This is a genomic window from Janthinobacterium kochi (genome assembly GCF_051380715.1).
Classification (GTDB): Bacteria; Pseudomonadota; Gammaproteobacteria; order Burkholderiales; family Burkholderiaceae_D; genus Janthinobacterium.
In genome coordinates, this window is the sequence record NZ_JBNYXO010000009.1 from 1 (window position 1) to 115,343 (window position 115,343).

Consider the following 115,343-nt stretch of genomic DNA (forward strand, 5'->3'; position numbering starts at 1 on the left):
ACAACATCCCACAGCGTGCTCTCAACAACGAAACGCCGATTCAGGCAATGAAGAAATGGCAGGCAAAAAAGCCACAATTATTCGTTAAACGTGTTTATAACCAGGCGGGTCTTGACAGTTAGATAATTTTGACGGATGCTAGATTAAAGAATACCCCCAACTATACCCTTACCAAAAAGTTGCTCAAAAGCACTATGAATTAGTCAACCAAAAATGTCCATTCAAGCAAAGGATTGAAAATCCTTGTGTCGGTGGTTCGATTCCGCCCCGGGCCAATAAGAACTGAGCAAAATCGCCACTTTCGGGTGGCGGTTTTGCTTTAACGCGCACATTCTGCCGTCTCACTACTCCGGGCCGACATCTTGGCGAAGCAAAGTCAGCATATGCTGATGATGTGCCCCAACCTGCGAGTCGCCCCAGCCTTCGACCAAGGTGATCTCCGCCATCAATCTAAGCTTCGGACTTTGCCGTTCAATCGTATCGCGGAAGTTTTCCGCCTTGGCGCGCGGTAGGCTGTTGCTGAACTTTGAATTCGCGCTGATACTGACTAGGGCAAGATTGCCCAGCAGGTGGAGACCGGTAGCAGCCACCAACTCGCCCGACTGCTCTTGGTCGGGACGCTGCGGATAAAAATGCTCAATCGAAGTTCTGAACTGAAATTTAAAATCCCGCTTGGCAGCGTCGCTCAGTAGCAGAAAATCAAGGTAGGTGAACACGATTCGGCTAATCCCGAAACCCTGCGGTTGCTGCTCGCGCTCAAACGAGAAGCATTCCCGAACCTTGACGCGAGCATAACGCTTAAGAAACTCGGCCAGATCTACACGACTAACTTCTTGCGGGGCCTGCTCGGACAGCCAGCGCAGCACCTGGGTAATCCAATGCATTGTGCGTGGAGATGTGTAAGTAATCCGCAACATAGACTGCAACAAGAGAACTTCTCCGGTGTGCGGATCAGCGTTGCCATCTTCCTCCTGACTGCGTTCCGCACGCGCGAATACATGGCTGTATGTCGGGCTTGGCTTGGCCTCGGTACCGCCTTTCTTCAGACGCTGGAGGGACCAGTCACCATCTTCCAGCTTATTCGCCGTGAACTGACGCTTCAGAACGAACGCATCGAACAGGTTCCGGCACTTGAGCAGCATAAAGGCGAAGTGCTGTACCCACTCCACTTCCTTATCAGCAGCCTGCTTGACCGACGCGTCAAACGCCTTGATGAGCCGCTTGTCATCCAACGCCCCCTCATCCTCTTTTGGGTCGCCATGTAACACTTTCAGGACATGAAGCAGAAGGACAGGGAATTCGATTGTCGAACGAAACCGTTCGTTGCCGTCATCCTGCCCGGCCGCTTGCGCGCCCACGTCAGCGTATCGGGACAGTGCCTGTTCGAGAGACAGCGCGCCGCCGGTATTCTGTCCAGGCGTTTGCAAAACAGCCTTCGCGCGGAACTGCATCAGCGCGGCAAAGTCGGCGGCCTTCAGCCACGACCAGTCAGAGCCAAAGACCTGCGTGCGCAAGCCGGTATCGCCACGTGTCAACGACATCTGGAGATAGGAATCCATGTCCGCGCAGGCCTCCCATATCCATGCGAAGCAAGCCTGCTGGTGTTGATCGGACAGCTTGCTCATCAGGCGAGCCTTCACGATATCGACCTGCTTGAGCTGCTGACCACGGGTGTTCATGATCTCAAAATAACGATTGAGGTCAGTGTTCAGAGGCAGTGAGGCACGCACCACCGTGACCCGCTCTCGCAAAAAATCGGCGAATGCGGCGCGTGCCTGATTCAAGCGGAAATTCTGCTTAAAGAACTGCTGAATGATGCCGTATCCTTCATGAATCCCCGCATCTGCATCAATGCTGGCACCCTGCAGGCGGCTAGACGCTACGGCGTCCTGCGCCACAAGGCGCAGGGCCTCAGTCGCCCGTGCCCTTGACTCATATTGCAGGCGCCCGATATGCGAGGAGGAATGCCCCGACTCCGCCCCATCCTCCTGAAGGAACGTCAACAGCAAATACAGAGTAGTCAAACGCTGCTGTCCATCGATGACTTCGAAGACTTCCCCGCTGGCTCTCAGGATGACTACCAAGTTTCCCAGAAAATAGTCGTCGTCCGCCAGCATCGCGTCATGCACGTCGCTGATCAGTTGCTCAATCTGCTCCACCCGCCAAGCATAATTCCGCTGATAGACAGGAACCAGATATTTGGCAGTGAACAGTTGGCCGATACTCAGCAATTCAGGGACCAGCACGTTATTCTTCATTGCAAGCTCTCGATAAAGGCACGCAGTTCTTTTTCATGCTCCACATTGTTCGAATGAACGCTTTCCGCAAGATGGTGAATCGCGCTTGCGTTCATAGCATTACGCAATAAAACAAATGCGGACCTCTTGCCACCACCCTTGCCGCGTGCGCGATTGTCGGCAGAGGCAAACTGCACACGCAGCAATTCCAGCCGCAAGGCGTAGGCCCAAGCAAATAGCTGATTACGCGCGGCCGCCACATCCTCCTCGCCGAATTTGTTGGTATAGCTCAGCAGCGCGGCGATAAACAATTCGTAGACGTAGCGGTAGCGCGCCTGCTCTGGACCAAAGTTTTTGAAACCGCTGCTCCAGACCTCCTGCTCGATCAGTTTCAACTCACCCAGCATGAAGGCGACCATCTCGAAAAATGTACGTCCAGCAATAATCGGTGCATCTAGCTGGAAGCGACTGCGGCCTACATCACGCGCATCCTGCGAGGAAGATGCGGCGCAGACAGGGAGTAAAGGCAGCGCGGCTTGCGCAGCCAGGTGGTAGCGATGGTGTGGCGATAGCTCACGCGGAGCGCGCGCGGTTATCCCCTTGAACATGCCGATGTGCCGAATCGAGAATTCAAGCGCGCTCTCGCCACGAGACCACTTGGCGATCCGATATAAGAATGTCGAAAATAGCCGGTCCAGCTCCTCGTCCCTGACCGATTCCCAGGCTTCTACTACCGCCACTTTGGTCGCAGCTGATTCCTCACGCATCTCGCGCAAGTGGTGGGCTTTGAGCAGATCGTGCGGAGCCAGCGCTTTGCCGCGGTAGTTTTGCGAATCAAACACGCGAAACGCTTCATCAATATCGTCGGTTACGATGCGCACCATCTGACATTGGTGACAAATGAATCGGAGGAATTCGCCGGCCTGATCCATTGGGGCAAGGCGCTGTTGCAGCGCTGTCCAGACCAGCGATACGGGCGTCTGGCCCTCAGTGGGCAAGACCATCCCATACTGCGCCGTATCCAGAAGTGCCAGAATCATCCGCAAGGTTAGCAGGCGCTGCTGGCCATCGACAATATGTAGATATCCGCCCTCTTGGTGCAGAATAACCGCGCCAAGCACATACGGCACATCATGTCGCAGTGGATCGCGCAATGCTTCCGCCACATCATCCACCAGTTGCAGCGCAGTGAGCACTTCCCAGCTGTAAGGCCGCTGATAATTCGGAATGCGCAGGTCCTGCTTCAGCAACTCCTCCACCGTCACTGCGCTGACACCATTTACTTTGTTAATTGCCATGCATTGCGCTCCCTCTGCTGGCAAGTTGCCGGAACTGCTACTGTAACCTCGATCAAGACGTCACGGCTAGCCATTACCGAAAATGGCACCTCCCTCATTGTCGTGGGCGCGCGTTCAGCGCATCTCATTGCGAGGACATCAGTCATTAACGTTGCCGGCAATTCCGGTCAGGCGACTACCAGGTTGCTTCCCGTCTTCTTAGCGGTGTACAAAGCCAGGTCTCCGAGCGCCCCGCTGGCCGATGCCCTCCCTGCACATTGCTCGAGCATCTTCCCATAGCTAACCAAGTCTACAGTCCCTCGACCGAAGCCCCATTCCTATTCAACCAGTCTTTCCGCAATTCGTAGTCGGGAAGCGCACGTTCAACGCGTCGCCAGAAATCGGGGGTGTGATGTGGCTCATGCAGGTGCGCCATCTCGTGGACGACAACATATTCCGCGATTCGCGCTGGCAACAGAATGGTCTTCCAATGGAAGTACAGCAGCCCCCCTTTGCCGCACGAGCCCCAGCGGTAACCAAGGTCCTGCACCTTCACGCCAGCCGGCGCAAGCTCCATCCGCGCGGCATAGTCTTCGACTTTCGCCGATAGCCAGCGCGTGGCGTTGCCGCAGTACCAGCGAATCATGTGTTCGCGCCCTTCGCTCGCGAGTGCCCTGGGCATCACGAATCGTCCACCGACTAACTTGACTGGCGCAATCGATTCGTCAACCAGGCGAAGACGAAAATTGCGGCCGAGGTAGAGAAAGCCCTCGCCATCGACGAATATCTTGTTGGGCACCTCGCGCGTCAAGCTCTCCTGGCGCGCCAACTGCTGGTAGATCCACATACGCTTGCGTTGGACGAAGTCGCGCAAGGTGGCCTCTGGAGTCTCTGCAGGCGCTGACAGAATCAGCTCACCACTACGATCAACGGTAATCTCCAAGGTCCGTCGCACGGCGCTGCGTCGGACCTCAAAGCACAAGTCATCGACAGTCAGCATGTTCATGTCGTCACTAGTTTTTCATGGTTGGCACGCGCCAGCTCCATCAGCTTGTCGACCAGCGCTTCGATCTGCGGCGTGGGTAGCAAGCGTGAGCGCATCAGCAGCTCGAAAATGCGCGTGTTCAGCGCGTCCTGCGCCGGCTGGCGGTTGGGGCGCCAGAAATTGGGCGTCAATTCCGAGATGATGGTGTCCACCACTTCGACGCTCAGGTCCAGCAGCTTCTTGCGCTCGACATCGGCCATTGCAGCGTCGCCGACGGCCGCGTCGACCAGCAGGCGAAGGAAGGGACCGTATTGTTCTGGCAGGTCAGGCAGGCGGTCGTCGTGGTCAACGCAGCCGCTGCGAATTTCGTCAACCAGTCCCTTCAATGCTAGCGCCAGCTGGTCCCAATGATCACCCAGTTTGTCGAGTAAATCCTTCAGGCGTTCACTCAACTTGCGGAATGCCACCGGGTCCTGATCCATGTGTTCGCGGATGTGCGCCCGCACCGCGTGTTCCATCTCCGACGCCTTGGCGCGGTCGTTCGGCTCGCGCGCCACCTTCATGGCAAAGTCGGCATCGGTAAGCGAGACGGGCGCTATCTTCGGGTCCACGCCCAACGATATGACGTGCTCATCGATCAGCTTGCGCACCTTGGCGCCCACGTCCTTGCCCAGCACCGGCGTATCACGATAGCGATTGCGGGCGCGGGCGTAGATAAAGGCCAACAGTTTCGCATCCGGCGCGAAGGGCAAGCCTTCCGGCCTTGGCAGCACTACGTCGAGCGTATTCAAAAACTGCTTGAGCTTGACCGTAAATTCGGCGCGCAGCCGTTCGTCGGCGAGCACTTCGACGCAAGTATCGAAATCGCTCAGGCTCTCAATGCCCCGGCTACGAAACAGATCGACGACACGCAGGTGCCTGTCACGCAGTACCGGAATTTCGTCCTTCAAGCTTTGCAAAGCACCGTCGATGTCTTCATCCGCATAAACATTGAGCGCCTGCTTGAGATGATGGGCCAGGCCAAAATAATCGACCACGATGCCGAACTGCTTATCGTACCCAGTGCGGTTCACGCGCGCGATGGTCTGCAATAGCTCGGCCTCGCGGATCGGGCGATCCAGGTACATCACGCCTTCGATCGGCGCATCAAAGCCGGTAAGCAGCATCGACTTGACGATCAGGAAGGCCAGCGGATCCGTCTTCGCCGCGTCTTTGTGCAACAGTGGTTTTTTGAAGCGCTTGATGCGCTGCTCCTGCGCCACACCGTCGGTCCATTGCTTCCATACGGGATCGTCGTTATTGCCACCGGAAATAATCGGCGCGAACTCAATCGCGCGCAAGGTGTCGCGATAGCGCCACGCCTGAACCTGCGCCTGTACCAGCGGCGACCGGCGGCACAAAACCTCGTCGTCCATCGCCTTGTCTTCCGGGCTCAAGGCCTCGGCTTCGGCCAGCAGCGCATCGCGCGCCACAAAAAAAGCGTCCACGTAGCGCACCACGGCGAGCCGGCTGTATGCCACCACCTGGGCCTTGAAGCCGTTAGGCAGAATGTACGTCACGTAGTGGCGCAGCATGTCGCGCGCCTTGTCGGCAATGAGCGCGGGCGCCTCGAAAATCTGCCCCTTGGTCGCATACTTCTTGCGGATCGCTTCGAGTTCCTCAGGCGTATGCTCGCGGAACAAGTCCTCGAACAATTCGTCCAGATTGGCCCCCTCCTTGACTGCACCATTGGCCGTGCGGCCTTCGTAGAGTATGGGGACGATGGCGCCATCCTGCTCGGCTTCGCGGATCGTGTAACGGTCGATAAACTCGCCGAAAATTTCATATGTGCGCTTCTTGTCGCCCATCAGAATTGGCGTACCGGTGAAACCGATGCGCGCGCAGTTGGGCAAGCCAGTCTGCAGCGCTGCCTGCAAGTCGCCGGCCTGGCTGCGATGCGCCTCGTCCACCAGAATCAGGATGCTGTCGTCTTCGTTGAGCACTTCGGCCGGTACCGACTGGCGCACTTCATACCGTGGCAAATCTGCCGCCTGTAGACCAGGCTCACCGGCAGCATCGCCGCCGCGTGCTTTCTGGATCATGCCAAACACCAGACCTGGGCCGCGACGGCGCAGCATCGCCTTCAACTTATCTGCCGATGTGGCCCGTTCCACCGTTTCACCCGTCAATGCGGCGGTCAGGGAAAGCTGCTGTTCCAGATCGGTACGGTCGGTCACCACCACTACCTTGAAACGCCGCAGTTGCGGATCGGTGCGCAGCTTGCGGATCAGAAATACCATGGTCAGGCTCTTGCCAGAGCCCTGCGTATGCCAGACGATGCCGCCACGCCGGTCATGCTCGCCATCCTGGATACGCGTCTTGCCGGTGCGCAGACGCTCAATGGCGCGAACGACGGCGCGGTACTGCTGATAGCGGCAGACGGTTTTGACCGTGTGGCCATCCATATTCATGAAAAGCATGAAGTGGCGCAGCACGTCGAGCAAGGTGCGCGGCTCGAACAGGCCGGCCACCAGGCGCTCCTGCTCGGACAGCTGGGTCTTGCCCAGCTTCTCGCACACGGCTTCCTCGGTCATCGGCACCACCGTCTTCCAGGCCGAATAATGGCGAAATTCTGCGCCTATGCAAGCCACTCTGGCCTCGTCGAAACTGGTCGCCACCAACAGCTGATTGGTGTGGAACAGTGGTTCATTGCCCTCATTGTCATCGACTTCGCCGCTGGCCCGGCGCGCATTACTATAGCGGCGCAACTGGTCCACTGCCTCGGCCAATGGCTCGGAAACCGACGGACTCTTGCACTCGATCACCGCCAGCGGAATGCCGTTTACCAGCAGCACCAGATCAGGCACGATAAACGCCTTGCCCCGGTTGTACCCCGGCGGGCAGTCCACCCGGTACTGATTAACAACGGTAAATTCGTTGCGCTCAGGGTGAGCCCAATCGATGTAGTGAATTGTCTGGACGCGGCCGCCATCCCAATCCGGCATGCCATCGACCGTGAGACCACCATGCAGCAGCTCGGTGGCAAAGCGGTTTGCCTCCATCAAGCGGTGCGCGGGGATGCGCGTAATGGCGCCGACGGCTTGCGACAGGCGTTCGTCGTCCAGCCAGGGCTGCGCCACCCCGGCCACATCGCGCAGATTCAGGTCGTAGAGCTGACGGCGCAGCGTAGCTTCTTGCACCACCTCAGCGAAGCTAGCGCGGCCGGTCTTGGCAGGCTGGTCCAGGTCACCTGCCACATAGCGCCAGCCCATCGCGGTCAGCTGCTCAACAAACGGACGTTCGACTTCGTCCAATTCCCAATTCATAAGTATCCGTTCAGTTCTATAGTTCGTTGATTTCAATGGGAAAAATATTGAAAGACGTCTAAAACAGGTCCAAAACCACGTCCAAAGACGTCTAAACCGTCTATAAACCCAAGCTACTCAGCGTCACCCAGAACGTAATATGCCGCCCGCCTTTCGCCATGCTGTTGCAGGCGCCCAGACTGCCTGAGGCGCTTCAATAGATCCCTCGCCTGAATTGAGGTCAGGCGACATAAATCAGCTACGTCGCTACGACGCACCGATCCATGCTGTCGCACATAGCTCAGCACCATCTGCTCGTGCTGGAGATTGCTAAAACCCATCTGCCGCGTGTAAGCAGCCTTGCCCCCTTCAGCCTGATAAACGCCGGCTGCAAGCGTATAGGTGCGGCCACGCGTCGTGCCATGGGCTTGCGCAAGGCCAGCCTCAACCAAAGCCTCCAGGGTGCGCTTCGCTTGCACCGGCTCTCGCTGGATATGGATGGCCAGTTCCTCGGTCGTCAGGCGCTTCAGGCCACGCAACGCCGCCAGGGCGATCAGGCTGTCGATCGGCAATGCACTGCCGCGCCGTCCCTCTTCCTCGACCACGCGCTTCAGGAAAGCCTCGTCGGCATCCGTCGTGGCCAGGCGCAGGATGACGCTGGTGGCATCGGTGCGCCGGTAATCCGGCTCGGGACGCCCGAAGCGCAACATGCCGCGATAGATTTTGTCGACGCCACGCCCCGAACGCTCGACCACGCCGATGCGCTTCATCGCGTCGGCCAGTGTGCGATTGCGCGGTCGCGGTTCGGTGGTCAACAAGTTCGCCAGCGTCACGCCATCCATCAGGCCACCCGGGTTGCTGATCGTCAGCCCTTCGTCGTCCATCCGCACATGCACCGCGCCCATGCGGTGATAGTCACGATGTACCAGCGCGTTGGCGACCCCCTCGCGGAAGGCGCCCAGATCCACCTTGGGCACGGGCACGCGGAACAAACCAACCTGTATTTCGCGTTCCGGATTGTAAGGGCGAAAATTCGTCTCCAGCCAGTCCAGCGCCTTGAGCAGGGGGAAGCGGCGAAATTCGTTGAAGCCGACCGCCTCGCGCGCCAGCACCTGGAACGCGAATTCATGCGTGCCAACCAGTTCGCGCAGCGCCAGCTCCTTGCCCAGCAACAGCAGACCCGTCAGCGTGGGCACGCGCGTGCCATCGCTCTGGCGCGTGGTCAATCCAAGCGCACCATCGAGCGCTTCGTCATCGAGTTCAAGCAGCACACGGTCGCCGCCATATTGCTGCACGCTCTGGCGCAGGCGCTCGCGCTCCAGCGGGTCCAGGTCACTCAGCTTGGCACCGGCCACCGCCAAGGCAGAAGCATCCACCAAGCCAAAGGTGGTGGCGCGGCTGGCTCGCTCATGCGGCAACATCGCCACGCATTCGGGCTGGCCGTCGGCCTTCAGGCGCCGGCGCAGATACACGCCGCCGGTGGTCGCCACTTCGCCATGCGCCTTGGGTATGGCGATGCGCGCTACATGCACAGCGCCCAGTGCGACCGGCGTGACCACGACCGCCAGCGACGGCGATGTGCGCGCGGCCACCAGACCCGCCAGTCCGGCCAGTTGCATATGTTCAGCATGCAGACCCGTCGGCGTGCCGTCGTCTTCCACACCCAGCCACAGTTCGCCACCGTCGGCGTTGGCCAGGCAAATGACGGCCTCGACCAGATCGTTGTCGGACAGGCGCTTGCGGTCGCTCTTAAATTCAACGGTGAACGATTCACCCTGTGGCAGGGTCGGGATCATGATTACGCGCCTTGAGAGTTGAGCAGCGGTGTAACGCGGACGCGACCAGTGAGAAGGTCGTCCATCAGACCGGCTTTTTCTTCCATCATTTTATGTAATCCAGCAATTTCCAAGGTAATTTTAGCCAACGCGGCCGAAACAATCCGGACAATCTCCTTCTGCTCGGAATGCGCATTTGGCAACGCGATCCGAAAGGATTGCACGTCGCCCTTTGTAATGTTGGGATCCTTCCGTGTGCTAGCAGCGACACCCGCCCATCTTTTCCGTCCATGCTGAACGGCTCGCAGTACATATTCCGGTTCTAGGTCTGCGGAAGTAAAAATCAATGCACTGATTGCTTGATTTGTAGCTGCAGGCGTCTGCAGAATTCCCGTTCGCCCAATTTGCTCCCAACCACCGTACATTGCAATCAATACACTGCCAACAGGCAGTCTTTCACAGGAACATTCTCGCAATGCTACTGCGGTGATGGATTCACTCGTTTTCTGAATATCTCCTTCATTCAAATCCATCGTTTTGACCCATGGTATTCCGTCGTCGCAGTAATATCGTGCCGATGAGCTTCTCGCAGGTGTCGTACCTGACCGAATTTCAGCAATTTCGCCAAGAGTTGCCGTACACCAAGATGTCGGGATCCATCCCAGTGGCGAGTCCTTGTAGAGATGGGGCGCCTGGCTCTGCGGTGGGCGCAGTTCGCCGTTAGCGCCGATGCCACGCGTCAGCAGGTCGTGCAGCAGCCCCTGCTTGACTTGCTTGAGCTTTTCGATGATCGCTTCGGTCTGGCGGATTATAGTGTCGAGCGTGTCGAGAATTTTAGCGATCGCAGTCTGTTCCGCGATTGGTGGCGTGAAGACCTCAAATCGCCGAACGTCGCCATCGTTCAGCGCAGGATAACTAGACCCAACGGCATCACGGTTTGCCTGAATTGAAATTTGGCTGCTCATTACACAATGGAAAAGGTATCGTGAGTCACTCACACCTTCCTTTGCGCGAATAACCGAAAAGCCGGTCGATGCAACAACCGCGCCGATATTTTCCCGATCAAAGTAACCGTGTGATTGTAAATTTGGACGCACAGTTCCGAAAAGAACATCACCGTAACGTAAGACACGGCGCGCCCGGCTTGGTGAAGTTGCGTAAGAAACCTCGGCGACCGATTTCCAATGAATAGAGCCAGCACTCGTCGCACCTAAGTCGACGTATCTAAAACGGAAATTCTGGGCCGTCGTCGAGCTAAGTGTCTCAGGATTTGTATCTGCTAGCTCATCGAGCGAACGTAACATCGCTGGATTGATTTCATACATACCGTAACCCATGCAAAAACGATTTTAAGGCTTCATTGGCAACATCCCGATCTCGTTCGATATCATCCAACGTGATATGGTACTTATCCCACCAATTTTCAAATTCAGCAATAACCTGCTGCCGGTGCGCGTCGACGCAGCGTGCCACGATTGCCGCCATGTCATTGCGCAAGATAGTCAGCAGCAAGTCGGCCGCGCCAGCTTCGTCGAGCGCGTCAACAGCCAAATTGAGACGAACTGTAAAGCTTAGCTCCTGCGCCTTGATCTCCTTCTTGAGCACACCAAGCTGCGTTTTCCAAACCTTGATCTGCGCTTCATCCACAGCAGGCTCGTCATCAACAACTTCGGCTTCATCACCATCCTCACCCGCGCTCTTGCTGGCCATAGCCGCCTTGATTTGGCTGTCCAACTCGGCCTTGCGCGTTTCCAGCACCGCCTGCGCATCAACGAAGTCGGCCATCAGGAACTTGACCAGCTTATGCTCAAATGGCTGGTCCTTGCTTTGCTCGTCATCCATCGCCGCCAGTATGCTAGTGCGCCAGGCATCGACGACGCCTTTGGTGCCACGCGCCATCAGGGTCATGAATTCATACTTGGCATCATCCCAGAATCCCGCAACGATGCCGCGCACCTGGAAGCGTCCCAGCACACCGGCCGGCTCCATCGCATCGGCAAAGCTGTGGAGCAGGTCATTACGCAGACCCACCATGCTGGCCGCGCCGGCAATGGCGATTATGCGCAGGCTGTGCGCCCGCCACCATGCGTCAAAGGCTTCGCGCACCGCTAGTTCGCGCTGCAGCAAGCCTGGGTTGGTCTCGATGGCGAGCTTGATGGATTGGCGCGTAGACAGTTGCGGCGCAAAGTCGAAATAGTGAGCGTCGCGTTCGGTCAGCAGCGCCAGCGGATCGAGGCCGTGCGCGGCAAGAATTTCCATCTTCGCCGCCACTTCGGCCTTGGGCACACCGCCCAGTAAGTGGGCGCGCACGTCGTGCGGCTCAGGCGCGATGGCGTTGTCGGCGTAGCGGCGAATGTTGAGGTTGTAGTCATTCTCGCGCAAGGTGGCCGTGCTGACAATGGCAGAAAAGCCCGGCTCGGCCTTGAAATTTTCAAAAGTGTTGACGATTTTTTCGATATGCTCGGGCAGCAGGTAATTCTGCGCGCGGCCTTCGAAATACTCGCGGTCGGCGTTAATGAACAGCACCTGCCCACGGCGCTCGGCCACCTTGCCGCTGGCGTTGCCCTGGCGCTGGCGCATCACCAGCACGCAGGCGGGAATACCAGTGCCGTAGAACAGGTTGGCGGGCAGGCCGATCACCGCTTCGACCAGGTCGGCCTCGATCATGGCGCCACGGATGGCGCGCTCTTCGCCGCCCCGGAACAGCACGCCGTGCGGCATCACGGTGGCAAGCTGCCCGCCGTCGCGCAGTACGGCCACCATGTGCTGCAGGAACATCAGGTCGGCCTTCTTGCTGCCCAAGGACACCTCGCCGTAGCGGAAACGCTCGGCGCGGAACTTGGGCGCCCAGACGGACTGGCCGTTGCGGTCGGTGTCGGCGCTGCCCCAGTTGATCGAGAAGGGCGGATTCGACAGTACGCGGTCGAAGCGCATCAACTCGCCCCCTTCCACGTGCTGCGGCTCGGCCAGCGTGTCTTCGTTGCGCAAGTCGGCAGTGCTGATGCCGTGCAAAAGCATGTTCATCTTGGCGATAGACCAGACGGTGCCATTCGCCTCCTGGCCGCACAGGTCGGCGCGGCGACCATCGCCGCCATGCTCATCGATATACTCCTTGGCCATGATCAGCATACCGCCCGAGCCGACGCAAGGATCGTAGATACTGTGCTGCTGCTCGGGCTTGACCAGTCGCACCATCATGCGCACGACCGAACGCGGCGTGTAAAACTCGCCGCCCTTCTTGCCGGCCGAGTCGGCGAACTCGCCGATCAAATACTCATAGGCCGCGCCCAGCAGGTCGGGGAACTCAAAGTCCTCATTGCGCAGGCGGTAGGTGCCAAAGTGGCTGATCAGCTGGCGCAGCTTGATGTCGGGAATCTTGCTCTGCCCGACCTTGCGCGAAAAATCGATGTGTTCAAGCACTTCGGCCAGGCTGGAGTTGTTACTTTCCAGGCCGCCGAGCGCACGGTTGAGAAAGCCGCCGACATCGACGTGGGCCTCGTTGACCAGATAGTCCCAGCGCGAAGTCGGTGGTACGTAGAAGGACTGACCGTACCAGCGTTTGAGCTCGGCACTGGCCTCTGCATCAGACTCTGACTTGCCCCCCGCTATTTCTTGCGCGATAACTTGTTCGCGACGCTGGTCGAACACGTCGGAGCAACGTTTCAAGAACAGCATCCCGAAGATATATTCTTTAAATTCAGAGGCATCCATCTTGCCGCGCAAGATATCGGCGGCCTTAAATAGATGACGTTCCAGCTGTGGCAATGTAATCGGCATGAGGTTAATGAAGGGAATTCAGAGAGGGGCCGATAATATAGCATTTACGCGTGCCAAAGTATCGTTGACATAGCGGCAACTGTCAAATTCACAGCCCCGGATTAATGTCTCCGGTTCGCCCTTATTTGGCGTGGCCCAACAATTGTGCACCAGCGCGTGAACGCACCTGCTCAAGACACCACCCACCATAATCGCCTCAAGAGAACGCCGTGGCTCGCTCACATTGCTGCGACAACGGATACCGCCGTGCCGGCGCCCTGGTCAACCGCACACGCGCTGTGATGGGCTTGCAAACGATTAACCACAAGTGCTTTTACCGGGGCATGAAGGCGTATCAACAGTTGCTGCCGAAGGAGCCAAAACGTCCAGCAGTTGGTCAACCTCCCGTTTAGACACCCCTACGGCTAGCATCTATACAGCGTTGCTGCCATTCTGCGATTTCAGCCGCATCCCACGCGACGGACTTGGGACCAATGGGAATAGGCGCTGGCAACACGCCTGCCTTCACCTTGCGCCAGATAGTGGCGCGCGACCAGCCGGTAGCCTCGATGACAGCAGGCAAGCGGAGGAATTTTTTAGTCGTGGTCATAAGATTCTCCTTCGATTGATGAACAGCAAACAATGACGAGTCATGCCGACTCTCCCCGATCATTCCGGCAGCGCCAAGGCTGCACTCCTTTGCATCTCCTCTGCTCCATGCGCTGCGGCCCTGATACCAATGGGCGATCATCTGCCCAGATAGATGGAAGTGACCTGCTCACGTCCATGCCCCATCTCCACCGAAATCTTCATCCGCGCAGCTTGATCTGCGAGTTTTTGCGAAGCATCCAGCTGCCTCGACGTCGGGCCACCACTAGCTGGACTAGGTCGGCCAGTCAACTCCGCATAGCGCCGCTGCGCGTACTCATGGCGCAGCCCATGCACGCCATGGATGCCAGCCTTGTCGCACTGCGCCCGAAAGCGGTTCAACTGGTCCCGATACCGCAACTGCGCCGGAATCAAGCTGCCTTTTCCGGCCAGCGCCTTGGCCGCTTCCAGCACGGCGCGCTGCAGCATGGTGGCAATCGGCACCTCCCGGTATTTGCCACCCTTGGTCCAGCTATCCTTCAGCCGCAGGATGTTCCCGCCGTCGGCCCATCCCGCCTTGATCTTGATGCTTTCCTCGCGCCGCAATCCAAACGCCGCCTGCAACTGCAGGGACATGCGCGTATACGGATCATTCACGCGGGCCAGCGTGTCGGCGTCCAGCACCTTCGCCTTCGAGACATTGGTGACAAACACCCGCTCCGCGATGCCATATTCGCCGTTGGTGCGCGCAATGATGTTTTCCTTGCCGATCTTCTCGGCCCACCAACGCAAAGCGCTCATGCGATTCTTGATCGTTCCGGTACTGACGCCATCCTGCCTCCACTTGTCGAGCAGCGCCGCCACATGCTTTGGTTTCAGACTGTCCACGCTCATATGCTGGAAGCCCCGTTCCGCCAGGTCGTTGGCGCACAGGTTTAATAGGCGCTCGCGGTCGGCTTGCGTCGCAAAGCTGCCATCCCGGTTGCGGTGACACAGTTGCTTGAGCTGGTAGTTCAAGTCGCGCATGGCAAAGTCATCCTTCCGATCATTGGTTTTCACATCGATGCCGCGTGGTGTAATCCTGTCTGGTAAGTGTTTCTGGCCACCCTCACTGCCTCGGCAGGAAAGGTTGAATCAAGGGCCTCGGGACACCACTCCCGTGTATGCGGTTGCTGTTACTGCCTGCCCGCGCCGCATGCGCGTGTGGCACCGCTGCGCGCTCCCGGAGGAAGCTGCCACAGCGGGGACCAATCACCCAGGGTCCATGGAGTGCACATCGTGCACGGATCAACTTCTATTAATCAGCCCGTAGCGGGCAAAGGACATCGCAGGGCTTGCCTGCGATGCGGGGCGCCTGGCCCCATCACTGAACAACATCACGCGGTGGAATTCCGCTTGCCGCCTGGGCCTATGCCGTCGGCGGCGCGTCGTCACTGGCAGCACGCCGCCAGTAACGACGCGCGCACGTAGCCATGGCATGTGACGGCATATAAGCCAGCATCGCACTCGCGGTGACGATACTGGCGACTCTGAAGCACATGCGCTGGCGGCAGCCGCGATGGCATCGCATCGCTGGCATTTCTGCTGACGGTGCGGCTTGCGGCAAAGCCATGCTGTGCTTCATACGGTGCGCTACCTCGCGGGCATGCGAACCAATCGTGGCAGGAGTCTTGCTCCTGTTTGAGGAAGCGCCCATCGGGCGCAATCGTCCAGGCAATCCGTCTTACGGATTGTGGGATATGAAGACGCTGAAGGCAGCGCTTTATCGTGCCGAGATGTGCATGCTTCTGCATGGCCCGGCGATCTGTCTAGCAAAAACTGCTAAGTATCATGGTGGCGGGTGACGACCGCAACGCCTATGCCGCTAAGCATAGGGACATGCTCAATGCATGCCCTCGTGGGAGCGATTCCCACATAAGAGAGCTTCATTCTATGCCGGTTAACGACGTTTGCAAGCGGTTCGTTTCGTCAAGGATGCTTTTGGTAGTGCGCAGCATCCGGACCGGCGCGGACTGGGCTGGTCCCACTGGCATTGACCGGCAGCGTTGCAGCCGGGACAGATTATCCGATAGCTAGTTTATGTAATTTATCCTCGGGGGACGTCTGCTTGATAAGCGCATCCGTGAGGCGCAATACATACTTAGACATGGTGCCCTCCTGTTCCGCCATCCCGGCTGAATTCGCCGCTGACCAGCGTTAATCTTGGCGTCTGCGGCGGCGTTCCCTTGCCGCTGACGGCATCGATGTAATCGGCCCAATCCTGCATCATCCGGCGCCGTTCCGCCAGGAACTGCGCCCGGTCATAGGCGCTGGCCACCTTATCCTTCGGTGCATGTGCCAGTTGCCGGTCCACGACTTCATGCCGGTAGCCCAGGCGCTCCTTGATAGTGCTCATGGCCAGCGCCCGGAAGCCATGGCCGGTCATCTTACCCTTGTATCCCATGCGTCCAAGCGCCACCAGTATCGTGTTATTGCTAATCGGCTTTTCGTGGTCGCGCTGATTCGGGAACAGGTACTTGTTGCGGCCCGTGATCGCGTGCAGTTCGCGCAGCAGCTCCAGCGCCTGGCGCGAAAGGCAGACGTGATGGTTGGTCATATCCGGATTGACGGTCAGCTTGCCACGCTTCATGCGCTGCCACGGAATGATCCACTCGTCGCGCTCCAGGTCGATTTCACGCCAGGGCGTCTCGATCAACTCGCTGGTGCGCACAAAGCACAGCAGCATCAGCCGCAGCGCGATGCGGGTCGGCGCAAACATGCGTGCTTCGTTGCGATCCAGAATGGCCAGGAACTGCGGTAGTTCGTCGGCATTGATGGCGGCGAAGTGTCCGGCGCGGACGGTCTTCAACACATCCTTCATATCGGTGACCAGATTGCGCTCTGTGAACCCGCACTGAATCGCATAGCTGAAAATTGACGCACATACCGCTTTCTGGCGATGGGCGATTTCGCTTGCGCCGCGCTCCTCGATCTTGCGCAGCGCGGCGATCAGATCGCGGTGCTTTATCTCATCGATCGGCATGCGGCCGATGACTGGAAAGATGTCCGCTTGCAGGCGCTGGATAGTGTTCTTGGCTGTGCGTTCGCTCCAGGTCGGCACTTTGTTGCCGTGCCACTCGCGCGCTATTTTTTCGAACGTGTTGGACGCCTTATCCTTTGCCAAGCGTTTGGCGTCGTCGCGATGCTTGGCGGGGTCGATTCCTTGCAGCAACAGGCGGCGTGTCGCCAGGCGCTTTTCTCGTGCGTCCTGCAAGGTGATTTCCGGGTAAGGTCCGAACGTCAGCGTGTTCTCTTTGCCGTTGGCCTGCCGGAACTTGAACCGCCAGATGCGGGAGCCGGTAGGCGCGACGACGAGATACATGCCGTCACCATCGAACATTTTGTACGGCCGCTCGCGTGGCTTGGCGTTGCGGATGAGTAAATCTGTCAGCGGAGCAATGATCTTTGGCATGGCAAACCTCCTGTGCGGCATGCTGTAAAGATCAATATAGTCGTTTTTTTGAATTTTTGGGGCAAGCGGCAATGGCTGAGTGCGAGGTGCCCCCAAACTTGCGCCTACTTGAGGTGGATATCCTGGGACGCTGTGCAACGTCCAGAAACGAAAAAACCGCTTAGAATCAAGGATCTAAGCGGTTTTTGAGGGACTTCCTGAGACGTCCTGATGTTACTTAATTGCTATCCGTGGCGGAGAGAGGGGGATACGTACCACCCTCATGCCAAAGCCTTGATTTTAAAGCCAAATTTTCTCATCAACGTTAAAGTGTCCCAAAACTTTTGGTACCCCTCGTTGTGACCCCTGCATCGTGCCCATGAGAGCACTCCGTGTCAACGTATTTGTATCCGACTTGGGGATTCGAACTCCCGATGCTGCTTACGCTGTCTTCTTGGATGTCCCGGAAGGACACAGACGAGCTGGTCCATCTCCACTACCGTGACCCATCCATTGAAAATGGCAATTTAAACAACAATTCTTGGCTAATTTTTCAACAAAAGAAGAATTGGTGAGAATGTTCCTGGAAGAAACCTTTATCATTCTCATGTGCTTGAATTCATGATTGAGATAATTTTATGGAAGTAGATACCAAAAAACCGATTGATATGTTCATCTTTAATCACGAATCCATCTGGGTTCTGTATGCCGACAAAAAACTTCATGAAATTCCCATTTCAGAAGAAAACTTAATATGGCTAAGTGAGTTCAAGACGAAAACAGGCGTAAAAGTTGTTAGCAATGATAGTCACATCCCAGAACAATTCTCTAAGCTTTGGTCTAGATTAAGAAAAGGTTCAACAGATCCAAAACCAATTTGGTGGCCCTAATTTTGTGACTTAGACTAGAGCACTTGACAGCTTTACTCAATTTCATATCTTCCTCTCAAAAAGAGAGGAATGTATGAATTTTCTAATTGCACTATTTAATTATATAAAGAAAGGTTTTTCGCAAACCATGAACAACATGAATAAAGGTAGATTCACCAGCAAGCCACAACGTCCAATGATCCATAAAATTTGGATTGCTGAAGTCGTTGACGGCGAGGTTGTTATTCATGACAGGTGGATCATTGTTAATTGCAAAGGTGAAACCCTTGAAGCACCCATTTTTGACAACGAAAAGGCCGCACTTGATTGGCTGGATGAAAACCATCCAGCCCAAAACTACGCCCCGTAGTAGCCAAGCCCTCACTGCCACTTCAGATCAACTTTGCAAAAAGTTCTTCAATAAATTTAATTTGATAGTTGACGCCAGTAGTTGTACCGAATAAAGTACAACCATCAACAAGCAAACAACACTGTAGTGGCTTGTTGATCCTTCAAGCTACTACACACATTTAACTACTGGAGAATTTTTATGGCAGAAACCAAGAAGCTGAGCCTTGCTGACATCCTCGCCAAGCGCAAAGAATTTGAAGACATGGTTGCAGCTCAACTGCAAGCTGAGCGCCCTACTGCTCTTGCCGGTGTTTTGGAACAAATCAAGCTGTTCAACTTCACCGCTGCCGAACTGGGCTTTAAAGCCTCTCCTGCTGCAACTGTTCAAGCAAGTAGCGCCAAAAGCAGCGAAGCTAGTACTCGTGTCATGAACAAGCCCATTAAGTCCACGAAAGGTGAAGAACCTAGTGTATGGCTGGCTCACCCTCCGAAGTTCCTGGAAGCTGAAGGCGCTTTCACAACCTACCAGTCGGGTAAGTCTGTGGATGCATGGCTGGTTACGCCTGCCGACAAAAAGGCCAAGACCAACTTCTTGAAAAAGCTGGCAAGCCGTCTTGGCAAGGTTCCTACTAAAGAGCAACTGGGCGACATCACCAAGGAAGAATTCGAAGCAGCGTAAGCCCTCACTACTCTTGACAGAAAGCACCTCCGGGTGCTTTTTTTTCGCCCTGTGTCAGCAGAAATAGCCAGAATCCAAAATCTATGAGAAGATTTCCAAAAGCCAACAAATTTCAGCTCACAGGCAGAGGAAATAGGGAATGTCCAAAATTAGTGCAAAAAAAGAACCGGCGTCAGACTTCGAAAATTTGGTTCGCAATGGAATAGATTTTCTGACCAAGGCAATTTCTCAACTTGAAAGCGAACCTAAACATTCAGTTATCAACTTCTATACAGGAGTAGAGATTTTCCTAAAAGCGCCCCTTGTTCACGAGCATTGGACTCTTGTTGTCGTTGATCGGGACCTGAATCGCCAAAATTATGAGGCTGGTGATTTTCTTTCGGTTTCATTCGATGATGCGTGTACCCGTCTAGCTACCGCTTTGAACAAGCCTTTGCAAAAAACCGCAAAAGAAGCCTTTGACAAGGTTCGCAAGCATCGTAATCGTATGGTTCACTTCTATCATAGCGGAATAAACGGAAAACAAAAAGAAGCAATTAAGCTAGAACAAGCCCAGGCTTGGTTTGAGCTCAATAGATTTATTACTGATACATGGCGAGAAGAGTTTAAGCCATTCCAATCTGAATTTCGTCGTATGGAGCGGGACTTAATTAACAACAACCACTACGCAAAAGCAAAATTTAACAGCCTGAAGAAAAAAATTGATGGCATGAAAAATGGCGGGCATGTTTTTGAAGATTGCCCAGGATGTGGCACAAGTGCGTTGCATGTTGAAGAGGAAGTGGAAGATCTCATAACCAGTGCTTGCTTGGTCTGCTTCCATAGCGATAAACGAGTGAAACTAGATTGTCCAGCTTGTGGTAAAGCCAACCAAAGCTTAGTGGCCTACGAAAGCTTTGAATGTAAAAAGTGCGGCCACAAGGTTTCCGACGACGACCTGTTTGATTTAATTGATCAAAACACCGTTCGTGGCACCAAAGATGATCTCGACTCTGATACACCAGCAAATTGCGATGAGTGCCAAAGCTATCATTCAGTATGCGAGTATCAAGAAGGCTATGTTTGTACCAATTGCCTGACATACTTTGATCATCTAGAGAAATGTGAATGGTGCAATGATCCCATGACAGGATCTAGCGCGGATACATACGCATTAGGATGCGAACATTGCGACGGTTATGCGGGTAATGTCGGAGATGATTGATACAAAACCATACTAAAAGAGAAGATTTTTAGGGATAGGCATTAATATCAAATTCCTGAAGACCTTTTTTATTTAATGACATAGGACACATTTTTTAATTTTTTTGCTTGTCACCAATCATTAAAGAAAATTATCCAAAAAATCAAGCCCCAGCAATGGGGCTTTTTTATTTCTATCATCTTATTGATTAATAGTTCAAATTTAATACGATGTACTATTATGGAGGAAATATGGAAGAGATAATTACAGGAAGCTCAAAACAACAATCAATGCCAGTAAAAAAGCCTGGTGGACGAATAGTATGGATGTTGAATAATTTAATACACCGTGAAGACGGCCCTGCTGTTGAGGAAGCAAACGGGAACAAGGAGTGGTGGCAAAATGGGAAACGCCATCGTGAAGACGGTCCTGCCGTAGAACCAGCAAACTCCAAAAAATCATGGTATCAGCAAGGTAAAAATCTAGATGGCCCAGTAGTCTTTGACGCAGAAGAAAACAAGCAATGGTGGCTTAATGGCGAACTACATCGTAAAGACGGCCCAGCCCTGGAATACGCTAACGGCAACAAATTCTGGTATGCAAATGGAAAGCTACACAGAGAGGATGGCCCTGCAATTGAAAGACCAGGTGGGATCAACGAATGGTATCAAAACGGGAAGCTTCACCGTGCGGAAGGCCCTGCTAAAGAAGGCCCAGATGGCACGGCAGAATGGTTCTTAAATGGTGTCAAACAACCCAAAGCTGATCTTCCTGTTAACGTGGTCAAGAGCATTGAATCTAACCTAGAAAAACTGAGCGACAGTCAGCTTAGCGACGTTTCAAACATTGTTTCGTCTATGCTTGCATTAAGAAAAAGCCTAACTTCACCCGTTGAAAAAAACAAACCAAAGATTTAAAATATTCAAACTCAAAAAAGCCCCTTCATAGGGGTTTTCGCATTTTCTGATTAATTCCGTTATCAATAAAAAGTATCACTTTTTCTTTCTCTAGATCATTGCTTAATATTATATTAAACAACATTAAGGATGATATGATAAATAATATGATTTTCGCAATGTATGCGTTGAAGATAGAACGTTATCAAGGCACCTTCGGGTGCTTTTCTATTTTCATACCCGGTCTTAGTTTGTCTATTTATCTCATATGAAAAAAGCAAAGGATGCCTAAGCATCCTTTACCGACCACACCAACAATAAGAGTCCTGCATAAAAACGGGGGGAGTATCCAAAGCAGGCACCCTTACTTTAATGAATTTTCCGACATTGTCAATACAATTGATAAAACTCAACTACAACATCTCGCTTAGGCTACAATAAAATCTATGCGATGATAAAAAAAGCCCCATTGCAGGGGCTTGATTTTTTTGGATAACCTGTTTTAATGATTAGTGACTAAACAAAAAACTAAAAAGGAATCCTATGTCATTAAATATAAATAATAAATCTGCTGTTGTCAACAAGCAAAATGAAGAATTTAACTATTTCTCATTAAATAAAAAAGTCTTCAACGAACTTGTTCTAACAAGTAGACCAAAGCTTGTCCTCTATCAAATAATTTCTTATCTCGCCTGCACATGCACCTATAAAAATGGTCTTGTTGGAATTCATAGTGAGATGAAACAAGCAACATTGTGCAAGGCACTAGAAATAGATAGAAGAGATTTAGCAGGATATTTGAAGCAGCTTGAAACTATGAGCTTCATTAAGATATTCAACACCAGCCCACTAGTTCTACAAGTGTTAGAAGTTCCACAGGCACCCCGAATAAACGATATTAAAGGGCTGTTGCTTTATGTTCATACTAACCCACAGCAATTCAATTTCCATAGAAATTTGAAGAGAAAAACAGCATTCTTTGAGACATTCAAAGAATACAACTCTCAAATTCTTGTGGAAAAAATGAAAAAGGCAGAAGTTCCAGCGGATCACCAACCAACCGAGCAAGAACCAGACGACTATGATCCATTTGGCTTCAAATAATAATCCCCGAAAGGGGATTTTTTATGAACTCATAGACGTGAAGCACTCACAAGTCAACAGCAAAAAAACTCAACCCGACAAGTCAACCCGACACCAGAAGCCTTTATTAACAAGCCTTTAGGAGCTGTCGTCCGCAGTATTCAACCCGACAACCTATCTATTCAACCCGACACCAAAACCCTTATTAATCAGCACTTAACGGAAAACCTACCGACAGTTTTGGTATGTTTGATAAAGAATGCTTGACATAAAGCAACATATATCAATCATTACTCTATTCAATACATAGTACAAAGTAGTATATATTAAATATTACTAACATAGAATAAAGAATAAAATCCCGCGAGCGGAAAACTTGATAAAGTTCTTTGAATTTATTATATAAATACAAAATAAAGAAAAACTTATAAACTATGCTGAACAGAAAATTAGAGCCAATCTATATCTTCCAACGCAATTGATTGAAAAATCATTAATCGACGATTTTTTACCATTAAAAAAGCACCCGCAGGTGCTTTTCTTATTTTAACTTATAAGATGAACTATTGGAGTCTAAACCTTTGCTTTTCCTCCAAGCCGCTCTTTCCAGTTCTTTTTCCTTGCTTTCTTCAATCTCAAATTCAATGACCTCAAGATCATCGGATGTTTTTACCTCTGAAACATAGCAGTAACCAACCAATTGCCCAATATTGATGATTGTGTTCGGAACAGTCGCTGTAGTGCCGTCAGTCGTCAATATTTCAATGATGCTACCCTTAACGGTTGCATGCACCGATTGTACGTACTCAAGACCTTGAACAACGTTCTTTCCTTCAAATTGAAAACTACCGTAGCTCATAAAGTATCTCCAAATACGCGCCAATAATTTTAGTACTGATTTCATATATCGCTCTCCCTTTTAGGAAGAACATACGAAATATCCCATTTAAGTCAACACATCAATTGTGATTGATTGCTCAATTCCAGCCACGGTACTTTCAATCAAGAATACGCTGGTATCACGTCAGTGAAAAAGGGACCAGCTCGCCTGTGTCCTCCTGGAACATTCAAGAAGACAGCGTAAGCCCATGCCCTTCAATTCTAGTTAAGGTCTTGAACTTAGATCACGTCACTACTAGGCGGCTTTAGCAAGATCCACGGCTGAACTTCAAGAGCCTTGGCAATTGCCTCTATATTGGACAGCGAGACGTTCCAGCGCGAACGCTCCACGGCTGAGACATATGAGCGGTCTAATCCACACTCCAATGCAAGCTTTTCTTGCGACCAGCCTTTTCCCACTCTAAGCAAACGCACGTTGAACGCCACCACGCCACGCAGATCGTCCGCTGATGGCAATACGGTGGGTGGCTTGGGTTTCGCTGACATGACGTAACCCTAGCGATGTGATACATTTGCATCCACGGAGTTTGCTTCCCATATGAAGCATTTTTTAAAAATGTAATTTCAATAACTTTGAAAGATAAACGTGGAAAAAACTAAGACGATTGCTGGCTTTATCGCTGTGTCATGCCTGGTGGTTGCGTGTGGTGGTGGAGGTAGTGATAGCGGCAGCTCAAACGGAGGCTCCAACAGCACCCCACCAACAAGTGCTGGCATTACCAGCCCCACTGATGCGCAAGTGATTTCGCTGGTTCAATCCACTAACATTGACTTCGGCCCCAGTGCGAATGGTCGGCCTGCTGGAACGTGGCGCTGGTCTGATACCCCAAGCCGTCATATCCCGGTCTACATCCCTACTCCAGCAGCCGGTGACACGACAGCGCAGGACTACGCTGCGAAGGTCAACACTTCAGTAGCGCTGATTAACACCAAGCTGGCCGGTCTGCTGGTATTGGATGCAACCAATACAATGCCAAACGGTGGAAAGTTCATTCAGGTGAGCTACGGCACGTCTTGGGTGCCACCGGGTTCAACGGATTACGCTAGTTACTGCGCTAATGTGGCGACGGGGCCAAGCACTGGCAGCATGATCATGCCCGACATCCAGAACGGCATTTACTCCAACCCTGTCTTCATCAACCTTGGCAATGGCCGTTGCAATGTAACGCAAGAAATCGTGACCCATGAATTCGGGCATGCATTGGGTCTGGCAAATCACTTTGATGGCTTCGGCACGAACGACACGAGTTCAACCGCTTTCTGGGACGTTCTGGCAACGCTGTACAGCAATCCTCAGTCTACTCTTACAGCGAACCTTGTTGTGAAGCGTGCGCCTAAATAATTAAATTATTGTTGTGAATCATTGATAAAGCACCGAGAGGTGCTTTATCTACATCGATCTTTAGTAAATCCCCAGCTTTCCTATCTTCCTTTCCTCAAAAACGCTAAGAAGACTGCAAAGGTCAACAAAAAAGCACCCGAAGGTGCTTTTTTAAAAGGAAAATGCCGCTTAGTTTCGCACTGCGAAGGCATTTCCACAGGCATGGCAATAGTAGCCATAATCATACATGTTCTTCCAAACAGGATAGTGTTCCGCGTAGCGCTTGCTGCGCTTCAGATAGGCACGCGTTTCCCATGCCCACCATGCGACAAGACCAAGGGTGATGAAAGCCAGTGGTGTTTTACTGAAGAGCCACGGACTGGTAGCAACCGACATGATGCCGCCTGCGATCATCTCCAGCTTCTTCGGCTTCTTAGGTTCACTGAAGCGCGCCGCCAAGGTGGTCTGGCTCGTAGTGCTGCTACTACCAGCAAAAGTGCCAGCACCGCTGGTACCAACTCCAACACCCACCACAGACCCGTTGCTGTAAGTTGTTCCTGCCTGGATGACTGCGCGGATAGCTTGCGTGTGATTGCCACCGCAATTTGAACATTGCGTTCCCATTGATTCCTCTCATGCTCAGGTTGTAGGGGGCGAGTCGCTGTCAAGACCGGCAACTTCCCCAGTTAATATCACCAACTCAACCCTTTGGGTTGATCCACAACTCTAACGCATGTTCATCTTCTTAGGTTGACTTGCCACCATACAAGTTGCCAAATAAATGTGGGGTGAGCATGTCCATTGATAACAACCAACACGGAGAGCTTTTCAAAAGCATTGGCAGAACCCTGGCCCAACGACGTGAAGCCAAGGGACTCACTCAGGAACAGGTTGCTGAGGCTCTTCAGATAGGGACGGAAGCTGTTTCACGCATGGAACGCGGCATCACGATGCCCACAGTTCAACGTTTTGCCGAACTGGCTGAGGTTTACCAGTGCGGCATTGATGATCTTCTAATATCCAGCAGTAACCGCGCCAGCGACCAAGCGGAGATGATCGCGCAGATCCTGCAAACCTTGCCCGAAGCCGACCGATCCATGATTGTTGAAGTAGTCAAGAAGATTGCAGGCCACCTTAAAGACAGCCTATAAATAAATTTGGTATTTCCCATAATGTGGAGCACAAAGTGTTGACGTGCAGCGCCTTACCTTTATAGTGTACCTAACCGTTTCGGTTATACAGCGACTAACTACTAATTCAAAGCGATGAACTATAAAGACCTCTTGGCTAAGCCCATCTCTGAAGTTGTCTCTATCAAAGGCAACGTTCAATCTGCACATCAAGATCAGCAAAGCATTATCGCCACCTGGTTTGACCAGCAGCCTAAAATCTTGAACGAACAGGATGGCACCAGCATTAACTATGCAGACGCCATCATTGCACTTCGTAAGAAAAAATTCGGCGCATGAATAATCAACAGCAATCTACGTCTCATATCAACGATATCTGGGACGAGCTTTTGAACTCTGAAGCGAGTCAGAGGTTCTTGGAAGCACAAGTGAAAAAGGCCGAAGAACTTCTTGCTACAACAAAGGTAACTTCACCACCTGATCTTGATTCTTGAATTGCCTTCGCCATAGTACTTATTTCTCATAGCCACTATGATGCTTTTTACAACCTCCTCTTCTTGTACTACATAGAGTGGCGTTTGCATAGGCGGCTTGGGCCTTGCTTTCACTAAACCATGCTTCGCCATGAACTCTTGCTCCGATAGCTCAATTGCGCGGTTATGCCACTGCCTAGTGCCGTCCGATCCTTCCACCGCAGGACCGTCTTCACGGTGCAGCTCACCATTCTCATACCAAGCACGCGCTCCACTGGCTGCTTCCACTGCTGGCCCTCCTATGCGGTGCAGCAAGCCATTCAGATACCAACGATAGCTTCCATCAGCGTTAATTACTGCTGGACCTTGTGGCCTGTGCCGCTTGCCGTCTATCCACCACTCCCTACCTCCATCTCTCCACATGACTGCGGGGCCATTCAACTTATGCAGCTTGCCGTGGTAATACCACGACTTGGAACCATCACTTTCTATACACGCAGGGCCATCTTCTCTGTGTAGCTGATCATTGCAATACCAAAGCTCCATACCATCTTCTTCATACTTTCCATTCTTCAAGGGAACCTCCTAAATTTTTTCCCTACCGAGATACTATCTTATTGAAAGTTATTTACAACAAAGCTTCGGTTATCGAGTTGACTAAAAAAATGGCAGTATGCCGATTAATCTTCTTTAACCCTACGTCATACGTAGAGCTCCAACGTATTGCTTCATGGCAATTTATTATTCATTAGTTCATACTGCGTGTATTGGTTGAGGAAAAATTCAATCAATAAAAAGCGATCAACTACTAACTAAGCGATTACCCATCAACTGCCTGAATGTGGATAGGCCACAGGAACGGAGGGACTAAATATGAAATAAAATACAAAGGAAAATCTATGAACAAGGCAGAACAAGAATACTATAGCAAAAACTATTTCGCACACACTGACGGCCAAGACGCACTTGCCGAAGTACCATCCAACTTCGTTGACTTGGTGCTCACTGATCCTCCATACGGCATTGCCAACAGCGCAAAGCTCACCAAAGTCAAAGACAAAATCGTTAGCACCCAACAAGCTTGGGGAAACGACTTTACCGATAGCTGGGCCACCATTGAAGAGTACTATGATTGGCTCAAGCCATTCATTGCTCAGTTCGTCCGCGTGCTCAAGGACAACGGATCACTGATCCTCTTCCTGGACAGAAAATACACTGGCCTCATCGTTCATTACATTGAACGAGACTTCAAGCTGAACTTCAAGAACAAGATTTACTTCAAGAAGAAGAACCCTGTTCCGAGCATTCGCAAGAATAACTATCGCTCTACCATTGAAGAAGCGGTATGGTTCACAAAGGGTAAGCAATACACCTTCAATTTCGGCCCTCAAGCTGACATGGTGCAGTTCTATGAAGGACCAATCGGTAGGAAGAAGACAGAGCACCCAACCGAGAAATACGCCTGGATGATTGAGCCCTTGATCAAGAACCACACCCGCCCTGGTGACGTAGTGCTGGACGCCTTTGCAGGATCTGCAACCACACTGGTAATTGCCAAAAAGCATGACTGCCACGCTATTGGGTTTGAGAAGGACAGCCGCTTCCATGAGATGGCCAAGGCCAGACTCCAGCAGGAACAGCTTAAGCTGGCCTTCCAGGCACCACCCAAAGAAGCTGACATTGTGCGAGAACTGGATGCGCTCATGGACGCCGAGCTGGTCTTTGTGCCGTGCAACTTCAGCAGTGCCGCAAACTCAGAGTTAGAGTCCCAGCCTTCACCACGTTTTCGAATTGCTTATTGAGGATCATAACCACTTCCACGATACAGCGACGAAATAGAAACTTAAAGCGACGACCCATCAACTGCCTATCTTTAGGAGGGTTAAACATGTACTAAATAAAACCACTTATAAAAGGAATCATTATGTCTAAATCTAACAACAAATCAAAAACCACTCAGTTTGCATTTCCAGTAAAACTCATTCCATATGGCGACATCTCCTTCACTGAATTTCTTAATTCAGATGGCGCACAACTGCTATCGACCAGAACCCTTGGCATGAATGATTATCATAAGGCTGTGGCCATCCTTAGCACCTACCAGACACTTGAAATTTGCCACGCAATTCAGCAAGCTGGTCATGCTGATCTTCTTGATAGTGATGCAATGCAAGATAAAATCATGGACGCTGTGGAAAAAATTATTTTTGAGAACTTCGATGAAATGTTGACTAATTTTTGCGATGAACGTACAAAATTAATAACTCAAATTGAAGCCAAAAAAGGAGGTGTGTAATGACTGCCAATACATGCCTTCAATACTGTATCAATGGAATGGGAAAGCGCATTTTTGACTTTACCAAAACAGAAGATTGCAAAAAGTTGATCACTTCCTACAAGAAGTTTATGTTTAACCGTGAAAATCAGATTAAAGAAATATTGATTTCCTACAACACATACTTCATGATTCAAGCAGTCCTTGAAGCTACATTATTACCTAAGACAAAGGAATCAGTTGTTAGCTTTATGTCTTCAAAAGAATTTGAAGAGCTTCACAAGGAAATTATCAGTACAGTCCATGACAACTATCCAACGTTGATGAATTTCTTGAGTAGTAAAGACAAACGAAAACTTTATGCTTTGTTTGATTAAAAGAAAAGCACCCAGAAGGGTGCTTTTTTTATGTGTTGACTTTACCACTTGATATATTAACATCTTTATATAAAAAGGAGAAAATAATGAAAGATGGAATGTATGATGAACTAATTCGCAAATGTTGGTACTTTAAAGACGAGTTACACCGTGTAGATGGACCTGCTATTGAATCGGCAATGGGTGCAAAACAGTGGTTCCTTAATGGCAGACGCCACAGAGTAGATGGCCCCGCCATTGAAGGCATGGACGGTGTAGCGAATGGTCATAAAGAATGGTGGCTGTTTGACGCTTTGCACAGAATAGATGGTCCAGCTATTATCAGAATAGATGGCACAAAGGAATGGTTCATTGGGAATCAACGTCACAGAGAAGGCGGCCCAGCCATAGAATTCCCAGATGGTTCAAAATCTTGGTACATCAATGGCAAGAGCCACCGTGAAGACGGCCCTGCTATTGAAAGACCAGACGGGATCAACGAGTGGTATCAAAACGGGAGGCTTCACCGTGAAGATGGCCCTGCTATTGAAAGACCAGGTGGGATCAACGAATGGTATCAAAACGGGAAGCTTCACCGTGAGGACGGCCCTGCTAAAGAAGGCGCAGATGGAGCAAAATCTTGGTACATCAATGGCAAACTTCATAGAGAAGATGGGCCTGCTATTGAATACGCAGATGGATCAAAAGCTTGGTACATCAATGGCAAGCTTCATAGAGAAGATGGGCCTGCCGTTGAGTTGGCAAATGGTGATAAAGAGTGGTGGGTAAATGGAAAACAAATCCCACTAACTGAGCAAAAGAAGACGCTGGCAGATGTAACATTGGTGGCATCAGCAATGCGTGAATTAAGAACCAAGCAATCTTCTCTTAACAGTGAAATAACCCCAAAATCTAAGCCATAAATATTTTAAATTCTACGATAAAGGCCACATTAAGTGGCCTTTGTCTTATCACGCTAGTGAGAACGCCACGACGTTCCTCAACTCCGTGAGGTCCCCTTGGGGACTGGCGACAGCCAAGGGGGAACAATTCAGGAATAATAGCCTAGAGGTTTTCTTTATTGACTAAGCCTCTTCATTTGCTATAACTATTACATAGGAGATAAAAATGAAGAGCAAATTCGAACTAAAAATACAATCATTTCAGCACATTTCTTTTGAGATCCTGAAAAATGGCGACAGCGTCCCCAAACTTGGCAACTCTATCTACATCAATGACTCTGAAGAACCAGCATATGAGAAAGAAATGCTGCTCTCAAAAGCATTGCAACATCTCATTGAAACAAAGACGATAGACAATGCTATCAGAACCGACGATAGAGAAGACTTACTTGCTTACGTAGACTCTATCCTTGCTGTAGTTCAAGCGAAGCGTTCAGAAGTAATGAGATTAGAAGAGTATGTGGAAGCGCCTAAAGCTACTACCAGGAAGAAATTAAAGTCATAGAAAATCACCCACTTGGGTGCTTTTTATTTCACGCTGCCAAATTTATCACTTACATTACTTGATCTTCCCCCTTACGTCAGTCAAAATCATATGAATTTAACTAGACAGAGAAATCGTGAGTCGCCAAGTCCACCTGCACAAGATTGTCGGTCGTTGCATAGCAAAGAGGCGTCACGCAACGGGAATGAGTCAAGAAACAGTAGCGGAGCTGATGCAGATGAGCACCGAGGGTTACGCTAGGTACGAGCGTGGAGACACACCTGTTTCCCTGCTCAAGCTCAACGACCTGGCGACGATTTTCAAGTGTGGCATTGATGAACTGGTCGTTGAAACAAGCATCGGCCTCACTGCCCAGGCACAGCACATTGCCAAGCTGTTAGACGGCGTTTCCAGCGTTGACAGGGACGAGATAGTGAAGATTGTGGAGAGTATTTGCGCGTTATCCCATAAAAAGCATAAGATGCAATGATCTCAACTTTACCTGACGGGTATAAAGCAGTGCAATTGATAGGTTAGGACTAATGGAACCGGCCAAAAATCGACAGCACTGTGACAATAAGATTGAATTAATAAACTAGCGCATATTCATTCAACATGACTGACGATTACGAAGAATTTGACCACGATATCGAACGATACACACCTATAGAAGATATTGACCCAGCGGGATTACTGGGGGCATTAAAAGGTCTGTATATTATTAACCAAGACATGTTCATGCGAATGCAAGCGTACAACTTAACGATAGTTGATACATTCTTGACTCAACTTGAATATTCGAATCTGAAAAAATTGAACGAAATAGAGCGAACGCCTCCTGAAACACATTTTTTAGGTGCGCAATCTCAAATGTGGATATTTGCCGCCTATGAATTACTTAGAACATGGCAAGAGCGCTGCAAAAACCTCGTTAAATGGTCCGAAACCGGCGGGTTGAAACAAAAACTCGAAGCTCTAAAATCAAAAGACGATGGGATTATGCACTTTGGACGTGAAAATCACATTCGTCAAATTGAGAGCGTAATTTCCGAACCAATGATACTAGATCGTATTCGCAAGGAATTAGCGCACCTCCACATACCATTCACCCGGTTAGAATTTATCCGGGTGGCAATTGCCAAACACGAGGTCAGTGGAAAGGCAAAGGCAGTGGCACACATGCCAGGATACGGCCGTATTAACATGTACTGCGGATCTCTTGATTACCAAATGGAGAACGGCCCTATCATTCTCGGTCAAATTAATCGCCGGGATATTGCAGATAGCTTGCGAACAATCGACTTCAGTAGCGCCCCACCATCTGAGGCAGAACTTAAAAAATTCGACGACTTCATGAGGGGGCGGATGCTGAATGGCGTGATGTGAGAATAATTGAACTAGAACGCTGACTTAGAAGAACACCTCTGAGAGCGCGAAGTTCATATTCGGTGGAGTTCTATTTTAAATTCGAAGGTTCGGAATGGGGCAGAGCAGCCATTTTAAATTTTTCATCAAGTGAGATACAAGAAGAATCTCACGCGTTAGCGGGCCCTGCCGGCGGCCCCTACTCCATTTCAAAATCGAAATGAAGCAGGCTAGGGAAAACCCATTCTGGTGGTTGTAGTGGCTTGACATAGCACTGTTCTTTTGTATGTTCTTCATAAAAGGAGAACGTCAAATGCAGTGGATCAAAAAACTTATTTATATCTTGAAGGGAATTTTTGGAATGAGTATGCCTACTAGCTTTGAAGAAGCGGTACAGAGCTTGCAAAATTTTCTAACTTCTGAGGGGCGCAACCCATTAGATGCGGATGAAATTTCTTATCTATGCAGATTCTACCTGCCTTGGATGGGTGGTTTTGAACTCGCTGGCTTACTTTGGGAGTATAGGTTTAATGTTTTCTTTAAGAAGCTACTTGGACTTCTTCCTGACGGCGGCATTGATGAACTTCGCCCTCTAGCTATGGAATTCTACAGAAAAAACATGAAGCCAGAAGACGCCGCAAAAGAGTATAGGCAGCGCAATTACGACAGACAACAAGCTAATATAAACGCTAAAGACGATCATCCGAAAAGCTCGACAGACAACCAAGCTATTCATAGTTGACCGGTAAATTTAAGAGTTAGTCAAGGCACCTTCGGGTGCTTTTTTTTCGCCTTTAGATAAATTAATTTGACTTTTATTCGCAATCTTATAAATTTATATTACACACAACAAATAAAAGGCAAATTATATGATAATAAAAATTATAGCTTCTCTCTTGACATTTTACGCAGCAAATTCTAATGCGCAAAGTTTTGGTTCAGACTCAACATCTCTTGGAAAACAATCCACCAATATGACTGTACAACAGTCAAAAGCCCAGACTATTCTTTCCTCTCCGTATGCAGCAGGACCAGCGGCACCACCAGTAGGAACAAACGTTAAAAATGTAGTTTATGGCACTTGCCCAGCAGGCTTTTTATATAATGGCAGCACCATTTATCCTGTAAGTGAAACTGTCACAACCACATACACAGTCAATGGGCAAGTTGTCGGAAAAAAGACATCTGAGCCTTTGTATTACGATAATGACTGCACAAAAACGGAAAAACAAACACTATCATGCCCCGCTGGCTATAGTGGAAGCATTTCACAAAGCCGCAAAGTATCTACTGACGATGCAACCGGCTACGCTTATGGTCCTTGGACTACAACTTCTAATACCTGTACTCCACCACCACCTCCACCGCCGCCTGTACCTGTTTGCAGCACCTCTAGATCATGCGAAATCCGAGATAATGCGACAGGGGAGTGCTTAGTAACTGCATCAAGCACATATTGCAGCGGCAAGCTAGTTACACATTGCCGCTTCCAGTATGAAGGATATAGAGCAATATCTTGTGTAGACTATGACAGCAATGGTTTGCCTATTAGATGGTACCAGTAAAACCCTCACACTTCAAAATAAAAGCACCTCTCAAGGTGCTTTTCTACTTATGCAAGCCGAACACGCTAGTGAGAACGCCACGACGTTCTTCCAGGACGTGAGGTCCCTTGAGGGACCGGCGCTAGCCCAGGGTGCCTACACTTTATTTATTTCCCTTCCTCATCTTGTGAACAAATTCCACTTGGATAAATATCTTTCATATCAATGAATGCCTTGAACAATGCTATGTCTGTGTCAGGCATTTTTTTGAACATCTCCGTCTTCAGCATTCTTTTCAAGTCACCTCTAAGCAAATACTCAACCCTGTCACCCATCTTTTTACCCTGAATGGCATACATGCTTTTGGCAACCACATGAAGAGACAGGGGGATAGATGCAGTGATCTTCACACTTCTTTTGACATCACTTACTTGGAAATCAGTATTTTCATCATTTCTATAATTACTCATCTTCTTCACCTCCATCCAAATTTTCCAAACCCAAATAATCATTAACCGAACCTTCCCCAACTTCACCTTCTTTCACCTGTCTCTTTTGCTGAGATGACGGCATGCCAAAAGTGTTGAAATCCTGAATTCCCTCTTCTCTCATGTAATCAATAAACCATTTCTGATTACTGACATAAGCTATGTCTTTCTTTATCAGCTCGGTGATTTTTTGCTCCATAGTCAACCCTTGCGCTTCAGCTACGAACTTCGCTTTCAGATAGAGCCAATTTGACATCCTTGCACTCATCTTCTTTATTTTAACTGTGCGCGCCGCACTCATCTTCTTGTTCACTTTCTTCTCGCTCATACATTCCTCCAATATATATTTAATACATATCAGGATAAATTCGGATGTCAACTAGATTTTTTTAGCATGTGAACATTTCGACATGAGAATAAATTTACATTAAATCTAATGTAAATTTTTAAAAATAAACATTCGATTGAATCCGGGTTTCTAATTTCTCACATTCGTTAAGATGTTTGATATCTATTTCTCACATTCGTTAAGATGTCTGATATCTATTTCTCACATCGATAAAAATCCGGGGGATAAAAAATCCACCACGAGATTTGACTTACTTTTTTGATTTGTTATCCTATTAATAAGTAGCGTTACTTTAACCCCCTGGAAAACGAGAAAAACAAGGAAAATGAGTTAAAGCAAGGTCAATCAATCCTACGTTTACCCCTAACGGGCTATTCTTGGTTTGAATATCGTGGGTTTCACCCACACCCGCTGCTGCGCGAAGCTCGATAAAAATAACAATAAAGGAGGCCACATGGCACAACCAAAAAAACTAAAAGATCCACATCTCAAACAACGAGCCGGTCAAACTGGCGTTGAAGCAAATAAGCAAAGACGCACTAAGCGTTTTGAAATCAGGTTCACCGATGAAGAATGGGCCGCTCTCCAACAACGAGCCATAGAAGCAGGTGCATCTTCCACAGCAATTTATGCCCGTGCAGTTCTTCTGCCTGCCAACCACCAGGCTGACAACGAGACTAAAGCAGAGCACAAACTTCGTATTCAATTATTGGCCTCTCTTGGAAAAATCGGCAGCAATGTCAATCAGATTGCTAGAGCTTTAAACCGCATGAAGATGTGGAACACGACAACAGAAGGCATGTTCCAGGAACTGACAAAGATTCAGGAAGGAATAACTACCATAACAAAAATATTTAAGGAGAAGAAATGAATAATGAAAAACCAGAACCAGGTGAATCAATTGATTGGTACGATCATGGGATATTAGAGCTAGAAGAACCAAAAGAGGTAAAAAATGGAAGATATGAGGAAGCTGGGAAAGTCTGCTGGTATTTAAACGATCATTTGCATAGAGAAGATGGCCCTGCTGTTGAATGGGCTGCCGGTGATAAATCCTGGTTCTTGAATGGATTGCTTCACCGTGAAGGAGGCCCTGCTATTGAATATGCAAACGGCCATAAACAATGGTGGATTAATGGGGAGCGCCATAGAGAAGACGGGCCTGCTATTGAATCGGCAAACGGATCTAAGCAATGGTTCTTGAATGGCAAATACCACAGGGAAGACGGCCCTGCTATTGAAATAAAAGATGGGACAAAGCATTGGTGGATCAATGGGCAGCGCCACCGAGAAGATGGCCCAGCCGTTGAGTACGCTGACGGCTCTAAAGACTGGTATTTGAACGACATTCAACTTTCTGAAGAAGAATTTAACCAACGGCTTATGAAGAAAAATCTCAAAGAAAAACTTCACACCACCCTTAAGCCAAAACCTACACAGAAGAGGTCAAAGATATGAAAAATGGAAGATATGAAGAAGCTGGAGCAATCTGTTGGTACTTAAATGATCAGTTGCATAGAGAGGACGGCCCTGCCATTGAGTGGGCTAACGGCGATAAAGAATGGTGGGGCAATGGCAGACAGCACAGAGAGGACGGCCCTGCTATTGAATACGCAAACGGCGATAAAGAATGGTACATCAATGGACAGCGCCACAGAGAAGAAGGACCAGCTATTGAATGGGCTGACGGTGATAAAGAATGGTGGATCAATGGGGAGCGCCATAGAGAAGACGGGCCTGCTATTGAATGGGCTGACGGCGATAAAGAATGGTTTATTAATGACAAGCGTCACCGTGAAGACGGCCCTGCTATTGATTATTCGGACGGCGATAAAGAATGGTGGATCAATGGCATTGAGCTTTCTGAAGAAGAATTCAATCATTTTCTTATGAAGAAAAATCTCAACGAAAAACTCAATGAACAACTGAAACCAAAACCTACACAGAAGAGGTCAAAGATATGAAAAATGGAAGATATGAAGAAGAAAGAACAATCTGCTGGTATTTAAATGATCAGTTGCATAGAGAGGATGGCCCTGCCGTCGAGTGGGAAGATGGCACTAGGCAATGGTGGATCAATGGCAAACGTCACAGAGAAGGCAGCCCTGCTATCGAACATGCAAACGGCACTAAACAATGGTGGATTAATGGCGAGCGCCATAGAGAAGATGGGCCTGCTGTCGAACGTGTAAACGGCTCTAAGCAATGGTGGATCAATGGAAAATACCACAGGGAAGACGGCCCTGCCGTTGAGTACGCTGACGGCTCTAAAGACTGGTATTTGAATGACATTGAGCTTTCTGAAGAGGAATTTAATCAATGGCTTATGAAGAAAAAGCTTAACGAAAAACTCAATGAACAACTGAAACCAAAACCTACACAGAAGAGGTCAAAGATATGAAAAATGGAAGATATGAAGAAGAAAGAACAATCTGTTGGTACTTAAATGACAAGCGTCACCGTGAGGATGGCCCAGCTATTGAATCGGCTAATGGAACAAAAGAATGGTTTATTAATGGCAAATACCACAGGGAGGACGGCCCTGCTGTTGAACTTGAAGATGGGACGAAGCATTGGTGGATCAATGGCAAGCTTCACAGAGAAGATGGCCCAGCCGTTGAATGGGCTGCCGGTGATAAATCCTGGTATTTGAATGGCAAGCGCCACCGTGAGGATGGCCCTGCTATTGAAAGTCCAAACGGCGATAAAGAATGGTGGGTCAATGGCTTACGACACAGAGAAGATGGCCCTGCTTGCATTTATAAAGACCCCGACGAAAACGACTTCTTCTATGAGTGGTTTCGTTATGGTGAAAGAGTGAGTGAGGAAGAAATTGAACAGATCATTGTTAAGAAGGAACTTAATAGAAAACTTCACACCACTCTAAAATCAAAACCTACACAAAAGAGGTCAAAGATATGAAAAATGGAAGATATGAAGAATCTGGAAGAACTGAATGGTACTTAAACGATCAGTTGCATAGGGAAGATGGCCCTGCTATTGAATGGGCAAATGGCTCTAAGCATTGGTATGTAGAAGGATCACTCCATAGAGAAGATGGGCCAGCCATTGAACATGCAAACGGCTCTAAGTATTGGTACTTAAATGACGAGCTTCACCGTGAGAATGGCCCTGCCGTTGAATCGGCTAATGGGATGAAGCAATGGTACTTAAATGACAAGCGTCACCGAGAAGATGGCCCAGCCGTTGAGTATTCAGATGGCCGCAAGGAGTGGTATTTGAACGACATTCAACTTTCTGAAGAAGAATTCAATCATTTTGTCATGAAGAAAGAACTTAACTATAAGCTCAATGAACAACTCAAATCAAAACCTACACAGAAGATGTCAAAGATATGAAAAATGGAAGATATGAAGAAGCTGGAAGAACTAAATGGTATTTAAACGATCAGTTGCATAGAGAGGATGGACCTGCCGTTGAGTACGTTCACTGCTATAAAGGTTGGTTTATCAATGGGCAGCACCACAGAGAAGACGGCCCTGCTATTGAACATGCAAACGGGCCAAAAGAGTGGTATTTAAACGGATTACTCCACCGAGAAGACGGCCCTGCTATTGAATACTCTAACGGTGATAAAGAATGGTGGATCAATGACATTGAGCTTTCTGAAGAGGAATTTAATCAGTGGCTTATGAAGAAAAAACTTAACTATAAGCTCAATGAACAACTGAAACCAAAACCTACACAGAAGAGGTCAAAGATATGAAAAATGGAAGATATGAAGAAGCTGGAAGAACTGAATGGTATGACAATGGAAAACTACATCGTACAGGTGGACCAGCCGTATTATGGGATGATGGATATGCCGAATGGAGGTTGAACGGTGAGCTACATCGTAGAAATGGGCCTGCGATAAAATATAACAACGGTACTCAAGTTTGGTATCTCCATGGAAAAATTCACAGATTGAATGGCCCCGCTATAGAACGTAAAGACGGAAAAGCTGAATGGTATCTTCATGGTGTTAGAACCACTAAAGATCGTGTTCAAAGAATTTACTTAAATTCAAAGATTAATTTTTTCCTTAGCATAGCGAACAAGCTTAAGCAAACACTTATCACTGCCGTTTCACTGTCTAGAACAAAATCTATTTCTACTTCTCTGACCACACAAGCCATCCCATCACGTTCAGGTTTAGAAGATTTAATTAATGATGAACCTAGTTTGCAAGAACAACTTAAGATCAAGCTAGAAAATGATCTACGTTCAAAGGGAGGCCGACTATGAACATCACAATCTTCCCCACCGGAAAAGGAGGTGCAGCTTCCGCAGTGAATTACCTACTCAGCCACACCGATCATGAAGGCAAAAAGCGCTCTGTCATGCCTGAAATTATTTCTGGCGATCCTGACACCTTCACGGCCATAGCCAATGCAACTAACAGGCTGCATAAGTACACGTCTGGTGTGATTGCATTCCGCGATCAAGAAACCCTTACCCATGACCAGGTCAGCACCCTCATCGACACGTTCCGCGCCACCTTCCTACCAGGCTTGAGGCTGGATGAGAACTTTGCAGATTTTTGGGTAATGCACCGCGACAAGGGGAACCTAGAGCTTCATTTCCTGGTTGCCAACACTGAACTGACCACCGGCCAGCAGCTCAACATTCATCCACCGGGCGAGAAGAATATTCAATTCTTCAACGCCTTTTCTGCCGTCATGAACGACACCTTCGGCTTCGCCCAGGTAGTACCAGATCCTCTGAAAATTGCACTTAAGCCATTTGAAGCAAAGTCACCCAGCGGCAAGAAAAATAAGAAGGCCAAGAACGACTTTGCCAAGGTCCTGCACGCAGAGATCACCAATGGCTTCATTGCTGACCGCAACGCCTTGATCGGCTTCATGAAGCGCAGCGGCATTGACGTGCAGAAGGTCAGCAGCGACTTCATCACCGTCCGTCTGCCTGGCGCTCAGAAAAACACCCGCCTTAAAGGCCCACTGTTCACCAAGGACAGCAACTATGCCCAGCTAGTAAGGCAGCACCACCAATCCAAGATCCCAACGTTCCTGACACCATTAGAGGCCCAAGAACAGAAGAACAGCCTGGTAGCTGGGATCGAGGCCAGAGCCGCTTTTAACCAGCGCCGCTACCTATCCCCTAAACCTGGTGCAAACCGCAACAGAACCGCTGCCATGCCCACCAGTGCTAATGCACAGGTCAAGCTGAATCCTGTCAAAGTGCAACCGCCACCAAATAGCACCAGCACTATCTTAGCCAGCCAATTGACAGCATTGAAAGAACAAGCTGATCCTGCTATCCGCAACCCGGCCGCGCACCTTCCTCACCACGTTGCACGCCGCAAAGATGAACGAGAACAGGCCACCGCCATCCCCTCCGTCACAGGTGCTGCCTTGGGTGGTTTAGAAGCCCAGATTGGCAACCTCTCCTTGCAATACCACACTCTCGTACTGAGCCTGGCCAGTGCCACAGGAAGACGAGCTTCGCTACTCAAGGCACAAATCATGGCTGTAGAGCAAAAACTAGCTGCTCTCAATCTTGAGCTACAAAGAAAGAAAGCTCAACTTGTCAGCGATCCAGCTAAACCAAAAACATAAAGGCACCAACAGGTGCTTTTTTTATTGATGAGATACTAGTTAAAATCATATGAATTTAACTTGACAATATCTATTCTCCTGATAGAAATATAAGAACAGGAGAAGATAAATGATCAAGAAGAAAAACAACTCATACCGCCTTATCAAAGACAACATTGCGAAGCTCACCTTAATTCACCTAGCAACACGCATTTCCCCATCAAACCTGACAGCAATATTTTTAAGCAATTTTGCTGACGACAAGCTGCGTTTAATGAAGAAGACAAAAGACGGATATTGGCAATGGGACTTATCAAGCAAAACACCCTACAAGTACTTTAAGAGGGAATCGGCAAGATACTTGAAGAACAATTCGTCCAATCACACCTTCAAAACCATGCTAGAGATTATAAAAAAGAGATACCTTACCAATGAGTATGTTGGCTTTAGATACGAAGATGTACTACTGAACTATCGATCACAAGAGTCATTTTTGAAGGATTTTGTGCGCGACAGTTTCATCAGAGTCTTCCCACTTCTACCAACAATGACACCAAAGGAAAGGGCAGTCAGAAATCAAAGATTGGGGAAAATATCTTGCGATCATTGGATAGGAGACATTGTGGAATGCGACTACTTTAGTCAAGCACCAGGCTTCATGATGGATAACGTAAAAAATTCCATTCATATGATAGAGCTTTATGTTGCAAATCTGCTCAATGACAAAGACCTTGATCATGACCTTATGAAGCTTGAAACCAACCAGAATTTGCAGACAAAGCTTCAACCTAAGCCACAAGAAGCAAAAGCAAAGATCGTCAAGATTTGATACTTCTTTTTTTAAAATATAGCGCTAGTCAATCCTCCATCGTAAAAAAGGGTTACTTCTTACTCTGCACACAGTCACGCTAGTGAGAAGGCTCCGACCTTCTTCTAAGTTATGAGGTCCGGGGACCGGCGACAGCCCAGGCGATAAGCAACGGTATTGCCCAAGCTACTGGCACTCAAAATTCCAATTTAATAATTATCACTAGACCAATAGTCCTCGCCCCCTGTAGACTGAAGGAACTTTTTGTTGCAGATAGCCCAAGGGCCAACATAGGGGGAACTAGTCGGTGATCAATCAGATAGACATAGCGAGTTTTGGCAGCTTCCAAGGCTTAGATTGGAAAAAGACGGTCAAGGATAGTGGCAAGACGGTCCAGAATTTCAAGCGGCTAAACATCCTGTACGGACGTAACTATTCTGGCAAGACGACGCTTTCTCGCATCTTTCGTTCGCTTGAGACTCGTAAGCTCCCATTGAACTATATCGGGTCGTCCTTCACCATGACTGGTGATAAAGGCGCTGTCACTCATACTGGTCTAGCTGCGCACAACTACGACGTGCGCGTCTACAACCGAGACTTCGTAACTGACAACTTGAGCTTCCTGGTCAATCAGGAAATCGGAGGCGTCATCAAAACCTTCGCCATCGTCGGTGAGCAGAACAAGGAAATTGACGACGCCATCGCTGCGATTGAAGCCAAGCTGGGTAGTGTGGAAAGCAAGGCAGGTTTACGTTTTGACCTTGAAGGAAAAAAGAAAGAGCGTGATCGCACCAGGACAGCCCACACTACAGCGTCAAGTGGCCTAGAAGAAAAGCTGCGTTTGCATGCCAGTGAAAAAATCAAGAAGAACCGGCAGTACGGTACCGCCGTCTACAACATAAGCCATATCAAAACCGACATTGCTTCCACCAGACAGCCTGACTTCGTTGCTCTCACTACCGAGCAACAGGGCAGCAAACTTAACTTGCTCAAGCAAGAAGCTCTGCCAGACGTCACAGGAACCCTGGCCATCAGCCTCAAGTTGGAATCGCTGACGGCAACAGCTACCCCGCTGCTGTCTAAGGCAATTACGCCAACCAAGGCCATTGAGGAATTGCTCAAGGACAGCGCCTTGCAGATGTGGGTGAAACAAGGGATGGGCCACCACAGGGAGAAGCGCGATACCTGCGCCTTCTGCCGCCAAGATCTGCCACACGACATTTGGCAGGTATTAGATGAGCACTTCAGCAAAGAATCTGGCGACCTGGAAACAGCCTTGGATGCTGCGATTAGTTCGGTCACGGACGAAATCGCCACCATTGCAGGACTCAACGCTTTCACAGGCACTCAGTTTTACGCTGAAGAACGTACTGCATTTGAAGCCAGCAGCAAAGCCCTGGCCCAAGCATTAGGCGTGTACAAGAAGGATCTGGAAACACTCAAAAAAGCGCTTGAGACTCGGAAGAACAACCTGTTCCAGCCAGTATCGTTAAAGAGTCCTCTGCATGACGCGACAGAAATTGAAAAGCACGTTGCCGACATCAATGCGCTCATAACCAAGAGCAACGGAAAGACCACCACACTTGAAAAGGACAAGACCGCCGCTAGGTTGGCGCTTCGCCTGGCTGATGTATTCGCGTTTGTTGAGGCCATAACCTACGACAAAGAGGTTAAAAACATTGCTACTCTTAGCACTACCGCTGAGAAGGCTGGCACGGCCTTAACCAATGCGGAAAAGGAGATTCGTGATGCCGAGGCAGAAGTTCAAACATTGAGAGCTAAACAGAAGGATGAGCGCAAAGGTGCTGAACGGGTTAATGCCCTCCTTAACAACTTCTTCGGTCATGATGGTATTAAGCTGGAAGCTCGCGAAGAAGCAGACAAGGCATCCGTCAAGTTTGAAATTACCCGCAACGGCAAATCGGCATACAACCTCAGTGAAGGCGAGTGCAGCCTTATCGCTTTCTGCTATTTCATGGCAAAACTTGATGATCCTGAGAGTAAAGGCAAAGAATTAATAATCTACATTGATGATCCAATTTCCAGCTTGGACGGAAATCATATCTTCTTCATGTACAGCTTGATTGAAAGCTTGATCGCCAAGCCCTTAAAAAATGCTGACGGCTCAAACAAGTATCGCTACAAACAGCTTTTCATCTCTACACACAATCTGGACTTTCTGAAATACCTCAAGCGCCTGTCCATTCCGATGAAGAAGATGCCAGCAGCAGAGGGAGCAAAGGCAAAGAGTGTCAGCGATCATGAACACTTCATGATTGAGCGAAACGGCGCTTCAAGCAACATCATGCTAATGCCGTCTTATCTCAAAGACTACATCACCGAGTTTCATTACCTTTTCCACCAAATTTACAAGTGCAAAGATCAAGCTGCCGCAGCAGAAAACCACGAGCCATTCTTTGGATTCGGCAACAATCTGCGCAAATTCTTAGAGGCATTCTTGTTCTTCAAATTTCCATACCACGACGACAAGAGCGATTCCTATGAACGAATAAAAAAGTTCTTTGGTGAAGATGAAGATACAGCCATTGTACTTATCAATCGACTCAACAACGAGTTCTCACACCTAGAGTCCGTTCCAGATAGAGGCTTCAAGCCTGTTGAAATACCAGAGATTGCTAAGGTTGCCAACTATGTTTTAGATAAGATTTACATATCGGACAAGGCGCAATACAACTCCCTCTTGAAAAGCATTAACGAACCTGAGCGAGTAGACTGATTTTTTCAATGCGCCATTTAAAAAAGCACCCTAACAGGTGCTTTTTTAACATGTTGTCACTATAGGATCAAGTTGGAAAAACACCACCTTTTTGATCGAACTTCATCAACAAATCGTGAATTCTTGCTAGTTCATTAACAATTGGCTGAATCTCGTACCTTTCTCCAAGAATTTGAAAGATTCCTTGCTTCAAATAGTAAGCTCTGAAAATATGGTGAGGCACCTCGGAGTCTTCTGGCTCAGGAAGAATCAGACTAGGAAAAATATAGCCTACCATTCCCTGCTGAACATACAAGTCAAGCCTCTCGTCAAAGTGCTCAATAGAGTTTCGCAGACCTCTATTGACGAGTGGGCTACTCTCACCTACGTCAAAAACTTCACGCAAATAGCTGGCCCTATCCTTATGCAAACTCTTTCCACTTGCTCCCTTTGGACCGTCGCGGGAAGGAAAAAAATATCTTGAGATCGCACCTGACTGATTGACTACATTCTGTAAGCAATCAAGAAGAATGTCTTTCTTAGCCTGCGGGTCAATCTCTCCATCCGAAATTTTCTTCACTATTTTCTCAGCAATACTACAAGATTGAAATGCCGAATTAGTGTTGAAGAGCATTGATTGAATGTAGAACGCGTGGTGTGGCGTCCATATCGTGGTCAAATTTTCTTCCATATCTCATCAATCAGTAAGGAAAGTAAGCCTGCTGCTCCAGTGCGAAGGCATCCAAATCATCAGAACTTAGGAAAGAAAATTTTATGTCTTCGAGAAATTTCATTCCAGAGCGCAACGTATCCTTATCTGCATTATCAATTTTATTTATTTTCGAAATATTATCAAATGCTTCAGCCAAACTATTGAAATCAGTGAAGCCTTCAAAGTAAGAAGTATTTTTCTGATCATCTATGAACGAAGACAACTTGTAAAGCTTACGAACCAAAGCCGCACAGGCTGACGCAACTGCATATTGCCCTGAGATTACAGACTTTGCATGAAGTGACAGTGCCTCGTAATCCGATAAGAATTTAACGCCAACCTTCCTCGATTTATCTTTTTTTATTATTTCAGCAATTTTCTCGTCGTTGCTTTGAAGGTCGTTTTCTTCGGGGAAATATATTGTCACATGGCCTTGACTTTTCCATTGCGGGTTTTCGGACTCTAACTTCAGCTCAACGTATTTTTGCAGCCAAACAAATTTTGTTTGCCTAGACTTATTAGATGTATGAAAAACAAAAAAAGGAACATCAAACATCAAGGCATAATTGATAGTCTCCACCGGAAAAGACAGCTTCACGTCTCCTTCAAAAGCGCTATCAGTGCCTTTGACTTGGACAAAAATAAAGTCACCCGTCGCGTCGTCAGAGTCAAAACGTTCAAGTTGAAGATCAATCCCATAATCCCGCTCTTCAAGGCTACGAACAAGCCAGTGTTCGCTTAGATGAGTAAAGATTGTTCTTACTGCCTTTGTATCTATACGGTGTGTTTCTATTCTCTTGGACATATTTTCATCTTCCTCTTTTTCTTCTCGATAGGCTGGAATCGCTGCAAAGGCTTCATCTATGTAATTCAGCTTTAGCTGTATGGCCCCAAGAATCTAGATCCATTGAAGTGAATCATGTGAGTTGGGGCATCAGCAATCCACACCTCTGTTTCCCATGCAATCACACTGCTGTATTTTGCATAGGTTTTTGAATCCGGGAAGGCGGAAACATACACCAAACCAGCAGTGCATTTGCCAAACAAGGTAGTGAGTTCTCCGTATCGCTTATGGTCAACAGGTCCGTGACTCGTGACTGATTCAATCAAGAACAACCAGTTATTAGTTGTACTATAAATCACCACATCTGGCAGCTTGCCGTGGTTATCAAGTGTCACTCCCAGCGAAGCAAGGAAAGCCACATCAAAGAAGCCGTGCTTGTCTCCAGTGTCACCGACATAGACCAAACGACCGCCTGGAACATACCTAGTGCCGAAGTCATTCACGATGTCTTTAATCAGCCTAGAATGAGCACCTGCTGAAAGCTGTATGGTTTGACCGTTACCAAGCTCCAATGGAATCATCTCCATCTCTCGTGCTCTCGCATACATTTGTGCGAGTGTCTGCCGCTGTTGCAAATAGCCTTGAAGCATCGGTTGATAGTGAGCGGTGCCATAGGTGCGAAGCACACCCAATAGAGTAGGCTCTATCTGGTATGCGGCATGCGGACTGTTGACGGCTCTATCTGGCTTGTCAGGGTTGTAGAGGCATATCCCTGCATCAACGAACTGGTGCATGGATTGACGGCGGAAAGTCTCGCGGGTGTTGGGAGCATAGTCTTTTCCATAGTGCTGCCTTGACCAATCCATGATAGGAGTGATCCCAACAAGTGGATTGTCTGCTTGGCTCCATTGCCTGTCGGGTTTCATGTCTAACAAGCACAGCAAACAAAGTGCGGTTCGTTCATTCAATTGTTGCCTTGGCATCCCCAGTTGAACAAGGATTTCAGCAGCTTGTTGTAATTTTTGTTCCAAACTCATTAACTACCCCTAGAAGTTGATCAATTTGTTTCTGTTCCATTGAAAACTGGTAACTCTCACCAACTCTTTGCATGGTTTCCAATGTTGGGTATTTCATGTTCTTTAAATCAGTTGCATTAACTTGGGTATGACCAGAAAATACCCTGAAGTAATCGTCAAGGAGAGTTGAATTCAAGAAGCAGGCCAACCCCTTAGCAGTCCTCTCATCAAAACCCTTTTTCTTTACATGAAAGACGTTCCAGCAGTTATCAAAACCGATCCATTCCCTACCTATTTCTTCAGGATTTATGACGTAGGCAACCACCCGCCTCTTCTCTTCTTTTGCTGAAAATCTTCTGACAATTACATAGAAACCACTGTTGGGCATCAACCACTTCCGCGATTCGGGAGCAACCCGGATGGCATTAGGTTTCTTGTGCTCTTTCGGGTACTGGAACTGTCTATTTACAAAGTGATGCGGGTAAAGCAAAGGAACTGAATCATCCGTAAGATCTTTTTCTAAAAACTCTGTCATCCTATGTGAAACTACCGGCCCAGTGCTAACACTGATTCCAAGTTCAGATAGAGAGGCAGCAAACAAAGGATTGTTCTCGTTAACTTCTTCACCTGTTGGAATGTGAATAAAGACTTCCGAATCGTTAGGCTTTACCACATCAGCAAAAGCTACTTTCTTTGTTTGGTAATCGTGAAACTCATGATCGGTAGATTGTGATATTTCCACTTCATCTTGTTTTTTACCTTTCGTGACTTTGAGAATGATGTTTTCCTGAAGAACATCATCATCCTTGAAAGCTTTATCCCTACTCTCAAAAACATGGATGTGTTCAATCGAGCATTCGTTCAGCATCATTTCTCTGAATGGCTTATAGTAGGGTCCATTGCAGAATGAACGGGGGATAATTATGACTATCTGCCCGCCTTTTTCCATCAGAAAGATGCTGAGTGCAAAAAACGCGGAGTAGAGATTAACCGTTTCAATCCCTACTTTTCTGAGTTCTTGCCGATGCGCTGAACTGCTGCTTATTTTCTTATACGGTGGATTGATAATGGCATGTGTATATCGCTCGCCAGTTCCAGAACGAATATTCTCAACGGCTCCAAAGATGAAATCTTGACGATAGATGGAAAAATTTACGCCAACCATTTTCATATTCTTTTCAAGCTGCTCCTGCATGATAGGATCAATCTCCCACTGATCCACTAATGCCACTTTTTTCAACGCCTTAATAGCAGATATTGAGAGCGAACCTATGCCTGCACCACAATCAAGAATTTTTGCATTCTTAGTGTTCTTATCAAAGAGGCTTGCCATGTAGTCAGCAATGACTGAGGCAGTCATAAACTGACCCAGTTTCGACTTATTTTTCTGATCAAGCCTACCATTTACCTCATGGCGCACCTTATCAAGCATTTCGGTATTCATTTACGTTTTCTTTTCTCTTCGCTCGCCAGCAACTTCATCCCACTCTCGTGGGGAAGCTACTTGTCAGCAATCTTTATCTATAACCCTCTTAGCACTTGCTGGTGCCAACGGGGCTCCGGTATTCCATCATTAAGAAATTCATCACCGGCAGCATAAGCATTAGGCTCATCATCAGCATACCTAAAATCCTACCTATAGCTACTGTACTGTACAGCAAATGTTGCCGCCTGATACTGCAATGCAGCCGCAACGAGGGCTTTTCATAGCCGCTCCTAGCTCCCACCAGCCCTTCTATGCAACTATTGCTTCCTTCTTGCCATCCGCTCTTCTTTGGCTTGATTATGCAGAAGCCGTTTGTTTTTAGCAGCGCACTCTTTAGCAAGTACTTTATCAAATTGCCCTTGCTTGTATTGCAGCTTAGCAAAGTCAATACATGGATAATCCAGCTTACTGGCTACGTTCTCCAGCAAAAAAGGCAACCTGTGAGGTTCAGAATAGATTGCTGAATTTACCGTATCGTGTTCGTGTCCAACAAACTGGCAGCGGTTTTCCTCTGTCACGCCGTTATGCTTCAAGCAGCCATTAGAAGTGCTACGGAACGAATGGAAGCCCTTTTGACGGTCAGTGATATTCAGTTCATCAAGATACTTGCCCCACCTCTCACTTGTCCGATTCCCGTATGAACCGAACTGATCAGGCGTCAGGTACGGGAACAGCTTTGTTCCATACTTGCCAGCGTCTTTCAGATAGTCCAAGAAGCCGCATTCAATAAGTGTCAGATGGATCGGGATCAGACGTGTAGCTGCGGGGGTCTTGAGCAATTTATCCCCTTCATCATTGATGGACAACGCCCAGATTTCACCGTGCTTCTGAATGTCAGCAATGTCCATTTGAGAAAGCTCAGTGACTCGCGCACCAGTAAAAAGTGCCAGCATAGGCAACCAAAAATCAGCCGGTTGCTTTGCCTTACTCAACAGGTCAGGCTTGAAAATCAGCCGTAACTCATCGTCATTAAACGGCTTGTAGCTCCTTCTTGACGCTGACTTTTTCGCATCCTGCTTGGTAAAGACCTTGTGCCCACGGCTGACAAGAATCTGACCTTCTGGCAAGACTCCAATAGACTGAGCAAGCTCAAACAAACCACTGATAGCAGCAAGGTACTTTTGGGTGACAGTCTGCGGCGCAATGCCATCTGCAAGAAGGTCGTCAATAAAGTCCGCTACGTCTGCACGTGTAATGCTGTGAACAGGAATATGCTTTTTCTTCTTCCTGAGTTCAAGCCACTCCACAAACTTCCGGTGATAGTTACCGTATTCATAAAGAGTCTTTGAGGAAAGCTTGTCCTTTTTACGGGTAGCAAACCTTGGGATCATTTCTTGAATGGTTGTGCCGCCTTCTACTGCTGTTTGTTGCTGCACAGGTGGGGTGGGTGCTGCCTGTGGCAATTGAACGGGATTCGGGCCAGCAATCAGCGCTGCAAGAGCTTCTGGCGACAGATTGAGCGTCTTGAGGATATGAATGGCTCGGTTAGCGTCGTCATCGGTGTTGATGTTACGAAGGCTGATGCCGCCCAGTTCAATATCGAGCTTGCGGGTGTCTGGTGCCGTTGTTGTGAACAGGGCTTCTACTTCGGCCAATGGAATGCCAGACAGCTCTGCTAACTGTTCGCGGTTGACGCGGTTTAGGAAGTTCAACAGAAAGTTACTATCAGGACCAGGGGTGGCAATGCCTGCGGCTGTGGTGAAGTAGTCAGTGGCCATTGTCTGTTCTTTCTTGTGATTCTGAACAGCCATTATCCCAGACAGACACATAGCTTTGAACCTGGCTTCCTGAGAATTTTTTGTCCTCAGAGAAATGCGCTTTTCCTTGGTGCAGCCACCAAGTTTGAAGGTCAGACGGAAGTAGAAGACGCCGTGGCGCGACTTCGCAAGGTGTGAAGGCAGTTTCAAGATAGAGTTCCCTATGAAATGGGACACCGTCTTGGGACACCTTAGTCGTTGTAGAAATAAAAAAGCCCTTGAATAATCAAGGGCTTAGTAATTCTTGGCGGAGAGAGGGGGATTCGAACCCCCGATAGAGTATTACCCTATACACGCTTTCCAGGCGTGCGCCTTCAGCCGCTCAGCCATCTCTCCTGAAGGCAATGCGCGCGTCTTGCTTGCTCACATTGTGTACTGCATATCGCTTGTCGCGAAGCCGCAGATTATAGCAAAGATTCTACGGACTGCCAAAGTTATTTACCCTGGGGTAAAAGTTTGGCCAGGCCCGGTGGAAGGATGCGCCACAGTGCTGCGCACGGCCCTTCCGGAGGGACTGGCCTGTCTGTTAAGACGTTTCCTTCAGCTGATCCAGAATCGCCGGGTTTTCCAGGGTCGACACGTCTTGCGTGATCGTCTCGCCCTTGGCCAGCACGCGCAGCAGGCGGCGCATGATTTTGCCGGAGCGGGTTTTCGGCAGGTTGTCGCCGAAACGGATTTCCTTCGGTTTCGCGATCGGGCCGATTTCCTTGCCGACCCAGTTGCGCAACTCCAGCGCCAGTCGTTTCGCTTCCTCGCCTGTCGGACGCGCTTGCTTGAGCACCACGAAGGCGCAGATCGATTCGCCTGTCGTGTCGTCCGGACGGCCCACCACGGCCGCTTCGGCCACCAGCGGGTTGGCTACCAGGGCCGATTCGATTTCCATCGTGCCCATGCGGTGGCCCGACACGTTCAAGACGTCATCGATGCGGCCCGTGATGGTGAAGTAGCCCGTTTCCTTGTTGCGGATGGCGCCGTCGCCTGCCAGGTACATCTTGCCGCCCAGTTCTTCCGGGAAGTAGCTGGACTTGAAACGCTCGGGGTTATTCCAGATCGTGCGGATCATCGATGGCCATGGACGCTTCACCACCAAAATACCGCCCTGGCCGTTCGGCACGTCCTGGCCCGCTTCGTCGACGATGGCGGCCATGATGCCCGGCAATGGCAGGGTGCAGGAACCGGGGACCATCGGCGTGGCGCCTGGCAACGGGGTGATCATGTGACCACCCGTTTCCGTTTGCCAGAAGGTATCGACAATCGGGCATTTCTCGCCACCGATATGCTTGTAGTACCACATCCATGCTTCCGGATTGATCGGCTCGCCAACCGTACCCAGCAGGCGCAGGCTGGTCAGGTCGTAGTTGCTTGGATGGACTTTCGGGTCCACGTCGGCAGCCTTGATCAGCGAACGGATGGCCGTAGGCGCCGTGTAGAAGATGCTGACGTTGTGCTTCTTGATGGTTTCCCAGAAACGGCCCGCGTTCGGGTAAGTCGGGATGCCTTCGAACACCACTTGCGTCGCGCCCACGGCCATCGGGCCATACGCGATGTAGCTGTGGCCCGTCACCCAGCCGATGTCGGCCGTGCACCAGAACACGTCGTCGGGCTTGATGTCGAAACTCCACTTCATCGTCAGCGCGGCCCACAGCAGGTAGCCGCCGCTCGAATGCTGCACACCCTTTGGCGTGCCCGTCGAACCGGAGGTGTACAAGATAAACAGTGGATGCTCGGCATCGACCCATTCCGGTTCGCATTGCGCCGACTGGCCTTCGACCAGATCGTGCAGCCAGGTGTCGCGGCCGGCCACCATCGGCAAGTCGCTGCCCGTGCGTTTGTAGACGATGACGTTTTTCACGCACTCGCAGCCGCCCAGCGCCAGCGCTTCGTCGACGATGGATTTCAATGGCAGCTTCTTGCCGCCGCGCAATTGCTCGTCGCCCGTGATGACGGCCACGGCGCCCGCGTCGATGATGCGTTCCTGCAAGGACTTTGCCGAGAAGCCGCCGAACACGACGGAGTGCGTGGCGCCGATGCGCGCGCACGCTTGCATAGCCGCAACGCCTTCGACGGACATCGACATGTAGATGATGACGCGGTCGCCCTTGGCGATGCCCTTGGCTTTCAGGCCGTTGGCGAACTTGCAGACTTTTTCGTGCAGCTCGGTATACGTTGCCTTGGTGACAGTGCCGTCGTCCGCTTCGAAGATGATGGCCGTCTTGTCGCCCAGGCCGTTTTCGATGTTGCGATCCAGGCAGTTATACGACACGTTCAACTGGCCGTCTTCGAACCATTTGTAGAACGGCGCGTCGTCTTCGTTCAGGGTGCGGGTGAACGGCTTTTTCCAGCTCAGGTTTTCGCGCGCCAGCTTGGCCCAGAAGCCTTCGTAGTCGCGTTCGGCGTCGGCCACCATGGCGCGGTAGGCGTCCATGCCGGAAATCGTTGCCTGTGCGGCAAACGCTGCCGACGGTTCAAATACGCGCGACTCTTCCGGTCCCTGCTGCTGTGTGCCCTGCCCTTGGTTCTCTATAGCGGCCATGCTAGTCTCCAGTGTAGTAATTGTTTGTTAACACAATATTCCTGCTGTCTTACTGACGCCTTACAGGCAACGTTTTCCTCGATCCATTCTAACCATAATCGCCAGTTGCGACGGGCGTCAAGCGCGCGCCGTCCAGCCTTCAGGATGGAAAACTGACAACACCGCAACTACTTGATGCCACTTTGTGTTTCATCAAGGCCAAGAATCCAAATCGAGGGCATGCGCAGTGATCAACAGCAAGTGTAAAATGTCGGGCATACCAAAAATTGGTATTTACCCCCAGGAAACTCCAGATGATCGACCACTCACAAAAGCCCTCCCATAGCAAACTGCATCCCCTGTCCGCCTTCATCTTCATGTCGCGCTGGCTGCAGCTGCCGCTGTACCTGGGCCTGATCCTTGCCCAATGCGTGTACGTATTTCATTTCTGGGTGGAACTGTCGGACCTGATCGGCGCCGTGTTTGGCAATGACGCGGCCCTGCAGCACGTCCTGACTGCCGTGGCCGTACCGGGCGGCGCCCTGCCAACCAAGCTCAATGAAGCGACCATCATGCTGGTGGTACTGGGCTTGATCGATGTGGTCATGATCTCGAACCTGTTGATCATGGTCATCATCGGCGGCTATGAAACGTTTGTCTCGCGCATGCACCTCGATGACCATCCGGACCAGCCGGAATGGCTGTCGCATGTGAATGCGTCCGTGCTGAAGACAAAATTGGCGATGGCCATCATCGGCATTTCGTCCATCCACCTGCTGAAGACCTTCATCAACGCCAACTCGTACAAGATCGAAGTGATCATCGCGCAAACGGTGATACACATGGTCTTCATCCTGTCGGCGATGGCGATTGCGTACACGGACCGCATTATGACGGTCACGCAGAACCAAGCCAGAGCCCCCCACTAAGTTCCGGTGCTCCCATACTGATTAGCAAACAGCATCAAAGTCTTACCCTTCTTATCCACCGCGAGAACACCATGACTGTCATAAAGCAAGAAGACCTGATCGAATCCGTCGCCGCAGCGTTGCAGTACATTAGCTACTACCACCCTGCTGATTACATCGAGCACCTGGCGCGCGCCTACGCGGCCGAGCAAAGCCCGGCGGCAAAAGATGCGATCGCGCAAATCCTGACCAACTCGCGCATGTGCGCGGAAGGCAAGCGTCCTATCTGCCAGGACACGGGTATCGTCAACGTCTTCCTGAAAATCGGCATGGGCGTGCGCTTCGAAGGCTTCTCCGGCACGGTCACCGACGCCGTCAACGAAGGCGTGCGCCGCGCGTACAATTTCGACGACAACAAGCTGCGCGCCTCCATCGTGGCCGACCCGCATTTCGACCGCAAGAACACCAAGGACAACACGCCAGCCGTGGTGCACATGGAACTTGTCGAAGGCAATACCGTCGACGTGAAAGTCGCTGCCAAGGGCGGCGGTTCGGAAAACAAATCCAAGATGATCATGATGAACCCGTCCGATTCGCTGGTGGACTGGGTCATGAAGACGGTGCCAACGATGGGCGCCGGCTGGTGCCCGCCAGGTATGCTGGGCATCGGCATCGGCGGCACGGCTGAAAAAGCCATGCTGATGGCAAAAGAAGTGTTGATGGAAGACATCGACATGTTTGAGCTGAAACAGCGCGGCCCGCAGAATAAACTGGAAGAACTGCGTATCGAACTATGCGACAAGATCAACTCGCTGGGCATCGGCGCGCAGGGCCTGGGCGGCCTGACGACCGTGCTCGACGTGAAAATCATGATGCATCCGACGCACGCCGCGTCGAAGCCGGTCGCCATGATCCCGAACTGCGCCGCCACCCGCCACGGCCACTTCGTGCTCGACGGCTCCGGCCCTGCCTACATGACGCCGCCATCGCTGTCGTCGTGGCCGGAAGTGCACTGGACGCCGGACACGGAAAAATCCAAGCGCGTCGACCTCAATACCTTGACGAAAGAAGAAGTCGCTTCGTGGACGCCGGGCCAGACCTTGCTGTTGAACGGCAAGATGCTGACGGGCCGCGACGCCGCGCACAAGCGCATCCAGGACATGCTGGCCCGTGGCGAAGAGTTGCCGGTCGACTTCAAGAACCGCGTCATCTACTACGTCGGTCCGGTCGACCCGGTACGCGACGAAGCCGTCGGCCCGGCCGGTCCGACCACCGCCACGCGCATGGACAAGTTCACCGACATGATGCTGGAAAAAACGGGCTTGATCGCCATGATCGGCAAGGCCGAGCGTGGACCGGTCGCCATCGAATCGATCCAGCGGCACCAGTCGGCCTATTTGATGGCTGTGGGCGGCGCCGCCTACCTGGTGTCGAAAGCCATCAAGCACGCCAAGGTGCTGGGCTTTGCCGACATGGGCATGGAAGCGATCTACGAATTCGACGTCGTCGACATGCCGGTAACGGTGGCCGTGGATGCGAAAGGCACTTCGGTGCACAACACGGGCCCGAAAGAGTGGCAGGCGAAGATCGAGCAACTCAATAGCGTCAGCAAGATTCCCGTGACGGTCGCTTAAACAAGCTCTACCATAGACGCCGCGCGGCAACAGAGCGCGGCGTTTTTTTATCTTCAACGGTTCCCTATGACTTTTACTGCAAGCATTGCCCGCCCGGACGCGCCCATCGGCATTTTTGATTCCGGCGTGGGCGGCCTGTCGGTGCTGCGCCATATCCGCGCGCAGCTGCCGCAGGAAGATTTGATGTACTTTGCCGATTCCGCCTATGCGCCGTATGGCGACAAGACGGAACAACAAGTGGTCGACCGTTCGCTGGCGATCACCGCCTTTTTATTGCAGCAAGGCGCGAAAGCGCTGGTGGTAGCATGCAACACGGCCACCATCGCCGCCATCAAGGCGCTGCGCGCGCGCTATCCCGACCTGCCCATCGTCGGCGTCGAACCGGGCTTGAAACCGGCGGCGTCCATCAGCCGCAACGGCAAGATCGCCGTGCTGGCCACGGAACGCGCCTTGCGCGGCGACAAGCTGCTGGCCCTGCGCGAACAGGTGAGCGCCGCCACGGGCGCCACGTTCATCTTGCAGCCCTGCATCGGCCTGGCCGACCGCATCGAGCAGTGCGAGCTGGGCAATGACCCGCAGGACGCCACCAGCACTATGCTGGAACGCTACATCGCGCCCATGCTGGCGCAAGGCGTCGACACCCTGGTGCTCGGCTGCACGCACTACCCCTTCGTGCAGGACGCCATAGCACGCACGGTGCGCGCGCATACGCAGGAACAGATCACGCTGGTGGACACGGGCGACGCCGTGGCGCGCCAGCTGGCCCGCTTGCTCGACGCGGCAAGCCTGCGCCGCAGCGACAACGAGGCCCCGCAGCTGCAGGGCTACACGACGGCCACAGTCGAGTCCTTGGCGAAAGCCTTCGACGGTTTGCTGGACTTGCAGCCGCCCGTTGCCCACCTGGCCGTGTGAGCGGCGTGAGCAAAAGCGAGCGTTTTCATGCAATCTTTTGATTCTTCAAAAAAGACTGCATTTAGATTTGCCACTTCGCCGAGTTCTTTGTATAATTCGGCACCTGTTCAGCAAAACAGCTAAACAGGTAAGTAAGACAGTGGTGGCTGTAGCTCAGTTGGTAGAGTCCAGGATTGTGATTCCTGTTGTCGTGGGTTCGAGCCCCATCAGCCACCCCACAGAATTAGTGGTAAATTAAAGGGTTACATGCTTCGGCTTGTAACCCTTTTTTCATTCCAGCGCACACTCATGAGGCAACATCAGCCCTCTTCTCCCGCAGCATGTCCGGCGAAGGCAATCCGAGCTTCGACACCATTTTGAAGGTGACGCATGCACTCGGCTTGCAATTTCGCGCCGCAGTACTGAACACCTGACCACTCATCAGGTGTGGCAGCGGAAAACCTACCCCGTCAGCACCGACTGCACCGTCGTCGCCAGGTCTTCCAGGCGCACGGGTTTGACGAGGAAGTGGCGGAAGCCGACGGCCAGCGCGTCGTCCATGTACATCGGCAGGCTGTGGCCGGTGACGGCGATCAGCACGGCGTTGGCCGTCTCGGGATTGTGGTGCAGGCGGCGGCCGATTTCGATGCCGCTGATGCCGGGCATTTCGATGTCGAGGTAGACGGCGTCGGGCACGCACAGCTTGACTTGCTCGACGGCCATCTGCCAGTTGCGCACCACCACCGCGTGGTGGCCCAGCGCTTCGAGCAGCATGGCCAGCGATTCGCCCACTTCCTGGTTGTCGTCGACCACCAGCAGATTGAGTTTGCGCGCAGCACTTGCCGGCTGGTCGCCCTGGCGGCGTTCCACGGAGGAACTGCCTGGTGTCGTTTCAGTTGTCTGGCTCATTGTACCTTCACGTCTGACGGCTGCAAAAGCGGCAGTATACAAGAAGCACGTGCAATGCCGCCGCACCCGAGCAATGGTGCCAAACAGCAATCCAGGCGCCCCGCTGTACCGCGCCAGCAACACTTCCCTACCCTCGCGCGGCGAAAGCCGGCCCTACGCAGTTTGCACAATTGACGGATAAAATGAGAATCATTATCATTCTTATCCCCTTGCGCCGGACGCCCACGCCACGCTGTTGTCGCGCCGCCTGATTGCCTGCGCAAACATTGTCATTACGGAGATCCATGCATGGCCGCCACACTGTCCCCACTGCCCTTGTCGCTGCGCCCGTGCGCGCTGGCCATTGCCCTCGCCTGCCTGGGCACTTCCCTTGCCGCGCAGGCGCAGGAAGCCAATACGGCTAGCACAGCCGATAACGCCGGTCCCATCCTCGAATCCATCCAGGTCAGCAGCAACCTGCTTGGCACCAGCATGGCCGCCAGTACGAAAAATTTCGCGGGCGCACGCACGGTGGTACAAAAGGACGATATCGACAACTCGGGCGCGAGCAGCCTCAGCGATGTGATGCGCCGCATTCCCGGCGTGCAGATCAGCGACAACTCGGGCAGCGCCGGCAGCGCCATCGCCCTGAACATCGGCGTGCGCGGCCTGGCCGGACGCTATTCGCCGCGCAGCACGGTGTTGCTCGACGGCATCCCGATGTCGGTGGCGCCGTATGGCCAGCCGCAACTGTCGTTCGCGCCCGTCAGCCTGGCCAATGTCGAGACGGTCGATGTGGTGCGCGGCGGTGGCGCCGTGCGCTTCGGCCCGCAAAACGTGGGCGGCATCATCAACTTCAAGACGCGCCGCGTGCCCACCACACCCGGCATCACGGGCGACGCCAGCGTGCGCTACAACTCTTACAGCGAAGTGGGCCACAACACGCAGGCCAGCGTGTTTGCCGGCACCCAGCTCGACAGCGGCCTGGGCCTGGCCGTGCTGTACTCGGGCATCCGCGGCAGCGACTGGCGCGTCGGCAGCGACGAGAAGGTCAACGATTTCGCCCTGAAATTTCGCTACGACCTGAGCCCGACAGCCGAGGTCTACGGCAAGCTGTCCTACTACGACGTGACGTCGCGCACGCCGGGCGGCCTGACCGCCGCCCAATACCAGGCGGACCCGTTCCAGAACACGCGCCCGACTGACTTCTGGAGCGGCGAGCGCAAGGCCTTCGACATCGGCTACCTGAATGCCCTGTCCGGCACGCAGGAATTCGAGGTGCGCAGCTACTACTACAAGAGCTCGCGCGAAAGCACCCTGATCAGCGCCAACCTGAAAGGCCTGGGCCACCAGCCGCGCAACTATGAAACGACGGCCATCGAGCCGCGCTACACGCAGCGTTTTATTACCGGCAAGGTCACACAGGACGTCACCGTCGGCTACCGCTACCTGGCCGAGCGGGCCGATGAAACCATCTACAACGTCGTCATCGCCAGCGGCGTACAACAAAAGCCGACGCGCTTTGCCGACAATGCCACCGATGCGCAAGCCGTGTATATCGATGACAAGATCGCCATCGGCGCCTGGCGCATCACGCCCGGCGTGCGCTACGAGCACATCAGAACGGAACGCTACAACCACTTGCCGGTCGATCAGAAGATCGAATTGCTCAACAACAAGGCCCTGCCTTCGCTGAACGTGGCCTACTTGCTGAGCAACAACGTGACCCTGTTCGGCAACTACAACAGCTCGTTTGGCGCCGTGCAAAACACGCAGCTCAATGCGCAGTCAAGCAAGAATCCGCTGCAACCGGAACTGGCGAAAACAGCCGAGCTGGGCGCGCGCTGGAAGAGCGGCCAGCTGTCGGCCGAAGCGACCTTGTTCAACATCAAGTTCGACAACCAGATCCAGTCCGTGGGCAGCGGCGAGAACGCCGTCTTCTACAACGTGGGCGCCACGCACCACCGGGGCCTGGAATCGGCCATCGACTACCACTTCGACCAATCCGGCCCGCTGGCCGGCTTGAATGCGTATGCCACCTACACCTACACCAAGGCGACCTTGCAGGATGGCACGAACGCGGGCAATGACGTGCCCTTCTATTCGCGCAACACGGACACCGTCGGCGCCCACTACCAGCTGAATGCCTGGGGTTTCGACCTGTCGAGCAGCCATCAGAGCCGCCAGTTCGCCGACGAAGCCAACACCGTGGCGGAAAACCCGGCCGGCAACCTGGGCGTCATTCCGGGCTTTCGCACCTGGAACACGCAAGTAAAATGGAAAGTGCCGGGCCAGAAGGGCCTGGAACTGGTCGCCGGCGTCAACAACCTCGCCGACAAGCGCTATTTCACGCGCACTTCGGACGGCAACCTGGGCAAGATGGTGGGCGCGCCGCGCATGGTCTACCTGCAAGGACGGCTGGCGTTTTAACGCTCGGCAGCACGCCCGGCGCGTGCGCCTGACAAAAAAACCTGCATCGTCGTAATGTCGATGCAGGTTTTTTGACGTCCGCCATGTCACAAAGATGCTGTGATGCAAGTTGAAACATGGCCGCGTCGCTCCACTTAACTTCACCATAACTAAGTCACCATGGAAACCATTTTCACATTAAACACAAATGATTTCATAATTACAAAATTTTTAGTGAAAAATATCTACTTCCAGTAATGTTTAGTGATACCATTTAATATCATTTAGGAAATTAAATTAATCATTAAATAACTGATACGGCTGGCGGCGCTAACAGCCTGATGAACGTCTACTGGGGTTCCACCCTGCTCACACCAACGGCACTGGTCGGCACCACCAGCGGCGTGTGGCAAACCTACAGCCAGAACGTGTCCGCGCTCGGTTCGTCCACCTTGCTGCGCTTCGAATCGATCGGCCCGGCCTCCGCACCGACCTATGGTTCCTACCTGGACAACGTCTCGGTGACGACTGCCGTGCCGGAACCGGAAAGCTACGCCATGATGCTGCTGGGTCTGGGCTTGCTGGGTTTCATGGCACGCCGCAAGACAGCTGCCTGAATCTGAAAAGTCGTCGCGCAACAACCGCCCCGCCACCTGGCCGGGCGGTTTTTTTCATGGGTAAACGGGGGCATTACCTCAGGAAATGTTGCCAAGAAGAATTAAATTGGCGCTACAATAGCGAGGTATCAAGCAATGCCAAGCATCGCTCCGCCAGGGCCCCTACCCCGCCCTGATCATCAGCACGCATTTTTTGAACAGGATGACTGGCGCTGCCGGGCCCGTTTTCGCTCCCGGCACGGCCACCACACACGCACCATGTCTGCAGAAAAAACCATGACCGAAACCAGTTCCTACGGCAAGGATACCCCCGTGGGACGCCCCGACATCGATGGCCGCGCCGGCATTTTCGTGCCCACGGCGGAATTTGACATCGATAACACCACCACCATCCGCAAGGGCGCGGGCATTGTCGGCTTCGGCAATCTCGATGGCACCCTGACCGTGTACTTCGAAGCGAACCGTTTCGACGAAAGCAATCTGCACAAATGGGAGCACAAGGCGCGCAAGGCGTATGACCGCATGGTCATGGGCGCGCCCACGGTGTCAAAGGCGAAGATCGATGCGCGCATGCTGGAACAGGTGGGCATCATCGATGGCATGGGCATCAATCTCAAGCATCCGGAACGCCTGACACACTGGCTGGCGATCTCGAACGTGCCGGACACGGCGCCGGAAGAGCCGGTAGTACGCTGGAAAAACCGCTAGGCGGCGGGAGAGCGAGGCGGGGCGCCAGGCACGAGGTGTTGTCCTACATCGCGGCGGACATTCATCCGATGCCCGAGAGCATCAATTCAACCTATGATGAAAGCCTGACCACACATTCCCCAGCACTCAGGAGTACGACATGTCCCGCCTCATCCCGATCAGCTTTGGCGCCTTGCAAATAGGTCTGGCAGCGGCGGCGGTGTATATCCTGTGCTCGGCGGACATACTGCACCAGGGTTCGGTTTATTTCCATTAGTAAAATGACAAAGCCGGGCAAGCAACGCTTGTCCGGCTTTGTCCTGCATGCAAGCGCAATGGATTAGCGGCGGCCGTGGTAACGGCCATGTCCACCCCAGCCGCCGCGGTGTCCACCGTGGCGCCCAAAGCCAAACATGAAGTCCAGCCCGATCGTCACGGGCGGATTGTAATAATACGGTTGTGGCGCGTACACGGGCGCCGGCACATACACAGGTTGCTGCACATACACAGGTTGCTGCTGCACGTAGACGGGTTCATTCGTATATTCCACGCGCGGTGCGCTCATCACGCGGCCCGACTGCACCGGCTCGGACGAGACCGTATGCCATTCATAAGGATTGTAGGCTCCCTGCGGCGCGCGCGAACCGTAATACGCGGGACCGGGGGGCGCCACGGCGCAGCCACCCAAGGCGGCCAGCGAGATTACTGCCAACAGGGTTTTCATCGCAATTCTCCTAATCTGTACTACCAGTACTATAAGAAATTACGCCGGGCTTTGCTGCGCTTTTACCGATTGTTACACCACGATGCACGCCGCAACATGAAATGTGGCAAAGCCGCCACAAGCGGCCAGCGCGGCATGTTTCCTCAAATAAACGGAATCGCGCAGGTATCGATGGCCTTGCCGGCTGCATCGTAGCGCTGCACACACACCTGGTAGCGCACGCCGTAATCGAGCTCGACCTGCTCGACCTTGCCATACTTCAATTTCCAGCTGGGCTGCACCTGTTGCCTGCCAGCCAGCGCCGCCACATCCTGCGGAATCGCCATCGCCGTTTGCATCTCGCCCTGACGCGCATCCTGGCGTCGCGCCACATCGATGGAGAGGTTCAACGCCAGGTCCACGCCGCCGTCCACATAGGCCAAAGTGGGCGCGCTGCGCTGTGCCCGCATCACGCCCCAGGCGCAAGGCTTGCCGTCCGCATCGCATTGCTTCAATTGCGCCAGCGGAAAATACTCAGGGGCAATCCTGCCATCCTTGATGGGCCAGCTGGTACGCACGCCGTCGCGCTTGCCCGTCAAGGGATTGTCCCAGCTCAGGCTATTGACGACGGCCACAGTCTGCCCCGCCTGCAAGCCCACGGGCGTGCCCAGCGATGCGCAAGCGGAAAGCAGCAAGCCGGTGGCGGCCAGGGAGGAAAGTGTCAGGATGCGCTGCATGGTAAGCCTCTTGTGGTGGGATATCCCGAAGGTATGTTTCGAGGGTAACAGAATCGGCGGCAACGGTGCCGTTGGCTGGCGCACATAACAAAACGGGCAGCACCTTTGCAGGCGCCGCCCGTAGCGGAGTCGGCCATGCCGGGAGCGACGCTCCCGGCGATACGTGGATCAGTCCAGCTTCCAGGCGTAATCGACCTTGGTCCAGGTTTGCGCTGCGGCGCCATCCTTGGTGCCCGGCTTGAACTTGCACGCCGACAAGGCCTTGATGGCGGCCTTGTCCAGGTTCTTGAAGCCGCTGCTCTTGTCGACTTTCGAATCGGCAACGCTACCATCGGCATTCACCAGAAAGGACATCGACACGGTGCCCTGCTCTTCGTTCATCAGCGAGGCTTTCGGATAGTCGGCCTTGCAGGTCTTGGCGTCGAACGACGCCGGCACCTCGGCCGCGAAGGCGGCGGAAGAAACGGACACCAGCAAGGCTGCTGCAACACTCATCAAACGCTTATTCTCAAACATGTGCTTCCCCATGATTATCAGATACGGTAATTATTATTTCTTGTGCGCTGTTGACCGCGCTTAAAACTCTTCCCACTCGTCATTGCTGCCGGCGCCTGCCGCCTTGCGTGGCGCTGCGGCAGCCACGGGAGCGGCCGCTTCCGCCTTGCGGGTCAGCGACTTGACCGGGCGCAATGCCGGCGCCGGCTTGCGCACGGCCACTGGTGCGGTAGCCACGGGTGCCGGCACATATGCTGCCGGCTTCTCTTCGCCATCGACCAGTTTGAAGATGCTGACCACGTGGGCCAGTTCGGCCGCCTGGTCTTGCAAGCTTTGCGCCGCAGCAGCCGCCTGCTCCACCAGGGCCGCATTTTGCTGCGTCATGCCATCCATCTCGATGATCGACAGGTTGACCTGTTCGATGCCGGCGCTTTGTTCCTGGCTGGCACTGGCGATCTCGCTCATGATGTCGGTGACGCGGCGCACGCTGTCGACCACTTCGCCCATCGTCACGCCAGCCTGACCGACCAGGCGCGTGCCGCGTTCCGTCTTCTCGGCCGAATCGTCGATGAGGATCTTGATTTCTTTCGCGGCGCCAGCGGAACGCTGGGCCAGGTTGCGCACTTCCGACGCCACCACGGCAAAGCCGCGGCCTTGCTCGCCAGCACGTGCCGCTTCCACGGCCGCGTTCAGCGCCAGGATGTTGGTCTGGAAGGCGATGCCATCGATCACGCCGATGATGTCGACAATTTTCTTCGCCGATTCATTGATCGAGCTCATGGTGTCAACCACTTGCGACACCACGGAGCCGCCCTTGATGGCGACATCCGATGCGGTGGCGGCCAGCTTGTTGGCTTCCCGCGCATTGTCCGCATTCTGTTTCACGGTTGAGGTCAGCTCTTCCATGGCGGATGCCGTTTTTTCCAGCGCGCTGGCTTGCATTTCCGTACGCGACGACAAGTCGATATTGCCGTCGGCAATCTCGCGCGACGCCGTGCCGATGGTTTCCGTACCGACGCGTACCTGGCCGACGATGCCCACCAGACTGTCGCGCATTTCCTTCATTTCCGCCAGCAGACTGGAGGTATCGGAAGGCTGGGTGTGGATGCCGATCGACAGGTCGCCATTGGCGATGCTGCCGGCGATCGATGCCGTGTAGTCAGGCTCGCCGCCCAGCTGTTTCAGCAGGCCGCGGGTAATCACCAGTGCCGCCGCCACGCCCATCGCCACAGCCAGTACGCCGAGGATGATCATGAACAGGCGCGCGCTGTCGAACGCCTTGCGGGCATCCGATTGCATCTGCTCGTTCAACTTGTCTTCCAGGGTGGCCAGTTGCTCCAGCGCATCGATCCATTTTTTCTGTACCGGGCGGATTTCCTTGATCATCACGCGCGTGGCGCCTTCCGCATCGTTGGCCATCCACAGTGCCGACGCCTTGGCGATGGCCGGCATGGCTGCCGCCTCGTATTCCTTGATCGAAGCGAGCAAGGTCTTTTCTTCGGCAGTCGACTCAATGGCGAATTTCTCTTCGAGCTTTTTCTGCGTTTCCTGATAGGTGCTGGTCTGCGTCTTGATGCGCGCCATTTCTGGCTCCATATCGCTCGCGTCGGTCATCAGGGTGAGGATGCGCAGCGAGGTAATGCGGTCGCTGACGTTGCCACGCATGTCGATCACCAGGCGGGTGACGACATTGTTGACATTAATAACGTGATCGAGACGTTCCTGGATTTGCGCCATGCGCGCGATGCCGAGGATGGTCACGGCCACCAGCAGAACCAGTACCAGGGCGAATCCCAGGCCCAGGCGGGTACCAACCTTCATTTTTGCTAAATTCATTTCGGCTCTTCGTAAATGAAACTATTGATAAGAATTTTTGCCCGGCACGACAAGACGAAGGCCACGGAACACCGGTGTCCGCCCTTACCCATTGGTATGCTGGCGGTATCCGGCCGCACGCAGCCTGGGGTACTTCCTGGTCTACAACAGCCCTGAAAACGCCAGTGACTGCGAATGCAAATTTATTCCACACACTGAATTTCTGACACCGTTGATGTGAGATCAACATCAAACATTCATATGAGAAATATTTGTCGATAATCAATTATAGGTGTAAATTTTGCCTCAAAGCAAGCAATAAGTACCTGAATAAATGCCTGATTAACTTTCTTCGGGGAAATGGCAACAACGCCGTTTCTTGCACCTTAGAAATGCCCCACGACAGTGCGGGCGTGCGCCGAAACAGCGCATTTACAACACATGGCATAGCCATAAGACACCGTTTTTTGAGAGGAGCTCAGAGGAAGGGGGAGTGCGGACAATACCACTGCGCCGGGGCAGCGGTATAGACAAGTTGGATCAGCGGTCCCAGCTGCAATGCATCACATAGGCGTGGCACTCTGTGCCAAAGACAAAGACGCTCCAGATGGCGCCCAATTGACCGGCCAGACTACGCTGGCTGGACGATACCAGTTGATACCAGTGCGGCTCGCTGCCCAGCAACTCGGCCAGTTCGCGCTCGAAACCATCGAACAGACGCGCGTCGAGCGGCTGGCGGTCCGCCTCGCTGATCGGGTGCAGGCGATCGAGCAGCCACTGGCGCGGCGTGCACAAGACGCCGCTCCACACGACCGTCTCGATCGGCTGCAGGCGCAAACCGTCCGGCGCTATCTCCAGCGCGCGGCACAGCGCGTCAAAGGAGGCCTGCGGCGGCAGCGCGCCCAGATAGGAACACCTGAAGAGACTGCCATCATCCTTCAGCGCGCTGACGGCCAGCAGGTAGCCGTCCATCTGATGCGCGAGGCCGTGGCAGTCGCCGCTCATCAGGCAGGCAGCGACAGGCGCGCCACCGCTTCCAGCAGCAAGCGCGGATCGCCCGAGGCCAGCTTCTTCGAGTCCGACAGGGTTTGGCGGAAGCCGCGCGCGCCGGGCAGGTTTTGCATCAGGCCCAGCATGTGGCGCGTGATGCTGTTGAGCTTCAGCCGTCCCGCTTCCTTCTCCAGCTGCGCACTAATATACGGAATCATCGCCTCGAGCACTTGCTCGCGCGTCTTCACGGGTGTGTCGTCGCCGTAATAGCGCTGGTCGAACTGCGCCATCACGTACGGGTTGTGATACGCCTCGCGGCCCAGCATCACGCCATCGAGGTGCTGCAAATGCAGGTCGATTTCAGCGAGCGTCTTGATGCCGCCGTTGATAATGAACTCGAACTGGGGAAAATCACGCTTCAAGCGGTAGGCATAGTCATACTTGAGGGGCGGCACTTCGCGGTTTTCCTTCGGGCTCAAGCCTTTCAGGATGGCATTGCGCGCATGCACGATAAATGTCTTGCAGCCGGCATCGGCCACGGTGCCGACGAAATCGCGCACGAAGTCATACGACTCACTGTCATCGATGCCGATGCGGTGCTTCACCGTGACGTCGATATCGACCACGTCGCGCATGGCTTTCACGCAGTCGGCCACCAGTTGCGGCTCGGCCATCAGGCAGGCGCCAAACGCGCCCTTCTGCACGCGCTCGGACGGGCAGCCGCAGTTCAGGTTGATCTCGTCATAGCCCCATTGCTGGCCCAGTTTCGCGCTGGTGGCCAGGTCCGTCGGATCGCTGCCACCAAGCTGCAGCGCCACCGGATGCTCTTCCTCGTTGAAGCGCAAATGGCGCTCCACATCGCCGTACACCAGCGCGCCCGTCGTCACCATCTCGGTGTAGAGCCAGGTGTGGCGCGTGATTTCGCGGTGGAACTTGCGGCAATGGCGGTCGCTCCAGTCCATCATCGGGGCAACGGACAGGCGGCGGGAAGGCAGGGTTGGGACAGTCACAATACGCTCGCTACAAAAAAGGGAATCCAGAACGGCAAACCCGCTGTGTCGCATCACCGCAAGGTTATGCAAGCACAGCGGGTCTGGTTGGCGCGGCGACGCAGCGCCGCACCACTACAACAATTACGCGTCGCGGCCGGCGCGCTTACGCTCGTTTTCCTTCAGGAAGCGCTTGCGCAGACGGATCGATTTAGGCGTGATTTCAACCAGTTCGTCGTCGGCGATGAATTCCACCGCGTATTCCAGCGACATTTGCACTGGTGGTACCAGGCGCACTGCTTCATCGGTACCCGACGAACGCACGTTGGTCAGCTGCTTGCCCTTGATCGGGTTGACGACCAGATCGTTGTCACGCGAGTGAATACCGATGATCATGCCTTCGTACACTGGATCGTTGTGGACCACGAACATGCGGCCGCGATCTTGCAGTTTCCACAGCGCGTAAGCAACAGCGGCGCCGTCATCTTGCGAGATCAGCACGCCGTTACGACGGCCAGCCATTTCGCCACGGGTGTTGTCGACTGGCGCGTATTCGTTGAATACGTGGCTCATCAAGCCGGTGCCGCGGGTCAGGGTCATGAATTCGCCCTGGAAGCCGATCAGGCCACGCGCCGGGATCAGATACTCGAGACGCACGCGGCCCTTGCCATCCGATTCCATGTTTTGCAGGTCGCCACGACGACGGCCCAGCTCTTCCATGACGCCGCCCTGGTTGACTTCTTCCACGTCGACCGACAGGTTTTCAAATGGCTCGTGGCGCACGCCATCGACCATTTTGTAGACCACGCGCGGACGCGATACGGCCAGCTCGAAGCCTTCGCGACGCATGTTTTCGAGCAGAATCGTCAGGTGCAATTCACCACGGCCCGATACTTCAAAGATCGTGTCATCGTCGGTCGGCGCTACGCGCAGAGCAACGTTGGCTTTCAGTTCGCGGTCCAGACGGTCACGCAATTGACGCGAGGTCACGAACTTGCCTTCGCGGCCGGCCAGTGGCGAGTTGTTGACCATGAAGTTCATGGTCAAGGTTGGCTCGTCGACGGTCAGCATAGGCAGCGCTTCCGGGGTATCCAGGGCGCACAGGGTCGAACCGATGCCGATTTCGTCGATACCGTTGATCAAGCAGATGTCGCCGGCAACGGCTTCGTCTACCAGCACGCGCTCCAGGCCCTTGAAGTTCAGCACCTGGTTGATGCGGCCTTTGATAGGCGTGGCGCCTGGACCGTTGATGACCAGCACGTCCTGGCCGACCTTGACGGTACCGCGGTTGACGCGGCCAATGCCGATCTTGCCGACGTACGACGAATAGTCGAGCGAGGTGATTTGCATCTGCAGCGGGCCTTCCGGATTGTCATCACGGACAGGCACGTGTTGCAGGATGGCATCGAACATCGGCTTCATGTCGCCGCTGCGCACGTCTTCGGTCAGGCCGGCATAGCCGTTCAGGCCCGAAGCGTAAATGATAGGGAAATCGAGTTGCTCGTCGGTAGCGCCCAGTTTGTCGAACAGTTCGAACGTCTGGTTGATGGCCCAGTCCGGACGTGCGCCTGGACGGTCGATCTTGTTGACGATGACGATAGGCTTCAGACCCAGTGCCAGCGCTTTGCGCGTGACGAAACGGGTTTGTGGCATCGGGCCTTCTTGGGCATCGATCAGCAGCAATACCGAGTCAACCATTGACAGGACGCGTTCCACTTCGCCGCCGAAGTCGGCGTGGCCTGGGGTGTCGACGATGTTGATGTGGGTGCCTTCGTACTCAACAGCGCAGTTCTTCGACAGAATCGTAATGCCGCGCTCCTTTTCCAGGTCGTTCGAGTCCATGACTCGGGTGTCGACCGCTTGGTTTTCACGGAAGGTGCCGGATTGGCGCAGCAGCTGATCCACCAGCGTGGTTTTGCCGTGGTCAACGTGGGCGATAATGGCGATATTACGAATTGCGCGTTTTGTATTTGACATGGTCGTAGTAGTTACTGAAAAACTGCGGAGTGCGTACAAGGTGTACGAGATACCCGAATGCTAATCTATTTCCGGAACCGCGTAGTATAGCATGTTGCGTTGCAACGCTATCTAAAAATGCTGGCGGCTCCTGCAGTCGGGGACGATTTGTTTAAAAAAGCGACACTGGTTGAAGAGTGTCGCTGGGTAATGTGACGTTGCTGTGACTTATTGATGCGCCGTGGCAATGAGACGTTCCGGTGCCAGGATGCTGTATTCCTGCAATTGGCCCGTGCCCAGCAACTTGCTGTCGTGATACACGCGCACCCTGCCCGGTTCGGCTGGTACGGCGACCTCTTCCTTGCCCAGTGCGATGCGCTGGCCATGCAGGAAACGCTTGGCCAATTCTTCGGTCAGCTGGACGGCTGGGAAACTCGACAATAATGCATCGACGGGCGCCAGCAAGCTCAACGGCGCGGCATGCGCCGTCAGCTCGTCGAGCGTGACAACGCCATCGAGGGTCAGGCTGCCCACCTGCGTGCGGCGCAAGGCGTTCAGATGGCCGCCGCAACCCAAGGCATGGCCGATGTCTTCGCCCAGCACGCGGATATACGTGCCCTTGCTGCACATCACAGACAATTTCAGGAACGGGGCTTCATAGCCGAGGAACTCGAGCTTGTGGATGGTCACCGGGCGCGCTTCGCGCTCCAGGGTGATGCCTGCCCTTGCATACTCATATAAGGGCTTGCCGTCCCGTTTCAAGGCCGAGTACATGGGCGGCGTCTGCAAGATCGGCCCGCGGAACTGCGCCAGCACGGCTTCGATCTGCTCCGGCGTCACATTCACGTCGCGCGTTTCCAGCACTGCGCCTTCCGTGTCGCCCGTATCCGTCGTCTGTCCCAGGTGCACCAGGGTTTCGTAAGTTTTATCAGCTTCCAGCAAGTCCTGCGAGAACTTCGTGGCCTCGCCAAAGCACAGCGGCAGCAAGCCCGTGGCGAACGGATCCAGCGTGCCCGTATGGCCCGCTTTTTTCGCGTTCAGCACGCGCTTGGCCTTGATCAGGGCATCGTTGCTGGACCAGCCCACGGGCTTATCGAGCAGCAAGACGCCATCGACCAGGTCGCGCACCCGCTTGATGCCGGGCGGTTTCTTCGGACCCGCCACGCTTATTGCTCGTCCGCTTTGTCTGCTGGCTTTTCGTCCGGCTCGGCATCGGCCGCGCGCGTGGCGTTGGCCTTGTCGATCAGCAAGGACATTTCCATGCCGCGCGAAGTCGAGCTGTCGTGCACGAAATGCAGCATCGGCAGGGTGTGGATGTGCAGGCGCTTGCCCAGCAAGCCACGGATGAAGCCAGACGCGGCCATCAAGCCTTCGGTGGTGTTCTTGATGGCTTCCTTGCTGTCTTTCAACATCGTGAAAAACACCTTGGCGTGCGCGTAGTCAGGGGTGATCTGCACTTCGGTGATGGTGATCATCGTACCGACGCGTGGGTCTTTCAACTCGTAGGCGACGATTTCAGCCAGATCGCGCTGGATCTGGTCGGCCACGCGCAAGCCGCGCGCTGGCATGGTTTTGCTATGTTTAGCCATGATTTTATGCTGTCCTAAGTGCCGCAGGGCGCATGAGTCAAACGGTTGCCCGTTGACCAATGCGCCCCACGTGTTTGCGCGGACATCACTATGTCCGCGCCAATACTGCTGTGATTACAGGGTACGAGCGATTTCCTGGACTTCGAACACTTCCAGGGTGTCGCCAACCTGAATGTCGTTGTAGTTCTTCAGCGACAGGCCGCACTCCAGACCGGCGCGAACTTCTTTCGCATCGTCCTTGAAGCGTTTCAGGGAATCGATTTCGCCGCTCCACACCACGATGTTGTTGCGCAACAGGCGGACGGAAGAAGCACGCTTGACCACGCCATCGGTGACCAGGCAACCGGCAATCGCGCCCACTTTCGAGACCAGGATAACCTGGCGGATCTCGACCTGGCCGATGACGGTTTCGCGTTTCTCTGGTGCCAACATGCCCGACAACGCCGATCTGATCTCGTCGATCGCATCGTAAATGATGTTGTAGTAGCGAATGTCCACGCCATTCGACTCGGCCAGCTTGCGTGCCTGGGCATCAGCACGGGCGTTGAAGCCGATGATGACCGCTTTCGAGGCGACTGCCAGGTTGACGTCCGATTCCGTGATGCCGCCGACAGCGGCGTGAACCACTTGTACGCGCACTTCGGAGGTCGACAGTTTCTGCAGCGAACCAACCAGCGCTTCTTGCGAACCTTGCACGTCGGTTTTGATGATCAGCGGCAAGTTTTTCACTTCGCCTTCGGCCATCTGGTCGAACATGTTTTCCAGTTTCGCAGCTTGCTGCTTGGCCAGTTTCACGTCGCGGAACTTACCTTGACGGAACAGACCGATTTCACGCGCCTTGCGCTCGTCCGCCATGACGACGACTTCTTCACCGGCAACCGGCACTTCCGTCAAGCCCTGGATTTCGACTGGAATCGAAGGACCCGCTTCAGCGATGGACTTGCCGTTCTCATCGAGCATGGCGCGAACACGGCCATACGAAGAGCCAGCCAGAATCACGTCGCCGCGTTTCAGGGTACCGGACTGCACCAGGATCGTCGCGACAGGACCACGGCCCTTGTCCAGACGCGCCTCGACAACCAGGCCGCGCGCAGGCGCATCGACCGGTGCCGTCAATTCCAGCACTTCGGCTTGCAACAGCACTTGTTCCAGCAGGTCGTCGATACCTTGACCCGTTTTGGCCGACACCGGCACGAATGGCGATTCGCCACCGTATTCTTCCGGCACGACTTGTTCAGCAACCAGTTCCTGCGTCACGCGGTCCACGTTGCCACCCGGTTTGTCGACCTTGTTGATCGCCACCACCAGCGGCACGCCGGCTGCTTTCGCATGGGCAATCGCTTCTTTCGTTTGCGGCATCACGCCATCGTCGGCGGCAACCACCAGAATGACGATGTCGGTTGCCTTGGCGCCACGGGCACGCATCGCGGTAAACGCTTCGTGGCCCGGGGTGTCGAGGAAGGTGATCATGCCGCGTGGCGTATCGACGTGGTAAGCGCCGATATGCTGCGTAATGCCACCCGCTTCGCCGGATGCCACTTTGGCGCGACGAATGTAATCGAGCAACGAGGTCTTGCCATGGTCGACGTGACCCATGACGGTGACCACCGGTGCGCGCGGCTTCGACTCGAAGTGCGCGTGCTCGCCCACATCGGCCAGCAACGCTTCGGGATCATCCTGCTCGGCGGCGAACGCCTTGTGGCCCATTTCTTCCACCAGAATCATGGCGGTTTCCTGGTCCAGCACCTGGTTGATCGTGCACATCTGGCCCAATTTCATCAAATGCTTGATGACTTCGGATGCCTTGACGGACATTTTGTGTGCCAATTCGGCCACGGTGATCGTTTCCGGTACGTGCACGTCTTTGACGACGGCTTCCGTAGGAGCCTGGAAGTTCGATTCACGGTCGTCATGATGCGTCGGGCGACGGCCCTTCGCGCCACCGCGCCAGCTGTCACGACCGCCCGGGCCGCTATTGCCGCGTGGCTTAGGACCACCGGTGGTGCCGCGTTTTTTCGCGTCATCGGACCAGGTGGACGACACATTGGCCGACTTGATGGATTTCTTGTCTGCAACAGCAGGCTTCTTGTCGCCCGGCTTGTCGCCAGGTTTCTTGTCAGCAGGCTTGTGCAAGGTGCCTTCCGGCGCCTTCGGCTTCACCGGAACCGGTACGGGTTCAGGTGCCTTGATGGCGCGGCGTGGCGCGTTCATCATGGCCTTGATCTGGGCAACTTCGTCGGCAACAGCCTTGCGTGCACGGTCAGTGGCTTCCGCTTTGTCAGCGGCTTCCTTGGCGGCAACAGCAGCGGCAGCGGCCTTCTTCTTCGCTTCTTCAGCGGCAGCAGCTTTTTTCGCTTCGGCAGCGGCGTCGTCAACGACAGGCGCAGCAGCGCTGGCGGCAGGCGCAGCAGCAGCCTTGGCAGCCGCTTTCTTCGCTTCCGCTTCAGCTTCTTTCTTCGCAGCCAATTCAGCCTGTTGCGTGGCTTTCGCCTGGGCTTCCTTTTCCGCGTCGAGTTTGGCCAAACGTTCTTGCTTTTCGCGCAGATCGGCTTCCTGGCGGGCGATCAGTTCAGCCTGTTTACGGGCGTCTTCTTCACGGCGCGCCACGTCGGCGGGATCGATCACCGGTGCGGCAGGCGCGACCGGTTCTGCTGCGACCGGCGCAGCTTCGTCACGCTGGACGAAAGTGCGCTTCTTGCGCACTTCCACCTGGATGGTGCGCGATTTGCCGGTGGCGTCAGCTTGCTTGATTTCAGTCGTTTCCTTGCGGGTCACGGTGATTTTTTTCTTTTCTGTGTCAGCCGCTGCGCCGTGTGTGCGGCGCAGATGATCCAAAAGCTTGTCCTTATCATCTTTCGACAATGGATCTGACGTCGAACTTTTCTCGACGCCGGCAGAACGCAGCTGCGTCAGCAGCAAATCTGCAGGCATCTTCAGTTCGGTGGCAAATTGGGCTACGTTGTTACTCGCCATTCAGTCCTCTTTTCTATGTGTCGCGGAGATGATAAAGATACTCAAATTAAGCCTTTGCGGATTCGGCCAGACTCCATGCCTTGGCTTGCAACGCCTTGGCACGATCGTCATATTTCGAGTCAACCAACTTCATCTCATCGTCGGTCACATCTTTAAATTCACTTGTAATCAGTTCACGCGCACGGTCCGCAGACAAGGCCAGGATTGCGCCAAATTCGTCGTATGCCAGTGCTGCAAATGCTTCAACGGTCTTGATACCAGCCAGACCCAGCTTGCCGGCGGTAATGCGGTCCATGCCTTCCAGACCTACCAACGCCTCGTCCATGCCTTCCAGACCCTCTTCCGAAGCAATCGCTTCGGTCACGAGCGCATCACGCGCACGGGTACGGAGTTCATTGACGGTATCTTCGTCAAACGATTCGATTTCCAGCATTTCGGAAATTGGCACGTAAGCGATTTCTTCCAGACTGGCGAAACCTTCTTCCACCAGAATATCGGCCACTTCCTGGTCGACATCGAGCTTTTCCATGAACAGGATGCGCACGGCAGCCGTTTCCTGGGCAGCTTTGTCAGCCGATTCTTCGGCCGTCATGATGTTGATCTTCCAGCCGGTCAGGTCCGAGGCCAGGCGCACGTTCTGGCCGGAACGGCCAATCGCGATTGCCAGGTTTTCTTCGTCCACGACGACATCCATCGCGTGTTTTTCTTCATCGACCATGATCGACGACACGTTCGCCGGCGCCAGGGCGCCGATGACGAACTGCGCCGGATCTTCCGACCACAGCACGATGTCGACACGTTCGCCACCGAGTTCGCCGGTGACAGCCTGCACGCGCGAACCGCGCATGCCGACGCAAGTACCGATCGGATCGATGCGCTTGTCGGCCGTGTAGACGGCGATCTTGGCGCGTACGCCGGCATCGCGGGCTGCGGATTTGATTTCCAGCATGCCTTGCTCGATTTCCGGCACTTCCAGCTCGAACAGCTTCATGATGAATTCTGGCGCGGTGCGCGACAGGATCACTTGCGGGCCGCGCATGTTGCGGTCGATGCGCAAGATGTATGCACGGACACGGTCGCCGATACGCAGATTTTCTTTCGGGATCATCTGATCGCGTGGCAGACGCGCTTCGATCTTGCCCGATTCGACGATGGCGTCGCCGCGTTCCATGCGCTTGATGGTGCCGGTGACGAGCGAATCGCCGCGTTCCAGGAAGTCGACCAGGATCTGCTCACGTTCGGCGTCACGCACGCGCTGCAGGACAACCTGTTTGGTATCCTGGGCGAAACGGCGGCCGAATTCAACGGATTCGATCGGTTCTTCGATGTGGTCATCGACTTCGATATCGGAAATCTGTTCTTTTGCCTCGAAATGCAGGATCTCCTGATCCGGCAATTGCAGGCCCGCTTCATCGGGCACCACGTGCCAGCGGCGGAACGATTCGAATTCGCCCGTTTCGCGGTCGATCGAAACGCGGATGTCTACCTCACCCTCATACCGTTTCTTCGTGGCTTGCGCCAACGCGAATTCGAGGGCGCCGAAGACGACATCTTTATCGACGTTTTTTTCGCGCGCCAGCGCGTCAACCAATAATAAAACTTCGCGGCTCATGCTTTGCGTCCCTTAAAAACCACCTGCGGCACCAAGCGTGCCTTATCCACATCGGCGAGCGTAAACTCCAACATCGCCGGACCATCCTTACCTTCAAATTCCAACGACAATTTATCGCCCACGGGTTCTTGCAAGATCCCCTGGAACGATTTCCGGTTGTTCGTACCCGGCATCGCCACAGTCAGCTTGACGATGATTTCCTGGCCTGCGAAACGGACAAAGTCTTCCAGCTTGCGCACCGGACGATCCAGACCCGGGGAAGAAATCTCGAGACGCTCGTAAGGAACGTTCTCTACCGTCAACACATGCGATAACTGGTGACTCACCGTGGCACAGTCTTCGACCGTGATCGGACCTTTTTCAGCGGCATCGGCGGCGCTGAAATCAATAAAGACGCGCAGCAGTCCGCGCTCGGCACGTTCGACATCAACGAGCTCATAGCCCAGACCTGTAACTGTCTTTTCAATTAATCCCAACTGCTGCAAGAAATTCTCCAGAAATAAGGCCCGTTTTCGGCATGACAGCACGACATTAAGCGCCGACAACATGCAAAAACACGCATTCAAGTCATATATGGCCCCTTGCGGAGCCATGACAAACGGTTCAACAAAAAAAAAATGGGCATCTGCCCATCTTCTTGTATTTCCCCAACCAGATAAGCACTCCCCACCAAACAACCCTGCGGAGAACTTTTATTAGGCTGCAGATTATAACCTCTTATTAACTTCGCCGCAATGCCGCACACAAGGAGCGGCCCGGCTTACAACAGTTACAAGAGCGCGCGCCCGCAGCAGATTATCGGGCGCGCAAGAAGAAATTCCCTGAATTAACCTTTGCTGCGACGGCGCGGCATGCCATCCATGCCACCACGATCCATGCCACCACGCGGCTGACCACCGGAACGCGCTTGCCCACCGGCGCCGCCCGCATTGCGGCGCGGACCCGTGTTGGCGAAGCCGAAAGCCGTTTGCAGCGGATCGGGCTGACGCGGACCACGCTGCGGCGCGCGGCCTTCAGCACCGGCAGGACGTCCCTGGCCCTGGCCTGCCGCACGCGGCGGACGGCCCTGGCCTTGCGGCGCACCTTCGAACGATGCCGACGAACGCGGCTGCCCACCCTGGAACGGACCTTGCGGCTGGCCACGGCCCGGACCACGCGCTTCGCCTGGACGACCGGCGCCACCTGGACGACCCTGGCCTTGCGGACGGGCAAACTGCCCCTGTGGCTGGCCACGGCGCGGCGCGACGGGGAACGGATCAGCGTTGCGGTTGCTCACATCGATGCGGTTGCCATTCGGCTCGTCATCGCGGCTGGCTTTGCGCGCTTCGCGGCCCTTGGCGGCACCAGCGGCACGGGGGTCGCCCGATGCCGGCATTTTCTTTTCGATGCCGTAGGCGGTCAGCAGGTCACGCACGGTGTTTTCATCCATCTCTTCCCAGCGGCCGCGTTTCAGGCCGCTCGGCAGGGTCATGGCGCCGTAGCGGGTACGGATCAGGCGCGAGACGGTCAGGCCGATGGCTTCAAACATGCGGCGCACTTCGCGGTTGCGGCCTTCGCCGATCACCACGCGGTACCACTTGTTGATACCCTCGCCGCCGCCATCGGCGATCTTGGAGAACTGTGCCAGGCCGTCTTCCAGCTCGACGCCGGCCAGCAGCTTCTGGCGCATGCCCTCTTCCAGCTCGCCCAGGGTACGCACGGCGTACTCGCGGTCGATGCCGTAGCGCGGGTGCATCAGGCGGTTGGCCAGATCACCGGACGTGGTAAACAGCAGCAAGCCTTCGGTATTGAAGTCGAGACGGCCAACGGCCAACCACTTGCCTGCCTTCATGGTCGGCAAGCGGTCAAACACGGATGGACGACCGTCAGGGTCATTATGGCTGACGATTTCGCCGGCTGGCTTGTGGTACACCAGCACGCGTGGCGGCTTCTTGCTGACGCGGCGCTGGATCAACTTGCCATTGATGCGCACGTGGTCGGTCGGCAGAATGCGCTGGCCGATGTGGGCTGGCTCGCCATTCACGGACACGCGGCCCGACATGATCAGGTCTTCCATGTCGCGGCGCGAACCGAGACCGGCTTCGGCCAGCACCTTGTGCAGCTTCGGCGCGTCGTCGTCGGACGTCAGGTCGCGGCGCACGGCCACTTTTTGCACGCGGCCCGTGCCGCCTTCTTCGCTGTCGAACGCGTCGGAGGTAACAAACGAGAACACAGCGTCAGCATCGCTGAGCTTACCGGGCGCAGCCTGGCGACCCTTGCCCTTTTTACGGCTCTTGCCGGCATTTTTGCCGGCGCCCGGCACGTCGTTGCGCGGACCGCGCGGCAGGCGCGGGCCGGACACGAGGTTGCCGTCGGCATCGAACACATCGGCGACAGGCGCGGCAGCTTGCTCTGCGGCAGGCGCTGCCGCAACGGCTTCGGCGGCCTGTGGCGCTTCGGCGCGCGGCGGCTGGCGCAGCGCGCGTTCCGCCTGCACGCCACGCATCTGGCGCGGACCGCGGGTCGGGCGCGCTTCGGCCGGTTTGTCAGCGACGACGTGCGGCGCCGTTTCAGCGACGGCGGCAGCGGCCTTGGCGGCGGCGCGGGCGCGCGGCGGACGCGGCGCCGCGGTGCTGGCAACTTCAGCAACCGCCTCGGCAGCCGCTTCTGCGGCGTCGGCCACAGCCTTCAGGGCTGGCTTGGCACGGGTTTTCTTGACGACTGGGGCAGCTTCGGCAGCAGAATCGCCAGCGGCAGCAGCGACGGGCGCGTCGGCGGCCACGTCGGCTTTGGTGCGGCGCTTCGGCTTGGCAACGACGCTGTCGCCAGCAGCGACAGCGTCCGTTGCCGCCACTGCGTCGGCTTCGATCTGGGCCTTGGTGCGGCGCTTGGGCTTGGCAACGATGGCTTCGTCGCTGGCAGTTACTGTCTCGGGTGTGTTCGGATTATTCATTCTTCGTTTCGTGGCTGTGCTGACCTGGCGCAGCGTCAACCGTTAGTTCTGGCGCAGGGTCGTGAGTGTAGGCTTCGTCCGTGGGCGAAGCATCGGGGCCGGTATCAAGGCTTGCTGTCACATCTACATCTGTCACAGCCGTATTGCTACCTGCACCAAGCTGGGGGACAAGCTCATTGCTTGCCTTGTCAAAATTTTCCTGCAGGGCCGCTTCCAGGGCTTCGAGCCCATTGCCCTGCATTTCACTGATTTGCTGCAAAGGCGGCAGCTGGGACAGCGAATGCAAACCCAGGTCATCTAAAAACTGTTTGGTGGTGGCCAGCAAGGCCGGCCGTCCCACCACGTCGCGGTAGCCGATGGCATCGACCCAGCCACGGTCTTCCAGCATCTTGATCGTCTGCGAATTGACGGCAACGCCGCGGATTTCCTCGATATCGCCGCGCGTCACCGGCTGGCGGTAGGCGATGATGGCCAGGGTTTCCAGGGTCGCCCGCGAATACTTGGGCGGCCGCTCGGGCGTCATGCGATCAAGATACATCTTCATTTCCGGGCGGCTTTGAAAGCGCCAGCCCGACGCCAGACTGACGATCTCGATGCCGCGCCCCTCCCACTCCTGCCGCAACTCTTCCAGCAATTGCTTGATCGTGTCGGCACCGACGCCGACACCACGCACGCGACCGTTCTCGTCCGCATCGACGAACAGCTTTTTCAGGCTGTGGATCGTCAGCGACTCACGAGCGCACAGCAACGCGGTTTCGAGGACTTTTTTAGCCTCAATTGTATTCATAGCAATTCTGTGCGGATGTGTGTTGCAATTCGTATGCAGAGAAAGAAATCAAAAACGTTCATTTCAACGTAACAGGTGGCAGACATCAATGATGACGCCGTGCTGGGTTACTAATTGAGGCTGTTTTTCCGACGCCTTGGCCTATGCGCGCAAAGCGGGACTGAAGCGGATGCAGTGAAAGTCCTGCCATCCATGGCGCTGGCCTTAAATAACCAGCAATGAAACGAACTCCGGAGCAGCTGCTTTTCCCGTGGCGAGCAAGCAGCCAGACAGGAGAGCGACAGTCGTTGTTTCATCCAACGATGCCAATTGTACCTGATAAAAAGCGGAAAAGCGCAAAACCGGGCAAAACACGCGTTTTACCCGGCCCTGGCGCGACATATCACCCGCACCCCGCGCATCACAGGGAGGCGAGTTTCTCCGAAAGAATGGCCGATGCACCCAGGAAAGCTGGGTACTGCGCCGTGATGACGAAGGTGGGTACTTGCGACACATAATTGGCAAAGCGGCCCTTGCGCTCGAAGCGGGCGCGGAAGCCAGAGCGGTCGAAACGCGCCCCCAGCCGTGGCACGATGCCGCCGCCGATATAAATACCGCCGAGCGCGCCCAGGGTCACGGCGACGTTGCCCGCCACCGTGCCGAGCATGCAGCAGAACGCCTCGATGACGTCGTCGCACAGCTGGGATTCGCCAGCCAGCGCGCGGCGCGTGATTTCCGCCGCCGTCAAGTCTTCGGCCGGCACGCCCGCGCGGTCGGCCAGGGCGCGGTAGATCAGTTCCAGGCCATCGCCGGAAATCAGGCGCTCGGCCGAGACGTGCTCGTATTCGCGCCAGGCGAATTGCAAAATGCTCACTTCCACTTCATTGAACGGCGCAAAGCTGACGTGGCCGCCTTCGCTTTGCAGGGCGATCCAGCCGCCGTGCGATGGAATCAGGCCCGACACGCCCAGACCCGTGCCGGCGCCGATCAGACCGATGGCCGTGTTCGGACGGGCCGTGCCCGCGCCCACCTGGTGCTTTTGCTCGCTCGACAGCTGCGGCAAGGCGCGCGCCAGGGCCGTGAAATCGTTGACCACGTCCAGGGTCGTGAAACCGCACTCTTCGCGCATGGCGCGGATCGAGAATGACCAGTGGTGATTCGTCATGCTGAGGAAATCGCCGTCGACCGGGTTGGCGATGGCGATCATGGCATGGCGCACGGCTTGCCCGCCGGCGGCAGCGATGTGCGGCAGGGCCAGGTAGGCTTGCAGGGCGGCGGACAGGCTCGGGTAATCGGCACAGGGCAACACTTCCACCAGGGTGATGTGGCCAGCGGCCACTTCCAGGGCGAAACGGGCATTGGTGCCGCCCACGTCGGCCAGCAGGCGCGGTCCATCGGCGAAGGCGGAAGTCGGCAGTACGGAAGAAGACGAAGCGCTCATGATTTTAAATGATGAAGTGGGACGCATGGGACGCCAAGCTTAAAGGATGAATGCGCCCGGAGGCAAGCAAAGTTTGTAGTTTAAGTACATCAAAACAAGCCTTTATTGGTAGTTCCACTCCAAATGCAACAGGCAGCGCCAAAATTGCTTAGAAATAATGTTTTATAGTAAGCACTTGCACTCAGCAGGCACGCGAAAAGCATGCTGCACAGCAGCAGGAATCGCCTTGAAAGCAGAGTATGCCGGAGTTTGCGCAAAGCCGCTTTGTATGCAGCGGCGCAGGTGCGGCGCTGCCATCCCTGCGGCCCGGCGACGGTGTTTTCGTATTATTACTACCGGTTTTTACTGCGGGTTTTTACCGCCAACCTGGCGCGCAGGATGCAGCGCGGATCAGGACGGCAAGCCTTCGCCCAGCAGGCTGGCGGGAGCCGGCTGGTCCGAGCGATAGGCGGCATTCCACGCGTCCAGGCCGCCATGCAGGGGCTTGGCGCGGTGAAAGCCGTGCTGGTGCAGCAGCTTGGCCACTTGCGCAGCCGTCACGTCGTTGGGACAGCTGCAATACACGATGATGTGGCGGTCCTTGTCCATGGCGATCATGGCGGGCACCGGTTCCTTGCCGTTGAAGAACAGGGCGCCCGGCACGGCCGGTTCCAGCGCTTGCGCCGTGGCGCTGCGCGCGTCGACCATCAGCGGCTCCTCGCCCTGTTCGATCAGGTCCAGCAATTCATCGATGCCGATGCGCTCGATCTGCAAGGCTTGGCGGAAACGCCGGCGCTCGAGGAACTTATACAGCAGGAACAAGCCCAGCAAGGTGGCCAGCATCAGCAAGGCCGTGCTGCCCATGGTGCTGAGCAAGTCGAGCACCTGCTGCACGCTGGAATGAAAAATCACGCCGACGACGATGCCCGTGCCGCTCCACAGCAAGGCGCCCAGGCCCGCATACAGGAAGAACAGGCCTGGCGGCGTGCCCAGCGCGCCGGACATGGGCGCGGCCACGGTATTGAAGCCAGGCACGAACTTGGAAACGATCAGGGCTTTCGGCCCCCAGCGCTTGAATTTGTCTTCCGTCTGGCTGACGCAGTAATCGGGCGACAGAGAGATGCGGCACAGCAGGCGCAGGATACGCTTGCCGAAATGCCGGCCCGCGCGGAACCACGTGAAGTCGCTGATCAGGCAAGCGCCCAGCGCGGCGGCCAGCACCAGTCCCCCATTCATGTCGCCATCGACCGCCAGCGCCCCCGCCACCACGAGGATGGGAAAGGCGGGAATCGGCAAGCCGAGCTGCTCCACCAGCACGATGCCAAAGACAATCAGGACACCGTAATGTTCGAGCAGGTAAATGAGGTTGGGCATGGGCGCTATCTTACCGTAAAAAGCCCCTCACAATTGCACGCCCTTCGGTATGGCGCTCAACAAGGTGCGCGTGTATGGATGCACGGGATTGCGGTACAGCTCATCCGAATCGGCCAGTTCCACCACTTGCCCCTTGTGCATCACCATCACCTGGTCGGCGATGTATTTCACCACGGACAAATCGTGCGAAATAAAGATGTAGGACAAGCCGAATTCATCCTGCAAATCCTGCAACAGGTTCAATACCTGCGCCTGCACCGACACGTCGAGCGCCGACACGGACTCGTCGCAGACCAGGATTTCCGGCTGCATGGTCAGGCAGCGGGCAATCGCAATGCGCTGGCGCTGGCCGCCGGAAAACTCGTGCGGATAGCGGTGGAAAGCCTGCTCCGGCAATCCCACCTTGTCGAGCAGCCAGTAGGCCTTGGCGATGCGTTCCTGGTCGTTCGCGCCGATCTTGTGAATACGCATCGGTTCGAGCAGAATCTGCCCCACCGTAAAGCGGGGATTCAAGGAAGCGTAGGGATTCTGGAAGATGATCTGGATGCGGCGTTTATACGGCAAATACTCTTTGTTCGGCATGGCAATCAGATCCTTGCCATGGAACAGGGCCGTGCCGCCCGTCGCCTGGTGCAACCGCAGCAGGGTCAGGCCCACCGTCGTCTTGCCGGAACCGGATTCGCCCACCACGCCCAGTGTTTTTCCGCGTGGCAAAGTGAATGACACATCCTTGACGGCCTGGAATTCGCGTTTGCCGAACAGGCCTGCACGCGTGTAAAAGCTTTTACTCAGATTATTCACCACCAGCACCGGTTCATCGCCCGGCGTGTAGCCGCGCGTGCGCTGTTTCACCTCGACGCCGGGGCCAGCCTTGCCCTCCATAAAGTCGGCAATCACTGGCAGGCGCCATGGGCGCTCGTCCAGCGAGGGCCGGCAATGGAGTAATGCTTTGGTGTACGGGTCTTGGGGGGTGTCGAACACTTGCCGCACTTCCCCCGTCTCGCGCACTTCACCGTGGCGCATGACGATCACCTGGTCGGCAATTTCTCCCACCAGGCCCAGGTCGTGGGTAATGAAGAGCACGGACATCTGATGTTTCTTTTGCAGCGCCGCGATCAAGTCCATGATCTGCTTCTGGATCGTCACGTCGAGCGCCGTCGTCGGTTCGTCGGCGATCAGCAGCTTCGGTTCGCAGGCAATCGCCATGGCGATCATCACGCGCTGCTGCTGGCCGCCCGACATCTGGCTCGGGTAGGCGTCGATCTTGGTGGCGGGATCGGGAATGCCCACTTCGTCGAGCAGCGCCAGCGTGCGCGCGCGCGCCTGCTTGCGGTTCATGCCCATGTGCTGGCGCAACACTTCGGCGATCTGGAACCCCACCGTGAACACCGGGTTCAGCGACGACATCGGCTCCTGGAAGATCATCGAGATATCCTTGCCGCACATGGTGCGTCGCTCGGCAATCGACAATTTGAGCAGGTCGCGCCCGCCAAAGTGGATGCTGGACGCGGGATCGATGATGGTGTTATCTGGCGGCAACAAGCCCATCACGGCCAGCGAGCTGACGGACTTGCCGCTGCCCGATTCGCCCACCAGGGCGACGGTGCTGTTGCGCGGCACGTTGAACGAGATGCCCTTGACGGCCTCGAACGTGGTCTTCTTGTCCAGGCGGAAGGTGACGCGCAGGTCGCGCACTTCCAACAGGTTATTCTGGTCCATGAGCAACTCCTATTTCACTTTGGGGTCGAGCGCATCGCGCAAGGCATCGGTAAACAGCGAGAACGCCGTCACCAGCACGGCCATCGCCGTGGCGGCAGCTGTCAGCTGCCACCATTTGCCCAGGATCAGTTCATTTTGTGCCTCGTTGAGCATGCTGCCCCACGAGACGGTACCCACCGGCACGCCAAAGCCGAGGAAGCTGAGAATCACTTCCGCCTTGATGAAGCCCACCACCAAGATCGACATTTGCACCAGCGCCACGTGGCTGACGTTGGGGAAGATGTGGGAAAACATCTTGCGCCAGTGCGAGGCGCCAATCGCGTCGGCCGCCATCACGTATTCGCGCGCCTTGTGCTTGATGTATTCGGCGCGGATCAGACGGTAAGGCCCCGTCCAGCCAGTCAGCCCCAGGATCAGCACGATGGTCAGCACGCCCTTTTGCTGCAGCACGGCCGCCACCGTCAGTATCATCAGGATCGAGGGTATCGACGTGAAAATGCTGTAGAACCAATTGAAGAAGTCATCGACGACGCCGCCGAAGTAGCCGGACACGGCGCCAAACAGCGTGCCCAGCACGACAGCCAGCAAGGCTGCCACCAGGCCCACCACGATCGACGTTTCGCCGCCCTTGATGGTTTTCTGGATAATGTCGTGTCCCCACTTGTCGGCGCCGAACGGCAAGGTTGCCGCCTTGTGCGTGACGAGTTTCTTGGCCTTGCCCATGCCGGCGCGCAAGGCCGTCAAGTCGTCGGCCAGCGGGTCGGTGACGCCGTACATGTCCACGCCAGCGGACGGATCGCTTTTCAACTCGGCGCGCAGTTCGGCGATATCGTCGGCCAAGGGGTCGAGCACGTTGACGGGGGTGGGCGCGCTGCGCTCGTCGGGCACGTGAATCGCGCCATCACCGGCAGCATCCGCATCGACGCCCACGAACGTGGGCGGCGCATAGCTGACGGCCACTTCGTCTTCCCAGTTCGCCGCCACCAGGCCGCTGGCGGACGCCAGCACCAGCAGGAAAAATGCGCCGACCACAGCCAGCGATACCATTGCAATCTTGTCGCCGCGCAAACGGCGCCACGCCAGGGCCCACAGGCCGGGCGATGTATGAGGTTTCGACATCGTCTCTTTCTACTTCAGTTGTACGCGAGGATCGACCGCCTGGTACAGCAGGTCGGTGAGCAGGTTGAAGAGCATGGTGGCGGCGGCGACATACACGGTGATCGCCTTGATCACCGGAAAGTCGCTGCGCTCGACCGCCAGGATCACTTCGCGCCCGATGCCGGGGATGCCGAAAAAGCGTTCCAGCAGGAAAGCGCCGATCAGCAGGGCCGGCAAGTTCGACATCACATAGGTAATGATGGGAATGCCGGCGTTGCGCAGCACGTGCACCCACATGATGCGGCCTTCCTTCAAGCCCTTGGCGCGCGCCGTGCGCACGTAATCCTGGTTGGCCTCGTCCAGCACGAAGGTGCGGAACAGGCGCAGGGTCGGCGCAATCGACACGGCCAGGCCGATCAAAATGGGCAAGGTCGAATAGCGCAGCAGATTTTCCCAGAAGCTGTCGCCCCAGCCCTGCACGGGGAACAGGCCCAGCTTGTAGGCAAAGCCGTACTGGAAGACGATGATGTAGACGAGGATGGAAATCGACATGCCCACCGTGCAGGCGATCATGACGGCGCGGTCCGTCAGCGAGCCGCGCACGAAGGCGATGGCCAGCGCCAGCGCCACGCCAAAAAACGTTTCCAGTACGGTCAGCGGGATCAAGACCATCATCGACGGGCCCAGGCGCGACGTAATGATGTGCGATACGGATTCCCCCGTGGCCCAGCTCTGGCCGAAGTCAAAGGTGACGATCTGCTTGATGAAGATCCACAGCTGCACGTAGTACGGCTGGTCGACACCGAGCTGGCGGCGGATATTGGCGATGCTTTCCGCACTCGACATCTTGCCGGCCAGGATATAGGCGGGGTCTCCGCCCACCCAGTTAAACAGGATAAACACCAGCAGGACGACGCCCAGCATGGTGGGCAGCATCTGCCACAAGCGGCGCAGGATATAAGCAAACATAATGATTCCTTGTCGTTATAAGCTGCGCTTATTTAGCAGCAGGGGCCGGAGTAGCCACCGGCGCACCCGTGCTGTCGATATCCATATACGCCCACTCCTGGAACAGGATCGGGTGCTTTTTGTAGCCGAGCACCGACTTTTGCGCCAGCATGTTGCGGTAGCGCGCATAGCCGATCAGGGCGCCCGCATTGACTTCCAGGCGGCGCGCCATCTTGTGGAACAGTTCATCGCGCTCGGGGCTGGCAGGCATGGCCTGGCTGGCCGCGTACCACTTGTCGTACTCGGGATCCTGATAGCAGCCGTTGTTGTTCTGGTGCGTGTTCGGGCCGTAGAACAGCTGCATGAAGTTGTCGCCGTCCGGATAGTCGGCCAGCCATGGCGCCGTGCGCGTCTGCATCTTGCACTGCTTTTCCGTTTTTAAAATATCGGAAAAGATCATGCGGTCGTTTTCCATGCGGATGCCCAGCGAGTTATACGTCTTGCGCCACATTTCCGCTTGCAGCACGCCATTGGCTTCGTTGCGCGAAGCGTAGCGGATCAGCAGCGGCTTGCCGTCCGGCAAGGTGCGCCAGCCATCGGCGCCCTTCTTGTAGCCGAATTTATCCAGCAATTTGTTTGCCAGCACGGGATCGTATTGCAGCAGGGATTTGTAATGCGGATCGTAACCGACGACACCGGGCGGTATCGGATAGTCGAGGCGCTTGGCCTGGCCATTCCAGATGATGCGGATTTCTTCGTCGATATTGTGCGCCATGGCAATGGCGCGGCGCAGGGCGATCTTTTCCTTGCTGAAGCCACCGAGGGTGGGGTCTTCCATATTCCAGTAGTAATAGCTGATTTCCGGGTCCAGCAGGCGCGACAGTTGCACGCCCTTCTCCGCCAGCTCGGGACGCAGCTTGCCGTTCAGCAGCGCTTTCGGCGCCAGCGGGCCGTCGAGCCAGAACACGTCCGTGCCACCGCTCTGGAAAGACAGCCAGCGCGACTGGTCTTCGATCATCACGGAAATTTCGATGCGGTCGATGGCGGGAATGCGCTTGCCTTGCATCTGGCGCACGATGCGCTGGTCGTCCGGGTCGTCGCCGGCCATGAAATTCCACGTCTCGGGCAAGTGCTGCGGATTGCGATTGAGGACGATGCGGTTGCCGCGCGTCCATTCCCCCAGGGTGTAATAGGCGGTGCCGACGGGATTCGAGCCCACTTCGCCCTTCACGTCGCCGTACTTGTCCACCACTTCGCGCGCCACGGCGGCCGTCGGCACGTAGGCGAGGATCATGGGGAAGTTGAAATCGGTCTTGGTCAGCGTGATGCGCAAGGTGTACGGGTCGAGGATCTCCAGGCCGGCCACCTTCTTGCTGAAGTCCAGCTTGTTCGACTTGGCCGCATCCTTGGCCAGGTCGTCCAGTCCCACCACCTTGCCTTCGAACAGCCAGCTATGCGGCGACGCAAGGCGCGGGTCGAACAAGCGCTTCCACGAATAGACGTAGTCGGCCATCGTCAGTTCGCGGCGCTTGCCGCCAAACGCGGCGTCGGGCGTAAACAGGATGCCCTTTTTCAGACGGATGGTATAGGTCTTGCCATCAGCCGACACTTCCGGCATGGCGGCCGCGGCGCCGGGCACCACCTTGACGGGGCGCGCCAGGTAATCATAGGTGTACAGCGTGTCGAAGATGGCCTGCGTGATGTGATTCGAATACAGGTCGCGCGATGTGGCCGGATCAAACCCCGTCTCGGCGGCCGGCAAGATATAGCGCAAGGTCTTCACCGGCGCGGCGGCGGCGGCAGGGGTGGCATCCGCAGCAACGGCAGTGGCCGCCAGCGGCAGGGTGGCCAGGCAGGCGAGCAGCGCCACGCGCCGCATCCATGGTGACTTCATGTAATACCCTTCATCTCGATTATCTGTCGCACCGTATTGGTGCGCTTGTACTGGCTTCCCCCTGGGATACAGGATTCCACCGCCAAAACCAGTCCATCCTCGCAAGATCTATGCCTTGTTAGCAGCCATCTCGACTGTCTGAAAAACGCGTAACGATAACGCATATTTTGCTGCGTGGGCAGAAAGCCGCAGCACCGGCGCCATCGCGTCCGCTCCGGTCAGCCTGATTTGCTGCATCGCAATATTCGCATGCCACCGCTATTGGCGGCGGCAGCAAAACGGCAAAAGCAAGGCCGGCCGCAGGATGCTGCCTTGCAACGCAACATCGGATATTTGCGTCGCGTCAATGCCGCACGCACGCTAGCTGCTGTTGTCCTGCGCTAGCGCAAATCATGCATGCACAGTGACTGCTACAACCGCAACAGGCGCCCTTTCGCCATTTTCAACAACACCTTTGCCACAGGAGTGTTTCAATGAAGATCAATACGCGTCCGCGCTCCCCCTTACGCCTGTTGTGTGCGGCGCTGCTCGCAACCCAGGCGACCGCCACGCTGGGGCAAAACACGGGCGATCCAGCAGAGCCCGCCATGCAGCGCGTCGAGGTCACCGGTTCCTCCATCAAGCGCCTCGTCGCGGAAACGGCGACGCCGCTGTCCATCTTCAAGGCCGAGGATTTCGCCAGGCAAGGCTTGACGACGGCCCAGGAAGTGCTGGGCAAGATCCCCTCGAATGCGTCGAGCATGGGCAGCGGCAATGCCGTCGGCGGCAATACCAGCGGCTTGCCCACGGGCGGCCAGGCCAGCGCCGACTTGCGCGGCCTGGGCGGCGACAAGACGCTGGTGCTGCTCAACGGCCGGCGTATCGCCAACCATCCGTATGACGGCGCCAGCGTCGACCTGAACATCATTCCCATCGCCGCCCTGGAACGTGTCGAAGTGCTGCGCGACGGCGCCTCGGCCATCTACGGCACGGACGCCATCGGCGGCGTCATCAATTTCATCACGAAGCGCTCCGTCAACATCACGAATATCACCGCCGAAGTCGTCGCCCCCCAGCACAAGGGCGGCGACGAGCACCGCCTTAACCTGTCCACAGGTTTTGGCAGGCTCGACACGGATGGCTACAATATTTTTGGCGTGCTCGACTATCACACGCAAGAGGTGCTGACCTCGCAAGACCGCGCCTTTTCCAGGACCGGCGTCATTCCCGAACGGGGCATGACCGTGGCCAAGGGTACAAGCGGCACTACTTTCCCCGGCAACTACTTTGATGCGGCCGCAGATGGCGGCAAGGGCCTGGCCGGCAATCCCTATGCGGCCACAGGCTGCCGGCCGCCGCTGTCCATCCCGTCCGGGAGCGGCACTTGCCGCCAGGATTACACGCGCCAGATCGATGACTTGCCGCAACAGGAGCAAGTGGCCTTCTTCGGCAAGGGCGCCTTCAAGCTGGGCGGCGGCCACCTGGCCACGGTGGAATATCTGCATGCGGAAAACAAGGTGAAAGCACGCACGGCGCCGCCACCGCAAACAGGCTTGATCCTGCCCGGCACCAGCCCATACTATCCGGGCAATGCGGGCGGCGTGCCGGCCCAGCCCGGCTTGTCGGGCCAGCCCCTGAGCGTCAACTGGCGTCCCGTCGAGGCAGGCCAGCGGCAAATCGATTCCACTGGCAAGGCCGACCGCCTGGTGCTGGCCCTCGAAGGCGAGCTGGCGGGCTGGGATTACAAGACGGGGCTGAGCCATGCGATCAGCAAGTCGTCGGAAAAATTCACGAACGGCTATGTGCAGGATGCGGGTTTTGCCGCTGGCGTGCTGAACGGCATACTGAACCCGTTTGGCGTGCAGGATGCGGCCGGCAAGGCTTACCTCGACAGCACGGCCCTGCGCGGCGAAGTGCAGAACGCCAAGGTCACCACCACGGGCTTCGACCTCAAGGGCAGCCGCGATCTGATGCAGCTGGCCGGCGGCCCGCTGGCGCTCGCGCTTGGTGGCGAAGTGCGACACGAAAAGGCCGGCTTCAACGTCAACCGCGACATCGCCGGCCAGGCTGCCAGTTCCGGCTTGTCCGGCTCGCTCTCGAAGAGCGGCTCGCGCACCATCCAGGCCGTCTTCGGCGAAGTCAACTTGCCACTGATCAAAGACCTGGAAGTACAGCTGGCCGCCCGTTTCGACCATTACAGCGATGTGGGTAGCACCACCAATCCCAAACTGGCCCTGCGCTACCAGGCCAGCAGCGCGCTGGTGCTGCGCGGCTCGGCCAGCACGGGCTTCCGCGCTCCCACCCTGTTTGAAAAGAATGCGCCGCCGTCGAAGAACGATACCAACAACAGCTATGACGACCCGATTTTGTGCCCCGGTGGCGTGCCGCAGCCGGGCGCCAATCCCCTGCGCGATTGCGACTTGCAGCAATTCAAACTGCAAGGCGGCAATGAAAAGCTGAAGCCGGAAAAATCCACCACGTTTGCCTTCGGTCTGGTGCTCGAACCGGTCAAGGAAGTCACTGTTGCCATCGATTACTGGAACATCCATTTGAAGGACAAGATTTCATCCTTGCCCGAGCAATCGATCTTCGGTAACTACGCACGATACAAGGCCTTGTTCCTGCGCAATCCCGACGGTTCGCCGTATGCGATTCTCGACATGAACGACAACCTCGGTGAAGTAAAAACCGACGGCATCGACGTGAGCCTGAATGCGCGCCTGGGACGCGGCGCCTACGGCGATTTCAGCGTGTCGCTCGATGGCACGTGGACCCATCAATATGACTACCAGAACGAACGCGGTGGCGAATTCATCGCCAACGTGGGCCGCTATGCGGACAACAACCCGGTGTTCCGCTGGAAACATACGGCGACGCTGAACTGGCGCAAAGGAAACTGGGGCGCCACCCTGTCGCAGTCATTCAAATCCGGCTACACGGACCAGAACCTGGTCGCGCCGCAGTACCAGCACGATGTGCCATCGTACAGCCTGCTTGGCGTGTCGGGCAGCTATGCGTGGAAAAGCTGGCTGCTGACGGCCGGCGTGAAAAACCTGCTGGACAAGGAGCCGCCCTTCTCGAACCAGGGCACCCTGTTCCAGAAAGGCTATGAACCGCGCTACACGGATCCAGTCGGGCGCGCCTGGTACCTGCGCGGAGGCTATACGTTTTAAGGGGGGGGGGTGCGGAAAATCTGGCATCGCTGGCAAGCATTTGCCAGGCATGCGGAGAACGACGCCAGCAGCGATGCTGTGCGCCGTTTTATTTTACGCATCTGAGCACGCCTGACAAGGGTTCACGATACTTTATTACTGAAGGATTATAAAAAAAACAGGAAAATGTTGCATTTCATCCAAAAAGTCCGCACGAAATTGACAATCTGAATCGTGAATGTTTTGATGAGGGCCCTGAAAATTTACAGAATTTTCATTGGTAAATTTTGAAATAAACAAATAAATTGCTAGCAGACAACAAGTTATCTCAAAATAAATGCCATCTTTATCACAATACCAAGGAATTTCGATGATGATAGAAAATGTAATGTCGCGGTCGCTGCGCCTGATGTTTGCTGGCGGCATGGCCTTGAGCATGCACGCTGCGTATGCGCAAGAAACAACAGATGGCACCATGCAACGTGTGGAAGTTACGGGTTCGAGCATCAAGCGCATCGCTTCCGAAGCATCGCTGCCGGTGCAGTCGTTCAACCAGAAAGACATCAAGAAAACCGGCGTCACCACGGTGACCGATTTCATCCAGCAAATTCCTGCGATGCAAGGCTTCTCCGTGGCCGCCGATTCGGTGGGCGGTGGTGGTGGTGGCGTCACCACGGCTTCGATCCACGATATCGGCGCTGCCTACACGCTGGTGCTGCTGAACGGCCGCCGCGTGGCGCCATCCAATTCCGGCACCACCATCGACCTGAACTCGATCCCCCTGTCGGCCATCGAGCGCGTGGAAGTGCTGACCGACGGCGCCTCGGCACTGTATGGCGCCGACGCCATCGCCGGCGTGGTCAACTTCATCCTGAAAAAAGGTGCGGCGCCGCTGGAAATCAACGCCAAGTACTCGCGTCCTGAAGAAAAAGGCGGCGCCAGCAATTCCATTTCGATCAGCAAGGGCTTTGGCGACATCGACGAAGACGGCTACAGCATTTTCGTGTCGGCCAGCCATGACGAACAAAAATCGCTGAAAGCATCGCAGCGCAGCTTCGCGAAAAGCGGCATCATCAATTTCAACGATCCGAAGACCGGCAAGGCGCTGCAATTCATCAACGGTTCCTCGCGTTCGGCACCGGGCAATGCTGCTGTCGATTACAACCGTACCGACCCGGTAACGGGTCAGGTGGTCATCAATCCGAAGACCAACGAGCCTTTCGTCGATACCGTCAACCTGAACCCGTATGCACTGGCCCATGGCGGCAAGTGCGCCGCCAGCAACATGGATTTCTATGGCGACGGCAATTGCTATTTCGATTCGCCATCGACCATCGAAATCAATCCTGAATCGAAGCGCGACGCCATCTTCAGCTCGGGTACCGTCAAACTGGGCAAAACCGGCTTCCAGGGTTTCTATGACCTTGCTTACACAGAAGCGCGCGTCATCGCCAGCATTGCACCGTACCCGGCCGATTTCTCCGTCGATGTCGGCTCGCCGCTGTTCAACAAGTACCTGGCGCCGAACCTGACGCCGGCGCAATTGGCCAACGCCACGGGCGCCGTCGCCAAGTACCGCCTGTCGGAAATGGGCAACCGCGTCTACGACTATGGCACCAAAGCCACCCATATCGTCGCCGGCGTCGACGGCAATGCATTCGGCTGGGACATCAATTCCGCCGTAACCTACTCGAAAAACAAGCAGACGCAGACCTACGTCAGCGGTTTCCCGCTGGCCGACAAGTTCGACGCGCAAATCGCCGCCGGCAATATCGACCCGTTCGCCTATCCTGTCGGCGCCATGCCGGACGCCATGCGCCAGGCATTGATGGGCACCGGTTTCAGCGGCACCTACAACACGCAAACCGTGGAAATGAAGGGCATCGATGGCCGCGCTTCGCGTCCCGTGTTCTCGCTGCCAGGCGGCACCGCCATGCTGGGCGTGGGCGCCGACTACCGCAACACGTCGTACAAGGTGCAGCAGGCGGACGTCGCCAAGCAGGCGCAAATCCTGTTTGACAATGCGCAAGTCGACAGCGAATACGCACGCGACAATGCTGGCGCGTATGCCGAACTGATGCTGCCGATTTCGAAAAAACTGGAAATGACCGGCTCGCTGCGTTATGACCAGATCGGCGCCATCGATAACAAGCTGACGGGCAAGACGGTAGGCAAGAAAGAAAACGCCACCACCTGGAAAATCAGCGGCAAGTATTCCGCGACCAAGAGCCTGATGTTCCGCGCCGCTGCCGGCACGGGCTTCCGCGCCGCCAGCATGCAGGAAATCGCCGGCCCGCTGGAAGACTTTGGCGTCACGGGTGGTAACTACCAATGCCCGCTGACGGCAGCGAACGGCATGGGCGGCCATCCGCTGGCCAGCTATTGCGAAGGCGTGGGACGCCAGCAGTTCGAAGCCGTTCAAATCGGCAATCCTGAGCTGAAGCCGGAAACGTCGAAGCAATGGAGCATCGGCACCGTGTTCGAACCGATCGACAGCCTGTCGATGTCGTTCGACCTGTGGAACGTGCAGATCAACGACCAGGCGACTGTCGTTCCCGAAGGCTTGATCTTCAACAATCCAGCCAAGTACGCCGACCGCTACACCCTCAAGCACATCGGCTCGACGGGCAAAGACGTGCTGGCCATCAAACTGCTGCCAATCAACATCGGCAAAGTGGAAAACCGCGGTATCGACTACGACTTCACCCACAAGATGAAGCTGCTGGACGGCCGCCTGACGAGCCGCCTGATGGGTACCTACCTGCTGCGTTCGCGCTACACGACGCCGGGCACCAATGATCAATGGGAAACCAGCCTGAATCGTTACGGTTCGAACGACAAAGTCAGCTTCCGCAACATCATCCGCGCCACCAGCACGTACGAGACGGCCAAGTTCACGCATACGCTGAGCGCCAGCTACCGCAATGGCTACACGGACAAGGAACAGACGGCCGACGATTGCGCCGTGATCGTCGCCGGCAGCCCTGGCGAATGCTATGGCATCCAACTGGAAGTGCCGAGCTACACCACCTTCGACTTCCAGACGGCTTACCGTCCACTGAAGAATGTGGAAGTCACGGCTGGCATCCTGAACCTGTTCGACCGCGATCCGCCGTTCACCCTGCGTAACACGGGTTCGCATCAAGTGGGCTACAACCCCTCGTACTCGAGCGCCCTGGGCCGTCAGTTCTACCTGAGCGGTTCCTACAAGTTCTAAGCTCACCGTGAGCTGAAAACTGAAAAAGCCCGGAAAGCTTTAACTTTCCGGGCTTTTTTTCATGCTGCGCGCCACGTCACTTTACTCCGCGTCGCCCTGCAGGCGGCGCAGCTTCACGGCTTGCGCCAGGTTTTCCAGCACGGCCACGCTGGCGCTCCAGTCGATGCAGCCATCCGTGACGGATTGGCCATAGATCAATTCCTTGCCCGGGATCAAATCCTGGCGCCCTGCCACCAGGTGCGATTCCACCATCACGCCGACGATGCGGCTGTCGCCGCCGGCCACCTGGCTGGCGATGTCGGCACACACGGGGATCTGGTTTTCCGGTTTCTTCGAGCTGTTCGCATGCGAGGCGTCGATCATCAGGCGCGCCGCCAGGCCTTGCGCGGCGATGGCCTTGCAGGCCTCGTCCACGCTGGCCGCGTCATAGTTCGGGGTTTTCCCGCCGCGCAGAATGATGTGGCAATCCTCATTGCCGTTGGTCGAGACGATGGCCGAGTGGCCGCCCTTCGTGACGGAGAGAAAATGGTGCGGCTGCGAGGCGGCCTTGATGGCTTCCACGGCGATTTTCACATTGCCGTCCGTGCCATTCTTGAAGCCGACGGGACAGGACAGTCCCGAGGCCAGCTCGCGGTGCACCTGCGACTCCGTCGTGCGTGCGCCGATGGCGCCCCAGCTGATCAGGTCGGCGATGTATTGCGGGCTGATGACGTCCAGGAACTCGGTGCCAGCAGGCAAGCCCAGCTCATTGATATTGCGCAACAGTTCGCGCGCCATGCGCAAGCCGTCGTTGATGCGGAAGCTGTTGTCCATGTACGGGTCGTTGATCAGGCCCTTCCAGCCCACCGTGGTGCGCGGCTTCTCGAAGTAGACGCGCATGACGATTTCCAGTTCACCGGCGAAACGCACACGCTCCTTGACCAGCAGGCGCGCATATTCCATAGCCGCCTTGGTATCGTGGATGGAGCAAGGCCCGATCACCACCATCAGGCGGTCGTCCTGGCCGTGCAGGATACGGTGCAGGGCAATGCGGGCGCTGGCAGCGGTCTGTTCGGCTTGCTCCGAGCAGGCGAATTCGCGGATCAGGTGGGACGGCGGGGTCAATTCCTTCATTTCGCGAATTCGCAAATCATCGGTGCGGGGCATCATTTTCTCCAAAATTTAAGGAAGGGTAAAACATCTGGGTAAAAAAAAACCGCCATCAGTGGCGGTTTTTTAGAATTTGCTGGGATCTCGTTTTTTGCTGCTACGTGAACCGACCGCTACTCCACCGCCTTTGGGTTGGAATTGCTAAAGTAAAAATAAGCGGTAAAAAAGTGGCGAGCGAACATGCGAGTCATCCATAAGTGATGAATGACTATAAACCTAAATTGCAAGGGTTGGCAAGCATATTTGTCGGCAAAGCCGCATGCCGCTGCCGTTTTACACGGCAAAGTGCGTAAAAAAGCATAAAAAGTTGCGCGCTGCCCATGCGCATCAGCTGGCTGCCAACGCTGTCGCCGCCGTGGCACGCACGCCACGCCGTTTTGACGCTGGCAAGCGACGCACTACTGATGTAGATCGAATCCCGGCCAGGCCGCACGGCCAAGACTTCAGGACGCCCCCCTTTCCGGCCTGACCTCCAGGAGAATCGCATGATTTACACTAAATCTGCCGCTCCATTTTCACCTCCACTTTTAAGGCGCAGGTGTTTCGGGTTGGCACCTGGTTCAAGCCGTGCCGCCGACGGTGATGCCGTCCAGGCGCAAGGTCGGCTGCCCCACGCCCACGGGCACGCTTTGCCCCTCCTTGCCGCACACGCCCACGCCAGAGTCCAGGCGCATGTCGTTGCCGATCATGGAAACGCGGTTGAGCACGTCCGGGCCATTGCCGATCAGGGTCGCCCCTTTGACCGGATAGCTGAGCTTGCCGTTTTCGATCATGTACGCTTCGCTGGCCGAGAAGACAAACTTGCCGTTCGTAATGTCGACCTGGCCGCCGCCAAAGTTGACGGCATACAAGCCATTTTTCACGGAAGCGAGGATGTCACCCGGGTCCCGGTCGCCGCCCAGCATATATGTATTCGTCATGCGCGGCATGGGCAGGTGGGCGAACGATTCGCGGCGCGCATTACCCGTCACGGGCATCTTCATCAGGCGCGCATTCATGGTGTCCTGGATGTAACCCTTCAGGATGCCATCCTCGATCAGGGTCGTGCACTGCGTCGGGTTGCCCTCGTCGTCGATATTCAGGGAGCCGCGCCGGCCGGCCAGGGTGCCGTCGTCGACCACCGTGACGCCCTTGGCCGCCACGCGCTCGCCGATGCGGCCCGAAAACGCGGACGAACCCTTGCGGTTGAAATCGCCCTCCAGGCCATGGCCGATGGCCTCATGCAGCAGGATGCCGGGCCAGCCCGGTCCCAGCACGATGGTCATGGGGCCGGCGGGCGCGGGGCGCGCTTCCAGGTTTACCAGCGCCGAGTTGACGGCGTCGGCCGCATATTGTTCCAGCACGGCATCACTGAAATAGTCATAGCTGAAACGCCCGCCGCCACCGGCCGAACCCGTTTCGCGGCGGCCATTCTGTTCGGCGATCACCGTCAGCGAGACGCGCACCAGTGGACGGATGTCGGCCGCCAGCACGCCGTCGCTGCGCAGCACCAGCACCACGTCGTACTCGCCAGCCAGACCCGCCATCACTTGCACGACTCTGGGATCTTTCGCCCGCGCCATCTTTTCCACGCGCTCGAGCAGTTGCACCTTGGCCGTGGCGTCCAGCGAGGCGAGCGGGTCGTTGGGCAGGTACAGCGAACGCCCGCCCTGCGCCTGCATCTGGCCCGCGATCTTGATTTTGCCGGTCCCCGCGCGCGCGATGGTGCGCGTGGCCGCTGCCGCTTCCAGCAGAGCCCGCTCGGAAATGTCGTCGGAATACGCAAAGGCCGTCTTGTCGCCGGACACGGCGCGCACGCCCACGCCCTGGTCGATGGAAAAGCTGCCCGTCTTGACGATGCCCTCTTCCAGGCTCCAGCCTTCGCTCTTGGTCGACTGGAAATACAGGTCGGCATAATCGACCTTGTGCGTAAACATCGTGCCCAAGGCTTTCAGCAGCTTGTCTTCGTCCAGGCCGAACGGCGTGAGCAGGAGTTCGCGCGCCACGGCCAGGCTGGACAGATTGGGTTCAAAAGGGATCATGGCTCTCTATTCTTTCAATTTACATGGTGCGGTGAGCAAGTGCTGGCAAGGATTCGCGCACGCCAGCCAGGAACACCAGGTCGATCTCGCCGCTCACCACACCCTCGCCTTCGGGCAACACGGCTTTCACTTCGCCCCACGGGTCGATCAGCATGCTGTGCCCCCAGGTACGCCGGCCGTTAGGATGCAAGCCGCCCTGCGCCGAGGCCAGCACATAGCACTGGTTTTCGATGGCGCGCGCGCGCAGCAGCACTTCCCAGTGGGCGCTGCCCGTCGTATGGGTAAACGCGGCAGGCACGACGATCAGCACGCAATCGCCCATGGCGCGGTACAGCTCGGGAAAACGCAGGTCGTAGCAGATGGACAGGCCGACCCGGCCGAACGGCGTCTCGATCGCGCGCACTTGCGCACCGGGCACGATGGTGCGCGATTCGTTGTAGGACTCGGTGCCGCGCGTAAAGCCGAACAGGTGGATTTTATCGTAGCGGCCGGCCGGCTCGCCTTGCGGGTCGTACACCAGCGTCGTATTGAGGACCTTGCCCTCCTCACCGGAAATCAGGGGTAAGGTGCCGCCGATCAACCAGATGCCGTGCTGGCGCGCCATCTGCGCCATGCCATCCTGGATCGGTCCGCTGCCGGGCTGTTCCGCATGGGCCAGCTTGTCCGTTTCCTGCTTGCCCATGATGGCCCAGTATTCGGGCAGCACCACCAGCTGCGCGCCACCGGCGGCGGCCTGCGCCACCAGGCGCCGCGCCGTGGCCAGGTTGTCTTCCACGGACGGCGAGGAAATCATTTGTATTGCTGCGATTGTATGCATCCTTCACCTCTACCTTCAAGCGCACTGCGAGCTTACTGTGCGGCACTTATTTAGCGACAGCATCCTGCGCCGCCGCTGCAGCGGCGGGAACGGCGACAGGCTCCAATTTACCACCATCGAGTTTGCTCACGACGGGCGATTTCCACGGGCCGGCGATCTGCATGTGGTAAGTGAGCGCCTTCATCACGGGGGCGCGCAGGAACAATTGCGCCAGGAAACTACCCAGGCCGATGACGGGGTTGACGGCCAGCGCGTACACGAGCGGCCCCGTGCCCAGATTAAATTCCGGGATCACCACCACGTGCAAATTCGTCGTTTCATTGGCGATGTCGGCCGTGCCATCCATCAGTACGGTGGCCGCCACGCCGTGCATCTTGAGGTTGTCGGTGGTCACCACGCCGCGTTTGATGCTGGCGTTGGCCGTGATGCCGTCGAAGGCCAGGCCTTCGGAAAACACGTCGTGGAAATCGAGTTTCAGCAAGCGGGGCAAGGCTTGCAGGCTGAGCACACCCAACAGCTTGGCCGCGCCCGGATCCTGCTTGAGGAACTGGCCCGACTCCACGTTCATCTCGATCTGCCCCGACAGGGTGGGAATGTCGAGCGAATACGGCAAACCATTCCACGCGATGTCGCCGCTCAGGCGGCCCTTGCCGCGGCGCACCGTATCGGCAAAGCCGAAGCGGTCGAGCAACTTGCCCGCATCGACGATATCGAGGCCGAAACGCAGGCTGGTTGTGCTTTGCCCATCCTTGATGACCCATTTGCCATTGCCGCTCAGCGCACCATCGGGATTCGACAGCTGCAGCTTGCCCACGCGCCACTCGCGCCCGCCCGCCGCCATGGTGTTATAGGCCTGCAACTCCAGCCGGCCGATCTTCTTGTTGAACAGCTCAAATTGCTCGGCGATGATATCGAGCGAGGGGATCGACTGGGCGCCGCTCTTGCCTTCCAGTAAATTCTTCACATCGTTGGCGGCCGACTCCGGAATGATCAGCGACGACAGGCGCGCCGTCATCTTGCCCAGGCCGGACGGCGTTTCCAGCCACGTCACATAGCCCGACACTTGTTTCGCATCAATATTAGCTTGCCACACATCCTTTTGATGCGTGGCGCCGACCACCACGTTTTCCAGCTTGCGCTCGCCCAGCATCAGTTCGCTGGCACGGGCCGCCATCATGTCCGGCACCACATAATGCGCGATATCGGGTGCATCGTCAGCGTTGCCGCCTGCATCGGCTGGGGCCGCGGCGCTGCCGGCGATCTCGCTGCCGACGGCGATCCAGCTATCCACATCCAGCGTTTTCATATTCACGTTGAGCATCATGCCGCTGTCCGGTTCCGGCGCCGGCACGTTCACGCCGATGCCGCCGCGCACCAGGCGCCAGGCGTCCTTGCCCTGCTTCTGGCGCTGGTAGCGGGCGGCGATGCCAGAACCCAGAGCGATGCGGATATCGTCCGTGCGCAAGCCGGCGCCGTTGGCCGCATTGCCCGTCAAGGTGAATTTCACGGGCAGGCTGTCGCCAGCCGCCTTTTTCAGCGGGGCGGGGAAATCCAGGGACAGACCCGTCAGCGGCGACTCGACATTGACCACCACCTGGTGGTCGCGCGCCGTGATCAGGCCGCTGTAGCGCGCGCCGCCATTCAAATGTTTCGCCAGGCGCTGCAACACGGGCGCCGGATACGTCTTGCGCAAGCCATCGATGGTCATGTTGCCGGCAATTTTCACCTGGATGGAATTGTCCGCTTGCGTGCCGCCCGAGATGGCCAGTGGCCCGCCCAGCAGGCTGCCATTCAAGCCATTCAGATTGACGCCCTTCTCGTTGAACTCGATCTTGCCCTGTGTGCCCAGCACGGGCGGCATGTCGTGGAACAGCACCACGTCATTGCCCGCCAGCTGCAAGCTGCCCTGCACGGTCGATTCGAGCATGCGCTCGATCGGCAGGTGCAATTTGAGGGCCAGCTTGGCGTTGCCCGTCGCCGTCGTTTCATCCGCGAAATGCTCGATCCAGCCCAGCACGGGGCTGGCCGTCACGTACTTGAGAAATTCCTGCATCGGGCCGGCTGCATTGCCCTCAATGTCGAGCAAGGTGTCGAACACCGTCAGGTCGGGGATCACGGCTTTGACATTCGTCAGAGCCACACCGCCCGTAGTGGCCGTGTCGGCGCGGATTTCCATGCGCGCCCGTTCAAACACGAAACTGCCCTTGATCTTGTCCGCCTGCGGCCACCGGGGCGCCTTACCCGCCAGCGGGCCGTTTTCCGCAAATTCGCCGGGTGCATAATTGAGGATGCCGTTCTCGAGCTTGCCGGCCACGCGGAAGTCGCCGCGATTCCGCTGGGCCGGCGTGTCAGCCTTGAAGGGGAAATGCTCGAGTTCGCCGCGCAGGCGCAGGCTGACATCGCGCGCCACGCCGCCTTCCAGCGCGCCCGTCAGCCAGTGGCGCAGGTGCTCGGGTGTTTGCAGCGGCAGATAGCGGCCGATGGTGTTGATCTGGAAATTGTCGATCGTGCCCGTCAGGTCAACCTGGCCCAGGTTCTTGCCGTCGAGCGGCATGCGGTGCGTGCCTTGCAAGGCGACGCGCAAGCCTTGCTGATTGAAGTCGAGCTTGTCCAACCCGACTTGCAGCATATTCTCCGCTTCAAAGGTCCAGCGCGCTTGCATGGCGAATCGTTCGAATGGCATGGCCGGTTCGCTCAGGTACGTGGGAAACTGCAGCACCAGGTCTTGCGCATCGATACTGATGCTACCGCCCTTGTCGTTGGCGTCGATGCTGCCGGTCAGGTGGTCGAAGCCGGGAATGGCCGGTGCAGCTGCCTGCGCGGCACTGGTCGCTGTCTTCGCCACTGCCAGGCGCGCCGGCTGCGCATTCAGGCCCAGGTCGATGAGCTTGCCGCGCAAACGGTAACTGGCGGGCGTGGCCATGTCGCCTTCCCATTGCGCTGAAAAATCCTGCAAACGCCCGCGCGGCGCCAAGGCGTCGAGGCGCTGCCGCTGCTGCTCGCCCAGCGGCAGCTTGTCGGCCAGCGCGGCCAGGGTATGCAAATCGAGGGACTTGGCCGTGATTTCCGTGCGCGCCGGCTTGCGCTTCGTAGTGGCAACAAAACGTTCGGACAGGGTCGTGGGCGGCAGGCTGAGGCCATCGCGGGTTTCCACCGCGAAATTCGTCAACTCCACCTGGTGCCCATTTGCGCCAAAGGTTGGCTTGCCATCCGGCACCTGCGCCGACAGCTCTTCCTTTGCAGAAATACGCCCGCTGACCGACAGCAAGTCGAGCGGGGCGATATGCTCGCCCAGCTGCGCCTGCACATCCGTCAAGCCCACATCGGCCGTGAAGCCGGCCAGGCGTGCATGATCCAGGCTCAACCAGGCGCGCAGGGCGCCCTTGCCCTGGCTCAGCTCGAACGGGTAATCGAGGTAGCGCCGCCAGGCGGCCAGATCGGCGTTTTTCAGGTCGGCGTACAGCTCGCCCTTCCACATCGATACATCCGAGATGCGCTGGCTGAAAGGGGGATGCGTGAAGTGAGCACGCACATCGATGGGCGCAGCCAGGCTGGCGGGCGGCGTGGCTTGCAAGCCCAGCCGGTGGCTGCGCCAGCGGTTACGCAGCAGCAAGTTGACCTTTTCCAGTGCCAGCTCGGGTGTGCCGCGCGCTTCATCCGTCCAGCGCACCTTGCCGTCGCGAATGATGATGTCATGCTGCGACAGCAGCCAGTCGGCGCCCTTGCCATCACTGCCTTGCGTGCTGTCGATCAACACGCCGGCCACATACAGCTTGCCATCCTTGCTGCGCCGCACGTCCAGGTCGGGCCGCGTGATTTCCAGGGTGTCGAAGCGCACGGTACCGAGCACGCTCCACCACGACACGGTGGCCGAGACGCTCGGCAGGCTCAGCGCCTGGCGGCCCGCTTGGTCGCGCAGGCTTACGTCGCCGAGGAAGAGATTCGGCCGCACGCCATGCCACGAGGCATAAATGCGCGCGATACTGACAGGGTTGCCCAGCGCGCGGCTGGCCGCCCGCTCGATATCGCCTTTGTAATAATCGATATTCGGCAAGATGGCGTAGCGCAGGAATAAAAACAGCACGGCGAAGGCGAAATACGCCAGCAGCACCAGTTTGATGGTAAAACCCAATACATGATGGGTGGCCAGGTTGGCCATGCGATAGGCGGCACGCAGCCGCTGCCAGCGCAGGGCCAATGGCACATGTTCTGTCACGCTTGCTTCTGGCGGTTTTTGCATCAATAAGCTAATAAGCTGGCCCGGCGTCAAATAATGGCAAAAATCGTCTGCATTCGTGGTGCGCACCTGCATCCTTGCGCTTGCTTCTGAGCAAAGCCTCCCTTACCATCGTCCGGAAGGGCACGCATTGCCGGCGGCATTCGCGCCAGCGGCACAATTTTACCGCATCCCCCGCCGTTCGCAGCCAAGTTAAACAAGAACCATGCAAGCAGCATCCACGAGAGCCTTACCGACACCATGAGCACACAGCCTTTGATCTCCGCCTCCCGTTTCTACCAGCGCTGGCTGGACGCCGCCCCCGAGCGCGCCGCACAGGTAGCGCAACTGGTGCGCACGCCGCTCGACGGGCTCGATTTTGCCGCCGCGCTGGCCGAGCAAGCGAACGCCGCCACGCCGCCGCTGCCGCCCGAGCGGGCCATGCGCCGCCTGCGCAACCTGCTCGTCTGCGGCCTGATCGCGCGCGATCTTGGCGGCCAGGCCAACTTGAACGAGGTCGTGACAGCCATGACGGGTTTTGCCGATTTCGCCATCCGCACGCATGTGGACGCCATCATGACCGAGATGGTGGCCCTGCATGGCATGCCCGTCGGCGAGGAATCGGGCGAGGAACAGGCCTTGATGGTGCTGGCGATGGGCAAGCAGGGCGGCGGCGAGCTGAATGTCTCATCGGATATCGACCTGATCTTTGTTTACCCGGAAGATGGCGACACACAAGTCACCCTGCCGGGCCAGCGCAGCCTGTCCAATCACGAGTTTTTCATTCGCATGGGCAAGAAACTGATCGCCGCCCTGGCCGAGATCACGCAAGACGGTTTTACCTTCCGCGTCGACATGGCCTTGCGTCCGAACGGCAACTCGGGGCCGCTGGCCGCCAGCCTGGGCATGGTGGAACAGTACCTGATCGTGCAAGGGCGCGAATGGGAACGCTACGCCTGGGTCAAGGCGCGCGCCGTGACGGGCAAACCGGAAGACATTGCGTCGCTCGACGCCATCGTGCGCCCGTTCGTCTTCCGCCGCTACCTCGATTTCGGCGTCATCGATGCCATCCGCACCATGCATGGCCAGATCCGCGCCGAAGTCAACCGCCAGGAACGGCTGCACCCGGACCGCAGCAACAACGTCAAGCTGGGCCGTGGCGGCATCCGCGAAATCGAATTCCTGGCGCAAGTGTTTCAATTGATACGCGGCGGGCGCGACGCCGAACTGCGCGAACGTTCCACGCGCGCCACCCTGCGCACGGTGGCAGACAAGGGCTTGCTGGAACCGGCCATCGTGGAGCAATTACTCGGCTCCTATACTTTCCTGCGCAACCTCGAACACCGGCTGCAATATCTGGACGATGCGCAAACCCACACCCTGCCCGCCAACGAGGCCGACCGCCTGGTGGTGGCGCAGATGATGGGCTTGCCCGACACGCCCACCCTGCTGGCCCAGCTCGAAGCGCACCGCGTGTTTGTCGCAGGACAATTCGACGAAATGTTTAGCGACAAGAGCAGCGGTACGCCGCCGGCCGACACAGGCATCGACCCGCAGACGTCGAACGACTGCGCCGCCTCGGACCAGCAGGAAGCCATCGAGGCGCGCTTTGCCGCCCTGGGTTTCCACGAACCGGCCGCCTGCGCGCGCCGTTTGCTGGCCACATGGCAGGCGCCGCGGCTGCAATCCTTGCCCGAGGCGAGCCGCACGCGCCTGGTCGCCCTCGTCAATTCCGCCCTGCCCCTGATCACCGATTGCTCCGTTTCCAACGGTAACGCCAGCCAGCTGGCCACCCTGGGCCGCCTGCTCGACTTTTTGGAAGCCATCGCGCGCCGCTCGGCCTATCTGTCGCTGCTGACGGAATATCCACATACGCTCGAGCGCGTCGTGCGCATGGTGTGCGCCAGCGGCTGGGCTGCCACCTTCCTCACGCAGCACCCGATCCTGCTTGACGAACTATTGGATGAACGCATCCGCAACACGGTGCCCGATCCAAACGCACTCGCGCTCGACCTGCAGCGCCAGCTCGACGATGCGCCCGGCGATACGGAGCGGCAAATGGATATCCTGCGCGAAACACACCATGCGCAGCTGTTCCAGTGCCTGGCGCAAGACCTGGCGGGCGACCTGAGCGTGGAAAAGCTGGCCGACTACCTGTCGCAGCTGGCCGACATCATCGTCGCCGCCACCGTGCAAGCCGTGTGGCAAACCTTGCCGACGCGCCACCGCGACGTGCCGAAATTCGCCGTCATCGCATATGGCAAGCTGGGCGGCAAGGAACTGGGCTATGTCTCCGACCTGGACGTCATCTTCCTGTTCGACGACGACGACCAGGAAGCGCCCGGCCTGTACGCCAAGCTGGCGCAACGCTTCATTACCTGGATGACCTCGCACACCTCGGCCGGCATCCTGTTCGACATCGATATCGCCCTGCGCCCCGATGGCGCCTCGGGCATGCTGGTCTCCAGCGTGCAGGCATTCGAGCGCTACCAGGGCAGCGCGGCCTGGGTGTGGGAGCACCAGGCGCTCACGCGCGCGCGCTTTTGCGCTGGCGATGTCGGCATCGGCAAGCACTTCGAGCGCATCCGCGACACGATCTTGCGCAAGGAGCGCCCGGAAAACGGCCCGCTCAAGGGCGAAGTGGTGGCCATGCGCAAGAAAATGCTGGACGCCCACCCGCCCCGCCCCGGCAGCTTTGATCTGAAACAAGATCCGGGCGGCATGATCGACATCGAGTTCATGGTGCAATACCTGGTGCTGCAACATGCGGCGCAGTATCCGCAGCTGACGGCCAACTCGGGCAATATCGCCCTGCTGCGCCTGTGCGGCGAACTGGGGCTGATCGACGCGCAGCTGGCCGCCCTGGTGGCCGACGCCTACCGCACGCTGCGCAAGCTCCAGCATCAGCTGCGCCTGCAGGGACAAGATCTGGCCCGCGTGGAACCTGAACGGGTGCGCGTGCATGCGGACAACGTGATGCGCCTGTGGCACACGATCTTTCCCGCAACGATTGCATAAGCCCGGCGGCGGCGTATGATACGTACAGGCAATTCCACTTCCCGGTAGTGCCGTACAACAGGCCGCGCCGGGGTTGCCTATCATCCCAGGAGACAGCGTATGAAGACTAGTATAAAAACGGGCATCAACGCCCTCGTTGCCAGTTTCATCCTCTGCGCCATGCCGGCAGCGGCATGGGCAGCCCCAAAGGGCAGCGCGGACGAAGCCATCGCCATGACCAAGCGCGCCGTCGCCATGATCAAGGCCGATGGCAAGGAAAAGGCCTTTGCCGCCATTGCCGATCCCGCCAACACCAGCTTCCATGACCGCGACCTGTATATTTATGTGTACGACATGAATGGTGTCACCCTGGCGCACGGCAACAATCCCAAGATGGTCGGCAAGAACCTGATCGACCTGAAGGACAATGAGGGCAAGGCCATCGTCAAGTCGCTGATCACCACGGCCAATACACCGGCCGGACGTGGCTGGGTAGACTTCAAGTGGCCCAATCCGCTGACCAAGGTGGTCGAGCAAAAATCCGGCTACATCGAACGGGTCGACAATATGATCGTCGGTTCCGGCATCTATAAATAAGCCACCGCAAGAGGAAACCGCAGCCGCATGCCGCTCCATTACCTGTCCCGCCTGAGCGGATCGGCACGCGATACGCAAGCCAACCTGCAGCTGGGCTGTGTGCTGGCGCTGGTGGCAGGCGCCGTGAATGCGGGCGGTTTTCTCGCCATCGGCGGCTATACCTCGCACATGACGGGCATCGTTTCGGGCATGGCGGACGACCTGGCGCTGGGCAATATCACGCTGGCGCTGGCCGCGCTGGGCGCGTGGCTGGCCTTTGTCAGCGGCGCGGCCGTGACCGCCATCATGGTGAACTGGGGCAAGCGGCGCCGGCTGCACAGCCAGTTTGCCGCCAGCCTGCTGCTGGAAGCGGCCCTGTTATTGCTGTTCGGCCTGACGGGCAATTACCTGGCCGCCATGCCCGACGTGCTGGGCCCCGTCACCATCTTGCTGCTGTGCTTTGTCATGGGCTTGCAGAACGCCATCATTACCAAGATTTCGGGCGCCGTCATCCGCACCACGCACGTGACGGGCCTGTCCACCGATATCGGCATCGAACTGGGCAAGATGGCGTACTACAACCGGCGCCACCTGCCGGACCGGATGGTCAAGGTCAACCGCGGCAAGCTGAGAACGCACAGCCTGCTGATCGCCTGCTTCTTCATCGGTGGCGTCAGCGGCGCCCTGGCCTTCAAGCACATCGGCTTTCCTGCCGCCACCATCATCCTGGCCGGCGTGCTGACCCTGCTGTCCGGCCTGCCCGTGCTGCGCGACTTGCGCGTTTTATGGCGCTTCTACCGGCGCCGTTTTTAATCATACGGACGAAAAAAAACGCCCCGAAGGGCGTTTTTTGTATGCTAGCCAGGAATTACTTGGCCGACATCAGTGCGACGGTGGTGTCGAGCATGCGGTTCGAGAAACCCCACTCATTGTCGTACCACGACGATACTTTCACCAAACGGCCCGATACCTTGGTCAGGGTCGAATCGAAGTTCGACGAGGCCGGGTTGTGGTTGAAGTCGATCGATACCAGCGGTTCGGTCTGGTACGTCAGGATGCCTTCCAGAGCGCCTTCCGACGCGGCTTTCATCAGCGCGTTGACTTCTTCCACGGTGGTGTCGCGCTTGGCGATGAAGGTCAGGTCGACCAGCGAGACGTTGATGGTCGGCACACGAATGGCGAAACCGTCCAGCTTGCCATTGAGCTCAGGCAGGACCAGGCCCACGGCGGCAGCAGCGCCCGTCTTGGTCGGGATCATGCTCATGGTGGCGGAACGGGCGCGGCGCAGGTCTTCATGCATCACGTCGGACAGCACCTGGTCGTTGGTGTAGGCGTGCACGGTGGTCATCAGGCCCGTTTCGATGCCGATGGCGTCGTTGAGCGGCTTGACCAGCGGTGCCAGGCAGTTGGTGGTGCACGATGCGTTGGAGATGACGGTATCGGTCGATTTCAATACCGAGTGGTTGACGCCGAACACGACGGTCGCATCGACGTCCTTGCCGCCTGGTGCCGAGATGATGACTTTTTTCGCGCCACCCTTCAAGTGCGCCGAAGCTTTCTCTTTGGTAGTGAAGAAGCCCGTGCACTCGAGCACGACGTCCACGCCCAGCTCGCCCCATGGGATTTCAGCCGGGTTGCGCTGTGCAAACACGCGGATCGGATCGCCATTGACGATCATGTTGTCGCCTTCGACGGTAACCGTGCCCGGGAACTTGCCGTGCGCGGTGTCGTAGCGGGTCAGGTGGGCGTTCGATTTGGCATCGCCCAGGTCGTTGATGGCAACGATCTGGATATCCTGTTTCTTGCCGCCTTCGTAGAAAGCGCGCAACACATTACGGCCGATGCGGCCGTAGCCATTGATTGCAACTTTGATCGTCATACTCTGCTCCTGATTAAAAAAGAAGGTACATGCACGCCCCCGGCGAGCACATCGCCAGGACCGTTAAAAATCAATATTAGCCAGCGATAACCGCTTTCACCTTGGCGACAACGTTCTCGACCGTGAAGCCGAAGTGCTTGAACAGCACGCCGGCAGGCGCCGATTCGCCGAACGTGTCGATACCGACCACGGCGCCTTCCAGGCCCACGTATTTGTACCAGTAGCTGGTCACGCCAGCCTCGATGGCCACGCGCGGCACGCCTTTCGTCAGCACGCTGGCCTTGTAGGCGGCGTCCTGGCGGTCATACACGTCGGTCGAAGGCATCGATACCACGCGCACATTGATGCCTTCGGCAGCCAGCGCGCTGGCGGCAGCCACGGCGAGTTCAACTTCGGAACCGGTGGCGATCAGGATCGCCTTGGCATCGGACACGTCGTTCAGCACATAGCCGCCGCGGTAGATATTCTCGATCTGTTCGGCGCTACGTTCCTGGTACGGCAGGTTCTGGCGCGAGAAGATCAGGGTCGACGGGCCATCCTTGCGGCGCACGGCGGCGCCCCAGGCAGCAGCCGACTCGACGGTATCGCACGGACGCCAGTTGTCCAGGTTCGGGATCAGACGCATCGACGAGACGTGCTCGACCGATTGGTGCGTCGGGCCATCTTCGCCCAGGCCGATCGAATCGTGGGTGAACACGAAGATCGAACGCAGCTTCATCAGCGCGGCCATGCGCAGCGCATTGCGGCTGTAGTCCGAAAACGTCAGGAACGTGGCGCCGAACGGGATGTAGCCGCCGTGCAAGGTGATGCCGTTCATAATGGCGCTCATGCCGAATTCGCGCACACCGTAGTTGATATGGTTGCCAGGCTGGCCCGAACGCACGGCCACGCACTCTTTCCAGTTGGTCAGGTTCGAACCGGTCAGGTCGGCCGAACCGCCGAGGAACTCCGGCAGCGACGAAGCCAGTGCCTGGATGGCGTTCTGGCTAGCCTTGCGGGTAGCGATGTTTTCTTTCTTTTCCACGCAGGAAGCGATGGCGGCGCTCAGGGCCGCTTCGAATGCCTGTGGCAGCTCGCCCTGCATGCGGCGGTTCAGTTCAGCAGCTTGCTGCGGGAATTCGCGGCTGTAAGCGGCAAAGCGCTCGTTCCAGTCCGCTTCCAGCAGGGCGCCTTGTTTCTTGGCATCCCAGGCTGCGTACACGTCGGCCGGCATCTCGAACGGGGCGGCATCCCAGCCGATGTATTCGCGTACGGCGGCGATTTCCTTGTCGCCCAGCGCGGCGCCGTGGACCTTGTCGCCGCCTTGCAGGTTCGGCGAACCCTTGCCGATGATGGTCTTGCAGCAGATCAGGGTTGGCTTCGATGCGGTCTTGGCGGCGGCGATGGCGGCAGCCACGGCGGCAACATCGTGGCCATCGACGGCGCGGATGACGTTCCAGCCGTACGCTTCGAAGCGCGCCGGGGTGTCGTCCGTGAACCAGCCTTCGACTTTGCCGTCGATGGAAATGCCGTTGTCATCGTACAGGGCGATCAGTTTATTCAGGCCCAGGGTGCCGGCCAGCGCACACACTTCGTGCGAAATACCTTCCATCAGACAACCATCGCCGACGAAAGCATAGGTGTAGTGGTTGACGATGTCGTGGCCAGGCTTGTTGAATTCAGCAGCCAGCAGTTGCTCCGACAGGGCCATGCCGACGGCGTTGGCGATGCCCTGGCCCAGCGGGCCGGTGGTCGTTTCCACGCCTGGCGTGACATCGACTTCCGGGTGGCCCGGGGTTTTCGAATGCATTTGGCGGAAGGCCTTGATGTCATCCATCGACAGCTCGTAGCCCGTCAGGTGCAGCAGCGCGTAGTGCAGCATCGAGCCATGGCCGTTCGACAACAGGAAACGGTCGCGGTTCTGCCATTTTGGATTCGCTGGGTTGTGGCGATAGTGACCACTCCACAGGGCAACTGCGATCTCGGCCATGCCCATCGGCATGCCTGGATGGCCGGAGTTGGCCTTTTGTACAGCGTCCATTGCCAGTGCGCGGATCGCATTGGCCATTTTGGTAGTCGGGAGCGTAGTTGTCATGATGGTGTGGGTCAGTCGCGAGTTTGGGATTCGTTTGCAACAGCGCGGACAGGGAAGCCGGCTGCTTTCTGTAGTCAACTATTTTACCAGACTGGGGGGCCGCAAATTAGAATTGCGGCGTACTGGCCCGCCAAATGGCTATACTTTGACGTCTTTCCACCCCACTTACCCCCGTTGAGGATTTGCATGCCGCGTTTTTTTTGCCCCCAGCCGCTCGTTGCCGGCACCACCATCGCCCTGCCGGAGGCTGTCGCCCACCATATCCAGGTCGTGCGCCTGGCGCCGGGCGACGTCATCACCCTGTTCAATGGCGAAGGGGGCGAAGTGCAAGCGAGCCTGGTAACGGTGGCCAAGCGCAGCGTGACGGCGGAGATCCAGGCGCACGTGGCGCGCGAAGCAGAACTGCCTTACGCCGTGACCCTGGCGCAAGCGCTGCCGGAAGCGTCCAAAATGGACTGGATCATCGAAAAAGCCATCGAACTGGGCGCGGCGGGCATCGTGCCGCTGTCGGCGCAGCGCTGCGTGGTGCGCTTATCCAGCGAGCGGGCCGAGAAAAAACTCGCGCATTGGCAAGGCATTATCGTGTCCGCTTCAGAACAAAGCGGGCGCAACCGCCTGGCCCAGCTGGCGCCATTGCAAGACTTCAATAGCTGGAGCAACCAGCAAGATTTGCATAAACGCATCATTTTGACGCCGCGCGCGCAGCAATCGCTGGCCGACTGGGCGCGTCACCAGCCGCCGCAGGCGATTACGGTGATGGTGGGACCGGAAGGCGGGTTTTCGGAAGCGGAAGAAAAAGCGGCCTTGGCCGCCGGCGCCATCGGCCTGGCTATGGGGCCGCGCATCCTGCGCACGGAAACGGCGGGATTGACGGCGCTGGCGATGCTGAGTGCTTTGTGGGGCGGGATGTAAGCAGTCAAGACTGGATGACAAGGCAAAAAAAACCCCGCTAGCTTGCGCTAGCGGGGTTTTTCTTTTCCCCTCTTGCCGCGAGACACGGTAAGAGGTGAAAAACAAGTCAATTAAAACTTGTAGTTGTACTCGGCGGTCAGACGCACGGAACGCGGTGCGGTGTAGCTGATAACGCGGCCGTAGGTTGGGCTGACGTTCAACGAGCTGTCCACGTTGTACGTTTCGTCCAGGGTCTGCACGGTTTGCTTGTTGAGTACGTTAAATACGTCAACTTTCAATGCCAGACCTTTCACCAGTTGCGGACGGTAGGACAGGTTCATGTCCAGACGCGTATCCCATGGTAAGGTGCCGCGGGAGCCACGTGGTGCCGCAGCGCCATCGCAATAGAAATACACCGAGCTATAGTCCACCTCGCCAGGAACGTTAGGGTTCCAGCCGAAGCAGTTCTTCGGACGACCCGAAGCCAGCAAGGCGTTCGCACCGACAGTCCACTCAGGGTTCAGTTCATAGAAACCGAAGGCCTTGATTTGGTGCTCGCGGTTGTTTGGCAACAAGCCGTTAGCATTAACCATCAACTCTGGATTATCCCAGGTCGACGTTGCGGCAACGTCGGTTTGGGCATTGTCCGAACGGGTTTGACCTTCGGTATTACCTTTGCTGCGCGACCACGTGTAGTTCACACGACCATACCAGCCATCACGCATCGGATGCTCAGCAAACAGATCAATTGCCGTGTACGTACGTTTCGCTTCGTCAAAGCCCAGCTGCGCTTTGGTCAGGTGAACTCTCGTGTAGTTGCTGCGGGTGCCAGCATAATCGACCAGGAAGGTGTTGTCTTTACCTGGGTTAAACGATGCGCACGAGAAGCCCGAGAAGTTCGACGTATCGATATTGTTAGCTACAGCGTAAGCGTCAATCAGGCGAGTATCGCAGTAGTCATCGATGGTGGCTTTCAATTGCCGATAAGTCACTTTCGCGCCAAAGTTCAGGCTAGGCGAAAACGCTTTTTCGAAACCGATGGTCAACTCATCCTGATACGTTGCCTTGATATCCTGGGCAACAACGGTTTTTGGATCCTTGTACTGACCCAATTCGTTGTTGGTCGAGTAAACCGGTGCCAGCGACTGCAGGCCCGTAGGCTGACCGTACGCGTCGGTACCCGTGTAGGTGTAGCCTTCACGCGTCAGCGTCGAACGGCTACCGCCGCGAACGGCAAGGTGAGTCGGGATTTGCAGAGCATAACGACCAGCGCTACCGAACACTTTCAACGATGCATCACCGTTGACGTCCCATGCCGCTGCCAAGCGTGGCGAGATCATGTTCTTCACTTCCAGGAAGGTTTCACCGTCGCCGTTGACGTTTTTGAAGCCTTCATTACGAATGCCCAAGGTCAGCAACAGGTCCTTCGTGGTTTGCCAGCGGTCTTCCAGGTATTGTGCGCTTTGCTCGGAACGGGCATCCGTCACGCTGGAGAACAGGCGCTTGCTGACCCAGTACCCCTGGGAAGCCAGCAGACCAGGATTGTTCGAGGTCGTCACGGTGTTGGTACCCAACTGCAGCGGCACGGTACCGTCACCGACGCCGTTTTTACGGGTTTGGCCGTATACCCAGATACCGCCGCCGCCATAGACTTCACCGACGTTGGTCGAGGTCAGCTTGTTGTCATCCAGACCGCCACGGATGGTGTGGTTGCCAATCTTGTATTCCAAATCCAGGCGGGAAGACTTGATCTTGCTCGCCGAATTGTTTGCCGCAACAGCGCCGTTCAGGGTTTGCGGGCTGGCGTAGTTCAAGCCAGGCGCACGGTTATTGCTCGCGGCGCTGATCTGGAACAGATCCGCAGGTGCGGAACCGATCGGATCATAAACAGCCGAGTTCGGCGTTTTGCTCTGACCATACAAGGCATTGACCGTCAAGTTCTCAGTCAGGTTACCCGTGTAGCGAAGAATTTGCGTTTCTGCACCAACCGATGGCGAGAAGTCTTCGCTGTTCTTGTAGTGCTGCGATGCGGTCTTGGCAAGACGACGGCTGTTCGTGTAGTCGTAGCCATACAATTGACGGTCGGTCTTGGCTTCGTCGCCCAGCAACGTCATTTCCAGACGGTGATCATCCGTGATGTTCCAGTCAAACTTCGCCATGTAACGGTCGACCTTGTGCTGGTTCGACTGCCAGCCAGTGGTGGCGTTCGATGCCGAGGTACGGGTCCCCAGCGCGGCGTCGGTATCGAGACTGCGCGATTCAAACGCGGCAAACATGAACAGTTTGTCTTTGATGATCGGGCCGCCCACATAGGCGCCATACGTCTTTTCCGAGCGCGAGCTGTCGTTGCGGCGCAGGTACAGTGTATTATCGGTCGCGGCGTTCGACGTCGCGCCGGTATTCGGGTAGTAGTAATCTTTTGGCGTCGAGCGCAGACCGTTAGGCTCGATGGCAACCTGGCCACCGAATTCCCAGTTGTTGGTACCGCTCTTCGTCGTGACGTTGACCACGCCACCAACCGAACGGCCAAACTCGGCGCCGAAGCCACCGGTCAGGATCTGTGCCTGGGAGATTGCGCCGAATGGCAGTTCCGAAGCGCCCAATTGGGTCAGCGGATTGGTAACAGGGAAACCGTTGATGTAGTACGCGTTTTCCGAAGCGCCGCCGCCGCCGAACGATGCACCGGCAGAATAACGGGAGTCAGCACGGGTCGTGTTAGGCGCCAGCTGAATGATCGCGGCAACGTTTTGTGCGATAGGCAATTTCGCCAGTTCTTTGGCGGTAAACGTCGCGCCATTGTTCGAGCTCGAAACGTCAATGCGGCTACGGCGACCGGTAACCTGCACTGCCTGTACTGCACTGCTGGCGAACGATGCATCAACACCTTGGCCTACGATGACATCGGTCTCTACGCTGTTGACAGTTTTACCGTCGCGCACCAAGTCAATCTTGTAATGGCCAGGAGCCATTCCCGATGCAAAATAGCGGCCCGCAGCATCGACCGTAACGGTACGTTTGGTACCCGTACCAATATTATGCAAGACAACGGAAGCGCCAGCAGCTGCGCCATCAACCGTACCGTAGATATTACCGGCAGCGTTAGATTGCGCCATTGCGGCAGGAACGACAGCGGCAGTCACCGCGGTCGCACTAAATGCAATCGCCAATGCACGGACTAAGACAGTTTTTCTAAACATGTGATTTCCTAATTATAGTTAAGCTTTTCTCGTGGATCAGCTTGGATAGAATGCATACAACAAATCACGGTCAATATTATTTTAAGTCCCGATTTTCCCCACTCCGTCATTTTATGACAGGTCATATAGCCCTATAGCCGGTCCCCTAGCTAGCTGACTAGACAACATATGGAAACATATGCAAACCTTAACTGTCAACAAAGAGAACGGAATGGTGCGCAGAAACAACACACCTGCACAAAAAAGGTCAGGAAAAATAAATACACCCAAAAATGGTGCGGCAACGCACAATTTTGATGCGCGAAAAAGGCATAAAAACGCATATGCAAATACGTTTTTAGCGCTTTGCTAGCTCTTGCATGGATGGAAAAGGGAGGACTACGGCGGCAGGAATGGGCAATGTGCAAGTGCGCAAATAGCTACCCGTTACCCGTCACGCGCAGCCAAAAACCTCACGGATCGGGAGCGCGCTGACGGGGATCGAACGAAATATGCAGCCGATATCAGATGGCTAAACGTTGCAGCTCGAGTATTATTAGAAATATATTAATTATCATTTAAATAATTATTTCTTTTTATATGCAATACGCTTCATCTCTTGCAGGTTGCGCAAGCTTCTCTCTTCCTGATCATTATCATTTTCCAATTGCACCAACTTGGCTTTATGTTGTGCATTGCTGTTATAAACAAATTCCTCAGTAGCTTTTTTCCAGCGAACATTATCGACAATGATTCCATCCGCGACCTTCTGGCTATCATTTGCTATTTTTTTATACGTCTCAGAAATCAGCACATCTGCCTTGATAAATTCCTCATTGCTCATCAGCTTAAGGATATCTGATGGAATAGTATTTGCTATTGGCATCGCCGCATTCAAATTCTTTACGAAACGCCCATAACAATCCACCCATGCATTAACGGCAGAATTCACCGAAGTGATTTCAGTATTTTTAGTAGACACCTTGGGAATTACTGGATGGGTACAATTAAATTTGCCATAGGCGACATTGGCACCGTCAAAATTGGTAGTGTAGTAAGCGATGTCGGTCTTGCGTGCGCTCCGTTGTTGCACCAGATCCAGTGATGCGGCCGCTTCCGGATTGCCGCTGGCAGCAGCCTGCTTGAGCCAGTACGTCGCCTGCGCCGCGTCCTCTGTCGTGCCTTCGCCAAAACCGTACATTTCACCCAGCTGCAATTGCGCGGCACTGTTACCCTGCTTGGCCAATTTCGTGAACTTCTGGAACGCTGTTGAAAAATCCTTGGCTTCCCACGACTTCTGAGCATCGGCAAGTTCATCTGCATGTACCGCCCCGAATGCCATCATTAAGCAAAAGCTGAGTGTAATTTTTTTCATCTTGACGTCCACTAGAAAGTTGATCGGGATAAAAGAATTTTCTGCTGGCGAGCTCGTTGCTCGTACGGACGCAGTAGCAGTTTCCAGAAGGAAAAATGCAGCCAGACAGGAGCGTTAATCCTAGCTCAGAAATAAGGGTTCCGCAATTAATAAGTTTAATAAAAGGATCACATTTTTACGATACTGTTAAATAAAAAAGACAACTTTACTACTGCGAAAGGTTCGACAAACGGATATCCCCCTGCAGCAACACAATCAGCGCGCTACCACTAAACCGCCACGCTCCGATAACTATTTATATTGTTTGCACGCAACCGGGGCATCCATGGCAAAACAACGACGACGCAGCCGTCATGAAACCGCCGCCCCACGTACCCGCCAACCATTATCGACATACTCTGCAAATAGCAGCGCTAAGGGTAAAATAGCGCCTGGACTGCGTTCTTCCTTCCTGGCAAACCTTGCCGTACCGATGAAATGTGTGACCAAGAAGAAAATCTGTGCTTCAGCATAGCCGAGTATTCGCAAGTCGCGACCGGCAAGGTACAACAAGCTTTGTCAGGTAATCTTGGCGTGCTTTATTCATGGGGCCTAGACAGCCCCCAACCTTGGACTCACTATTATGCTGCGACTCAACGAAGTAAAACTCCCCCTCGAACACGACGAAGCGGCCCTGCCCGCCGCCATCCTGGCGCGCCTGGGCATCGCCGCCGCCGATTTGCTCGGCTTTACCGTCTTCAAACGCAGCTATGACGCGCGCAAGCGCAGCGCCGTGGTGTTGATTTACTCGCTGCATGTTGACGTCAAGAATGAGGCGGCCGTGCTGGCGCGCCTGGGCCACGATATCCACCTGATGCCCGCGCCCGACACCGACTATAAATTCGTCGCCGGCGGCGAACAGCTGGCCGGCCACACGAATGAACCGCGTCCCATCGTCATCGGCACGGGGCCATGCGGCCTGTTCGTGGCGCTGATCCTGGCACAGATGGGCTTGCGCCCCCTCATCCTGGAACGGGGCAAGCAGGTGCGCGAACGCACGGTCGACACCTTCGGTTTCTGGCGCAAGCGCGAACTCAATCCCGAGTCGAACGTGCAGTTCGGCGAAGGCGGCGCCGGCACCTTCTCGGACGGCAAGCTGTACAGCCAGATCAAGGATCCCAAACACTACGGCCGCAAGGTCTTGACGGAATTCGTCAAGGCCGGTGCGCCCGAGGAAATCATGTATGTGAGCAAGCCGCACATCGGCACCTTCCGCCTGGTCAAGATGGTGGAAGAAATGCGCGCCAATATCGAGCAACTGGGCGGCGAATACCGCTTCAGCAGCAAAGTGGTCGATCTTGACATCGTGCCGGGTGCCGACGGCGGCCAGGTGCGTGGCGTGGTGCTGGACAATGGCGAAACCATCGCCAGCAACCACGTCGTGCTGGCCATCGGCCACAGCGCGCGCGACACCTTCGAGATGCTGCACCGCCGCGGCGTGTACATCGAAGCGAAACCGTTCTCGATCGGCTTCCGCGTGGAACACCCGCAATCCTTGATCGACAGTTGCCGCTTCGGCCCCAGCGCCGGCCACCCGATCCTGGGTGCGGCCGACTACAAGCTGGTGCACCACGCCAGCAATGGCCGTTCCGTCTACAGCTTCTGCATGTGTCCGGGCGGCACGGTGGTGGCCGCCGCCTCGGAACCGGGCCGCCTGGTGACGAACGGCATGAGCCAGTATTCGCGCAACGAGCGCAATGCCAACAGCGCCATCGTGGTCGGCATCACGCCAGCCGACTATCCGGGCGACCCGCTGGCCGGCATCGCCCTGCAGCGCGAGCTGGAAGAGCGCGCGTTTGCCCTGGGCGGCAGCAACTACGATGCCCCGGGCCAGCTGGTGGGCGATTTCGTGGCCGGACGCGCCTCGACGCAATTTGGCAGCGTGGTACCCTCGTACAAGCCGGCCGTGCACCTGACGGATCTGGCGTCAGCGCTACCCGAGTACGCGATCACGGCCTTGCGTGAAGCCTTCCCGGCGTTCAACAAGCAGATCAAGGGCTATTACAAGGCCGACGCCGTGCTGACGGGCGTGGAAACGCGCACCTCGTCGCCGATCCGCATCAAGCGCCGCGACGACAACCTGCAAAGCCTGAACACGCGCGGCCTGTTCCCTGCAGGCGAAGGCGCCGGCTATGCGGGCGGCATCCTGTCGGCGGCCGTCGACGGCATCAAGGTGGCCGAAGCGGTGGCGTTGTCGATGGCAGCCGCCTGAGGCCGGCACAGCAGATCAGGCTGCCAGCGGTAGCCTGATCTGTATATGACAGCCGGGACTGCTGTCGATGGCGCACACCTTGCCGCCCAGTTGCTGCACGATGGTGTAGACGATGTGCATGCCCAGACCGGAGCCGCCCT

General features: G+C 55.4%; 95 protein-coding genes, 3 tRNA genes and 1 pseudogene (1 of these 99 running past the window's edge). 46 read left to right on the plus strand and 53 right to left on the minus strand.

Annotated features, from left to right (window positions below; translation table 11 throughout):
* Both ACQ4WL_RS18880 and ACQ4WL_RS18885 read left to right on the plus strand, forming a co-directional pair.
* Nucleotides 1-122, plus strand: a pseudogene (locus ACQ4WL_RS18880) (IS481 family transposase); the annotation flags it as partial.
* Between the two features lie 56 nt (nt 123-178).
* Nucleotides 179-275: transfer RNA gene (locus ACQ4WL_RS18885), tRNA-Phe, on the plus strand.
* A gap of 69 nt (nt 276-344) precedes the next feature.
* On the opposite strand, the gene ACQ4WL_RS18890 is transcribed toward ACQ4WL_RS18885, so the two are convergent.
* The 10 genes from ACQ4WL_RS18890 to ACQ4WL_RS18935 all read right to left on the minus strand — a co-directional run bounded on the left by ACQ4WL_RS18890 (nt 345) and on the right by ACQ4WL_RS18935 (nt 17,353).
* Nucleotides 345-2,258 carry a DUF262 domain-containing protein gene (locus ACQ4WL_RS18890; RefSeq protein ID WP_436511125.1) on the minus strand — a complete coding sequence of 638 codons (1,914 nt, stop codon included), beginning with the start codon at nt 2,256-2,258 and terminating at the stop codon, nt 345-347.
* Entirely contained in the window at nt 2,255-3,535 is a 1,281-nt protein-coding gene (locus ACQ4WL_RS18895; protein ID WP_436511126.1) for a DUF262 domain-containing protein, read from the minus strand. The genes ACQ4WL_RS18890 and ACQ4WL_RS18895 overlap by 4 nt, the downstream gene beginning before the upstream one ends.
* A gap of 289 nt (nt 3,536-3,824) precedes the next feature.
* The gene (locus ACQ4WL_RS18900) at nt 3,825-4,514 is read right to left on the minus strand and encodes a M48 family metallopeptidase (RefSeq protein ID WP_436511127.1); all 690 of its coding nucleotides are present in this window, start codon (nt 4,512-4,514) and stop codon (nt 3,825-3,827) included.
* Between the two features lie 2 nt (nt 4,515-4,516).
* On the minus strand, nt 4,517-7,804 hold the full coding sequence (locus ACQ4WL_RS18905) for a type I restriction endonuclease subunit R (RefSeq protein ID WP_436511128.1): 3,288 nt from the start codon (nt 7,802-7,804) through the stop codon (nt 4,517-4,519).
* A gap of 113 nt (nt 7,805-7,917) precedes the next feature.
* A complete protein-coding gene (locus ACQ4WL_RS18910) occupies nt 7,918-9,579 on the minus strand; it encodes a DNA glycosylase AlkZ-like family protein (protein WP_436511129.1) in 1,662 nt (553 codons plus the stop codon).
* 2 nt (nt 9,580-9,581) lie between these two features.
* The gene (locus ACQ4WL_RS18915; RefSeq protein WP_436511130.1) at nt 9,582-10,883 is read right to left on the minus strand and encodes a restriction endonuclease subunit S; all 1,302 of its coding nucleotides are present in this window, start codon (nt 10,881-10,883) and stop codon (nt 9,582-9,584) included.
* Complete coding sequence (locus tag ACQ4WL_RS18920; RefSeq protein ID WP_436511131.1) at nt 10,876-13,335, minus strand: type I restriction-modification system subunit M; 2,460 nt, start codon at nt 13,333-13,335, stop codon at nt 10,876-10,878. Before ACQ4WL_RS18920 ends, ACQ4WL_RS18915 begins: the two co-directional genes overlap by 8 nt.
* 388 nt (nt 13,336-13,723) lie before the next feature.
* Nucleotides 13,724-13,924, minus strand: a complete 201-nt coding sequence (locus ACQ4WL_RS18925; RefSeq protein ID WP_139090190.1) for a helix-turn-helix transcriptional regulator — start codon at nt 13,922-13,924, stop codon at nt 13,724-13,726.
* 137 nt (nt 13,925-14,061) lie between these two features.
* Complete coding sequence (locus ACQ4WL_RS18930) at nt 14,062-14,928, minus strand: phage integrase N-terminal domain-containing protein (RefSeq protein WP_436511132.1); 867 nt, start codon at nt 14,926-14,928, stop codon at nt 14,062-14,064.
* 1,114 nt (nt 14,929-16,042) lie between these two features.
* Nucleotides 16,043-17,353, minus strand: a complete 1,311-nt coding sequence (locus ACQ4WL_RS18935) for a tyrosine-type recombinase/integrase (RefSeq protein ID WP_436511133.1) — start codon at nt 17,351-17,353, stop codon at nt 16,043-16,045.
* 617 nt (nt 17,354-17,970) lie between these two features.
* On the opposite strand from ACQ4WL_RS18935, the gene ACQ4WL_RS18940 reads away from it, so the two are divergent.
* The 6 genes from ACQ4WL_RS18940 to ACQ4WL_RS18965 all read left to right on the plus strand — a co-directional run bounded on the left by ACQ4WL_RS18940 (nt 17,971) and on the right by ACQ4WL_RS18965 (nt 22,414).
* Complete coding sequence (locus tag ACQ4WL_RS18940; RefSeq protein WP_436511134.1) at nt 17,971-18,222, plus strand: hypothetical protein; 252 nt, start codon at nt 17,971-17,973, stop codon at nt 18,220-18,222.
* Between the two features lie 73 nt (nt 18,223-18,295).
* Nucleotides 18,296-18,571 carry a hypothetical protein gene (locus ACQ4WL_RS18945; RefSeq protein ID WP_436511135.1) on the plus strand — a complete coding sequence of 92 codons (276 nt, stop codon included), beginning with the start codon at nt 18,296-18,298 and terminating at the stop codon, nt 18,569-18,571.
* 180 nt (nt 18,572-18,751) lie between these two features.
* Entirely contained in the window at nt 18,752-19,231 is a 480-nt protein-coding gene (locus tag ACQ4WL_RS18950) for a hypothetical protein (protein WP_436511136.1), read from the plus strand.
* Nucleotides 19,232-19,370: 139 nt separating this feature from the next.
* The gene (locus tag ACQ4WL_RS18955; protein ID WP_436511137.1) at nt 19,371-20,435 is read left to right on the plus strand and encodes a hypothetical protein; all 1,065 of its coding nucleotides are present in this window, start codon (nt 19,371-19,373) and stop codon (nt 20,433-20,435) included.
* Nucleotides 20,436-20,665: 230 nt separating this feature from the next.
* Nucleotides 20,666-21,331: a hypothetical protein gene (locus ACQ4WL_RS18960; RefSeq protein ID WP_436511138.1), complete on the plus strand. Its 666-nt coding sequence runs from the start codon at nt 20,666-20,668 to the stop codon at nt 21,329-21,331.
* A gap of 522 nt (nt 21,332-21,853) precedes the next feature.
* A complete protein-coding gene (locus tag ACQ4WL_RS18965; RefSeq protein ID WP_436511139.1) occupies nt 21,854-22,414 on the plus strand; it encodes a hypothetical protein in 561 nt (186 codons plus the stop codon).
* 520 nt (nt 22,415-22,934) lie between these two features.
* Here ACQ4WL_RS18965 and ACQ4WL_RS18970 read toward each other — a convergent pair.
* A complete protein-coding gene (locus tag ACQ4WL_RS18970; RefSeq protein WP_436511140.1) occupies nt 22,935-23,297 on the minus strand; it encodes a hypothetical protein in 363 nt (120 codons plus the stop codon).
* 215 nt (nt 23,298-23,512) lie between these two features.
* Entirely contained in the window at nt 23,513-23,779 is a 267-nt protein-coding gene (locus tag ACQ4WL_RS18975; RefSeq protein WP_436511141.1) for a helix-turn-helix domain-containing protein, read from the minus strand.
* A gap of 100 nt (nt 23,780-23,879) precedes the next feature.
* Between ACQ4WL_RS18975 and ACQ4WL_RS18980 the strand changes: the two genes are divergently transcribed.
* Nucleotides 23,880-24,635 carry a zinc metalloprotease gene (locus tag ACQ4WL_RS18980; protein ID WP_436511142.1) on the plus strand — a complete coding sequence of 252 codons (756 nt, stop codon included), beginning with the start codon at nt 23,880-23,882 and terminating at the stop codon, nt 24,633-24,635.
* Between the two features lie 168 nt (nt 24,636-24,803).
* Here the strand turns inward: ACQ4WL_RS18980 and ACQ4WL_RS18985 are convergent, their stop codons facing one another.
* Nucleotides 24,804-25,238, minus strand: a complete 435-nt coding sequence (locus ACQ4WL_RS18985) for a hypothetical protein (protein WP_436511143.1) — start codon at nt 25,236-25,238, stop codon at nt 24,804-24,806.
* Between the two features lie 170 nt (nt 25,239-25,408).
* Between ACQ4WL_RS18985 and ACQ4WL_RS18990 the strand changes: the two genes are divergently transcribed.
* Both ACQ4WL_RS18990 and ACQ4WL_RS18995 read left to right on the plus strand, forming a co-directional pair.
* Nucleotides 25,409-25,765, plus strand: coding sequence for a helix-turn-helix domain-containing protein (locus tag ACQ4WL_RS18990; protein WP_436511144.1), 357 nt, complete (start codon nt 25,409-25,411; stop codon nt 25,763-25,765).
* 114 nt (nt 25,766-25,879) lie between these two features.
* On the plus strand, nt 25,880-26,083 hold the full coding sequence (locus ACQ4WL_RS18995) for a hypothetical protein (protein ID WP_436511145.1): 204 nt from the start codon (nt 25,880-25,882) through the stop codon (nt 26,081-26,083).
* A gap of 131 nt (nt 26,084-26,214) precedes the next feature.
* Here the strand turns inward: ACQ4WL_RS18995 and ACQ4WL_RS19000 are convergent, their stop codons facing one another.
* Nucleotides 26,215-26,793, minus strand: coding sequence for a hypothetical protein (locus tag ACQ4WL_RS19000; RefSeq protein ID WP_436511146.1), 579 nt, complete (start codon nt 26,791-26,793; stop codon nt 26,215-26,217).
* A 323-nt stretch (nt 26,794-27,116) separates the two neighbouring features.
* Between ACQ4WL_RS19000 and ACQ4WL_RS19005 the strand changes: the two genes are divergently transcribed.
* From ACQ4WL_RS19005 to ACQ4WL_RS19045, 9 genes are all read left to right on the plus strand, one after another.
* A complete protein-coding gene (locus tag ACQ4WL_RS19005; RefSeq protein ID WP_436511147.1) occupies nt 27,117-28,019 on the plus strand; it encodes a DNA-methyltransferase in 903 nt (300 codons plus the stop codon).
* 122 nt (nt 28,020-28,141) lie between these two features.
* Complete coding sequence (locus ACQ4WL_RS19010) at nt 28,142-28,513, plus strand: hypothetical protein (RefSeq protein ID WP_436511148.1); 372 nt, start codon at nt 28,142-28,144, stop codon at nt 28,511-28,513.
* Nucleotides 28,513-28,869 (plus strand): hypothetical protein, encoded by a 357-nt coding sequence (locus tag ACQ4WL_RS19015; protein ID WP_436511149.1) that lies wholly within the window; start codon nt 28,513-28,515, stop codon nt 28,867-28,869. The genes ACQ4WL_RS19010 and ACQ4WL_RS19015 overlap by 1 nt, the downstream gene beginning before the upstream one ends.
* Nucleotides 28,870-28,955: 86 nt before the next feature.
* Nucleotides 28,956-29,771, plus strand: coding sequence for a toxin-antitoxin system YwqK family antitoxin (locus tag ACQ4WL_RS19020; protein WP_436511150.1), 816 nt, complete (start codon nt 28,956-28,958; stop codon nt 29,769-29,771).
* 205 nt (nt 29,772-29,976) lie between these two features.
* On the plus strand, nt 29,977-30,315 hold the full coding sequence (locus ACQ4WL_RS19025; protein WP_436511151.1) for a hypothetical protein: 339 nt from the start codon (nt 29,977-29,979) through the stop codon (nt 30,313-30,315).
* Nucleotides 30,316-30,430: 115 nt separating this feature from the next.
* Nucleotides 30,431-30,784 carry a helix-turn-helix domain-containing protein gene (locus ACQ4WL_RS19030; protein ID WP_436511152.1) on the plus strand — a complete coding sequence of 118 codons (354 nt, stop codon included), beginning with the start codon at nt 30,431-30,433 and terminating at the stop codon, nt 30,782-30,784.
* A 125-nt stretch (nt 30,785-30,909) separates the two neighbouring features.
* Nucleotides 30,910-31,680: a hypothetical protein gene (locus ACQ4WL_RS19035; RefSeq protein ID WP_436511153.1), complete on the plus strand. Its 771-nt coding sequence runs from the start codon at nt 30,910-30,912 to the stop codon at nt 31,678-31,680.
* 292 nt (nt 31,681-31,972) lie between these two features.
* Nucleotides 31,973-32,401: a hypothetical protein gene (locus tag ACQ4WL_RS19040; protein ID WP_436511154.1), complete on the plus strand. Its 429-nt coding sequence runs from the start codon at nt 31,973-31,975 to the stop codon at nt 32,399-32,401.
* Between the two features lie 127 nt (nt 32,402-32,528).
* Entirely contained in the window at nt 32,529-33,224 is a 696-nt protein-coding gene (locus ACQ4WL_RS19045) for a hypothetical protein (protein WP_436511155.1), read from the plus strand.
* Between the two features lie 146 nt (nt 33,225-33,370).
* On the opposite strand, the gene ACQ4WL_RS19050 is transcribed toward ACQ4WL_RS19045, so the two are convergent.
* Nucleotides 33,371-33,673, minus strand: a complete 303-nt coding sequence (locus tag ACQ4WL_RS19050; protein ID WP_436511156.1) for a hypothetical protein — start codon at nt 33,671-33,673, stop codon at nt 33,371-33,373.
* Nucleotides 33,666-34,019: a hypothetical protein gene (locus tag ACQ4WL_RS19055; RefSeq protein ID WP_436511157.1), complete on the minus strand. Its 354-nt coding sequence runs from the start codon at nt 34,017-34,019 to the stop codon at nt 33,666-33,668. Before ACQ4WL_RS19055 ends, ACQ4WL_RS19050 begins: the two co-directional genes overlap by 8 nt.
* A gap of 475 nt (nt 34,020-34,494) precedes the next feature.
* Between ACQ4WL_RS19055 and ACQ4WL_RS19060 the strand changes: the two genes are divergently transcribed.
* From ACQ4WL_RS19060 to ACQ4WL_RS19110, 11 genes are all read left to right on the plus strand, one after another.
* Nucleotides 34,495-34,911: a plasmid mobilization protein gene (locus ACQ4WL_RS19060; RefSeq protein ID WP_436511158.1), complete on the plus strand. Its 417-nt coding sequence runs from the start codon at nt 34,495-34,497 to the stop codon at nt 34,909-34,911.
* Nucleotides 34,908-35,498 carry a hypothetical protein gene (locus ACQ4WL_RS19065; RefSeq protein ID WP_436511159.1) on the plus strand — a complete coding sequence of 197 codons (591 nt, stop codon included), beginning with the start codon at nt 34,908-34,910 and terminating at the stop codon, nt 35,496-35,498. The genes ACQ4WL_RS19060 and ACQ4WL_RS19065 overlap by 4 nt, the downstream gene beginning before the upstream one ends.
* Nucleotides 35,495-36,004: a hypothetical protein gene (locus ACQ4WL_RS19070; RefSeq protein WP_436511160.1), complete on the plus strand. Its 510-nt coding sequence runs from the start codon at nt 35,495-35,497 to the stop codon at nt 36,002-36,004. The genes ACQ4WL_RS19065 and ACQ4WL_RS19070 overlap by 4 nt, the downstream gene beginning before the upstream one ends.
* Entirely contained in the window at nt 36,001-36,441 is a 441-nt protein-coding gene (locus ACQ4WL_RS19075) for a hypothetical protein (RefSeq protein ID WP_436511161.1), read from the plus strand. Before ACQ4WL_RS19070 ends, ACQ4WL_RS19075 begins: the two co-directional genes overlap by 4 nt.
* Nucleotides 36,438-36,962 (plus strand): hypothetical protein, encoded by a 525-nt coding sequence (locus tag ACQ4WL_RS19080; protein ID WP_436511162.1) that lies wholly within the window; start codon nt 36,438-36,440, stop codon nt 36,960-36,962. Before ACQ4WL_RS19075 ends, ACQ4WL_RS19080 begins: the two co-directional genes overlap by 4 nt.
* Entirely contained in the window at nt 36,959-37,399 is a 441-nt protein-coding gene (locus ACQ4WL_RS19085; protein ID WP_436511163.1) for a hypothetical protein, read from the plus strand. The genes ACQ4WL_RS19080 and ACQ4WL_RS19085 overlap by 4 nt, the downstream gene beginning before the upstream one ends.
* On the plus strand, nt 37,396-37,767 hold the full coding sequence (locus tag ACQ4WL_RS19090; RefSeq protein ID WP_436511164.1) for a hypothetical protein: 372 nt from the start codon (nt 37,396-37,398) through the stop codon (nt 37,765-37,767). Before ACQ4WL_RS19085 ends, ACQ4WL_RS19090 begins: the two co-directional genes overlap by 4 nt.
* Nucleotides 37,764-38,288 (plus strand): hypothetical protein, encoded by a 525-nt coding sequence (locus ACQ4WL_RS19095; protein WP_436511165.1) that lies wholly within the window; start codon nt 37,764-37,766, stop codon nt 38,286-38,288. The genes ACQ4WL_RS19090 and ACQ4WL_RS19095 overlap by 4 nt, the downstream gene beginning before the upstream one ends.
* Nucleotides 38,285-39,619 carry a relaxase family protein gene (locus ACQ4WL_RS19100; protein ID WP_436511166.1) on the plus strand — a complete coding sequence of 445 codons (1,335 nt, stop codon included), beginning with the start codon at nt 38,285-38,287 and terminating at the stop codon, nt 39,617-39,619. The genes ACQ4WL_RS19095 and ACQ4WL_RS19100 overlap by 4 nt, the downstream gene beginning before the upstream one ends.
* A 109-nt stretch (nt 39,620-39,728) precedes the next feature.
* The gene (locus tag ACQ4WL_RS19105; protein ID WP_436511167.1) at nt 39,729-40,427 is read left to right on the plus strand and encodes a hypothetical protein; all 699 of its coding nucleotides are present in this window, start codon (nt 39,729-39,731) and stop codon (nt 40,425-40,427) included.
* Nucleotides 40,428-40,713: 286 nt separating this feature from the next.
* A complete protein-coding gene (locus tag ACQ4WL_RS19110; protein WP_436511168.1) occupies nt 40,714-43,143 on the plus strand; it encodes an AAA family ATPase in 2,430 nt (809 codons plus the stop codon).
* A gap of 67 nt (nt 43,144-43,210) precedes the next feature.
* Here the strand turns inward: ACQ4WL_RS19110 and ACQ4WL_RS19115 are convergent, their stop codons facing one another.
* From ACQ4WL_RS19115 to acs, 7 genes are all read right to left on the minus strand, one after another.
* The gene (locus ACQ4WL_RS19115; RefSeq protein WP_436511169.1) at nt 43,211-43,813 is read right to left on the minus strand and encodes a hypothetical protein; all 603 of its coding nucleotides are present in this window, start codon (nt 43,811-43,813) and stop codon (nt 43,211-43,213) included.
* Between the two features lie 10 nt (nt 43,814-43,823).
* Entirely contained in the window at nt 43,824-44,639 is an 816-nt protein-coding gene (locus ACQ4WL_RS19120; RefSeq protein ID WP_436511170.1) for a DUF4365 domain-containing protein, read from the minus strand.
* A gap of 71 nt (nt 44,640-44,710) precedes the next feature.
* On the minus strand, nt 44,711-45,655 hold the full coding sequence (locus tag ACQ4WL_RS19125) for a BsuBI/PstI family type II restriction endonuclease (RefSeq protein ID WP_436511171.1): 945 nt from the start codon (nt 45,653-45,655) through the stop codon (nt 44,711-44,713).
* Nucleotides 45,621-47,078: an Eco57I restriction-modification methylase domain-containing protein gene (locus ACQ4WL_RS19130; RefSeq protein ID WP_436511172.1), complete on the minus strand. Its 1,458-nt coding sequence runs from the start codon at nt 47,076-47,078 to the stop codon at nt 45,621-45,623. The genes ACQ4WL_RS19125 and ACQ4WL_RS19130 overlap by 35 nt, the downstream gene beginning before the upstream one ends.
* Nucleotides 47,079-47,377: 299 nt before the next feature.
* A complete protein-coding gene (locus ACQ4WL_RS19135; protein ID WP_436511173.1) occupies nt 47,378-49,027 on the minus strand; it encodes a site-specific integrase in 1,650 nt (549 codons plus the stop codon).
* Nucleotides 49,028-49,122: 95 nt separating this feature from the next.
* Nucleotides 49,123-49,213, minus strand: a tRNA-Ser gene (locus tag ACQ4WL_RS19140).
* A gap of 190 nt (nt 49,214-49,403) precedes the next feature.
* Nucleotides 49,404-51,410 carry an acetate--CoA ligase gene (gene acs / locus ACQ4WL_RS19145; RefSeq protein WP_436511174.1) on the minus strand — a complete coding sequence of 669 codons (2,007 nt, stop codon included), beginning with the start codon at nt 51,408-51,410 and terminating at the stop codon, nt 49,404-49,406.
* 293 nt (nt 51,411-51,703) lie between these two features.
* Between acs and ACQ4WL_RS19150 the strand changes: the two genes are divergently transcribed.
* The 4 genes from ACQ4WL_RS19150 to ACQ4WL_RS19165 all read left to right on the plus strand — a co-directional run bounded on the left by ACQ4WL_RS19150 (nt 51,704) and on the right by ACQ4WL_RS19165 (nt 55,061).
* Nucleotides 51,704-52,318: a YqhA family protein gene (locus tag ACQ4WL_RS19150; RefSeq protein WP_152253637.1), complete on the plus strand. Its 615-nt coding sequence runs from the start codon at nt 51,704-51,706 to the stop codon at nt 52,316-52,318.
* Nucleotides 52,319-52,389: 71 nt separating this feature from the next.
* On the plus strand, nt 52,390-53,931 hold the full coding sequence (locus ACQ4WL_RS19155) for a fumarate hydratase (RefSeq protein WP_116743341.1): 1,542 nt from the start codon (nt 52,390-52,392) through the stop codon (nt 53,929-53,931).
* A 66-nt stretch (nt 53,932-53,997) separates the two neighbouring features.
* A complete protein-coding gene (gene murI, locus ACQ4WL_RS19160; RefSeq protein ID WP_436511175.1) occupies nt 53,998-54,843 on the plus strand; it encodes a glutamate racemase in 846 nt (281 codons plus the stop codon).
* A 142-nt stretch (nt 54,844-54,985) separates the two neighbouring features.
* Nucleotides 54,986-55,061, plus strand: a tRNA-His gene (locus ACQ4WL_RS19165).
* Between the two features lie 223 nt (nt 55,062-55,284).
* Here ACQ4WL_RS19165 and ACQ4WL_RS19170 read toward each other — a convergent pair.
* A complete protein-coding gene (locus ACQ4WL_RS19170) occupies nt 55,285-55,731 on the minus strand; it encodes a response regulator (RefSeq protein ID WP_436511176.1) in 447 nt (148 codons plus the stop codon).
* A gap of 288 nt (nt 55,732-56,019) precedes the next feature.
* On the opposite strand from ACQ4WL_RS19170, the gene ACQ4WL_RS19175 reads away from it, so the two are divergent.
* The 3 genes from ACQ4WL_RS19175 to ACQ4WL_RS19185 all read left to right on the plus strand — a co-directional run bounded on the left by ACQ4WL_RS19175 (nt 56,020) and on the right by ACQ4WL_RS19185 (nt 59,444).
* Nucleotides 56,020-58,140, plus strand: coding sequence for a TonB-dependent receptor family protein (locus ACQ4WL_RS19175; protein WP_436511177.1), 2,121 nt, complete (start codon nt 56,020-56,022; stop codon nt 58,138-58,140).
* Between the two features lie 320 nt (nt 58,141-58,460).
* Nucleotides 58,461-58,736: an FxDxF family PEP-CTERM protein gene (locus tag ACQ4WL_RS19180; protein ID WP_436511178.1), complete on the plus strand. Its 276-nt coding sequence runs from the start codon at nt 58,461-58,463 to the stop codon at nt 58,734-58,736.
* Between the two features lie 258 nt (nt 58,737-58,994).
* Nucleotides 58,995-59,444, plus strand: a complete 450-nt coding sequence (locus tag ACQ4WL_RS19185) for a hypothetical protein (RefSeq protein ID WP_436511179.1) — start codon at nt 58,995-58,997, stop codon at nt 59,442-59,444.
* 319 nt (nt 59,445-59,763) lie between these two features.
* Here ACQ4WL_RS19185 and ACQ4WL_RS19190 read toward each other — a convergent pair whose 3' ends face one another.
* The 20 genes from ACQ4WL_RS19190 to ACQ4WL_RS19285 all read right to left on the minus strand — a co-directional run bounded on the left by ACQ4WL_RS19190 (nt 59,764) and on the right by ACQ4WL_RS19285 (nt 85,433).
* Entirely contained in the window at nt 59,764-60,147 is a 384-nt protein-coding gene (locus tag ACQ4WL_RS19190) for a hypothetical protein (RefSeq protein ID WP_436511180.1), read from the minus strand.
* 143 nt (nt 60,148-60,290) lie between these two features.
* Nucleotides 60,291-60,863 carry a hypothetical protein gene (locus ACQ4WL_RS19195; protein WP_436511181.1) on the minus strand — a complete coding sequence of 191 codons (573 nt, stop codon included), beginning with the start codon at nt 60,861-60,863 and terminating at the stop codon, nt 60,291-60,293.
* Nucleotides 60,864-61,031: 168 nt separating this feature from the next.
* On the minus strand, nt 61,032-61,379 hold the full coding sequence (locus ACQ4WL_RS19200) for an energy transducer TonB (protein ID WP_436511182.1): 348 nt from the start codon (nt 61,377-61,379) through the stop codon (nt 61,032-61,034).
* A gap of 60 nt (nt 61,380-61,439) precedes the next feature.
* Nucleotides 61,440-63,194, minus strand: coding sequence for a methyl-accepting chemotaxis protein (locus tag ACQ4WL_RS19205; RefSeq protein ID WP_436511183.1), 1,755 nt, complete (start codon nt 63,192-63,194; stop codon nt 61,440-61,442).
* A 519-nt stretch (nt 63,195-63,713) separates the two neighbouring features.
* Complete coding sequence (locus ACQ4WL_RS19210) at nt 63,714-64,178, minus strand: hypothetical protein (protein ID WP_436511184.1); 465 nt, start codon at nt 64,176-64,178, stop codon at nt 63,714-63,716.
* Nucleotides 64,178-65,128: a tRNA dihydrouridine(20/20a) synthase DusA gene (dusA, locus tag ACQ4WL_RS19215; RefSeq protein ID WP_436511291.1), complete on the minus strand. Its 951-nt coding sequence runs from the start codon at nt 65,126-65,128 to the stop codon at nt 64,178-64,180. Before dusA ends, ACQ4WL_RS19210 begins: the two co-directional genes overlap by 1 nt.
* A gap of 168 nt (nt 65,129-65,296) precedes the next feature.
* Nucleotides 65,297-67,129: a translational GTPase TypA gene (gene typA / locus ACQ4WL_RS19220; protein ID WP_116743332.1), complete on the minus strand. Its 1,833-nt coding sequence runs from the start codon at nt 67,127-67,129 to the stop codon at nt 65,297-65,299.
* A gap of 207 nt (nt 67,130-67,336) precedes the next feature.
* A complete protein-coding gene (gene truB / locus ACQ4WL_RS19225) occupies nt 67,337-68,272 on the minus strand; it encodes a tRNA pseudouridine(55) synthase TruB (RefSeq protein ID WP_436511185.1) in 936 nt (311 codons plus the stop codon).
* 2 nt (nt 68,273-68,274) lie between these two features.
* Entirely contained in the window at nt 68,275-68,697 is a 423-nt protein-coding gene (rbfA, locus tag ACQ4WL_RS19230) for a 30S ribosome-binding factor RbfA (RefSeq protein ID WP_034782531.1), read from the minus strand.
* A gap of 114 nt (nt 68,698-68,811) precedes the next feature.
* Nucleotides 68,812-71,670, minus strand: a complete 2,859-nt coding sequence (gene infB / locus ACQ4WL_RS19235; RefSeq protein WP_436511186.1) for a translation initiation factor IF-2 — start codon at nt 71,668-71,670, stop codon at nt 68,812-68,814.
* A gap of 46 nt (nt 71,671-71,716) precedes the next feature.
* Complete coding sequence (nusA, locus tag ACQ4WL_RS19240; RefSeq protein WP_071079176.1) at nt 71,717-73,282, minus strand: transcription termination factor NusA; 1,566 nt, start codon at nt 73,280-73,282, stop codon at nt 71,717-71,719.
* Nucleotides 73,279-73,767: a ribosome maturation factor RimP gene (rimP, locus tag ACQ4WL_RS19245; RefSeq protein WP_034760462.1), complete on the minus strand. Its 489-nt coding sequence runs from the start codon at nt 73,765-73,767 to the stop codon at nt 73,279-73,281. Before rimP ends, nusA begins: the two co-directional genes overlap by 4 nt.
* A gap of 341 nt (nt 73,768-74,108) precedes the next feature.
* A complete protein-coding gene (gene rluB / locus ACQ4WL_RS19250) occupies nt 74,109-76,214 on the minus strand; it encodes a 23S rRNA pseudouridine(2605) synthase RluB (RefSeq protein WP_436511187.1) in 2,106 nt (701 codons plus the stop codon).
* Entirely contained in the window at nt 76,207-77,001 is a 795-nt protein-coding gene (gene scpB / locus ACQ4WL_RS19255; protein ID WP_436511188.1) for an SMC-Scp complex subunit ScpB, read from the minus strand. The genes rluB and scpB overlap by 8 nt, the downstream gene beginning before the upstream one ends.
* Before the next feature lie 400 nt (nt 77,002-77,401).
* Nucleotides 77,402-78,421 carry a glucokinase gene (locus tag ACQ4WL_RS19260; RefSeq protein ID WP_436511292.1) on the minus strand — a complete coding sequence of 340 codons (1,020 nt, stop codon included), beginning with the start codon at nt 78,419-78,421 and terminating at the stop codon, nt 77,402-77,404.
* 390 nt (nt 78,422-78,811) lie between these two features.
* Nucleotides 78,812-79,774, minus strand: coding sequence for a VTT domain-containing protein (locus ACQ4WL_RS19265; protein WP_436511189.1), 963 nt, complete (start codon nt 79,772-79,774; stop codon nt 78,812-78,814).
* 27 nt (nt 79,775-79,801) lie between these two features.
* Nucleotides 79,802-81,493: an ABC transporter ATP-binding protein gene (locus ACQ4WL_RS19270; RefSeq protein ID WP_436511190.1), complete on the minus strand. Its 1,692-nt coding sequence runs from the start codon at nt 81,491-81,493 to the stop codon at nt 79,802-79,804.
* Nucleotides 81,494-81,502: 9 nt separating this feature from the next.
* Nucleotides 81,503-82,612, minus strand: coding sequence for an ABC transporter permease (locus ACQ4WL_RS19275; RefSeq protein ID WP_436511191.1), 1,110 nt, complete (start codon nt 82,610-82,612; stop codon nt 81,503-81,505).
* Between the two features lie 9 nt (nt 82,613-82,621).
* Nucleotides 82,622-83,560: an ABC transporter permease gene (locus ACQ4WL_RS19280; protein ID WP_034782513.1), complete on the minus strand. Its 939-nt coding sequence runs from the start codon at nt 83,558-83,560 to the stop codon at nt 82,622-82,624.
* Between the two features lie 28 nt (nt 83,561-83,588).
* The gene (locus ACQ4WL_RS19285) at nt 83,589-85,433 is read right to left on the minus strand and encodes an ABC transporter substrate-binding protein (protein WP_436511192.1); all 1,845 of its coding nucleotides are present in this window, start codon (nt 85,431-85,433) and stop codon (nt 83,589-83,591) included.
* A 473-nt stretch (nt 85,434-85,906) separates the two neighbouring features.
* Between ACQ4WL_RS19285 and ACQ4WL_RS19290 the strand changes: the two genes are divergently transcribed.
* Both ACQ4WL_RS19290 and ACQ4WL_RS19295 read left to right on the plus strand, forming a co-directional pair.
* Nucleotides 85,907-88,585, plus strand: coding sequence for a TonB-dependent receptor (locus tag ACQ4WL_RS19290; protein ID WP_436511193.1), 2,679 nt, complete (start codon nt 85,907-85,909; stop codon nt 88,583-88,585).
* 349 nt (nt 88,586-88,934) lie between these two features.
* Entirely contained in the window at nt 88,935-91,781 is a 2,847-nt protein-coding gene (locus tag ACQ4WL_RS19295) for a TonB-dependent receptor (RefSeq protein WP_436511194.1), read from the plus strand.
* A gap of 81 nt (nt 91,782-91,862) precedes the next feature.
* Here the strand turns inward: ACQ4WL_RS19295 and aroG are convergent, their stop codons facing one another.
* The 4 genes from aroG to ACQ4WL_RS19315 all read right to left on the minus strand — a co-directional run bounded on the left by aroG (nt 91,863) and on the right by ACQ4WL_RS19315 (nt 100,008).
* Complete coding sequence (gene aroG / locus ACQ4WL_RS19300) at nt 91,863-92,927, minus strand: 3-deoxy-7-phosphoheptulonate synthase AroG (protein ID WP_436511293.1); 1,065 nt, start codon at nt 92,925-92,927, stop codon at nt 91,863-91,865.
* Between the two features lie 563 nt (nt 92,928-93,490).
* Entirely contained in the window at nt 93,491-94,951 is a 1,461-nt protein-coding gene (gene tldD, locus ACQ4WL_RS19305) for a metalloprotease TldD (RefSeq protein ID WP_436511195.1), read from the minus strand.
* Between the two features lie 19 nt (nt 94,952-94,970).
* Nucleotides 94,971-95,768, minus strand: a complete 798-nt coding sequence (locus tag ACQ4WL_RS19310) for a carbon-nitrogen hydrolase family protein (RefSeq protein ID WP_436511196.1) — start codon at nt 95,766-95,768, stop codon at nt 94,971-94,973.
* Nucleotides 95,769-95,814: 46 nt separating this feature from the next.
* Complete coding sequence (locus ACQ4WL_RS19315; protein WP_436511197.1) at nt 95,815-100,008, minus strand: YhdP family protein; 4,194 nt, start codon at nt 100,006-100,008, stop codon at nt 95,815-95,817.
* Nucleotides 100,009-100,245: 237 nt separating this feature from the next.
* Here ACQ4WL_RS19315 and glnE point away from each other — a divergent pair, with 237 nt between their 5' ends.
* The 3 genes from glnE (at nt 100,246) to ACQ4WL_RS19330 (ending at nt 104,370) form a co-directional block, all read left to right on the plus strand.
* Entirely contained in the window at nt 100,246-103,002 is a 2,757-nt protein-coding gene (gene glnE, locus ACQ4WL_RS19320) for a bifunctional [glutamate--ammonia ligase]-adenylyl-L-tyrosine phosphorylase/[glutamate--ammonia-ligase] adenylyltransferase (RefSeq protein WP_436511198.1), read from the plus strand.
* Nucleotides 103,003-103,101: 99 nt separating this feature from the next.
* Nucleotides 103,102-103,578 (plus strand): cache domain-containing protein, encoded by a 477-nt coding sequence (locus ACQ4WL_RS19325; protein WP_436511199.1) that lies wholly within the window; start codon nt 103,102-103,104, stop codon nt 103,576-103,578.
* A 27-nt stretch (nt 103,579-103,605) separates the two neighbouring features.
* Complete coding sequence (locus tag ACQ4WL_RS19330; RefSeq protein ID WP_436511200.1) at nt 103,606-104,370, plus strand: YoaK family protein; 765 nt, start codon at nt 103,606-103,608, stop codon at nt 104,368-104,370.
* Nucleotides 104,371-104,425: 55 nt separating this feature from the next.
* On the opposite strand, the gene gap is transcribed toward ACQ4WL_RS19330, so the two are convergent.
* Both gap and tkt read right to left on the minus strand, forming a co-directional pair.
* Nucleotides 104,426-105,436 carry a type I glyceraldehyde-3-phosphate dehydrogenase gene (gap, locus tag ACQ4WL_RS19335; RefSeq protein ID WP_096234037.1) on the minus strand — a complete coding sequence of 337 codons (1,011 nt, stop codon included), beginning with the start codon at nt 105,434-105,436 and terminating at the stop codon, nt 104,426-104,428.
* Nucleotides 105,437-105,512: 76 nt separating this feature from the next.
* Nucleotides 105,513-107,510 carry a transketolase gene (gene tkt / locus ACQ4WL_RS19340; RefSeq protein ID WP_436511201.1) on the minus strand — a complete coding sequence of 666 codons (1,998 nt, stop codon included), beginning with the start codon at nt 107,508-107,510 and terminating at the stop codon, nt 105,513-105,515.
* 186 nt (nt 107,511-107,696) lie between these two features.
* Here tkt and ACQ4WL_RS19345 point away from each other — a divergent pair, with 186 nt between their 5' ends.
* Complete coding sequence (locus tag ACQ4WL_RS19345) at nt 107,697-108,422, plus strand: 16S rRNA (uracil(1498)-N(3))-methyltransferase (RefSeq protein WP_436511202.1); 726 nt, start codon at nt 107,697-107,699, stop codon at nt 108,420-108,422.
* A 110-nt stretch (nt 108,423-108,532) separates the two neighbouring features.
* Here ACQ4WL_RS19345 and ACQ4WL_RS19350 read toward each other — a convergent pair whose 3' ends face one another.
* Nucleotides 108,533-111,598 carry a TonB-dependent receptor gene (locus ACQ4WL_RS19350; RefSeq protein ID WP_436511203.1) on the minus strand — a complete coding sequence of 1,022 codons (3,066 nt, stop codon included), beginning with the start codon at nt 111,596-111,598 and terminating at the stop codon, nt 108,533-108,535.
* A 178-nt stretch (nt 111,599-111,776) separates the two neighbouring features.
* On the opposite strand from ACQ4WL_RS19350, the gene ACQ4WL_RS19355 reads away from it, so the two are divergent.
* Nucleotides 111,777-111,950 (plus strand): hypothetical protein, encoded by a 174-nt coding sequence (locus ACQ4WL_RS19355; RefSeq protein WP_436511204.1) that lies wholly within the window; start codon nt 111,777-111,779, stop codon nt 111,948-111,950.
* A 213-nt stretch (nt 111,951-112,163) separates the two neighbouring features.
* On the opposite strand, the gene ACQ4WL_RS19360 is transcribed toward ACQ4WL_RS19355, so the two are convergent.
* Nucleotides 112,164-112,952: a tetratricopeptide repeat protein gene (locus tag ACQ4WL_RS19360; protein WP_436511205.1), complete on the minus strand. Its 789-nt coding sequence runs from the start codon at nt 112,950-112,952 to the stop codon at nt 112,164-112,166.
* 622 nt (nt 112,953-113,574) lie between these two features.
* Here ACQ4WL_RS19360 and ACQ4WL_RS19365 point away from each other — a divergent pair.
* Complete coding sequence (locus tag ACQ4WL_RS19365; protein WP_436511206.1) at nt 113,575-115,203, plus strand: NAD(P)/FAD-dependent oxidoreductase; 1,629 nt, start codon at nt 113,575-113,577, stop codon at nt 115,201-115,203.
* Nucleotides 115,204-115,218: 15 nt separating this feature from the next.
* Here ACQ4WL_RS19365 and ACQ4WL_RS19370 read toward each other — a convergent pair whose 3' ends face one another.
* On the minus strand, nt 115,219-115,343 hold the end of the coding sequence (locus ACQ4WL_RS19370) for an ATP-binding protein (protein WP_436511207.1). It continues 1,249 nt past the right edge of the window; only the last 125 of its 1,374 coding nucleotides appear in the window; its start codon lies off the right edge, out of view; its stop codon occupies nt 115,219-115,221.

Coding starts and splice junctions, on each gene's coding strand:
- ACQ4WL_RS18890 (WP_436511125.1), bottom strand. CDS start 2,258: ATGAAGAATAACGTGCTGGTCCCTGAATTGCTGAGTATCGGCCAACTG.
- ACQ4WL_RS18895 (WP_436511126.1), bottom strand. CDS start 3,535: ATGGCAATTAACAAAGTAAATGGTGTCAGCGCAGTGACGGTGGAGGAG.
- ACQ4WL_RS18900 (WP_436511127.1), bottom strand. CDS start 4,514: ATGCTGACTGTCGATGACTTGTGCTTTGAGGTCCGACGCAGCGCCGTG.
- ACQ4WL_RS18905 (WP_436511128.1), bottom strand. CDS start 7,804: ATGAATTGGGAATTGGACGAAGTCGAACGTCCGTTTGTTGAGCAGCTG.
- ACQ4WL_RS18910 (WP_436511129.1), bottom strand. CDS start 9,579: ATGATCCCGACCCTGCCACAGGGTGAATCGTTCACCGTTGAATTTAAG.
- ACQ4WL_RS18915 (WP_436511130.1), bottom strand. CDS start 10,883: ATGTATGAAATCAATCCAGCGATGTTACGTTCGCTCGATGAGCTAGCA.
- ACQ4WL_RS18920 (WP_436511131.1), bottom strand. CDS start 13,335: ATGCCGATTACATTGCCACAGCTGGAACGTCATCTATTTAAGGCCGCC.
- ACQ4WL_RS18925 (WP_139090190.1), bottom strand. CDS start 13,924: ATGACCACGACTAAAAAATTCCTCCGCTTGCCTGCTGTCATCGAGGCT.
- ACQ4WL_RS18930 (WP_436511132.1), bottom strand. CDS start 14,928: ATGCGCGACTTGAACTACCAGCTCAAGCAACTGTGTCACCGCAACCGG.
- ACQ4WL_RS18935 (WP_436511133.1), bottom strand. CDS start 17,353: ATGCCAAAGATCATTGCTCCGCTGACAGATTTACTCATCCGCAACGCC.
- ACQ4WL_RS18940 (WP_436511134.1), top strand. CDS start 17,971: ATGGAAGTAGATACCAAAAAACCGATTGATATGTTCATCTTTAATCAC.
- ACQ4WL_RS18945 (WP_436511135.1), top strand. CDS start 18,296: ATGAATTTTCTAATTGCACTATTTAATTATATAAAGAAAGGTTTTTCG.
- ACQ4WL_RS18950 (WP_436511136.1), top strand. CDS start 18,752: ATGGCAGAAACCAAGAAGCTGAGCCTTGCTGACATCCTCGCCAAGCGC.
- ACQ4WL_RS18955 (WP_436511137.1), top strand. CDS start 19,371: ATGTCCAAAATTAGTGCAAAAAAAGAACCGGCGTCAGACTTCGAAAAT.
- ACQ4WL_RS18960 (WP_436511138.1), top strand. CDS start 20,666: ATGGAAGAGATAATTACAGGAAGCTCAAAACAACAATCAATGCCAGTA.
- ACQ4WL_RS18965 (WP_436511139.1), top strand. CDS start 21,854: ATGTCATTAAATATAAATAATAAATCTGCTGTTGTCAACAAGCAAAAT.
- ACQ4WL_RS18970 (WP_436511140.1), bottom strand. CDS start 23,297: ATGAAATCAGTACTAAAATTATTGGCGCGTATTTGGAGATACTTTATG.
- ACQ4WL_RS18975 (WP_436511141.1), bottom strand. CDS start 23,779: ATGTCAGCGAAACCCAAGCCACCCACCGTATTGCCATCAGCGGACGAT.
- ACQ4WL_RS18985 (WP_436511143.1), bottom strand. CDS start 25,238: ATGGGAACGCAATGTTCAAATTGCGGTGGCAATCACACGCAAGCTATC.
- ACQ4WL_RS18990 (WP_436511144.1), top strand. CDS start 25,409: ATGTCCATTGATAACAACCAACACGGAGAGCTTTTCAAAAGCATTGGC.
- ACQ4WL_RS18995 (WP_436511145.1), top strand. CDS start 25,880: ATGAACTATAAAGACCTCTTGGCTAAGCCCATCTCTGAAGTTGTCTCT.
- ACQ4WL_RS19005 (WP_436511147.1), top strand. CDS start 27,117: ATGAACAAGGCAGAACAAGAATACTATAGCAAAAACTATTTCGCACAC.
- ACQ4WL_RS19010 (WP_436511148.1), top strand. CDS start 28,142: ATGTCTAAATCTAACAACAAATCAAAAACCACTCAGTTTGCATTTCCA.
- ACQ4WL_RS19015 (WP_436511149.1), top strand. CDS start 28,513: ATGACTGCCAATACATGCCTTCAATACTGTATCAATGGAATGGGAAAG.
- ACQ4WL_RS19020 (WP_436511150.1), top strand. CDS start 28,956: ATGAAAGATGGAATGTATGATGAACTAATTCGCAAATGTTGGTACTTT.
- ACQ4WL_RS19025 (WP_436511151.1), top strand. CDS start 29,977: ATGAAGAGCAAATTCGAACTAAAAATACAATCATTTCAGCACATTTCT.
- ACQ4WL_RS19035 (WP_436511153.1), top strand. CDS start 30,910: ATGACTGACGATTACGAAGAATTTGACCACGATATCGAACGATACACA.
- ACQ4WL_RS19040 (WP_436511154.1), top strand. CDS start 31,973: ATGCAGTGGATCAAAAAACTTATTTATATCTTGAAGGGAATTTTTGGA.
- ACQ4WL_RS19045 (WP_436511155.1), top strand. CDS start 32,529: ATGATAATAAAAATTATAGCTTCTCTCTTGACATTTTACGCAGCAAAT.
- ACQ4WL_RS19050 (WP_436511156.1), bottom strand. CDS start 33,673: ATGAGTAATTATAGAAATGATGAAAATACTGATTTCCAAGTAAGTGAT.
- ACQ4WL_RS19055 (WP_436511157.1), bottom strand. CDS start 34,019: ATGAGCGAGAAGAAAGTGAACAAGAAGATGAGTGCGGCGCGCACAGTT.
- ACQ4WL_RS19060 (WP_436511158.1), top strand. CDS start 34,495: ATGGCACAACCAAAAAAACTAAAAGATCCACATCTCAAACAACGAGCC.
- ACQ4WL_RS19065 (WP_436511159.1), top strand. CDS start 34,908: ATGAATAATGAAAAACCAGAACCAGGTGAATCAATTGATTGGTACGAT.
- ACQ4WL_RS19070 (WP_436511160.1), top strand. CDS start 35,495: ATGAAAAATGGAAGATATGAAGAAGCTGGAGCAATCTGTTGGTACTTA.
- ACQ4WL_RS19075 (WP_436511161.1), top strand. CDS start 36,001: ATGAAAAATGGAAGATATGAAGAAGAAAGAACAATCTGCTGGTATTTA.
- ACQ4WL_RS19080 (WP_436511162.1), top strand. CDS start 36,438: ATGAAAAATGGAAGATATGAAGAAGAAAGAACAATCTGTTGGTACTTA.
- ACQ4WL_RS19085 (WP_436511163.1), top strand. CDS start 36,959: ATGAAAAATGGAAGATATGAAGAATCTGGAAGAACTGAATGGTACTTA.
- ACQ4WL_RS19090 (WP_436511164.1), top strand. CDS start 37,396: ATGAAAAATGGAAGATATGAAGAAGCTGGAAGAACTAAATGGTATTTA.
- ACQ4WL_RS19095 (WP_436511165.1), top strand. CDS start 37,764: ATGAAAAATGGAAGATATGAAGAAGCTGGAAGAACTGAATGGTATGAC.
- ACQ4WL_RS19100 (WP_436511166.1), top strand. CDS start 38,285: ATGAACATCACAATCTTCCCCACCGGAAAAGGAGGTGCAGCTTCCGCA.
- ACQ4WL_RS19105 (WP_436511167.1), top strand. CDS start 39,729: ATGATCAAGAAGAAAAACAACTCATACCGCCTTATCAAAGACAACATT.
- ACQ4WL_RS19115 (WP_436511169.1), bottom strand. CDS start 43,813: ATGGAAGAAAATTTGACCACGATATGGACGCCACACCACGCGTTCTAC.
- ACQ4WL_RS19120 (WP_436511170.1), bottom strand. CDS start 44,639: ATGTCCAAGAGAATAGAAACACACCGTATAGATACAAAGGCAGTAAGA.
- ACQ4WL_RS19125 (WP_436511171.1), bottom strand. CDS start 45,655: ATGAGTTTGGAACAAAAATTACAACAAGCTGCTGAAATCCTTGTTCAA.
- ACQ4WL_RS19130 (WP_436511172.1), bottom strand. CDS start 47,078: ATGAATACCGAAATGCTTGATAAGGTGCGCCATGAGGTAAATGGTAGG.
- acs (WP_436511174.1), bottom strand. CDS start 51,410: ATGGCCGCTATAGAGAACCAAGGGCAGGGCACACAGCAGCAGGGACCG.
- ACQ4WL_RS19150 (WP_152253637.1), top strand. CDS start 51,704: ATGATCGACCACTCACAAAAGCCCTCCCATAGCAAACTGCATCCCCTG.
- ACQ4WL_RS19155 (WP_116743341.1), top strand. CDS start 52,390: ATGACTGTCATAAAGCAAGAAGACCTGATCGAATCCGTCGCCGCAGCG.
- murI (WP_436511175.1), top strand. CDS start 53,998: ATGACTTTTACTGCAAGCATTGCCCGCCCGGACGCGCCCATCGGCATT.
- ACQ4WL_RS19170 (WP_436511176.1), bottom strand. CDS start 55,731: ATGAGCCAGACAACTGAAACGACACCAGGCAGTTCCTCCGTGGAACGC.
- ACQ4WL_RS19175 (WP_436511177.1), top strand. CDS start 56,020: ATGGCCGCCACACTGTCCCCACTGCCCTTGTCGCTGCGCCCGTGCGCG.
- ACQ4WL_RS19180 (WP_436511178.1), top strand. CDS start 58,461: ATGAACGTCTACTGGGGTTCCACCCTGCTCACACCAACGGCACTGGTC.
- ACQ4WL_RS19185 (WP_436511179.1), top strand. CDS start 58,995: ATGTCTGCAGAAAAAACCATGACCGAAACCAGTTCCTACGGCAAGGAT.
- ACQ4WL_RS19190 (WP_436511180.1), bottom strand. CDS start 60,147: ATGAAAACCCTGTTGGCAGTAATCTCGCTGGCCGCCTTGGGTGGCTGC.
- ACQ4WL_RS19195 (WP_436511181.1), bottom strand. CDS start 60,863: ATGCAGCGCATCCTGACACTTTCCTCCCTGGCCGCCACCGGCTTGCTG.
- ACQ4WL_RS19200 (WP_436511182.1), bottom strand. CDS start 61,379: ATGTTTGAGAATAAGCGTTTGATGAGTGTTGCAGCAGCCTTGCTGGTG.
- ACQ4WL_RS19205 (WP_436511183.1), bottom strand. CDS start 63,194: ATGAATTTAGCAAAAATGAAGGTTGGTACCCGCCTGGGCCTGGGATTC.
- ACQ4WL_RS19210 (WP_436511184.1), bottom strand. CDS start 64,178: ATGAGCGGCGACTGCCACGGCCTCGCGCATCAGATGGACGGCTACCTG.
- dusA (WP_436511291.1), bottom strand. CDS start 65,128: ATGATGGACTGGAGCGACCGCCATTGCCGCAAGTTCCACCGCGAAATC.
- typA (WP_116743332.1), bottom strand. CDS start 67,129: ATGTCAAATACAAAACGCGCAATTCGTAATATCGCCATTATCGCCCAC.
- rbfA (WP_034782531.1), bottom strand. CDS start 68,697: ATGGCTAAACATAGCAAAACCATGCCAGCGCGCGGCTTGCGCGTGGCC.
- infB (WP_436511186.1), bottom strand. CDS start 71,670: ATGGCGAGTAACAACGTAGCCCAATTTGCCACCGAACTGAAGATGCCT.
- nusA (WP_071079176.1), bottom strand. CDS start 73,282: ATGAGCCGCGAAGTTTTATTATTGGTTGACGCGCTGGCGCGCGAAAAA.
- rluB (WP_436511187.1), bottom strand. CDS start 76,214: ATGAATAATCCGAACACACCCGAGACAGTAACTGCCAGCGACGAAGCC.
- scpB (WP_436511188.1), bottom strand. CDS start 77,001: ATGAATACAATTGAGGCTAAAAAAGTCCTCGAAACCGCGTTGCTGTGC.
- ACQ4WL_RS19260 (WP_436511292.1), bottom strand. CDS start 78,421: ATGAGCGCTTCGTCTTCTTCCGTACTGCCGACTTCCGCCTTCGCCGAT.
- ACQ4WL_RS19265 (WP_436511189.1), bottom strand. CDS start 79,774: ATGCCCAACCTCATTTACCTGCTCGAACATTACGGTGTCCTGATTGTC.
- ACQ4WL_RS19270 (WP_436511190.1), bottom strand. CDS start 81,493: ATGGACCAGAATAACCTGTTGGAAGTGCGCGACCTGCGCGTCACCTTC.
- ACQ4WL_RS19275 (WP_436511191.1), bottom strand. CDS start 82,612: ATGTCGAAACCTCATACATCGCCCGGCCTGTGGGCCCTGGCGTGGCGC.
- ACQ4WL_RS19280 (WP_034782513.1), bottom strand. CDS start 83,560: ATGTTTGCTTATATCCTGCGCCGCTTGTGGCAGATGCTGCCCACCATG.
- ACQ4WL_RS19285 (WP_436511192.1), bottom strand. CDS start 85,433: ATGAAGTCACCATGGATGCGGCGCGTGGCGCTGCTCGCCTGCCTGGCC.
- ACQ4WL_RS19290 (WP_436511193.1), top strand. CDS start 85,907: ATGAAGATCAATACGCGTCCGCGCTCCCCCTTACGCCTGTTGTGTGCG.
- ACQ4WL_RS19295 (WP_436511194.1), top strand. CDS start 88,935: ATGATGATAGAAAATGTAATGTCGCGGTCGCTGCGCCTGATGTTTGCT.
- aroG (WP_436511293.1), bottom strand. CDS start 92,927: ATGCCCCGCACCGATGATTTGCGAATTCGCGAAATGAAGGAATTGACC.
- tldD (WP_436511195.1), bottom strand. CDS start 94,951: ATGATCCCTTTTGAACCCAATCTGTCCAGCCTGGCCGTGGCGCGCGAA.
- ACQ4WL_RS19310 (WP_436511196.1), bottom strand. CDS start 95,768: ATGCATACAATCGCAGCAATACAAATGATTTCCTCGCCGTCCGTGGAA.
- ACQ4WL_RS19315 (WP_436511197.1), bottom strand. CDS start 100,008: ATGCAAAAACCGCCAGAAGCAAGCGTGACAGAACATGTGCCATTGGCC.
- glnE (WP_436511198.1), top strand. CDS start 100,246: ATGAGCACACAGCCTTTGATCTCCGCCTCCCGTTTCTACCAGCGCTGG.
- ACQ4WL_RS19325 (WP_436511199.1), top strand. CDS start 103,102: ATGAAGACTAGTATAAAAACGGGCATCAACGCCCTCGTTGCCAGTTTC.
- ACQ4WL_RS19330 (WP_436511200.1), top strand. CDS start 103,606: ATGCCGCTCCATTACCTGTCCCGCCTGAGCGGATCGGCACGCGATACG.
- gap (WP_096234037.1), bottom strand. CDS start 105,436: ATGACGATCAAAGTTGCAATCAATGGCTACGGCCGCATCGGCCGTAAT.
- tkt (WP_436511201.1), bottom strand. CDS start 107,510: ATGACAACTACGCTCCCGACTACCAAAATGGCCAATGCGATCCGCGCA.
- ACQ4WL_RS19345 (WP_436511202.1), top strand. CDS start 107,697: ATGCCGCGTTTTTTTTGCCCCCAGCCGCTCGTTGCCGGCACCACCATC.
- ACQ4WL_RS19350 (WP_436511203.1), bottom strand. CDS start 111,598: ATGTTTAGAAAAACTGTCTTAGTCCGTGCATTGGCGATTGCATTTAGT.
- ACQ4WL_RS19355 (WP_436511204.1), top strand. CDS start 111,777: ATGCAAACCTTAACTGTCAACAAAGAGAACGGAATGGTGCGCAGAAAC.
- ACQ4WL_RS19360 (WP_436511205.1), bottom strand. CDS start 112,952: ATGAAAAAAATTACACTCAGCTTTTGCTTAATGATGGCATTCGGGGCG.
- ACQ4WL_RS19365 (WP_436511206.1), top strand. CDS start 113,575: ATGCTGCGACTCAACGAAGTAAAACTCCCCCTCGAACACGACGAAGCG.